Here is an 85,888-nt window from a genome sequence, read left to right on the forward strand (position 1 = left end):
CCTCTCGCAGTGCACGAATAACATTCGATAGCACCAGTGCGGATCGGTCGGGCGGTAACGCCTGCAGCTGGCGGTTAACCATATCCCGATCTTCCGGTTTAAGCAGGGAGGCGAAGTTATCTGGAAGACAAGGCGAACCGGTTACGTATGTTTTATTTGTATTAGTAGTAGAACTACGTACGTAACTGTTCGGATTCCGAACCCGGCTGTTATCTCCAGCATAATCACTGCGTTCGGTATCCGAACCCGGCTTTTGAGCCCGCAATTTTAAGCTGAGTTCGGAATCCGAACCCGGTGAGCGGCCCGACTGCACGACTGCAGCACGACAGGTCAGTTCACCAGGGTTTTGTGCTGAACCCAGACGAACCTCAATCATCTGAAGATAACTGCGGTGATGATGCATTGCGGGATCAAGCCTGATTTCGTTGATTATTGTTTTTGCCGTCGTGCTGATGGTGCGGTTAGTGCTCAGGCAGGCTTCCGCCACCGTTTTAAGCCAGTGCGGATCGAACGTTTCGGCGTCGGCAAAGGATAAGGGTTCGTCGTGCTGCGCGTAGATATTCCCTCTTACCCTTCCCTTTTCATCTCTTACGCGTTTGCAGAGGCTGAGCCAGCCCGTGATGCGCAACATCAGGAGTATCCGACTGATGGTCTCTTTTGATGCCCTGCCTTTTCCCGGCGTCGCCAGCTGCAGCTGCAATTCTTCATAGGAGGGAAAAACGGCACCGTCATTGCCTGAAGCGTGCAGGCGGATAATTATCCAGCCCATTTTGTCGAGCGGAGAGAGGCGCTGATCGAGAAGCAACCGGCGCGGCATAGAATCATGTACGTTACCCGTGAACAACAAACCACCACGGACATAACTGTTTTGTTCTTCCGGTAAACGTGCTGTCAGCCGCTCGGTTAATTTTGTGACTGCCTGATGGATAAGGCTGTCATCCGGTAATATCATTATTCACCTTCTGAATACAAAAAATGCTGAGCAATGTGCCACTTAAGGCTCATCGCTCAGCATTCTGACTACGTTTCAGTTGCGCATAGCTGTGTTATAACGCTCATGATTCATCATCTCCCAGGTGCGCCCTTCATCACGGCTGAGCAATCGCCAGAACGGGCCAAGATCGATTTTGTAATAGCCGGTTCGGTTTTCATTCAGACGTTTATAGTTACGCTCACCCTGCCAGAATCGACGAACCGCGCAGGCCGCTTTTTGCGCAATGAAGACGGAGCAGTATCAGGAGCTTTTAGGCCCGGTATGATTTCTTTAAACCGCATTTTGCCCCCATCTGATTACAGTGAACGCTTCACGCTGGCTAGCAGTCATGCTCTTCTCCGGGTAGCAGCTGTCAGATTTTCACTCTCCCATTTGAGAACAGCGTTCCAGACTGCAGTTAGAGAAATATCCATTTGTTCAGCAGCAAGCAGCATCAAATCCAGCCCCTTGTCCGTTTCACTGCGAAGTGTTTTACTGTCATTTGCCGCCCAGATTTCCCATAGTTCGGTACTCTGTTCATCGCTGAGAACTGTTCCACGACCTGCACGAACTTTTATGCCCGCGATCCTGCGACGAGCCGCCACATCGTTACTTATCAGCCCAAAAAAGTGCTCCATGAGCTTTATTGATCCTCCAAGTGCAAGCGCGCGGTCAATTCGTTGCTTACGCGTCTGTTCTTCCCTTGCTTGCGTCATCAGCCGCGCCAGATTGTCTTGGTTTATCTGAAACGAAAGGACGGAAACCTCGCTATTGATGATGTAATGAATATCTTCAATGGTCATATCCTTCAGTGTGGCAATTTCTTCAGATGTCAGGCCCATCTTGTCACAGCGACGTATAAACCCATTTTTGAGCTCCATAACCAAATCAAGCAGGAAGCCATTCGCAGCCCGGGAAAGATTCGTGTTCATCAGTTACCCTTCATTTACAGGAACAGTAGAAGCAGCATTCATGCGCTGCAGTTCGCGGAGACGACGAAGGATCCTGATTAGCCGAAACACGATCAGGGTTTGCTCGTCATCAAAAATAGGTGTGGCTGATTCAGTTGACCCGATCAGCAATTTAGAAGTGAAGTCCGCAGCATCCTGACAGCTCGTATCGCCTGTCAGCGAAGCTAGAAATAAGGCAACAACATGAGCGTCATCAACAGGCACTGACAACCGGTAACCCGACTGCAAGGCATTTTCATTGGCAGGTTTTAAGGCATCACCACAATTATGAGCACTAGCAATATCCCAGCACAGACGCCAGGCAATACTTTGCAGATGCTCAATATCATCTTGAAGGGCGCTGACGTTCCAGATTGAATGGATGTCTGGTTGAGCAACTGGCTGTAATGAGTCTTCTTGGCTTTGCGAAACATGAGTTTCTTCTTCCTTATCTGCTAAAGAAGATGAATCCTTAGATTTGCGATTTTCAGTGGATTGCTCTGCGTCTAGGGATTTAGCCTGGTCATCATCCTCAAGCTGCGCTAAATCATCTGAAGAAAGCTCATCCGATGGGTGAATGAGCTCAGCTGCATCATCATTTGCCACCATTGATGAGGTGGCCGGTAAACTTGAAGAAACAGCAATAGTAATGTCTTCAGCAGGTTCTGCCTTTGCCTTATCAGCACCGCGTAACTCAAGTAGCCAGCCATCGTAGTCGAGGTCATGGCATGGAAACGCATCTGTCAGATCACCGATAAGTTCATCGGTGAACATTTCAATTGACCATAACTCAGGATCATCAAATTTGCGGCAGCACGCTCCAAACACACTCGTGAAATCGGCTTTGGTACAAACATTTTTTTCAAATTGATATTTATCCCAAACCGTTTCAGCGCCATGGCGGAGTTTTAGCAACTTTCTAAGCTCCCGCCCCCAAAACCTGACCCAAGCAATACAGGCATCCATGGATAGATGTTTGTCACCACATCTTCCATACGACTTACGCTCGAAAAATGCACTGGTAGGCCACTGTTAGTTAGTTCAGCAGCAAGATCACGCAACGAGATTTTTTTCCACGCTCTTCTTCAAGTAATAATCGCGCTTCACTTACAGAAATGGCTTTATCAATGAAAGTTAGCTGACCATGGGTTTCATTTTCGGCGAGGTGCCCCGTAAGGCATTGAAAACGGCCAGGCCATGGCTTTTCAATGCAGGTCATTTGGAAGAAACGCTGATCTCCAGTTTCATCCCAAAGTTCACGCATGATGGTGTAACGCGTGTTGCCACCATCGCTAAAAGTCCACTTACCTTCTGGAAGACGTGGATCACGCGTCACAAGCGGTACGGAATTGAGACCGCGCGCACGAATTGATGCTTTTAAATCATCAAACAGAGGATTACGGCTTTTGCGCGGGTTATCTGGATTTACACAAAGCTCATCGAGAGTAAAATTCCTCGCCAGATTTTCATTACTGCCAGACGGTTTTTCAACAAGCTGAAGTTTAATCATTGGCCAGTCCTCCTGAAATCGTAACCGAAGTCATACCCACCTTGAGGATATTCACTGAAAAGAGTAAACCTGCCGTCAAACTGGGTTTTGATGGTGCCTGTTGGCCCTTGACGCTGTTTGCTGATAATGATTTCAGCCTGGCCGCACTGCGCTGAATCGGCGTTATAAACTTCATCACGATAAATGAATGCAATGAGATCTGCGTCCTGCTCCAGCGCACCAGAATCGCGAAGATCTCCGTTATTAGGCCGCTTGTCGGCTCGTTGCTCCACTTGTCGGTTCAGCTGAGAAAGTGCAAGAATCGGGCAGCCGAGCTCTTTACCTAAGGCTTTAAGAGAACGCGAAATTTCCGCAATTTCCTGCGTTCTGTTTTCCATATCCGGGCATCGCATTAGCTGTAAATAATCAACCATGATTAGAGAGGGCTTGCCGTACTTACGAACGTAGCGACGTGCGCGGGTACGCAGCGTCGCCGGCGTCTGTGAACTGTTGTCATCAATAATTAGGCGATCGCGCCACGCTGCTATTTCCGTTGCTCCTTGGCTGATGCGTCCCCAGTCTTCATCATTCAGGTTGCCATTGCGAAGCTTGGTAAGATCAACACGGCTACGCATTGACAACATGCGCATAGTTAGCTGATCGGTTGGCATTTCAATACTGAAAATAAAGACAGCTTCCTGTGGCTTACTTTCTATTGCACCGATGCACCAACTAACAGCCAGAGCGGTTTTTCCCATAGAGGGACGGGCGGCAAGTAAAATCAGATCTCCTGGTTGCAAGCCACAGGTCATGAAGTCCAATTCAGCCATACCGGTAGACGTACCAGTGATACCGTTTTTAATCGCAGTAGCCACTTCAAGCTTGCTCAGCACTTGATCAAGGGCAGCCATAATTTCTGATTCGCACTCGTTTGCGCTTACCCCCTGTTCACTGAGCCGGAAAAGGGCATTTTCAGCATGCTCAGCGACTTTTTGCGAACTCAGTCGATTGGCTTGAATATCAGCAACAAGGCTGTTTCCGATAACCTGCAGAGCACGTAAACGGCTCTTTTCGATAACGATGCGTGCATAACCAAGAATGTTTGCAGCTGAAGGAGTGTTCTTGCTCAGCTCTGCTAAATAGGCAAACCCGCCACAATGTTCAAGCGCACCATCATGTTCCAGCTTTTCGCTAAGAGTTATCAGGTCAATGGGCAAGGATGCTGAAGACAAGCTGCTCATCGCCTTAAATACATGGCGATGGGCAGCAAGAAAGAAGTCCTGAGTGGTTAGTAGAAGATTTATTTCATCCCAACGGTCATTGTCCAGCATCAACGCACCTAAAACGCATTGTTCAGCTTCTGTCGAATACGGTACAGCTATTGGAGTGTCAGGCTGCTTAAGCATGAGTTTATCCCTCCACAGATGGCGTGGATTTCCTGAGATATGGATAATTGGGCGTATTAACTAATGGCGGATTTTGCCGTTAGTTCGCTTACGTATACGTCTAAGTAAGTGTCGATTAGACCCTGAACGATTTTTGAAGCGCTAATGACGCGGCCGCTGGAATGGGTAAGTTTCACTGCACATCCTTCCAGGTTGTTACGTCTAATTGGACCTATATAAATGATCGGTGCCGGTGAACGTGATTGATCATGTGAGGGCATATCGTCTCCAAGTTAAGTTTTACTTAGGAATTTCCTTAACCCAAATAATGGGTAGGGAGCATCAAATTACTAAAACGGACCGGAACCCTGATTGCTCAAAAAGCCCTGCGGATGGACTACTGGCAGGGTCATGCCCTCACTTCTCACGTCAAAGTGTTAAGGAAAGGTCATTTTATGATAATGTTTAACACTAAATTTATTAACTACTTACATATTACCACTCCTAATGGCTTTTATGCAATTTTTTCCCGATTAGCGGTAATTATTCCCGAAAACTATGCAATTTTTTCCTTTAAAATCATTGCAATAATTTCCGTTAAGGAATGCGAATGTTAGATACGATTGAGAAGAGACTTAAGTGTTGCAGGGCTGCGACGGGTACTACGCCACAGGAAGTTGTGAGTTTCATACAGAAGAAAAGCATGGATCTGTCCTATACCACCTACACACGCTGGGAATCTGACGGTTCAATTCCTGCCCGTAGAATGGATGTAATACATGTTATTGCCGAATTTTTTACTGAGAATGGGCTGCAGGTAAATGGGCAGTGGATCATGACTGGTGAGGGCTTTCCTCCACAGTTCACTGAGTATGCGAAACTCGATGAAGACACGCTCTTTATTCTCGCGAGCCGTCAATTGCCTGATGTGGAACTGGTACAGATCGGGGGCATGTATGGTGAACCATATGTGAGTTTCGGAGAGTTCTGTATTGTATCCACGGTTACAAATATCGACCCTAATAACAACAAACTGTGCTATGTGAAAAGTGCTAATGGATTACATGTTGGCGTCCTTAAAGTAATGGATGAAAAATCAATTATCTTAGAGGGAAGCCAAAACATAACACTCAATAAGAGCGATATTTACGAGTGCCGGAGAGTTAAATGGATTCAAAAGAAGTGAAGTTAAAGTTTCATCACTGCAGTAACGAAGTGATTAACTTCCTCAATAATTTTGAGCATACCACCTACATATCTACATTGCTGGTTGTAAATAACAGCATTTCAGCACACCAAAGCAATGGCTATGCTGAGTGGGATAATAAATTTTATTATGAAGGAAAGTATAAAGACAGCCTTCTAATTAAAATGGGTATAGAGCTTACTAAAATAAGCAAAGGCGATGTAAGCACAGTTATCTGGGATGACGCCCTGCGCAACGAAAAAAATAATGTCATAGATAAACAACGACGAGAACACAATATATATCATGGCATTAGCTTTATTTATGGGATTGAAAACGATATGAGCATGGCGCTTAATATCTGCACCGGGGTCCACACCTCGCAAAAGGAATTTGAAAATCTGATACTGCCAATGCGGTTTGCACTGCTGAACTATTTTAAGGACTTATGATGTTTACCAAAACCTATTCCGTAGACGAAAAGCATGTTGATTTTCAGGGTGTTGTGGATGGACTGTATTATCCCTTCTACATGGAATGGACGCGCCACGCGTTTATGAAAGAAGAACTGGGGCTGGACCTGGAACAGGAGTTCGCTGAAGGACGCCTTCACATGATCCTGGAATACACGCTGCGCTTTAAAAAGAGCCTGCAGAAAGGGGATGAAATGCAGGTAACATGCGCCCTGCAGGCGAACGAGAAGCGCAGCCGCGTCAATTTTGTTCAGCAAATACTGGTTAATGGTACCGTATATGCAGAAGCCGTATTCACAGCAACCTGCATAGCTAACGGCAGACCTGTTGTTCCTGATGCTGTAAAAAATGCTATTCCCGCCTGAATTGTCTGAGGGAACCCCACGGGGTTCCCACCTTAATTCTCAATCAAGATATAACGACTGTCTTTCACCTTATCCTTTCCTGCCTGATAAAATAATGAGAGCCGTATTAAGTACCCGCTCCGCTTCTGATACTTACCTTCCATCCCTTCACTTTCATACACACGAACTCTGAAAAAACGCTTATCATTACGCATATGCAACACGCCATTTTTTTCAAATGATGCCTGCACAGCTTTACGGTCTTTATCAATGCCTGTCGCTTCAATGAATTTAAAAGCCGCTCCCGGAAGAGATATAAACATAAATCCGCTCACTGCATGAAGCGGACTGTCTTTCTCGTTCACGCTGAGCGTTTTATTATTTACAGACACCTTAAGCCACGATAAGAACTGTTCCCCAAGGTTATTTCCCTCAGACTCTTCAGGCGCAGCGATTACATCTTTTTTCTTCCCGGGACTGTCCTCGCTATTAACCTGCTCCAGCTTAGAATTAATGACAGGTAATGCGTCCTGCGGCTTTTCGTCGGAAATGAGTTGAACATATTCTTCCGGAACCGCAATTATCTGCTCATCAACGTCATTATCAGGCGAACAGTCATCTGAAACAGCTGTATCTGCTCTTTGCACCTGATCCTCCATGTCGGTGGCCGCCGGTTCAGCTGCAGCAAACATGCTGAGAAGGACGGCTGTATCATCATCTGCCGCTTTTGTGACCTCTTTCTGCTCAGGCATTGCGCCGGTGTTTTCTGAAAGTGCAGAGGACAAAGATACGGTTTCGTCGGCCGCTGTTAACGGAGGTTCTGCGTTCGCTGGCGCGAGACCGGAGGCCAGCTCTGCTGCACCTTCCGACCCGATACCGGCGAGAGCAGAGCCGGCACTGATGATATCGTCAGAGAGAGCCAGCACCGGCTGCCTGGGAGCCGGTGTCGGCACATCAGCGGCCGCTGCTGGCAAGCCCGCCTGCAGAGAACTGGCGGGCGAACCGCTGATGCCTCGCGCTTTGTCGAGAATCTCTTTAATGAGCGCCATACCCGCTGCGTCCCCGCCAGCCAGTGAAGCCATCACATGCATGGCCTCGCGGTCGCCGCTGAGCCACGTCACGCCGTCATCAGGTAACAGCCTTGCGGCCATCATTCGCGCCGCACCAGAATGGGCTGCATTACTTATCCGGAATCGATATGGCGCAGCCGGCGGCATCATGCCGGGCATCCAGCATCGCCCGTCCAGCAATTCCCCCTCAATACGCGTAAGTTGCAGCAGATGCGCGGTGAGCGCTGACCAGAAAACGATCGCGTTCCAGAGGGTATTCTTTGCGGCCTGCTCTTCGGGTGTCGCGCCCGGAGGAAACATATGACCTTTTGCCAGCCTGACGCTGCAGGCCGTAAATTTCAGGGTAAGATCAATGTACCCGCCTTCTTTACTCCACTCACCATCAGCGCTTGCCGGTACATTTTGTACGCTCTCAGCGAGTATTTTCAGCGGTGCCAGATAAAGCCGGTTATAGACATCCTCCGGTAAAGACGTGTTATCCCAGATCTGTCTCAACAGCAGCTTGCGTTGTGGCGAAGAGAGTAGCTGTGCGGCGGATTGCGGTACGAAATATCCCGGCGGAATCTTTCCGCCAGCCGGCGCGGGCTTTGCGGAAACTGGCCCACCGGATATCATGGTCATGAGCCTGGAGAACATTTTAAATTCCTGATAATTGGGAGCAGTTGCTGTCGTTAAGGGCGGCCCCTGCGCTCAGTGATTCAGTTTCATCCGGTGATTCGATGGGTTCATTCGACTCCCCGAGGCAGCCGGTCACGATATCGACCAGCTCATTCGGCACCAGAACTTTGCGCGCGCGCGTAACCGATACGTACAGAAGATTCAGCTCATCTTCTTTTTCACGCGGGTTCAGAAGCGGGTCGGTAATATCAACAAAATCGTCGCTGAGGCTGACCGCGTCCCACTCAAGGCCTTTACTGCGGTGCGCGGTCACTACCGTCACGTCTGCTTCACTTTCGCGCGTCACGGTCTGTTTTTTCAGTACAGCCAGCAACATTGGAAGTGGAAAGAACATGTCCAGCAGCTTGACGCCCTGCCCCATTTCCGGATCTTTCGTAGCCTTGGCAGTTGACCGGTACGCTTCAAAATCAGGGAAATCGCGTGTCATCTGCGGCGACTGAATACGGTCAGGCATATCAACTGAGAGCCAGTATAAATCTTCCAGTTCTGCAATGCGGTATCCTTCCATGCCGCCTACCCAGTACACTTTTTCCCTACCAGGCTCGCCGTCAGGGCAGCACCAATCACGCCTGCTACCGTCCGGCTGATAATACAGTAGTGCGCAGTTCCGGCGGGCATTTCGGGTGTAACCTGATCCTCTCCACCGAGCCCGCAGATCCGACGGGATTCGCCTGCCTCGACAAGCAGTGCATTCGCAACCTCTGCGACCGCCGGACCAAACCGGAAGCTGTTCGTCAGCCAGAGCCTGTCTGCAGTTTCCAGTTGCGGGGCAACGAGTGCGTTTTCCGCTCCCCTGAAGCGATAAATTTGCTGATAACGGTCGCCTACGAGGATGATGCGGCAGGGCTGGCTGAGAACAAACTGACTGGTCACCGGATTCGCATCCTGCGCTTCATCAAACAGGATAACGTCCCATTTCTTATTCAGCTCCGGAACTGACAGTTGGTAAAGTTTAAGGTAGGTATCATGCGTCACCGGAAAATGTGAATCCATCCGCGTCATTTCATGCCATATGACTTGTGCCGCTCCGAGTATTTTTCCTGCATCCAGCCCGCCCCGATCTTTTTCGGCAGGCAGATGCAGAGGTGAGATTTCTTCATCAGCGCTGTAGAGATAAGTGTTAAGCGTGCTCAGGGCATTCCGTGCCAGCAACCAGTGCCGGTTATTGAGCAGCCGCGCAATATCCGTTACGCGAAGAGACGTGGTGAGGCGCGCCTGAAAGTGCCGCCCGAACGTTGGCCAGGCAAGCTGATGAAACGTCTTACATTCCACGTTAAAAGGAAAACGCCGCTCAGACTCCTCCCTGATAGCCCGATTGTAAGCAAGATACAGCATACGTTCTTGGGGTTTGCCAGCGCGTAGGCTTCAAGCGTGGACGTTTTACCTGTGCCGGCAAATGCCGTAACGACAAGTTTCCTGCCTTTCCAGGCAATGACCTGTGCCTGCTCTTGTGTGGGTTGCATGTATGAAATACCTCCGTCATGTCATGTCATGTCATGTCATGTCATGAACCATGCCCTGCCGGGAATGAGGTATCTATCGCAAACTCTATATCGACCGGCAAAAAAAACGCCTCCGGAGAGGCGTTGTGGTCAGGCGGCGCGTTGCTCTGCGCTGCTGAGTTTTGCTGCCCACCTGGCGGTGTAATGCAGCGGAGTGTAAAGCGTGCGACGCCGCTCAAGCGTCAGTGCGTTTCCGGTCACAACCTCTGCCGCAATACCGCAGAGCGAGAGCTGTATATAGGACATATTGGCGGCAAGTGGATCAACATCCGTCACCGACACCCATAGCTGTTCTGAAACCGTATAACCACGCTGAGCGAACTCTTCAGCAAAGGCGATGACCATGCAGCCCGCGCCGCTTGCCGGCTCCTGCAGGGTAATAAAGTCTTTTCCCTGCATCAGCGCATCGATGCCGGACAGCTGCAACGATGCCATCATTCGCGATACGTCCCACGGCGTGAAAAACTGGCCGCGATACTTATCTCCCAGCTCAAGCTCCATAAAAACGCTGCCAAGGAAATCACAACGTTCCTCATCGAGCGCCATCACGACGTGACCCAGTAACGCTGCCATCTGTGTGGCGTCCTGCTTCTCGTAGCCGGCAATTATGCTCAGATACTGCTTTTCCAGTTCAGCATCGTGCGCAACGCCGTTGTGCAGCGCAATGGCCGCGCAGCTGACGAAGTTTTCAAACACCTTATGCCGGTGATGATAACGGGCGGTGGAGTTGAAAATTTTAAGAAATGCGTTGCGATGGTTGGTAAAAGTCATGCGTGTTCTCCATAAAAAAGGGAACACGCCCCTGAGGAGGTGTTCCCCTCAGGGTGTGAGGCGAGCCTTATTTAGTTACCAGCTGTACGTGGTGAATCCTTCAGCCTCAGGTGCCCCTGATTCGAAAATCAGGATTTCCACGGCATCCGAACGCATCACAGAAGCGATCACGCGGCGGGCCTCTTTCGACAACCCAGCTTCTTTCAGCCGCAGAACCGGTGCGGAGCACGCGGTTAACCGCAGAAGATAGCCCCCACCGATATAGTGGATCCACTCACCGATATCGACTTCACGGGTCGTGATTTCATCCAGCAGCGCATTGTCGTCAGCACTGAGATGAGCCGTTGAAACAGCACGGCAGCGAAGATACTCCCGGTTGCCACTCATGCCTGCACCACCCGATGTGTGGCTGTTGCAGCTTGTGATTCGCCGGTTTCAACAGACGGCACCAGGTGAAGCCCAGGCCTACCGTCGTCCAGCTCGTCAATAGTCGCCTCAGCACTGCAGACGTGCTCGCCCCGATCGTAACAGTCATAGCCATCCAGTTCGTGAACGGGCTCGCTGTACCAGTGACGAATCTCACAGTCGAACGTGGATGAAAGCGCCGCAACCAGCTCTCCTGCCGGCGGGAACCAGGCGGAATCAAACGCCAGTTTTATGCTGCTCAGACCTTCACGCTGCCAGTTGACGTTGTGACCTGCCGGCCACTCCATGCCGTACTGACGACAGTAAAGACTGCTGGCCGTTGACATCCCGGCGAGCAAACCTCCCGTGCCGTTCAGCTCGGCGGCCAGACGACTGGGGATTATCTGCAGCATATCGCAGGGCTGGGCCCGCTCAGGCAGCTGGCTAAGCCGTTCCCAGCACTGACCCGGATCGATTTCCCGGGAAAGTGTGGCAACACCAAACCAGTCCGCATAGCGCTCCTCAATGAGTCGCGCAATGTGTCTGCGCGATATCTCCGGAATACTTTCCCAGGGGATCGCGTCGATACCTGACTGATGGTAAATGCGCTCGATTTTACGCAGATGCTCACCGTCAAGCGGTACATCCCTGCACAGCAGACCGAGCCACTGATCAAACGCCATATTCGCCGGCGTCCCCTGTCCCGTTCCGCTCTGCATCAGGTCGGGAAACGGCGGAAATGATTCCGTTTTGACCGGGCGTAACAGGCCGCCACATCCTGCCAGAAACAGCTTTATGCTGCGCATGACGGCGTGACGATACAGCGGTACGGCTTCGCCGGTGATCCACTCTTCCATAATGCCGATGAGCGCGGATTTGCCGGTGATTTCTAAACGGTTATGGCACCAGTCTGACATGGTTGATTCCTCTTTATACGTAAAAAGAGGGCATTGTCCCGTGAGGAACAATGCCCTCACGGGACGGCAGCGCGATGATTCAACGCTGCCGGGTTGGTGTGTTACGCGGCTTTAGCCGTGCTGTCTGTTAACTGCAGTAAAAACTCTGACGCTTCCCTCGCGTGCCGGCAGGCACGGAAAAGCGCTTTTTTGTCCGACTTCAGTACCTCAAGCCACGATTTTATGTAGCTGTCGTGTTGAACATCGCCAAACACGCCGAGCTGAGCGCACAGAAACGCACTACCCATCTCGGCTATCAGCTCCTCAAAGGCATAGATCGGATCGCCGAACTTCTTCGCCGGTTTGGTTATGCCTTCGCGGTTCAGTCGTGACTCATGGCCGGTGGCATGCACAACTTCATGCAGCAGCGTGCTGAAATAGTCAGCGTGAGTAAAAATTGTTCCGCCTTCGGCATCAGTATTGAATCGGTGTGTCTGGCGTAACAAGCCCGGTTCTGTAATCTGAACTCCACCTTAACGCCCGCCAGGTGCACAATCTCACATATCCGTTTTTCCGTCGGCCAGTCGATCGTGCCCGGGTCTTCAGCTACGGGAGATTCATGCGGTACAGCCGCAACACTGTCCGGTAAACCGTCACACTGCTCAACGTTAAACAGGAAGTTGGGCTTTATCATGGCCCGCGATTCCATCAGGGGCTTGCCCTCAGCATCAAACAGCTTGTTTCCGCTGTCATCCTCAGCCTGTTTTTCAAACGGCCTGAAGATTATGGCCTCCGATGACGTTTCACCTTTACGTACCTGTCCGCCCAGCTCCTGCGCCTGACGATACGTTACCCAGCGATCGGTGCTGTATCCCTTTTCCTCTGCGGCCAGCCATAACAGCAGCACGTTAACGCCGCTGTAAGGCTTACCGGTTAAGGCATTAACCGGTAACGGACCCGCAGCGGCACAGCGTCCGGCAGTACGCCACGGTTTTTTCCATGGCGCCACGCCGTTCTCCAGTGCCTCAACGATACGGTCAGTTACCTTCTGGTACAGATCGACGCTATCAGTTTTCTTCGCGCGGCGAGTTTTGATTGGTTTGGTCATGGGATGCTCCTTAAATGAAAAAGGGCGCATCCCTCCCTGATGGGCGAGAAATACGCCCGTCAGGGAAGTGATTAACGAACCGAAGAAGTGATCTTTCCGTCGGCGGTTATGCTGTTAAGCCGCAACCGAAGTTGCTGCCTCGAGTAATAGAAATCGTGGCGGTCATACCGCTTACTGTCAGTGAATACCGCTTCTTCAAGCATTGATGCTGCCGAGTCGAACCACCGGGCCCGCTCTTCGTCGCAGCTGCAGTCACAAAAATCCGAACTCCTCATTACGTCAATCCGATACCGAACCCTCCTCGTCAAACAGCTCTGAAGCGCGATTCGTCTCGAAACCCAGTTGCTTATAAGGCCGGAGCTAAGCGGGTAGAAGCCAGAAAGCTTCTTTAACCGCGTCGGTAAATCTTAACCAATGTTCATCATTTATGGACGCGCCCTGCTCCAGCTGGTAAACGCCCGGATAGACCAGAGTTTCGGTTGTGGTATATGACATGGTAAATCTCCATTTCAGAAGAGATTTACCACCCACAGGAGGTAAATCCCCGTTGGGTTAAGTTAAGTTGGTCGTCGGATCAGCGTTTGCCGGTTTTCAGCTCTTCGAGTGCGAACTCAAGTTCAGAAACCAGCCCCCAGTCAGCAGTCGTAAACGGACGTTCAGCACCGGAAACGCTTCTGATAAGCAGCTCATCAGCTGCGCCGGTAATGAAACCATCCATGCTGAAAGGCTGAGGTGAATCACTGTCAGCAATCAGTTGATGCCGTATTGCCCAGCGAACCGGTAGTGACCAGCTGACGCCACCTGCAGAAGACGTTATCTCAAAGCAGCCTTCACAATGTTGATAAATGAGTATCAGCGCGATGCGCGTGAAGAAATCTACGGGTTGCCCCTCAGTTTCAATACACAATGCGGAACTCAGATCCTGAGTAAACATCACGCCTTTAGATACGTAATTCCCTTCGTCTTTTCCTCCGAATGAAAATATCCCGCGAGAAGGAAACATCATGGAAGCGCGTTCCATACGCGTACCGTTTGTTGGCGAGCACGGGCGGAGATGTACCGGTAACAGCCAGAATGCTTCAGTGACTGCTAGGGTAAAACTCTGCCACTGGCTCGGGGAGATCCATCCGGTCTGCTTCACGTTATAAGTGACGTGCTGAGGCGGTAAGGAAATGGGTGTCATGATAAATCCTCCAAAAGGGATTTATCCCCCTGATGGGAAATAAATCCCCACAGGGTTGGTTAACGTTAAATCGCTTCGTATCGGGCTAACGCTAAGTCGGCTTTGGCGACAAGCACTCCTTTCTCTGCGGCATATTTGCCAGCATCTTTATTTAGCTCCTTACTGGTAGGCGAAACGTAACGTAGCGAGCTGATTCGCCAGCTTTAGTGCGAAGCGGCGAGCCTGACGATACGAACGAAACTCCTCAGCAGGATCTTTCAGGGTGCTAAAGCGATGATTGCCGTAAAAAGTGCCGGATCGCGTAAGTATGCCGGACGTCCATTTTCCGGATGATAACTGATGAACCTGAACCTTAAAGCTCAGTGAGCCGGCGCGGTTCGTTATCCACTCCTCTTTTCTGTTCCCGGCAGCGACGCGATCCCAAAAAGATAGCGCGGCAGCGGAGCACACAGAAAAGATGGCTTTTATGGAAAAGGAAGTTGGTAATGAAAGGGTTTGCATGGTGTTCCTCCAGTTGAGGGGGAAACACCTGCCCTGTCGGGAAGATGTTTCCCAACGGGCATTCGCAGAGCGAATGTATGGTTCAGGCGACTGTGCTGTTACTTCTGAGCGGTGAACATCCTGAAAATCGCAGCGTCAGACGCCGCTTGCTGAGCGATTTTCGCAGCAGCTTTGTGTGTAAAGTGCTTACCATGGCGGCTGAAAATGAATTCATTACCTGGCTGGCCGTTAATCATCATTCTTGCCATAACTATGGCGTGATAACACTGATCATCGAACCAAACGCGGTAACGAAACTCATAATGACCGGAAGGTGAAGCAAGCCACGATGTTCTCCTGAGTGCAGCCCTGAGATAAGGATGTTCAGACGCAACACGGGTTGCAACTGAAAGAACCATATCGAATGGGGTACGCAGCTCAGTCAGGAACGAGCGGGTTATGGACATAGTTTCTCCTGCAAACAGAGAAACATTTGACCTGTCGGGAATGTTTCCCCGAAGGACGAAGGCCGGAGCCGGATGGTTGAATGTACCTTCATCGTCAGGCAGTAGGAGCCGTGATTGACGATATCTGCTTCCAAAGGCGAGCAGATTTACCACACTGATGTGTTCTCCCTTTCAGGCTACAGGAGTGTTATTTGCAGCTACCCGAAGGCGGTCATCTCAAGCCACTGACCATTGGTGGTTGTCCGAAGACAACATAAGAAACGTTTTAATAATAGCGCTTGCATAAGGGAATTTACAAGAACCAGTTATTCATCTGATTCATCAACTCTGTTATAAACACGCGCAACATAAGCTCCGCGCCCGTCACCGTGTCCAAGATCCATTGAAACTAAAGCCTCAGCTTCTTTACGACTCATGCCATTTTCAAGATGATGATTAACAGCGTCCTGAGAATAAGCGTACCTGAGACTGTGTGGTGCAATGTTCCCTGTCATTCCACTTTCACGTAATACGTTGTGATAGCGATCAAGCGCCTGATGAAGCGTTGGTTTGTCGATTAACTTACCGTTATTTTTCTCTACATAACGAACCGCTTCATTTAATAAACTAATAACTTTCTTTTTCTCAAAAATTGTTGCATCACGTGGACGCCCTCCTTTAGAACCAAACACAACGCGAACATTATTACCCCCGGCCTCCAGACTTTTACGCCAGGTATTAAGTGATTTTGCCGACTGGACGGTTTCTTCAGCGCGAAGGCCAATATATCTTGCAAGCTGAACACCCAAATGAATTCCCCGATCCTTCTCTGATACCGTTAACAAAACCTCTTTTAGACGCTCATCTGAAATTGCAACCTTAGTGCCTTCCCTGCTGGCTCCGGAAATATTCAATGCTTTATTGCTCAGTTTATCATGTGCAGGATTAGCCAGAACATTACGCCCTCCCTGTGAAAGGATTGAACGTAAAGCGGCCATTTCATTTTGCAGCGTGCGGGACGATATTTTCTCATCCTGACGGCTGCGAATATAATTTTCGATATGTTTTGTTTTAATATGGCTTACGTCTCGAATTTGAATATTAAGGGTTGCCAGTCGCTCCGAAAAGCGACTGGCAATCTTTGAACGATCAGAAACCGTTTTAAAACTTCCTCCGCCCTGACGTGCGAGCGTGACGAGCTGCTTACTTAATTTTCCAGACATTGCTTCACTCCTTCAGAACCCACAGCTGTTGGCCCACAAACCCACAGCTATGTGACTCTGAATCTATACATCTCTTCCCCGATGACACGGTTGCTTTTGCGCTTCCTGCGTCTCGACTGGTATCTGTGCATCGGGGCGGCGAAATGTTGAGTTCTTGCGAGGCTCCCCAAGTCTCTGACCTGTTTGCGGCTTGCGCCGTGCTGACGTTAGTCAGTCTGCCTCCGTACATCAGTTTCCTGATGTCGCCATCGATACCGAGTCGATCATTCTCCTTTTAGAAAAAACGCCCTTAACGGGTTGTTCGTTAACGTCGCGTCATGGTTGATAAATAGCCAGTTGAACACCTGAAAACACGTAATACGTGCACGTCAGATTGTACCGGCATGCTGAAAACCGCACTGTACGTGGGTTTGGTCGTTATGCGCTGCGCGCGTCACTTTGTTCTCGTTTCACTCGAACCAAAGTGACGCCGCGCAGCTTCATGCTCCTAATGCATCTTCCGCAAACGCCCAAATGTTCCAAATGGGCGTTTGCGTCATTGCAAAAGTCGTATGCAACGCAGGGCGTATCCCTGACAAATCTTATAACGTAAGTGAAGAAAGCATCGTTGAGGATGCCTTGTCTGATGACGCCAGGCGTATGTGAAAGCCCAGGCTTTGGTATGATTAATGTACCCCCATCGTCGCGTCATAGGTGCGCTTGTTTTGACGATATCTGCTTCCAGGAGCGAGCAGATGTACCACACTGATGTGTTCTCCCTTTCAGGCTGCAGGAGTGTTTTTGTAGCTACCCGAAGGCGATCCTCTCAAGCTACCAGACCATTGGTGGTCGTCATTTGACGACTTGTAACAGTTGAAAAGATATCAATCAGACTGTAGAAATGTCAACGATGAATAATCAAAAATACGCAAACAAGGAGTAATTTAAAATTATGGATTGGCTGAAAATATTAGGTTTTATCCTTCCATCAATAGCTTTAATCCTTAGCTTCAATGCAAGACTAAAAACATTTAATAATGAGAGAATCTCGGTCTATAAAGATATGAAGTCACTTTCCTCTGAACTCAAAATGGAGAGTTACGAGATAAAATTAATTGATGACGAATTAAAGCAATTAATAATCAGGAAGGTAACCGGTATATTTGAAAACACTCCAGCAAGAAGGCTAATGAAAGTTCTCAGCTGCAATCCAAACCTTGAACCATACAGAAAGAAAAGATTAAGAATGATCATTAAATGTGTTAATGAAAAAGCATATCCATCTCATAACGAAGTTAGTGAAATTAAATTTGAGTTAGATAAATCAATGTACAATAAAAGAGCTCGAGAAGGTGCTATGTTTATAACTGCATTTTTCATTGGATACATAACATTTCTTATCTCTGGCTTTTCCTCGTTTGTAGGAAAAGATTTTTTCTGGGCGAGCACTCAAATAATAATGTCTTTCGCTCTGTCAATAACAATGTTATTTACGAAGGCAGCCTATCTAGCGCCATGGAATTACAAAAGCCATAAAAAAATCATTGAAACGCTGAAAACATATAAAAGCATGTAAAATTCATTAAACATAAAAGGTTGTCGAAAACATGGATGTTCGACTAATAATTAACATACAAAGACACATCAAGTAATGATAATGACTTATCAAACACTTCTTCCTCACAACATGAAGGTGAATATATCAAATTAATACAATACTTAGATGTAAATTAATTTTAGATCAATTAAAATTTTCTTGTTTAATTTTAACAATAACAATCTGTATTTAACAAAAATATTAATCTAAAAGAGGGATCAGCACTACTTATGGAGTGATCTGCTCTTTGGCCAGCTAAATGCCGGAGTGGGAATCAGCCCTACTTATGGAGTGACCTGCCCTTTTGTCAGCTAAATGCCGGAGTGGGAATCGCCCCTACTTCTGGAAAGTGACCGGCCCTGCCGTGCGCTGAGTGCCGGAGAGTGGGAATCAGCCCTACTTATGGAGTGACCTGCCCTTTTGTCAGCTAAATGCCGGTGTGGGAATCGCCCCTACTTCTGGAAAGTGGCCAGCCCTGACGTCTACTGAGGGCTGGCAAGTGGGAATCAACCCTACTTATGGAGTGACCTGCCCTTTTGTCAGCTAAATGCCGGTGTGGGAATCGCCCCTACTTCTGGAAAGTGGCCGGCCCTGACGTCTACTGAGAGCTGGAAAGTGGGAATCAGCCCTACTTATGGAGTGACCTGCCCTTTTGTCAGCTAAATGCCGGAGTGGGAATCGCCCCTACTTCTGGAAAGTGACCGGCCCTGCCGTGCGCTGAGTGCCGGAGAGTGGGAATCAGCCCTACTTATGGAGTGACCTGCCCTTTTGTCAGCTAAATGCCGGTGTGGGAATCGCCCCTACTTCTGGAAAGTGACCGGCCCTGCCGTGCGCTGAGTGCCGGAGAGTGGGAATCAGCCCTACTTATGGAGTGACCTGCCCTTTTGTCAGCTAAATGCCGGTGTGGGAATCGCCCCTACTTCTGGAAAGTGGCCGGCCCTGACGTCTACTGAGGGCTGGAAAGTGGGAATCAGCCCTACTTATGGAGTGACCTGCCCTTTTGTCAGCTAAATGCCGGTGTGGGAATCGCCCCTACTTCTTATGTAAGCAGCTCTGCCGAATGCTGATCGCCGGAAAACAGGAATCGCCCCTAATACCATGCTGCGGCACTTTATGGGAATTTCCCCTACTAGAGAAAGCTGTTCAATATGGGAATTAGCCCTACTGAGTACCAGTTTATATGTAGGGAAAAAGCCCCTACTGCCAAGCTGAAAACTCGAATTAAGGTTATAAGGAATCTACTTAAGACAGTGACCGCAAGATTATGCTGTCATAAAAAGAATGGGTAAAAAGTAGCCGGGGATGGGAATCCGCCCTACATTCGAAAATGATTTTGAATAAATTTAGAAATTAGATGCCATTCTTTTGGAGAATGTTAAAAATCATTTTTCCATTACTATCAGCTTGATACGTTACGTGTAATGGGGTCTTGTCATTAATTTGACGCAACGCTGGTTCAAGAAAAGATCTCTTCAACTCCGCACTGTTAGTGCGCTGCGAGTCAGGCAACATGAAGCGTTCAGCCAACCACTCTTGGCTGGTTTTCCAAATCCCTGTACTACGGAACTGACATAGGCTCTCATACAGCCTCACTGTACGTGGATTTTTGAGACTTCCGCAATCCCTTAGGGAATAGGTAGTGAATTGAGTGCCAAGTACATAGAGATAAGGCATCACACGCGGATTAAATTCTATTTCCCATAACCCCTTACTTGAACGACCACCGGCCTCAACCAACCAAGGCAGCGCTCTAATATCATTACGGCCGTTTTTTGGGTAGAAAAGTATTGAGGAGCGTGAAAGTTCAATTACCCCTCCTTCACGTCACGACTAGCCTGATTTCGACTTATATTAAAAATGTCTTCATAATCAGAAACGGCCACGTTAAACACCGGGTTGGCGTCATCATTATCGTCTGAAAAATATGTCTGCATAAGGCATAACCAAAGAACACGTTTTGACTTCAACGAAAGATGATAGGCAGCTTCAGTCAGCTCGTTAGACTGTTTAACATTAATCTTTTTTTCAATTGGTTAGCCATATACTTAACCTTGTATGGGTAAATATTTATCCCCCACAATACTCTAGAATACACACAAGTCAACACATTAAATTTTCTATGCGAATGTAGGGGTGATTCCCATACGAACTAGGGTCTATTCCCATAGTCTGTAGGGGTGATCTCCATATAAAGTAATGCAGATTCCCATACTATGTAGGGCGTAAATCCATAATGTAGGGATTATTTTGCATTAATATCAATAGGTTGCGTAACCTAAAAAGCCTTTAAAATACTTAAAAAGAATAAAAAAGCCTTTAAAATTTAGAGCTGTGGATAAGTGGATAACTTTACCTGACCCCTGTAACCTCCATCGCTACGCTCAGTCGGTCAACCCCTCAGCGGCACAAAAACAAGTTTTGTACCGCTTCACGGTTTTCAGTTTTAAGCACACAATTTTAGGTTGCCTTCTTTCGTTTACTACTGTTGACTTAAGCAGAACGAGGATCTTAACCTTGTCCGCTTAAAAAACGACGGATTAATAAACATGGCGCATAAAAGAAAGATATCGCAGCAAGAATGGGATCGAATCCTGCCTGCTATGGAAACTTTTGCCGACATAACTACTCAGATGGCTTACTTAGTCTTGGTCAAAGATGAGAAGCAATCAGACGTGGCTACTCAGTTAGCTAGATCAAAGCAAAATGTAGGTAATGCAGTCAAAAGGGTTTGGAATTTATATACCGAACTTGAAAATGCAGAGGGTAAAAAATTATGTTTCGTAAGCGTATGGATACCTGAAGAAGCCGCTATTAAAGTGAAAAAAATAGCTGCCAAATTCCCTATCAACAAAATTTCTGTATAGAAAAAACAACCTGAATTTTGTTAGTTACAACAATCTAAGAATTTTGTAATTTTATTACCCTATCCCACTATCATTTTTTAAATCGGCTAAGTTAATTAAGGAAAAAATGCATCGGTAGAGCTCGATTTAAACGAGCCTGTATCCGTAGGCGTGCTTCTACGTTTTTCGCGTGAACAGACGGACTTCGTCGGACGACGCCACGCGTACCGGGATGTCCTCATTCAGACCGCTCCGGCCCGTCTGCCGGTCCAGTGAATAGTTCCGGTATCGATCAGGCCGTTGACTACCTGAACAGTGAAGCCGGAAAGGCACCTTATCCACATCTTCGCTGCACATCCGGCGCATAAAGCTGTTGATAATCTGCTGCAGGCCCTGCCAGCCGGAGCCTGCACTTGGGTGATTAATTTATGAGCTATCGCTTGGCTATAAACCTATATAAATCAATGGTCATCTTTTTTCTGTACGATTCCTGTGCGTGTGTGACCAGCCCTGTCTTGCGCAGCCCTGAAAGCCAGTTAATACTACTGTATATACATGCAGTACTTTGACAGGGATTTTTGCTATGTTTAACGCCTTTGAGTTGATGCAACCGGCGGACAATCCGCCGCCCAGCTTCAGGCCCCTTTTCCTTGAACGTGTGCCCTGCGGTTTTCCTTCTCCCTGCCAGGACTACGCTGAACAGGAGCTCGATCTTAATGAATATTTAATAGCCCACCGGGCAAGCACCTTCTTCCTGCGCGCGCAGGGCAACAGTATGCAGGACATCGGCCTTTACGATGGCGATTTGCTTATTGTTGATCGGTCCCTGAAACCGGAACACGGTGACATTGTTATCGCTGAGCTCTACGGCGAGTTTACGGTAAAGCGTCTTTTTCTTACCCCGAAGGGACCCGTACTGCAGCCAATGAATCCCGCCTACCCCATCATCATTCCGGACCCGGACACGATGGAAATCTTCGGCGTAGTGGCGCACTTCGTGCATACCCCACGCGGGAGAAACTGACATGTTCGGGCTGATTGACGTAAACAGCTTTTATGCCAGCGCCGAAAAGGTTTTCCGTCCTGATCTCAGAAATGCACCGGTGGTCATCCTCTCGAATAACGATCTGAGTGGTGAGAAACGTTAGTTAAATTGATGCTGTTTATGTCAGCAGCTCTGGAGTGTTGTTAGGTCTGCTATGAGCGAAGAGCGGACTTACTGACCCAGTATGAAGATGTTCTATCAACATTAAAATTTTACAAACTGCCATGCATTTTGAATTATGCGAAACAGGTCAGTACTTAAAGTGATTACCCATAATATACATATGCGCACCAGCCTGAAGGCGCACAATACCTGTAAATGTCCTCGTTTGAGCGTTTACGCCGTAGTTTCTCAGCCACGCATCAGGCTTTTTGCTGACGTTCCGATAGCTGCTTAGCTGGTTGTTACATCAGGATTATTTCTTCGACTAATCTTTCCTCCTTTCCGTCCCGCTTCGACAGCACGTTCAGGGTTATTTTTGAAGTTTCCACCGCTTTGCTTACCGCCTTTTCTTCCTGCTTCAGCGGCCCGCTGCGGATTTTCTGCAAAGTTTCCCGCTCCACCACGACGTGTGCTCATGTTCAGCCTCTTTGGAAAAAATAAAACTATTAAATCCCCTTAAATTTAGTGTTTATTTCTGAAAAACCATCATAAAGAAAAAATAAAGGCCTGAAACGAAGCGGCGAAAGCAGAAGGGCTGCAAAAAAGCCCGTAGATAATGAGTCAAAAAACTCTGTCTGTGCTCAATCTCAGGCAGAAGCAGGATTAGTATGTCAATCAACATATGCTGCTGAGGCATTAATATTCGCGTTACTCAAATTAATAGCGTTAACTACTGTCAGTTGTAATACATAAAGCCAAATGGTCAGATCAATGTGCCTGTTATTTTTTCACTGTCCCAGATACGGGTGTAAGAAGTTTATTTTTACTACCGTAAATAAAATACGGCAGATCCCGCACGGTGCTGTCTGTAGCAGGTGCGGAACCCGCCTTACGGCTGATTCCTGCCTGCCAAAGAAAATATCACCTTTCCGCTGGCTGAGTCGGTGACTCAGTCCTACGTACCTTTAGAGAGATTATACGGGCGTGGTATAACAGGTATTACATCAGCATTTATATATAGCTGAAGATGCGGGTTCAATTCCTGCTGCCCGTTTTCACTTGAGACATAACATTTTTAACATGCTCTCTTAAGCGTACTTAGTCTTTCCCGGGTTAACGTAAATCACTCTACGCCCTGGAAACCGCTCAGAATCGTGCAAATTAATCTGCGCTGTGGCATGGTTATGCACTGAAACCGGCTGGGTTTTCGGCATTAAATAAAAGATGGAAATTTTAAAAGGGAAGATTAGAAAGTATCAGTGAATTCCTCATAGATGTCCGCTTATGGCTCATAGCGGACTGTAAGCCAATTGCATAAGACAAGATTGTTTTTGCCCTCCGCTCCCTGATCCGAAATGCTGCTTCCGGCGGTCCGCCGGCGCTTACCGGCGCTGCCAGTCAGAGCATCAGGGTGGATCACTGCGGCAGCCGTGCATCCGCTGCTTTACGCTTGCGCCTGGCCAGTCCCCGGCCTCCTGGAATGAAAATCCGGAACGCCAGGGACCCGTTACTGGCTTATCGTCGTCATGAACATAATTCTTGATCCATACGCGCCCCTCAGAACTCAACTGGATCAATATTTACGGGGTCCGTTTGCCAGATATGCTTACAGTATTCCTGGATTGCACGGTCCGACGAGAACATACCTGACCGGGCGGTATTCATAACAGACATTCGCGTCCAGCGCTTTTCATTATGCCAGGCCTGATCCACCTGCTCCTGGCATGCCATATAGTCGGCAAAATCGGCGAGTACGAAAAACGGGTCGGAATTAAGCAGATTGTCGAGCAGACCGCGAAACACTTCTTTGTCGCCACGGGAGAAGCAGCCTTGAGCAATCTGATCGAGCGCGTCGCGTAAATCCTCACTGGACTCCACATACTGCGCAGGACGATATCCCTCATGTTTAAGCCCTTCCACCTGCTGCGCGGTCATGCCAAACAGAAAGAAATTATCTGCGCCCGCCTGCTCACGGAGCTCAACATTAGCACCATCGAGCGTGCCAATAGTCAGCGCGCCGTTCATCATGAATTTCATGTTGCCCGTGCCAGACGCCTCTTTGCCTGCCGTGGAGATCTGCTCGGACAGATCCGCCGCCGGATAGATGTAGTGGCCGTTTTTGACATTGAAGTCAGGATAGAAAATGACCTTAATGCGGTTATCGATGACCGGGTCGTTATTAACCACTTCCGCGATACCCGAAATCAGACGAATAATCAGCTTCGCCATGTGGTATCCCGGCGCGGCCTTGCCGCCAAAGATAAAGCAGCGCGGCGCAATATCTAGTGACGGATCGGCACGCAAGCGTCGATATAAGCTGATGATGTGCAGGGCGTTGAGATGCTGGCGCTTATATTCGTGGATACGTTTTACCTGGACATCAAACAACATGTCTGGCGGAATACTTATCCCCACCATTTTATGAATGCGCGCCGCCAGAGTCGTCTTGCTATCACGCCGGATCGCACGCCAGGTTTCCTGAAAGGCATCATCGTCGGCATGCGCGGCCAAAGCATTAAGGTGGGTCAAATCGCCTCTCCAGGCTGTCCCAAGCGTGTCATCAAGCAGGCGTGCAAGGCCCGGATTGCTCAGCATCATAAAGCGGCGCGGCGTAACCCCATTTGTCACGTTCAGAAAACGCTCAGGATACATATCAGCGAAATCATGCAGTACGGTCTCTCTGAGCAACGCAGAATGGAGCGCCGCTACGCCGTTCACGTGATGGCTGCCAGCGATTGCAAGATGGGCCATACGGACCTTTTTATCGCCGTACTCGTCGATTATTGACATGCGCGCCACGCGAGCCTCGTCACCGGGAAACGCGCGGCGAACATCGTCCAGAAAGCGTTTATTGATTTCGTAAATAATCTCCAGCAGCCGTGGCAGCATGTTCTGCATCAGGGGCAGGCTCCACGTCTCCAGCGCTTCAGGCAACAGCGTATGATTGGTATAAGCGAACGTGCGCTGTGTGATGGACCAGGCTTCCTCCCACGACAGCAAACGCTCGTCAATAAGAAGCCGCATAAGTTCAGCCACCGCGATTGAGGGATGCGTGTCGTTAAGCTGGGCAGCGAAACGATCCGCAAAACGCCCAACCGGTAAATTGCTGGCATCCATCAGGCGTAGCATGTCCTGCAAGGAGCATGAGACGAAGAAGTATTGCTGAGCGAGGCGCAGGCGTTTACCACTGTCCGGTTCGTCATTTGGATAGAGCACTTTTGAAAGGGTCTCAGAAACGACTTTTTCTTCTACCGCCTGATAATAGTCGCCCGCGTTGAAGTCCTCAAAATCGAAGGATTCCACCGCTTCACTCTTCCAGAGCCGCAACACGTTGCAGGTATTTACGCGATAACCCTGAACAGGCATATCGTACGCAACGCCTTTTACCTGTCTTGCCGGTATCCAGCGCACGCGCAGCCTACCCTGCTCATCGGTCAGCATCTGCGTGGAACCGCCGAAGCAGACATAGAAGCTGATTTCAGGCCGGCAAATTTCCCATGGGGTGCCCATTTTCAACCATTTATCAGTGCGTTCTACCTGCCAGCCGTCAACGATCTCCTGATCGAAAATGCCGAACTCGTAGCGGATTCCATAGCCTATCGCCGGGATTCGCACTGTCGCTAATGAGTCGAGATAGCATGCTGCTAACCTTCCCAGTCCGCCATTACCGAGGCCCGGTTCTTCCTCAATTTCAAGCAGCACATCAAGATCCTGGCCGAGCGTCTGCATGGCCTCACGCGCCTCATTTTCAAGATCCAGGCTTATTAAATTACAACCGAGTTGTGGGCCGATAAGAAACTCCGCTGAGAAGTAACAGGCCACTTTGACATGATGGAGCGCATAGTTTTGGACCGAGGCCATCCAGCGTGCAAGCATGCGGTCCCGGACTGTCCAGGCGAGAGCCATATACCAGTCTTGGGTTGTGGCAATATCAGGATAGCGGGCCTGTCGGCAGATAAGGTTTCTGACAACATCATGCTGAAACGCATTGATGCTTGCCTCATCTGATGCCGGTTTTTCGGAACGGGTGACGGCAGGTACAGGGATTTTATTATTCATATTTTGCCTCACACTGGCGCTGATGACAGAGCCATATGTGACCGATCCCATGTTTACAACTCAGTGATGCTACCAGAACTCGTAAAGGGCATGCCGGGAAAGAGGCGAAACAGCAAAATAGCGGGATTCACAAGGCTCAGGACCCTCAGCACGCTCTATTTCACAGGGTGTTGGTAGTGAACATGCAAATAATGGACATGTTATTTAACAGTATAGCCAGTCCCTATGATGCGCACAAATTCAGCGCGGGTTCGAGCCATCGCGGTTGATCTTCCCTGCTCTCTTCGCTGTACCCTGGGTTATTCAGATGACCTTTTCAGGCTACCGGCCAACCTCAGCTGGCCGGGACAGAACAACAGCCACTTTTAGTGATTCAGGCTGATATTCCGGTACGCGTTAACCGAGGCAAAAGCGTTGCGATTAACAGATGGCTGATGACAGAAGGTAAATGACTTATCACGCTTTATCAGTTTTATTATTTTCAGTAACGGTTTGATGTTCTCTGCGTGTTGCCGGGTTTTCAGCAACCGTTGCGTATGGTCGGAGAGACATTTTACACAGCGTACCCGTAAAATATTTTTCTCTTCCCGGCGCAGCCAGTCGGCCACCGGTATTAGCAAATACGTGACAACATCTTCAGGACGGTAGCTGGTGTAAAGCTGCCAGAGATAGCGGGCGCGCGTCTCATCGGTTCCTGAGACCAGCTGAAAAATAAACTCCTGTCTGCGACATTCCCAGCCGCTGTGTCTGTACTGCCAGGAATCGTTTAACAGAGTACGGATTTCGCTGAGCGTATCGCCTGATGAAGACAGGGCGCAGATGACCCTGATCTGGGCAACCTGTGATTCGCTGTACCCTTGCTGGGAAGGCGGAGTAATCAGTGATGCGAACTGCCAGCATTTGAGAGTAGCAGGCAGGATTTTGGTCATACGGCAAACGACAGTGGCTGAAGTAAACAAAGTCATAATCTCCGGCGTCTAATAATTGAACAGAGAATGACCTGCGGCGATCACCAGAGAATTGATGTAAATCAATAATTGTTACATACCTTAATTTACCTCGAAGTGATTAAGAATATTCCTGGTGGCCGTGAGGTTAAACGACAGGAAACTGTTGTTGCTGTACTGATGAACATAGTGGTTTGCTGCACAGGCCAGCGGTTAGGCAGGCAATAAAAGCGGTTTACTGGCATTAACAAAAGGAATTGATCGTGGTTATGGATGGATGGCGTATTTGCCTGTGCTCTTGCTCCGGGAAGCGATCAGATCTCACTATCCTGGCAACAAAAAACAGTCGACCAGAGGTCGTCTGAGCCGCAGAACCATGCGCCCACTGAACAACCTGTTGATCTACCGTATTGCATCGATATCTGCCGGGCGAACTTTAGATGCTGCTGTTTTGTGGACACCGAACACGCCGTTCTGGAGTGTAGTAAATGCGCGTTCTTCGTTTCATGGCAACGTCCTCCTCATATAAGGATAGCGCTTCATCGACCCGTTGAACTCACAGCACAAAGCAGGCATGTGCACCGGGCAAAGCCGTCATGAGCGAAAATCAATGACCATCCTGCCGGTTATTTTGCCGCTAAGCATTTCTTCAAATATTAAATTTATATCCTCGACAGGCCGTTTTGTTACTCTGGGCACGACCTTACCCTCCGACGCAAACTGGAAGGCTTCAGCTAAATCCTGACGTGTTCCGACCAGTGAGCCCACTACCTCAATACCATCCAGTACCAGACGCGGGATATTGAGGTCCATAGATTCCGAAGGCAGACCGACCGCCACCACGCGTCCTCCGGCACGCACTGCGTCTACGGCAGAATTGAACGCTGATTTCGATACGGCTGTCACGACTGCTGCATGGGCGCCCCCGGTTTTTCCTGAATAACTTTGGCAGCATTCTCAGTGAGGGCATTAACGGTCAGATCGGCACCTGTTTCAGCTGCAAATGCCAGTTGAGCATCATTGATATCTATGGCAATGACTCTGGCATTGAATACGTTTTTTGCATACTGCAGCGCAAGATTACCGAGCCCTCCCATGCCATAAATCGCAATCCATTTACCGGGGCGGATACCGGAGGTTTTTACCGCTTTATAGGTGGTGACGCCGGCACAGGTTATGCTGCTTGCGGCGGCTGGATCAAGCCCCTCAGGTACTTTTACCGCATAGTCGGCAGCCACGATACATTGCTCGGCCATGCCGCCATCCACGCTGTAACCGGAGTTTTTTACCTGTCGGCAGAGTGTTTCATTGCCACTGTTACAGTATTCGCAGTGGCCGCACCCCTGATAAAACCAGGCCACGCTGGCCCGATCGCCAGGTTTTAAAGAAGTAACGTTGGGTGCCACTTCCTGCACTATGCCAATACCTTCATGGCCCAGCGTGACGCCTGTTTTATCACCAAAGTCTCCATTTTTTACATGCAAATCAGTATGACAGACACCGCAACATTCCATCTGCAGCAAAGCTTCGCCGGGCCGTAAAGGTCTGAGGGGTTTATCAATAATATCTATCTGGTGATCATGAGTTACAACTGCGGCTTTCATAAGAACTCCTTCATCAAAGTGGGTGACCTTCTAAAAAGGAAGTTATAAGCACATTCAGTTCCCCGCTTCAGAAGGTAGATACAAAAAGCGTTTACTGCTGTCTTACTGTACTGCGTTCTTATCGTCATACTTATGACATGTGTGAGATTATGTGATGGCTGATATTGCTGTTAAAAACCGCCCGGGATCGTGCTGCTTTATTTCTGTAACAACACCGGCTCCGGCCTGCAAGGCCTCCCGGAGCTCAGGACTCTGTACGTAAGACTTACCCGTACGCTGGAAAGATAAAGTGGACCGTCACTGAGTGCTGGCCCGAGACGCCCGGCTTCTGTCAGCACCGCACGGAGCATCTTTTCAAAAGCCTCAGGTCTGTAATGAGTGCGTAAGTGGCTAATATGCTTTTCAGTAAACCCGGAGTGTATATAGGCGCGTAAGGCTGAGATGCGCATGAGCGATGCTCACCGTCTCATTTCTGATTCTGTAAGCATAAAACCTTCGGTGACCTGTCTGCTCAGCAGTCAATTTATATGTCCAGAAAAGTGCCAGATATTATCATGGCAGATATTTGTTGCTCAGTTGCAGCTGTTGCAGATTCCGGCTTATCCCGTTGAACAGCAATAACAAACATGCTTGTTGTATCCGGCTCCCCGCAGGACCGAAGCTCCGCCGGACCGAAAAAAGATGCGTTCCGGGCCTTGCGGATGAAGTCTGAGGATGAACAACTGGCCTCCTTATGCAGCCGCGTTTCGTTCAGTAGTGCTGGCACTGATATCAAACCTACTTTTTTTATATACATCCTTACTTTTTTTATATACATCTGCAGTAGCATGCATTTTGTTTTTTGTGTTGCCGGATGTCAGGACATAAATATTTCCGCCTTTCGCATCGGCCAGTTCAGAGAGCTCAGCCTTTGCATCGGCTGCACTGGTCTCTCCTGATGTAGAGATGCTGCCAACTTTTTCATATTGATTCCGCACCTTATCAAAATCATTTTGCGGCATCATTTCTGCTGCAAATGAACTAAAGGTAAGAGTGCATGCAACTATGGCGTAAAGTATTTTCATTCGGGACTTCTCCTGCATGGTTATGGCCGGTTATACATCACTGTAAACATCTAACCCACAGAGGGGATTTTTATTGTGATTTATATTTATATTATTTTTTGTGATGAAGCTCTTCTTTACTACGCAGAGAAAGGTGTGCTTACATTCGTACAGATATAACCCAGTCGCTATGCACAATAAAGAGAAATCAGTGAAAATAAATAATATTTTTATGGTGTTATATTATCTTTAACGATAAAGAATGGTTGGTTTTATGCCTTTTTATATTCATTTCAGGCAATCTGTCTCACGTAACCTGAAAATTAAAAAACTGAAGCGGTAATTCTTACGGTTATGCTTCGATGAAAAAGACATTTTTAAAGTGATTGGTTGAAAATTCGTTTTATAATTTATAATGAGTTTGTGTGGCATCACGTCACCAATCATGCCCTGGGGGTAAAATGATTATCTCAGAAAAATTTTATTTAAAGCTGGGCGTAATTTTGCTTTTTTTACGCTTGCTGGCTGTTCTTCCAAAGTCGCAGAAACTGAGCAGTATTCAGGTTTTATGAGTGATTACTCTGACTTACAAACTGTAGAAACTTCATCTGGACATCAAGTACTTCGGTGGGTATCTCCCGACTTTCGCCTGAGCAATTATAAAGATATTTATTTATCACCCGTCGTGTATTTTCCTTCTCCTGTACCTGACAGCCGGGTTAGTGCGGCTACGCTTGAGCAAATCCGGTTGTATACGGAGCAGCGTCTCAAAAGCGCAGTAAGCTCACATAAGCAGCTGAGTAGCAGGCCACATGAGGGCGGCCTTATGCTCAGAACCGCTATAACAGCTGTCTCAGCTGAAAACAAAGATATTCAGTTCTATGAAGTTCTGCCCGTTACGGCTGTCATAGCAGGGACAATGACAGTGACCGGAAAACGCTCTCAAAATACATTTTTGTTTATCGAAGCCGTATTGACAGATGTATCGACTAACAAGCCTGTTATCAAAGTTGTCAGAAAAGCCTATGGCAGCAAAGTATCAAACAGTGAGTCACAGATAACGCAGAATGATATAAAAAGTGCCATTGATATTATGGTTGCTGATATCGTGGATTTTCCGGGAAAATAAAGCCGCAGAGGACAATCAGCCTTGCGACGGCTCCTGGGCAGAAATTATCGCAGCCTTTCCTGAAGTAAGATGTCTTATAGCTGAAGTTTATTCTGGTTATAAGATTAATATTACGGACGTAACAGAGCCAGATCGTGGTTTGAAATGATTCTGGCTGTGGCCTGTTACGCCCTGATAAAAACGCTAAAAACAGACGGCCTGCTTTTCATTCACCCCGTGTTGACAGACGTTTTTATTAATAAGCGCACCGGGTCAGTTTCTGTTATCTGAATACAGGACAATAAAAATGTTCGACCTGATAAAAGCGATTGGGCTGGGACTGATAGTCATTCTGCCGCTCGCTAATCCTCTGACTACGGTGGCATTGTTTCTAGGACTGAGTGGTCAGATGAATCGCACTGAACGTAACCGCGTAGCTATGATGACGTCTGTTTACGTCTTTATCATATTGATGGTTGCCTGGTATGCCGGGCAAATAGTGATGAATACTTTTGGTATTTCAATTCCTGGCCTGCGTGTCGCGGGGGGACTGATTGTTGCTTTTATCGGATTTCGTATGCTGTTTCCTGTCTCCAAAGAAGAACAGTTAACACAAGTGCTCATTAACACTAATGAACAGAAACCCGGGCATGGCACCAGTATTGCTTTTGTACCGCTTGCCATGCCCAGCACCGCCGGACCCGGTACTATTGCCATGTTGGTCAGCTCTGCGTCTACGCTACGGCATGGAAATGAATTTCCGGCCTGGGTGATCATAGTGGCCCCCCGCTTATCTTTCTGGTAGTGGCTGTCATTGCCTGGGTCAGTCTTCGTAGTACGGATAGCATCATGCGGCTAATAGGAAAAGGCGGTATTGATGCCATTTCCCGCCTGATGGGTTTTCTCCTGGTCTGCATGGGCGTGCAGTTTGTTATTAATGGTGTACTTGAAATTGTTTTTCTTTACCCGTAAACAGGCGTAACGCAGGAGCGCAGAACCCAAACGCCTGCGTTTATATACAGGAAGTTCGTAAAGAAAACTTTTAGATAGGTTTGCAGCAAGTGATTTCCATTGTTGAATTCTGTCGATAATCCCGGTGCGGACGTTTCACAGATCCCTAATGCAGACAGGTTGAGGGCGGGAAATAGTTTACGAATGCGCTACCGGTACATGTCTCCGTTTTCTTTTCTCAGCCACCGGAGAGCTCGGAAGTCTGTTACAAAGAGCCCTCTGTTCACGACCTCACGTTGAACACAAAGCCGGAAAGACAATACAGGCAGACATGGTTTCCGGCATCCCGTCATGCAAGGGCGTACAGCCTCTCCTGTTAATGGTCCAGGTACAGGTAATGTAACCAGCTGGTCATTCGCAGAAGAACCTTGCGCATGACAGAAACGTGTGCAAAGTGGTCTGAGTAAACTGCTACCTGTGCAAATATACCGTCTGGTAAAGCATCAACTTCACTGTCCGGATCCAGTTCGATAATTGCCAGCACGCCATCAGAACCGGAAACGACGCTCAGTGACTGCAGGGTTCCCTGTGCCTGATAGGCTCCGCCCGGGACCACAGGCAGAATTCTGGTTAACCTGCCGGAAAATATCCGACCCGGCAAAGCATTAAAAACGACTTCTGCCTCATCACCCGCCTTGAGACGCAGCAGAGAGTTCTGACGGAACTGGGCAATTATCTGCCGTTTTTGCTCAGGAATAAATATCATGACTGGCCGCAGGGGCAGCGCTGCCGCGTAGGAGCCCGGGCGGATAAGGACCTGGGTAACGTAGCCGTTGCTTGGAGCGCGGACAACTGTTTGTTCAAGATTGTACAAGGCTTCAGAGAGCTGCGCCCTGAGACTGACAACCTGGGACTGCTCCCCGTTTACTACGCTGTCTAACTGGCTTTTTATCTGTGCCTGTTCAGCCACAGAACTCTTGACCAGAGCATCCTGAGCCAAAAAGTCTTGTCGTGCATTATCAATGTCTCTTTCGGAGAAGGGATTTACCTTGGCTTGACTTCCCATAAGATAACGCTGGTACTCCTTGAAGAGACGATCCCGCTCTGCTGAAACGTGAGACGTATTGGCAATGGCTTCATCCATCTGCCCTTTCAGAACATGCACATTATGTATGGCCGTCATTAAATCAGCCTGGATTCTTTCCACCCGAGCCTGATAGCGCGTTCTTTCCAGCCGGAAAAGTATTTCTCCTTTTTTTATGCGGATATCTTGTTTTTGGGTGACATCGCTGACAACGCCTGTTACCTGAGGTGTAACAGGAATGGCTATTACAGCCTTTTGCGCCAGGGAAGTGTAGGGATGGTTATAGTTCATCAGCAAAATCAGGGCACCAATAAGGAAAACTCCGCCCAGCGCTGCGGTTGGCACCGTCCATTTATTTACCGGAATCCTGAATATTTTAAATACGGCCCAGGCAAACGCGACATAAGTAAGAATAATCAGTAAATCCATAGCGTTGTTACTCCCGGGGCGCGGACTAATGTTGTTAAGTTTTTTTCCAGCTCCACTATGCGCAGCTCCAGTGACGCATTCTGTTTTTGCATTCCCCATCCTCGTTCCGGCCGGTAAAGAGTGGCCCATATCCACAAGAATGGCCATATCACATGGAGAGTAAACAAACTTACCCAGCCAGCCACATGAATAGCATCAGCATGCGGATGATTACGGGATTTTGCGATAAGGTAAGGAATGTCATGAAGGATAATAATCCCATAGAAAATAATGAGAAAAACGAATATAAGCACGCCCAGCGCAAAGTAGTTAAGAAACATACACGCCTCGTATTAATGACGACCTGATGCTAAGTGTAGGCGTTAAGCCTGTTGCAGGTGTAATAACTACCATTGAATCTTTTGAATCAGTGTTTATTTCCAAAATAATTTCAGCAAAATAAATAATCCTTTTTGGTGAATTATTCTTTGAAACGCACCTGCTTAATTACCAACAAGCATTAAAGAAGTCTTATGGGTAAAAAGACCCGATGAGCATGTTAATGCAACCTTAAATAACCCAGCAATGGTTACTTATTTTTACGTTCTCTTTTTCATTGTTCACACTGCAATCTGCTGACTGAAAGCATTAAGCAATCAGGCTAACAAGTTAAAAAGCTTTCTTTGTCACATCCTGTCAATGTTATTTTTCGCCAATTTATTCAAAAAGTTACAGGATAAATATCACCATCAGATTAAAATAAAGCCCGGGCGGACGCCAGCATAAATAAGTTGCTACAGGACAAGATTTTTTCAGTTAATAAATCTTAATTTTTGATAGCGTATTTATTAATACAATATTTTTCTACTTCTATTCCATTTTTTATATTCTGACTTTCTGCTCCTTTATGAGCACACCGTAATGTGAGTAACGTCTTCCTCGTTACAGGATAGCGTTGCATCGACCGGTTGAACTCACAGCACAAAGCGGACATTCAGTCCGATTGAGCCTGCCTGCTTGAGGCGATCGAGTCTGGCGAGCAGTGCGCAGCCAGCCCTGAATGCCGCTGAGAGTGACACAGATTTAAACTGCACAGCGCGCTCGGCGTAGCCGGTTACAGGCATATACATCGCTGCCGAACCATACCTTCCTCTGAACGGCTTAAACTAACTCCCAGTAAAGATTCAGCTACGGTAAACCCTTTTAACTACGGTGAACGGGCTTTACGGCGCTTGCGACGTAAAGCCCCGGCGTCTGCAGCTTACTGCTAACGGCAGGGGCAATATAACTCCCGGCGACAGCCATAGCATTTAACACGCTAGCCGCTAACTTAAGTAAGCCACCGATACAAAACACATAGTAAAAGTTAGTAGTTAAATACTTCTTAAAATCATTAGCTTATTAATAACTAATTGTTAGTTTCATTCAGATACAATGACGGCTGCGTCATCGCACGGAGCAAAGAAGCCAAAAAGTACGTAAAGATGGGCGACCCTTGGTTCAAGATAAAGAATCAGCACTTCCCGGAAAAAATACACGTATTTTCAAGCAACTACGCGCTGTACCATTCTATGAGCACGCGCGTGATGTCCTGCATTGAGGAGATGGTGCCGCGTCTGGAGGTGTATTCGGTTGACGAAGGGTTCTGTGACTGCACGGGTATGGAACTGACCATGCCGTATGAGGATTTTGGCCGCATGCTCCGGGCGCACGTCAGGACCTGCACAGGCCTGACGGTCGGCGTCGGGCTTGGGCCAACAAAGACCCTGGCGAAGTCAGCACAGTGGGCCGGTAAGGAATGGCCCCAGTTTGGCGGAGTGCTGGCGCTCACGCCGGGGAATCTGAAGCGGACAGAAACCCTTCTGTCGCGCCAGCCTGTGGGTGAACTCTGGGGTGTGGGTTCCCGGCTCGAAAAGCGCCTGCAGCTGCTCGGCGTGACAACGGCGCTCGATCTGGCACGCACCTCCCCTTCTTTCATCCGTAAGAATTTCGGAGTGGTACTTGAGCGCACGGTGCGCGAGCTTAACGGTGAGTCCTGCATCCCGATGGAGGATGCGCCACCGCCCAAACAGCAGATAGTCGTAAGCCGCAGCTTCGGCGAGCGCATCACGGAATACGACGCGATGCGACAGTCCGTCTGCGCGTATGCCGAACGCGTTGCGGAAAAGCTTCGCGAGGACAGGCAGTTCTGCCACCACATCTCCGTTTTTATCCGCACCTCCCTTTCGACACCGGGCAGCTTGGCTACGGTAATACGGCGTTCGTGAAATTGCGCGTTGGCACGCAGGACACGCGCAACATCATTGAGGCAGCGGTGAAATCACTGGACGCGATCTGGCGCCCGGGTTTTCGCTATGCGAAAGCCGGCATCATGCTGAGCGAGCTTCGGCCGAACGGCGTAGCGCAGCTCAACCTGTTTGATGATGAGGCGCCGCGCGCCGGCAGTGAAGCTCTGATGAGCCTGATGGATTCGATGAACCGCTCCGGGCGCTACAGCATAGGCTTTGCGGGTAAAGGTATCGACCCTGACTGGAAGATGAAGCGGGAGATGCTGAGTAAAGCATGGACGACGAACTGGAAGGAGCTACCGGTTGCTAAAGTATGCTAAAGGGATTTATTAAGTATTTAATATGTACATTTTAAATACTTATCATGCATTTAAATTGTATTGGTAATACAAGCTAATCGTGCTTTGATACGCTATTAACTTATTGTGTACCCAGGCTTTGTCGGGTTCAAAAGCAGGGCAGCGGAAAATTTTGCTGCCCTTTTCTCTTACGAAAATGAGTTTGCCAGGTGAAATTCATCAAGAATACGAATTACAGGGCCTGGTTTTTTACCAGTGAAATAGAGACCGCGCGGCAACCTGTCGCCGGTGTTAAGGCGCTGCTGCCACTCATCGAACGCAGGCCGCTTTCTGTGTACATTTCCTTTAAGCATTTTTACGCTCTGTGTAACTGTGATTACCGAGTCAACGTTCCTGAACGTCCAGTTCATCACTTCTAACTGACACATGAACGTCCTCTTTGTTCAGTGTCAGCAAAGCGCCTTGATGTTTAAATCACTCAGGCTGAACATGTTCACCATCTCTGACAGCGATACTCTCCAGATACTTATAAAGTAAACATAAAGTATTTAAAATGTACATTATATATATTTATAGCGTATCGTCTGAGTGTTAATGACCGTTCAGATAATGGCCTGCTACATTCAGTCTTTCTTGCTATCAAAAGCGCCATCGCGCGCCAGCTTTTCGCGAAATGCCTCAAGAATGTAAGGCGTCATCAGCAGAGATGTGACGTTACGCTCTTTAAGGGAGTCGTAAGCGTCCCATAGGTCCTCCGGAATCTGAACATTTTTAGCCCTACGCACAGCTTTCGCTTTCCGGCGTGGACCGGGCGGTTCGTTTTCAACCTGCTTCTCAGGTTCTGCAGGCCTGACGGCTTCGGCCGCGACAGGCGGTTGTTCAGCCGATGCAGAACTACCTGCTTCATGCAAAGGTGCGTTTTTTGAGAGCTGTGAAATGCGTTCGAACATTGCTGATTTAGGATTCGCCATCAGATACACCATTCATATTTAAAAAGTACATTTTCAATACTCATTGAATATCTTAATCATACCTTTTCTATTGCATTACGCATATCTAAAAAGAGCGAGCGCATAGCGTTACCTACATTGCTGTAGCGTGTTGTCATATGCTCAACAACCCCCATACCCTGACCAAACTGCTGCGGTGCAGCTTTATCCATCGGAATAGCCGTCTCCATCCGGACCAGATTATCGAACTGGGCAATGTAGTTATCGATGTCTCTGTAATTGCGTCGGTTTGGCGGGACCTTATTCATCACTACATGAGCAATTTTCTTCTCACCCAACTCTGCTGAAATTTCATCCAGCACCTTACTGAATTCGTGAAGGCCGAGAATATCGGACGGATCATCCTTCAGCGGGGAAATGATGAGGTCAGCAAGCGCAACTGCAGCACGGGTGATAGAGGAGTCAAAGCCACCGCAGTCTACCAGTACGGTCTGTCCCTTCTCTTTAGCCTCCAGTACATCGGCGATGAAACGGTCAACGACATTTTCCATATCATCAGTCAGGCGCACGACATTCCACCGAATATTTTCATCACGGAAGCCATTAAAAGTTGTCACGGCCGGGGTAGGGTCAGTGTCGTAGAAAGTATCAGGCTTAAGTTCAGGCGCGATGTTCAGGCTGATTAGCGACTTTCCGGTCCCGCCTTTTTTAATTGCAACTGCTACAACTTTTCCCGCGTATGGATTTGATGCGTTATTCATACCTTCTCCATCCTTAAAAAGTACATTTTCAGTATTTGTTGAGCACCTTATCAGTACACATAACAAAGTGCAACAAGGAGTACTTTAAAAATACTAAAAGTGTACATTTTTAGTATTTAAAGAGTGTGTTTGTGATACATAACATGAACTGACATATTCATCAGCATTGCCCTTCGGGCTAGGGCAGGGAAGGGGTACAATCGGGTTTTACTGGCGGGGTTATCTCAGCAAGATACCTGCGTTTCTTTCAGTTTTTTAGAGAAGATATATGGATATGTTTTTCTGGTTTTTGATCGCTATCGCTGTGATCGCTTACCTGATTTCAGGTGGAAAACGTAAACGGAAGGGGAACGTATACAGACGCAAAACTGATTATCAGCCTCCGAAGCGTGAAAGTTATGACTGTGCCACGGAGGTTGTAAGGGAGCAGTCTGTAGCAGAACGACAGCTGGTTACGGTCAGGAGCAACGAATTTTATAAACGCCCGCTGATGAATAAAAGTGAGTACGGCGTATTCTGCAGGCTTGAAAAAATGCTTTCAGCGTCACACCGTGGCTACCGCGTATTTTCCTAGGTATCACTCGGTGAGATTCTTGGCTCGGATGACAAGCAGGCTTACCTGGCGATTAACAGCAAGCGGGCAGACTTCGTGATCATTGACTGGTCAGGGCAGCCGATAGCCGTTGTTGAGTATCATGGCAGTGGCCACTTTAAGGACGATGCCATCGTACGTGACGCGGTCAAGCGTGAGGCATGTAGCAATGCAGGAATAGCCTTTATAGAACTATCTGCCAGTTATACAGACGCTGATATTAAAACCATCAGTGACCATTTGCATGTAAAAGCCGCCTGACGTCAGAGACATCACCAGTGAAGCCGTCTCTTCTTTTCCTCAAGTACGCGCCGCAGCTCCCTGCGGTGCCGCCTCAATTCTTGATGCAACATGCGCTGCTTGATCCTTTGAAAAACTTCGTTCTCGACCTCATGTGAACAGGTATCTGCTTCTATTTCGCAGCGGCTAATTTCCTGAAGTAGCCAGGTCAAGATGTTCGCCCGCTACGCCCTGTAACTGTATCTGAGAAAACATATTTATAATCTTAATGCCGTGTAGTTTTCGTGGACAAATTTCAATCTTAGGGGATTAAATCGGCAGCTTAGACGATTTTTTAGGGGGAATTTACTGCTAATGCCAAATCATAGTTTGAAGAGAGTTTTAGTTTAATGCCATAACACAGAACATTTAATACAACAAATAAAACACCAATGATAAAACGGGCCGCATAGCGGCCGCTTAATACATTATTTTCTTAGTAAGATCTCCCTTTTTAACTTTATTAGCAATAAGCGTTCCATAAAATATCCATCCACACAGAACCAGTTCAATAAATTTTATTACATCAAAAGATTCATTCTTAACATGCATCTTCACATAAACGAGTTCAAATGTAATAGCAATCGAAACAATAACAGTTGTAATGTCGATACAATCTTTTAGACCTTTCTTTTCAAAACCTTTTTTGTCTTTAACATACAAAGATAAAACAACTATACCAAGGGCGTAAGAATTCAATATATCATCTCCGAGCCTATCCGAAGCTATAAAAAAGTGTAGCCAGCCAACGCCAAAGAAAACCAATACAGTAAAAACAAATTTCAAAGCTAAATCCTTACGTTTCACATTTAATTTCCTAAGTATTTCCTAAAAATCATCCTATCGCATTTTTTCACTTATAGCGCGCATGGAGGCAATGTATTTCTCTAGCCCTCCCATTCTGTTAAGCGCTCTAAAGGCGTTTTTCCTTGCTGCATTGTCTACATCACGTTCAGAGATGCTGCACCAGCCACAAGTTTTCTTCTGTTCATCTATAGGTTCATTGCATTTTTTACACTGAAAGTTAACAGGTTCAATTCTTCCATTTTTAAATCTGTGTGACTTATTGTTGATTGACAGAAGGAAAGGATTGGTTGTTGTTTTTCCTATAACCATTTCAAAATAACGACACTTTGCTTTTTTGAAAGTGCTTTGATCTTCTCTTTTAAATCTGCTTTTGCTTTATGCCCAACAATTATTGCCGTTATGCAACTTATTGGCACTGGAAGCAGCATAAGCCAGTCTTCAGGCTTGATTAGGGCTTGCTCGTCAATAATTACTCGCCTCTCTTGTTCATATTCCCAATAACACTGTTTTGTAAGATAAGCTGCATGCCTTATATAAGCCTGAAGGAAATAAATGTAGCGTGGTTTGCAAATATGAAAAGCCCTCGCGAGGGTAGGCTCAATGCCTTCATCAGGAGAGTCCTTGTAATCCACATCTTCTATCCCTGTATTTTCTCCAAAACCAGTTTCTTCAATATGTTTTTTTAACTTCTCTTCATTTATTTCTATAACAAACCCAGATGAATTTCCAGCATAATGAGCCCACATAGGAGGAATTACAGGACTTTTAGTGAAACACGTTGCTGGCTGCTTTATTACCATGCTAATCATTTCATTATAAAAGGCTAACTCATCTGATCCGCGATTAAAGTCAATTGTTAAAAAGAACTCATATGGATCATTATAGTCTTCTAAATAAGAAAATTTGATACCTATATGCTTTTCATCAAGCATTATTCTGTCAGCGATATCAGCGCCCATAAATTTATATAAATTTGCCATGCCTTCATCCTTAAGCCATAACACAAACTGAAAAGGTCGTTAGGAATCTTCCTAAGATTTTCCGAGCGTATCTCCGGGTGGCACAGCGAGTCAACCTCTATTGTTACATTTATGTAAATTTACTGAGGTGTCCAAAAGCGGTCGGTTTCGGACACGTTGCGCAACTGGTGTCCGAAAGTAGGTGAATTTTATTTCGTACATGCTTTATGATAAGTACACCCATTTCGTACAGAAAGTAACGCTATGTCACGAGTTTTTGCCTATTGCCGGGTGTCCACACTTGAGCAGAACACTGAAAACCAGCGCAGAGAAATCGAGGCAGCAGGTTTTGCCATCAGACCGCAGCGTTTAATCGAGGAATATATCAGCGGATCAGTCGCCGCCGGAGAGCGTCCTGGATTTATGCGGCTGCTTGATAGAATGGAAAATGGTGACGTCCTCATCGTTACAAAGCTGGACCGCCTGGGACGTAACGCTATGGATATCAGGAAAACGGTTGAACTGCTCGCCACATCAGAAATTCGCGTTCACTGTCTGGCGTTAGGCGGTGTGGATCTCACCAGTCCGGCCGGAAAAATGACCATGCAGGTTATTTCTGCCGTCGCTGAGTTCGAACGAGACTTACTGCTTGAGCGCACCCATGCAGGTATTGCCCGGGCTAAAGCTTCAGGTAAACGTTTTGGTCGTCCGCCTGTCCTGAGCGAGGAACAAAAACGTGTAGTTACAGAACGTCTAAAAGCCGGGATAAGTACCAGCGCCATTGCGCGTGAATTTAATACCACCCGGCAAACCATACTCAGGGTAAAAGCAGGAAAGCAACAATCCTGAATACAGAAACGGCTTCAGACGTGATCGTCCGCTTTGTGCCAGAAGCGGACGTTAATGCATTACCTGCTCAGAAGCAGATTAGTCATTTAAAGTCATCAACAGAGTGCCAGGATGATTAAATTAATGTTTGACGCTGACTATATTTCTATTATTCTGGAAATATAGTTATTGGAGCCAGCATGGACTTACATACCGCAGCAAACGCACTTCGGGAGCTGGGCCACCCGACCCGTCTCAGCATATACCGGGAGCTGGTCAGGGCGGGTCATGACGGCCTGCCGGTTGGCGAACTACAGAAGCACCTTGAGATTCCTGCCTCCACGCTCAGCCATCATCTTTCTGCGCTGATGTCTGCTGGCCTCATAAGTCAGGAACGGCAGAGCCGAACCCTGTTCTGCAGGCCCTGTTATGCTCAGCTTGAGCAGCTGATGGCTTTTCTGACCGAAGAGTGCTGCGCCGGCGGCAGCGACTGCAGCCTGTCTGCCGCGATCCCCCTTAAAGAGACGCCATTGTGAATAACGTGAATGATGCCCTGAACAATATCGATCTGACGCTCCTGGATGCGCCCCTTACGGAAGAGAAGCTGAAGGCCGCAGAAGTGCCGCACCCGCCCCGCATCCTGATGCTCTACGGCTCGCTGCGGGAACGCTCTTACAGCCGGCTCACCACGGAAGAGGCTGCCCGGTTGCTGACGGCTATGGGCGCGGAGGTGAAAATATTTAATCCGTCCGGCCTGCCGCTGCCGGATGATGCACCTGAGACGCACCCGAAGGTTGCAGAGCTGCGCGAACTGGTGCTCTGGTCAGAAGGCATGGTCTGGTGCTCACCGGAGCGTCACGGTGCCATGACCGGCATCATGAAGGCGCAGATTGACTGGATACCGCTGACGTCCGGTGCGGTCCGCCCGTCACAGGGAAAAACCCTCGCGGTCATGCAGGTCAGCGGCGGATCGCAGTCGTTCAACGCCGTAAACCAGATGCGCATTCTCGGGCGCTGGATGCGAATGATCACCATCCCGAACCAGTCATCCGTGGCAAAAGCCTGGGCCGAGTTTGATGAGGACGGTCGCATGAAACCATCACCGTATTACGACCGCATCGTGGACGTCATGGAGGAACTGATGAAGTTCACCCTGCTGACGCGCGGGCGAAGCAACTACCTGACCGACCGCTACAGTGAAAGAAAAGAGAGTGCCGCTCAGCTCTCAGAGCGGGTCAATCAGCGCAGCATATAAAAAAGCCGGCAGATGCCGGCTTTCTTTCACACTCGTTATGTCTGCAGCCTGGTGAAAAATCAGTCTCTGACGCGGTGACCGTGTTCATCAATGAGCACTTCACCATCCTCTTTGGTGAACGCGCCCTGCTGCGGGTCTGGCAGTATATCCAGAACTACTTCAGAGGGGCGGCAGAGCTTCGTTCCGAGCGGCGTCACCACCACCGGGCGATTAATAAGGATCGGATGAGCCAGCATGGCGTCCAGTAGCTCGTCATCGCTGAACCGGTCTTCTGCCAGCCCGAGCTGCTCATACGGCTCCGTATTTTTCTCAGCAGAGCGCGCACGCTGATGCCCATGTCCGCAATCAGCTTCTTCAGCTCGTCGCGTGACGGCGGTGTTTCCAGATACAGAATAACCTTGGGTTCGGTGCCGCTGTTGCGGATAAGCGCCAGGGTGTTGCGGGACGTCCCGCACGCCGGGTTGTGATAAATGGTGATGTCAGTCATAAGCGGTACTCCGTAAAGGCGCTGCACAGTCGCAACACCGGGGTTAAGGTTAAACAGACAGGCGCAGGGCCAGCGCGGCCAGCGTCACAAAAAGTACCGGCAGGGTCATCACGATGCCCACGCGGAAGTAGTAGCTCCAGCTGACAGTAATATTTTTTGCGCCAGTACGTGCAGCCACAGCAGGGTAGCGAGGCTGCCGATGGGGGTGATTTTCGGGCCGAGGTCGCAGCCGATGATGTTGGCGTAAATCATCGCTTCCTTCACCACGCCCTGTGCGGTGCTGCCGTCAATCGAAAGCGCACCAACGAGCACGGTAGGCATGTTGTTCATGACAGAAGAGAGCGCCGCCGTCAGGAAACCGGTGCCGAGCGTTGCGCCCCAGACGCCGTGCTCTGCAAACCGGTTCAGGGCGGCAGAAAGGTAATCAGTCAGGCCGGCGTTACGAAGACCGTACACCACCAGATACATGCCCAGCGAGAAGATAACAATCTGCCAGGGCGCGCCTTTCAGCACCTTGCCGGTATCAATCACGTGTCCTTTGCGGGCAACCAGCCAGAGAATACACGCCGCCACCGCTGCCACCAGGCTTACCGGCACGCCGAGTGGTTCGAGAGCAAAGAAGCCGGCCAGTAGCAGGATGAGAACAATCCAGCCGGTTCTAAAAGTGCGCGCATCGCGAATGGCCTCACGCGGCGCCTTCAGTTTCGTCAGGTCGTAGGTGGCCGGGATGTCCCTGCGGAAAAACAGGTGCAGCATCACCAGCGTGGCGGCCACGGAGGCGATATTTACCGGCACCATCACCGAGGCATACTCGCTGAAACCCAGCTTAAAGAAGTCCGCCGTGACAATGTTCACCAGGTTCGACACGATGAGCGGCAGGCTGGAGGTGTCGGCGATGAAACCTGCTGCCATCACAAACGCCAGCGTGGCGCCGGGGCTGAAGCCCAGCGCCAGCAGCATGGCGATGACGATCGGCGTCAGAATAAGCGCTGCCCCGTCATTAGCGAACAGGGCGGCTACCGCCGCACCCAGCAGAACGATACAGGTGAACAGCAGCCGGCCTTTTCCGCCTCCCCAGCGGGAAACGTGCAGCGCCGCCCACTCAAAAAGCCGGACTCGTCGAGCAGCAGGCTGATGATGATGACGGCAATAAAGGTAGCCGTAGCGTTCCAGACAATCTGCCAGACCACCGGAATATCTCCAATCTGTACTACGCCGGTCAGCAGCGCCAGAGCGGCACCTATAGTGGCACTCCAGCCAATACTGAGCCCTTTTGGCTGCCAGATAACCAGCACCAGGGTCAGGATAAAAATCGCACCCGCCAGAAACATACTCTCTCCTTCTTAAATATAACCGCCCGTTAAAGCGGGCTTCTAAGTGTATGCTGTAAAACACATGCGTTTAATCGAATGTGTTTTGATAAAATTCTTACATGCAGACAACCTTGCCGTTGGTGGTTGCGTTATCGCGTTCAGCCTGCTGGCTGAGCTTAAGGATGTCATCCCGCTGGCACAGGTAAGCCTGTTCAATCACTGCTGCTGCCCAGGCTGGCATGTGTGGCGATAACCGGTAATGGATCCACTTGCCGTCTCGCCTGTCGATCAGCAGCCCACTCTCCCTGAGAAGTGCAAGGTGACGGGAGATTTTTGGTTGTGATTCATTCAGCGTGGATGAAAGCTCGCAGACGCAGAGCTCCCCTTTTTCGCGCAACAGCAGCACCAGGCTGAGCCGGGTTTCGTCAGAAAGATTTTTAAAAAGTTGCAGGGGCAGAAGTGACGGCATAATTTCTCCTTCGTGGCGGACAGCAATAAGTCTCGTCTTCTGCAGACGAAAGGTCAATTTTATATTTATAAATTCATATATGTTGTGGCGGGCTGACTGCCTTTTCTGCACAGCTGTATGCGAACATAACTATTAACAGATGAGTTCAGACCTGCCTTAGCTGTGATCTGGACCGCCATGAAGATAGCAGCTTACCGGACGTGAACCTTTTATATAATAATGCCGCCACAGCGGGCGGCATATCACTTACGCTCACACGTTATTGCGCCCCAGTCTGGGGATGAGACGCACGTAAACCAGCTCGCTGATTAGCTCAACCATGGTCTGAGCCACGATAACAGCCGGCAGGACGGGCACCGCGCCCGGAACTGCCAGCGCCAGCGGTAATATGACCAGAGAGTTTCGGGTAGCGCCACTGAAGGCAATAGCTCTTCCTGCCGCGGGCTCCAGATGAAAAACCTTAGCCATGCTCCATCCGCACAAAGGTGCTAACGCAGCAAAAGCCAGATAGACAGGCACTGCCTGAACAGCAACAGACCAGGCTTCACCCAGCTGCGGCAGCATGGCGGCCACAACAATGAAAAGAACTGTCGCAGTTGCCGGAACGGGCAGCAGACCAATACATTCGGAAGCCTTTTGCGCTAAATGAATTTTGCGGGCCATAAACTGGGTTAGTGCAGCAAGGATCAGGGGGACAGCGATAAGCCAGATGAATGCATGAATAAAGGGTGCGGGCTGCACCAGTTCAGAGGCATTTTCGCCAAGAAATAAATGCAGGTATACCGGAAGCAACAGAATCTGCACCATAAGTAATACCGGCGTGGAGGCCAGTAAAAGACGGGCATCAGCACGACCAAGTTGCGAAAATGTCACCACGTAATCTATGCAGGGAGTCAGCAGGACCAGAAGCACTCCGAGGATAAGCACCGGGTTTTGCGGAAGAAAACTGACCAGTACTGCGACCAGAATCGGCACTAAAAGGAAATTAGTCAGCAGGAGAGGCAGAATAAAACGTACTCTCGTGAACGCACCGCCAAGTTCGGCCACGGGCACTTGCAGAAAGGTGACATAAAGCATCAGAGCCAGTGCGGGATTGATGGCACTTTCCAGGCGGTCAGTCCCCGGCAAAAGCATTGCTGAAAAACATCCGGCTGCCACTGCAACGAAATAAATGGCAATTTGACTATGCTCAAGCCGGTCCCTGATCCGTGCTGCTTTATTTGCTGTTTGCACAGGCTAAATCCCTCTGTCTCTGTGTTGGTTATTGTGACTGCAAAAGCGATGTTCAGGCATTATTTTCAGGCCCTGTTGGCATACCGGTACATTTAGAAAATAATTCGATGGCCTGATCGCAATAATGACAATGCCCCTGACAGCAGTCGTGCATCAGAAAGGCCACTAAATCGGCCAGGTCTGTCCAGCAGGCGCTGTAGATAACCGATTTGCCTTCGCGGCGACCGGAGATAAGGCCGGCGTGCTCGAGTTCTTTCAGGTGAAAAGACACTCTGGAGGGGATGAAGCGTCGAGAGCGGCAGCAATGTCACCTGCGGACATGCCACCTGCGCCCGCTACAACAAGCATTCTGACTATTCTGAGTCGTGATTCATGTGCCAGTGCTGAGAACGCAATAAGTGCTCTGGTTTGCTCCATTATAATTCTTCATTTCATGAATATATGAAATGAAGGGTATTTTATTCTGGAAACTTTTACCAGAGGCTATGCGATGCGGTTGAACCTTTGATGTTACTTTCCGGCGATCAGGGGCAGTCCTGCCAGGATACGCTACGAAACAAATGGAAAGTGAATGCTGAACGATGTCACACAGCTTTTAACGGCAGCATATTTTCAGCTGACTGAATGGCCGGGCATGCCGGAGTAATATGGCAAAAAAAGCCTGTTTATTTAGTGAACCGTCCTGCTGATAGTAGAAAAGCAGCATCAGTATGAATGACTTCCGGCCAGATGACCTGCAGTTATAACCGGCACGATATCCTCAGGCTCTTCTGCCTGCTCCAGTTCGCGCAGAATACCGCAGTCCCGTGTTGCCCGATTGGCATTGCAGTGGCTCCGGAGCTCACAAAGTTGGTTTTCCAGCATATTCAGTTCACGGATGCGAGCCTGAACGTGGTTCAGATGTTCATTTATCAGGACATTGACCGAACCGCAGTCTGCATCAGGCTGGCTACGCGCCTGCAGCAGCACCCGGATTTCTTGATGGGTCATATCCAGCGCCCGACAGCGCCGGATAAACATCATCCTTTCCAGGTGCGCACTGTCATAATGGCGATAGTTATTACCCTGGTCCCGCAACGCGGCCTGCAGCAGGCCCTCACGCTCGTAATAACGCACCGTTTCTACCGGACATCCAGCCAGCCGGGCCAGCTCGCCAATTTTCATAACTCACCTCATCTGATCTTGACCCTGTAGTTACATCAGGGTCTTTAATGCCAGTATACGTTATGAACGGGATAAAGATATGAGTGACTGCTGCAGTAATAAAAAATGTGGTTCTGCCGCAACCGGAGAGGAGGCGTCTGTTAAAAAAACGTTGCTGCCCCGGCAGAGGTATCCGGTAAAACGCCACAAAAAATGGCTGAAGCCACACCGGCCTGTTGCAGCACCGGCAGCTGCTGCTCACCGGACAGCCTGAGTCAGCCATCCGAACCGGTTACAGAGCATACCCGCAACGATGAAGTTCAGACGCGTCTGCGCATCATGCAGATGGACTGCCCGACGGAGGAGACGCTCCTCCGAAAAAACTGGCAAAATTACCTGCCATCAGCAATCTTGACTTCAATCTGATGCAGAGGGTGCTCACCGTGACCCATACGCCGCAGGCGCTGGAGCCGGTTCTGCAGGCGGTGCGCTCGCTGGGTTTTGACCCGGAACCGATTGATAAAGCAATGCAGCCTGAAGGCAGCTGCTGTTCAGGCCGTGAGGCGGAAAGCACCGGCGGTTCCTGCTGCGCGCCTGCCCCTGTCACATTTGGTGAGCTGCAGACGCAGCAGGTGACCGCTGACGGGGTGCGTACCAGTATCAGGATCATGCAGATGGACTGCCCGGTAGAGGAGGGCATGATCCGTAAAAAGCTGGACGGCATGTCAGCCGTGAAGGAACTGGATTTCAATCTTATGCAGCGCGTACTGACGGTGGTTCACGCACCGGATGCGCTGGAGCCGGTTCTGGCCGCCATTCGTTCGCTGGGCTTTGAACCTGAACTTCCTGACAGCAATGGCCGGCACGCGGTCACTGAGGGAAAGAAAAACCCTGGTGGCCGCTGGCGCTTGCCGGTGTGGCGGCAATCGCCGCCGAAGCCATGCACTGGACGGGCATGCCGGAATGGCTGGAAGCGGCTCTTGCTCTGGCTGCCGTTGCGGCCTGTGGCGTGTCCACATACAAAAAAGGCTGGATTGCACTGCGCAACGGCAACCTGAATATCAACGCGCTGATGAGTATTGCCGTCACCGGGGCGCTGGCGCTCGGACAGTGGCCGGAAGCCGCCATGGTAATGGTGCTGTTCACGATTGCGGAACTGATTGAAGCGAAGTCTCTTGATCGCGCCCGCAATGCCATCGGCTCTCTGATGAAGCTGACGCCTGAAACGGCCACGGTTCAGCAGCCGGACGGCTCCTGGAAAGAAACTGAGGCCAGGTCTGTATCCATTAACAGCTTGGTCAGGGTAAAACCTGGCGAGCGTATCGCCCTCGACGGCACGGTGATCCGGGGCAGGACCGCCATTAATCAGGCACCCATTACCGGCGAAAGCCTGCCGGTGGATAAAGGGGAAGGCGACCCTGTCTTCGCCGGGACGGTCAACGGCTCCGGTGGCTTTGAGTACCGGGTAACGGCCGCTGCCGGAAATACCACGCTGGCGCGTATCATTCATGCTGTGGCGGAAGCGCAGGGGGCAAAAGCCCCTACGCAGCGCTTTGTTGATCGCTTTGCGCAAATATATACCCCTGTGGTGTTTGCTATTGCTCTCGCAGTTGCCCTTCTCCCGCCGCTGATTGCAGGTGGAAGCTGGCAGGAATGGATTTACAAAGCGCTGGTGATGCTGGTTATCGCCTGCCCCTGTGCGCTGGTCATTTCCACGCCAGTGACCATTGTCAGCGGCCTGACGGCAGCAGCCCGCCGGGGGATATTGATCAAGGGCGGCGTTTATCTTGAAGAAGGCCGAAAGCTGAAGTGGCTGGCGCTCGACAAGACCGGCACACTGACGCACGGTAAGCCGGTACAGACGGATGCGATTATCTATACCGGTGTGTCAGAAGACGAGGGGCGCAGGCTGGCTGTGAGCCTGGCAGGTTACTCCGATCATCCGGTTTCGCAGGCTGTATCGGCGGCATCAGATGGCATTCAGCGTTATGAAGTAGAAAACTTTGAGGCTCTGCCGGGCCGTGGCGTGCGCGGCGTCATCAACGGTCAAACCTACAATCTGGGGAATCTGAGGCTGGCTGAAGAAACGTTGCGTTGCCCGGAAGCGGTCAGGGCTGCACTAACGGAACTGGAGGCCGGGGGTAAAACGGTCATCATGCTCTCTGACACTCATCAGGTGCTTGGGCTGTTTGCGGTGGCTGATACGGTGAAGGAAAGCAGCCGCGAGGCTATAAGGCAGTTGCATAGTCTGGGTGTCAAAACGCTCATGCTGACCGGAGACAATGCGCACACGGCGCTGGCCATTGCCGGTCAGGTTGGTATCGATGAGGCGCGTGGGGATCAACTGCCGGAAGATAAACTGCGTGCCGTGGAAACATTTACGGCGCAGGGCACGACCGGCATGGTGGGCGACGGCATCAATGATGCACCGGCGCTGGCCCGCGCCGATATCGGCTTTGCCATGGGCGCAATGGGCACGGATACCGCCATCGAGACTGCCGATGTGGCCCTCATGGACGATGATTTGCGTAAAATTCCGGCTTTTGTCCGGCTCTCCAGGCAGACGTATAATGTTCTGGTTCAGAATATCGTTATGGCTATTGGGATCAAGGCAGTTTTTCTGGCCCTGACCATTGCCGGTATGGGGACCATGTGGATGGCCGTATTCGCGGATGTGGGTGCAAGCCTGCTTGTTGTGGCAAACGGGCTACGCCTGTTGCGTAAGTAGTCGGTATGGTTCCGTCCTGCCCGTAATCATGCCGCAGTCCAGAGCCCTCGCCACCTGAACAGTTTACAGGGCTCGTTCAGGTGGCCCTGTCTTTTGTTGCGCATCATCTGCTCCTACTGCGTTTTTCCCGCAAAGGGTCAGGCAGGGCTGGCGACGTCAATTTTCTGCTTTCTGGCGCATGAAGTAGCTGTCCCTTGCTTCGTACCGCGGATGACAGCAAAGTCATGCAGCCATATTTCTGCACTCCTGAGCACAATGGTGGCATGCTTCTGCGCATTTTTTACAGTGTTCGTGCTCATGCCGGGCGCACTCATCCCCGCATTTCTGGCAGGCTTCAGCGCAGATCCTGCAGATTTCTGTAGCAAACTCACTGTCAAGCGTCATTAATTTTGCCGCCATCCTGCAGATACTTGCGCACTGCATGTCCTGCCTTATGCATTCACGCATCATCCCGAGCTGAGGCTCCTTCAGGCACGACGCGGCACAGTAATCACAGGTTGCGGCACAGATGTAGCAGGCTTCAATGCAGTTGCGATAATGCTCTGACATATTGTCCTCTCTCACTCGGCTTGTTTGCGAATAAGTGTTAAGCCTGGAACAAAATCATTATTGTCGCAAAGATACCGCTGTATTCAGCACGGCTGGCAGTTTAACAAGGCGGAAAGCAGGAAAGGTGGTAAAAAAGAGCCCGTCGCAGCAAGACGGGCCGGCTTACGTAAGCCTTGAAAGAAGATTTACCGGAAAAAGCATTAATGATGAGGGTAAAACACAACCACATCCCGGATCAGTAACAGAAACGGACAGAAAATACCGGGCGAACCTTCTGTCCGGTGCGACCCGTTATTTTTCCTGCTGCATCATCCTGCGGTGCATATCAATGATGCTCTGATGTGCTGCAGAATTTGCATTATCCATACTCTGGTGCGCCAGGATGGCACGCTCATGATCATTCATCATGGCAGCAGCGTTGTTAGTTACCTGACCGTCCGGCTCTGAAACAGGATGCGGCTGTGCCCATACTGATGAGGCGGAAAACAGGGCCAGAAGAGAAACAAACATTAATTTTTTCATGTCGGCTGTCCTTACGAGTAAAAGTTAAATAATGGCGGGCCGGACGCTCTCCGGCTTCAGTCATTTTTATCGTACAGGAGAAAAATGCTTCCGATCGAAAATGACAGAAATGTAATGTAAAAACAGTAAGTTCCAACATTACACAATTGTAATCATGCCCGTCTTTCAGCTGTGATAGCTTTCCGGTAACAAAAAATAAACTTCCTGAACGGTAAGCACGGCTTGTGCTTGCGGAGCGGAGAGATTTTTCTCCCGGGATACTGTGAATTTTGCCGGAGCTCAGTCATGGAACTTAAAAGTTCACGACGTAATTTTATTAAAGGGATAACCGCCGCCGGTCTCGTGGGCGGCCTGGGGCTGAGAACGTTTGATGCGCTCTCGGCGGTAAGCCTGATGCAGTCCCGCACGCTGACCGGGACCGACTTTGATCTGTTTATCGGCGAAACGCCACTGAATATCACCGGTACGACCCGTTATGCAAAAACCATAAATGCGGGACTTCCGGGGCCGCTGCTGCGCTGGAAAGAAGGCGACACTGTCACGTTAAGGGTAAAAAACCGCCTGTCAGAGCCGACCTCTGTTCACTGGCATGGCATTATCCTGCCGGCAAATATGGATGGCGTACCGGGTCTCAGTTTTCACGGTATCGAACCGGACGACACGTATGTTTACTCCTTTAAAATAAAGCAGAACGGAACTTACTGGTATCACAGCCATTCCGGTCTGCAGGAGCAGGAAGGAGTATACGGTCCGATTATTATCGATGCCGCTGAACCTGAGCCGTTTCAGTGGGACAGCGAGCAGGTTGTGCTGCTGACCGACTGGTCTGATGAAAAAGCCGCAGACATTCTCGCAAAACTGAAAAAGCAGTCAGATTATTACAACTTCGCTAAACCCACCGCTACCGACTTTTTCCGTGATGCGCGGGAGAAAGGCCTCGCGAATACGCTGGCTGACCGGAAAATGTGGGCTGAAATGAAGATGAACCCGACAGATCTGGCCGACGTCAGTGGTTTCACATACACCTACCTGATGAACGGACAGGGACCCGGTAAAAACTGGACCGGTCTGTTCCGTAAAGGCGAGAAAGTACGCCTGCGCTTCATTAACGGCTCGGCCATGTCTTATTTTGACGTTCGTATTCCCGGCCTGAAAATGACGGTCGTGGCTGCAGACGGACAGTATGTCACCCCCGTGTCCGTTGATGAGTTCCGTATCGCCGTTGCCGAAACTTTCGATGTGATCGTAGAGCCGACTGATGATGCTTACACTATTTTTGCTCAGTCTATGGACCGCAGCGGCTATGCACGTGGCACGCTTGCCGTCCGGGAGGGGCTGTCAGCAACGGTTCCGAAACCCGATCCGCGTCCCTGGCTGACCATGGATGATATGGGTATGGGCGGGATGGATCATGGCAGCATGGGCGGGATGGATCACAGTCAGATGCAGGGCATGAACGGCGGCGATATGCTGAGTATGGATGGTTCAGATATACCAGCCCCTCCAGCAGACAGCATGGCGGGAATGGATCACAGCGCCATGAGCGGTATGGATCACGCAAGCATGGCTGGCATGAGTGACATGCAAAAACATCCGGCTTCCGAAACGAATAACCCTCTGGTCGATATGCAGGCAATGATGCCGGCAGCAAAATTAAATGACCCGGGCATCGGCCTGCGTAATAACGGCAGAAAAGTTCTGACTTATGCCGACCTGAAAAGTACGTTTGAGGATCCGGACGGCCGTGAACCCTCCCGTACCATCGAACTGCACCTTACGGGCCATATGGAAAAGTTTGCCTGGTCTTTCAACGGCATCAAATTCTCAGATTCAGAACCGGTTACGCTCCGCTACGGTGAACGCGTTCGTATCGTACTGGTCAACGACACCATGATGACGCACCCCATTCATCTTCACGGTATGTGGAGTGATCTTGAAGACGAGGATGGCAACTTCCAGGTACGTAAACATACCATTGATATGCCTCCGGGAACCCGCCGCAGCTATCGCGTCACGGCTGACGCACTCGGGCGGTGGGCCTATCACTGCCATCTTCTTTTCCATATGGAAACGGGCATGTTTCGTGAAGTCCGGGTCATTGAATGAGGTACTGCTGATGTCAGTTTCAGGGTGGAGTGATATGAAAAAGAATGTGTCGCGTTCTGCGGCAGGATTACTGGTTTGGTCTGCACTTGCCGGAACGACGTTTACACCCGTCTATGCCGCGCCAGCGCATAACATGCAGCAGCATGATATGTCAGGGATGGAGCATTCTGCTATGGGCGGGATGGAGCCGATGGATGGTATGGAGTCCATGCAACCCGCTGCGTCAGCAGAAAGCAGAACGCCCATCCCGCCGGTTACCGAGGCTGACCGTAAGGCGGCATTTCCGGATGTCCACGGTCATAAAGTTCATGACAGCAGCGTGAATTACTTTCTGCTTGCCGATCAGCTGGAATGGCAGAAAAACAACGATCCTGGCGGATTCAGCTGGGATGTGAGCGGCTGGATTGGGGGTGACATTGACCGGCTCTGGATGCGCAGCGAAGGCGAAACCAGCGACGGTAAAGCTGAATCCGCAGAAGTGCAGGCACTGTGGGGACATGCCATTACGCCCTGGTGGGACGTGGTTGCCGGGGCCCGACAGGATTTCCGGCCCGGAAAGCCCCAGACCTGGCTTGCCGCCGGCCTGCAGGGAATGGCCCTTTACAATTTTGAAACCGAGCTGACAGCGTTTGCCGGCGAGAAGGGGCGAACTGCGCTGAGGCTGGAGGCGGATTACGATGTGCTGCTGACCAACCGTCTGATCCTGCAGCCTTCCTTTGAAGCCAATCTTTACGGGAAAGATGATGAAGCGCGTGAAACCGGTAAGGGACTGTCCAGTACGGAACTTTCACTGCGCCTTCGCTACGAGGTGAAACGTGAGTTTGCTCCATACGTCGGGGTTTCCTGGAGCCAGCTTTACGGTAATACCGCCGATATGGCTGCCCGTGAAGGAGAAAAAGATAACGAAGTGCGTTTCCTTCTCGGGGCACGCATGTGGTTCTGATGCAGTTAATTCAAACAAGACAGGTATTATAATGAAACATTCATCTGCTAAGTATTTCATCGCTGTTGTGGCTTCTGTCACTGCTTTCGCTGTCCAGGCACATCCTGAACTGGCTTCATCAGTGCCTTCAGACAAGGCACAGGTTGCGGCTCCGTCAAAAGTAGAGCTTCACTTCACCGAAAATCTGGTGACCAAATTCTCTGGCGCACGTCTGATAATGACTGCCATGCCGGGCATGTCATCGCACGCGCCAATGCCTGTTGCAGCTAAAGTTGCAGCCGGCAGCGATCCCAAAACCATGATTATCACGCCGGCAAAACCGCTGCCCGCCGGGACTTATAAGGTGGAATGGCGTGCGGTGTCATCTGACACACATCCCCGTACCGGCAACTACAGTTTTAGCGTGAAGTAATGCTATGAACGATCAGACTTTTATTGTCATCCGGTTTCTTCTTTACCTTGATCTTATGGTTCTTTTTGGCCTGCCTTTATTTGAGCTTTATGCCCTGAAAGGCGTCTTAAAAAAACCGGTATCTTTGTTCAGCGTCTGGTCGTTCTTTTTCACGCTCATTTCTGCCGGGATTGTGTTGTCACTGGCAAACATGCTGCTGGTTGCCCAGTCTATGAGCGGCGTCAGCGACCCCGGTGAGCTGACTCTGCACATTATTGAAATGGTGGTCGGCGAGACCGCTGTTGGCATGAGCTGGGTTGTCCGGCTCGTTGCCCTGACTATCGCCTTTGTCGGGCTCGGTCTGCGGCTCAGGAATGCCGTACTTTCACGTTATGTTTTGATGCTGGCAGGCGGTACGGCGCTGGCGACCCTGGCGTGGGGGGCATGCAGCCATGAATGACGGTGTGAGCTATTACGTCCATCTGTTGAGCGATATTGTTCATCTTTCCGCAGCCGGTGCCTGGGTAGGTGCCCTGACGGCTTTTACCGTTCTGCTGAGTATAAAAAAGCCAGTAAAGCGGCTTATGCACTGCAGCTGTCCGGGGCATTAACGGGATTTGCCCGTGCCGGCACGGTTATTGTGATAAGCATCGTGATCACGGCAGTGGTTAATTTCGTGCTTATCACAGAAAAGCCACTGAGCACTTTGCCGGGAAGCGTTTACGGCCTGCTGCTGGTAATAAAGACCGCTCTGTTTTTTCTGATGTTATTGCTGGCTGCCGCCAACCGCTTCCGGCTTGCACCAAAGCTGGAAAATGCCCTGCTTCAGGGCCACTATAAGGCGGGTATTGCACTGATGCGTAAAAGCATTATTACAGAATTTACCGTAGCGGTACTGATACTGGCAATTGTTGCCTGGCTGGGCACCCTGTCGCCAGGAACCGGTATGGAGTAACAATTAACTGCAGGAAAAAACGCACCATGACAACCATGCTGATTGTTGAGGATGAACTGAAGACCGGTACTTACCTGAAGCAGGGACTCCAGGAAGCAGGCTATGACGTGACCCTGGTGAACGACGGGCGTCAGGGCCTGGAGCATATTCTGCGTCAGCATTATGACCTGATAATCCTGGACGTCATGCTGCCCTCAATGGACGGCTGGGATATCCTGCAGCAGATGCGCATGGCACGCCACGAAGAGCCCGTCCTGTTCCTGACGGCCAGAGATAACGTCAGCGAAAAAATTAAAGGGCTCGATCTGGGCGCGGATGATTACCTGCTAAAACCTTTCGATTTTGCCGAGCTTCTGGCCCGCATCCGCACGCTGCTCAGGCGTAACCGTACACAGGCTTCAGGAAACCACAGCATTGCAGATCTGATCATGGACGCCTCCCGCCGGACCGTGAGCCGGTCGGGAAAAAATTCACCTGTCTACCAAAGAGTTTGTGCTGCTTGAGCTGTTGTTACAGCGAACCGGAGAGGTTTTGCCAAGAAACCTGCTTTCCTCCCTGGTCTGGAATATTAATTTTGAAAGCGATACCAATGTCATTGACGTTGCCGTCAGGCGGCTTCGCAGCAAGGTAGATGATGACTTTACGCCAAAGCTCATTCATACCGTGCGGGGCATCGGTTATGTTCTGGAGATACGTGAAGAGTGAAGCGTAACTGGTCCCTGACTACACGGCTGAGCGTGATATTTGCCGGTGTAATGATGTCTGCCTGGCTTCTTTCCAGCGTCCTGCTTGTTGCTGCCCTGAGCAGCTATTTTCGCCATCAGGATGCCGCACTGCTGACAGGAAAGCTTGAGCTGGCAACCGAACTACTGGAAAGTGAAGCTGATTCCGGGCAGCCAGACAGTGCTTCGCTTGCACGCAAGGTTGCCGATGCCATGGTAGGTCACAGCGGGTTGTATCTGTCGATTAAAACGTCGGATAACCGGTTACTTGCCGACTATTCCTCGCCCGGTTTTCCGCTTCCTTACGGACGTTTTGCCAGCGAAGCCGCATATCCGGATACGATGCAGACAGTAGAGGATGAAGGCTGGCGTTATAATGTTATTGTCAGAAAAATCAGTGCGCAGAAAACAGGCGGACAACATGATGTCCTGATAACAGCCGCTTATGATACCGGCTTTCATGATGAATTTATCAGCCAGCTTAAAAAATGGCTGATCTGGTTCAACGGCGGGCTGATGTTCATTTCGGTATTACTGGGCTGGTTTGTCACAAGGATGGGTCTCAAGCCGCTGAATGAATTAAACCGTCTGGCCTCCGCTGTCACCATCAACAACCTCAGTAAACGTCTTCCTGCGCGCAATCTGCCGGCCGAGCTGATGGCTACCGTGGCTGAATTCAACAGCATGCTTGAAAGGCTGGAGAAATCCTTCAGGCGCCTTTCTGAGTTTTCATCGGACATTGCCCATGAGCTGCGTACCCCTGTCAGTAACCTGATGATGCAGACGCAGGTTGCCCTGTCCCGGGATCGGGATGCAGCCAGTTACCGGGAGGTACTTTTCTCTAATCTGGAAGAGCTGAGCCGGCTTGCAAGAATGAGCAGCGACATGCTTTTTCTGGCGAAGTCAGAAAATGGCCTGATGATACTGGAGAAGCAGAACGTCTCCTTGCACGAAGAACTCGAGGAACTGATTGATTTCTTTGAGCCTCTTGCTGGTGAAAATCATAAAACGCTGAAGCTTAAAGGTGATGCTCTCGTCAGAGGCGATCGCCTGATGCTGCGTCGTGCGCTGAGTAATCTGATCACCAACGCCATAAAATATTCTCTGCCGGGCTCTGCCATATCCGTATCAGCAGAGCATAACTCGGACAGGGCCTTTGTACATATTTCCAATCACACAGAAGATATTGCACCGGAAAGTCTGGGCCGACTGTTTGACCGTTTTTACCGGGGTGATGCATCCAGGCAGCATAATACGGATGGCGCGGGACTCGGTCTTTCTATTACGCGGTCCATTTTGCTGGCCCATGAAGGCGATCTGCAGGTAGCCGTGAATGATAATGTCATTACGTTCACGGCCATCATGCCGGCAACAGAGGGACCGTAATAACAAAACTTTCCGGGCTAAAATTTCATGATTTGAACTGCTCTGTATCAAGGTTATGTTCCCGGACATATGAAAGGATGCCCGGGAAAACCTGAAGTAAATATCTTACCTATAAAGGAGTTACCTTATGAAAAAACCGCATATGATTCTTGCCTCCCTGCTGCTTGTCCTGCCGGCTGCGGTTATGGCTCAGCAACCGGCCTCAAAAATGACGCATGAGATGAGCATGTCTCCGGCCTCAAAAGAGTACATGTCAGGTATGCAAAAGATGCACAGTAGCATGATGAATGCCCTGAAGGAGCAGGACGCTGACAGGGCGTTTGCCAAAGGCATGATCGAGCATCACAGGGGGCGATTGCCATGGCTGAAACGGAGCTGAAATACGGGAAAGATCCGGAAATGAAGAAGATGGCAGAAGATGTCATCAAGGCGCAGAAAAGTGAAATAGAGCACATGGAAGCGTGGCTGAAAAAATAACGGTCATCCGGCTTTATAAATGCTCTGAAGGGTTCTGCCCAAAGAACCCTTCAGTAAGCTTACATCCATTATACGCTCAGCTAAACCGGTTTAATTTTCCAGCGTCATCATGCAGATATATCTGACACCACTACGTTAAAGCCTGATTATCACCAACTGATATTAAGGGATAACCGTGTTTAAATAATCGTACCTCAATCAACTAATTTCATATTTTATTTTAACCTAATTAAATGGAATCTTGTTTTTAATATTATCAAAGACATAAAACACAAATAAAAAAACGAGATGTTTTTGAGTGAATTCAACCGGTTAATATTGCAGTTGTTATCATTTTATTATGACATTTGAGTATACCCTAATGTCATAGGCTAAAAAGGTATAGAATTTCCCATATGTCATAACCTAAATGTCATGTATGGTAATGTCATCACCTATGTGTCACTACCGGTTATAAAATGTACATTTTTGCATATTTACGCGCTTCGACTCATGAACAAGATGCACAGCGAGCAAAAAATCGACTGGAATCTTTCGTTAGAGAAAAAGGACATCGAATTGCCAGCTGGTACGTTGAGAATGTTTCAGGGGCTTCACTGCATCGCCCAGAACTAATTCGTCTGCTGGAAAATGCCGCTCCAGGAGACGCTATCCTAATCGAGCAGGTAGATAGGTTGTCACGCCTCGACGATCAGGGATGGCTTCGACTGAAATCTCTTATTAGCGAGAAGCACCTCTGTGTCATCAGCCTTGATTTACCTACCAGTCATGCTGCACTGGAAAAACATGTCAGTGACGACTTCACCGCCGCAATGCTGCGTGCGATTAATGGCATGATGCTAGATATGTTGGCTGCGATCGCGCGTAAAGACTATCAAGACCGCCGACGTCGGCAGGAAGAAGGGATCGTAAAAGCAAAGGACAAAGGAAAATTTAAAGGAAGGCAGCCAGACCTGGCGCTTCATCTTAACATAATCAGGCTTCGGGTAGAGAACGGGCTTAGCATTCGCGATACAGCCTCTTTATGCGGAGTTTCAGAACGAACTGTTATTCGCATAGCGAAAGCTCATGCGGAACAGCAAACATGTTCGTAAAGTAGCGGGAATACAAATATGAACTGTTCAGGTCTGTCTTTGAAGATAGGCAGTAAAAAGGCTTACTGAACTAGTGAATTTTGAAATTATGAGGTGTGAATTATGGAAAACTCAGCTTTCAAAAGAGGTGCCAGTGCGGCTGGATTCTGGCTGAGGTTCTCAAAAAGTGCCCGGGCAGCTAATAGTACTTGTGTGGCATGGACTTTAAAGCACAGATTACCCACTTTCATTGGCCGCTTGCCGGTTCCTATCGCTTGTTTTGCGGTTTTGAGTCTCGCTGTAGTTGGCGGCATGTTTGTTGGCACCATTCTGGTACTCGGAGCAATATTTCTCTACATGCTTAGTAACTTGGCTATTAGCGGTGCTCAGGATGATGACATTACAGAAAGACAAAGCGGCCATCAGTATCGCGATGGTAATGATGGTTTTGGTATGTATAGTGGTCCACAAAACGTTACTGTCACTTCTTCAAGAGTTGATCACAATGATGACGATGATTGGTAGGGGATTTACCCTACCAATCATTAAGGATTAGAGTTTCGCAGTTTTCTTCGCTAGCTCTACACCACTACCGCCTGCCTGTTGAACCTGCGAGGTTCCACTTTTAAATGCTCCATCTAAAGCACCTCCAATACGAACTCCCGCCCATGATAGAGCGCCCATCCACACCGCAGGGAGAACCAAGAACATGGTAGCCATAACGAAATTCATAATTAGGTCATCGGAACTGTTCTGAAATCCAGCCATGTTAAAGCTGCTATGCGTGTCAGAGCTGTATAGCGCTGTCAGTAGCCAGCTGTCGAGCCAGCGAGCCAGCTCCCACCAGAAAGTAAGGAAGTTCAATGCAAAGAGCACAAACGAGAGCGTTATGACAGTTTTAATCTCATAGGCGGAGAACGCCAGAATAAGCGGCAAAATCACCACAATTGCCATGAGCAGCACTGCCTGTACCATCGGCAGCGCCTGACGCATGGCATCAAATGCCGGAAACGCAGCTAGACTGCCTAATGCAGTACCGCCGATCGCAGCTACGCGGGTGACGGAATTGTCGAGTGTAAAATCGGCGTTACCACCGTAGCCGGCATAAACATGTCCGCCCTGTGAGACCGTCAGGCTCTCCGGGCTGACCAAACGCCGGATAATAGCTTCTTTATAATCAGCGGCATTGCCGCCGATCATGGTCATGGCAGCTGACAGGCGGGTCCATAATCCTGGGTCAGCCTGATCGATTACGCGGGCCTGTAGTCCGGTTTCAGCTTTATTCCACCACTCACTACAGGTCGGATAGCCCCCGGCCAGTGTCCGGCCTTCCGCTGTCACGGTTTTCGCTCCAGGGGAACTCTGCGCGGGGAGTTTTTGATTGCAGGCTGCCGTAATAATTACTCAGGAAGGTTTTGCTGCCGATCCACTCAATATCACGCAGAGTAGCTTTGTCTTTTGTCTGACCCTGATCCTGACGTTTCCACATATACAGCGCGAGTGAATAGCAGTCATTAGTAAAGTCCTGCAGTTCTTCCGCGAGAGCTTTATTGTTAATGCGCGTATGCTGAACTTCAAACCGGAGCTGACGCATGTCAGGACGGCAGGGGATAGTGGCCACAGACGCCTGCGTGATCCCCTTTGCCAGCTTATGAATCAGATACCACCATACTGGCGCGGCTGCTGTCTGATCGTTAATGCTGGATATGACTGGCGAATATCCAGTGTTATCGGGCGCTTTTGGCGTCCATGTGCCGCAGGATTGCGCCCGCGATGTATCATATTTAATGGTACTCATGTCCACATTCATTAGCGGCATACAGCAGGCAATCATGACCAGAAAAGAAGTGTAAATAGCATGTTCCATGCGGGGTATGGACAGGGCACCTTTATTTCCCTCATCTTCACCTTCTTCACGCACTTTCAGCCAGATGCCGATAAGCCGGAAAGCTACCGGTACGGCAAAAAGTCCGGTCGTGATGAGAATGTTCCAGAGCCCGTTGTTAACAACCCAGCCGAGCAGGGTAAGGAAATACTCCAGATAGCTGTTTGTCAGCATCATGACGCTCCTGTGCCGCCGAGCAGCACCAGTTCACAGACAACGGCAAAAATGACGCTGACCGCCGCGATGCGGATCAGCGGCTGACGGTATTGCGGAGCGAAGCCTGGCGCCCGGAAAACTTTCATAAACCCCCACGCCAGCGCACCATAAACAGCCAGGCGCCATACCAGCCAGCCATAGCGGGCATGATCCATCCAGTCACGGAATGCAGCGGCCTGAGCGGGATTTTTAACGGCTTTGTCCGCAACAATGAGCCCGGCCAGCATGAATGCCAGCAGAGCGCCGGCAGTACACAGCACGCGAAGCAGAGCAGGGTGGCGGCGGAAAAATGAGGCGCGGTTCGCGCCGTTTTTGGTTCTCATCGGCTGCGCCCTCATCAGTTGCTTTCCGTTTCTGGAACGGCCAGACGGTTAATGCGACTGTCGGTGCTGTCGTCGCTCTGCGTCTGAGGATTGCTGTTAACTCGCCCGTTTTCCCGATCGATAATGGTGAGTACAGAATTACGTGACAGCTCGCGCTTGAGCTCCATTTCATTTCTTAATGCCGTGATTTCACGATCGATGGCCGCCACGCGCCGGTCCCCTTCCTCGATAGCCGCATTCTGTGCCGCTGCGTTAGGTTCGGACATGCCGGTCACAATCATGCGGCGCATAATCAGCGCGGTTTCAACCGTGTCAGCCATTGCAAGCTCGCCGGCGAGGCGGGCGGTCAGGGCTGCGTTATCAGGATCTCTCTGCAGTGCTCTGATAACACCTGCAGTGATGGGTAAACTGCCGGTTTTAAGCTTTGCCAGATTCGCCGCGTTCGGCTGCTCGGTGCCATTGACGAGTTTTACTAGCTGCTCAGTATTCTCTTTAGTGGTCTCTTCCAGGATGGGCGCAAAGCCGGTGCCGGCCTGCGTAGCGCCAGGCTGTTGTTCGTCATCGCCACTGGTACACTGAGAGGCATCACTGCAGGTGCGCAGGGAACTGTCCCCCACCACCTGAACCACGGATTTGGCCGCTTCTTCAGCGCTCGCATATTTTTCACAGACTCCCCGTTACAGCTGTTGCTGCTGACCGTGTCAGAGCTCAGCACCGGCAGGCTGTTCATCATGTTGAACCCCGCAGCCGTTAAGTCATGCGTTGGCCGGATAGCCTGCTGACCCTGCCCCCTCGTTTCTGTCCGCCAATCCAATTCTGACCGGAGTTACCCTGCAGCTTGTCCGCTGAATTGTTCACGCGCACGGCATCCGCATCTCCGCTGTTAACAAGCGAGCGGTACTCATCCATTACCGCGCCCTGCGTCCATTTGTTGTTACCGGCAAAATCCATCATGCGTTTTGACATGTTCTGACAGTTGAGCTGGGCCTTATCAAAGGAGACGTTAGCCTGCAACACGCCGTTTGTGAGCATGTCGTACAGGCCGGGATTGGCACGCTGAATAATCATTGCCGGCAGGCTGGCTACGGCACCGGTGGCGTTCTGAACCACGTCGCCCATGAGGTTTTTGAAGCCGTTTGTTACCCCGTTGAGCTGATTGCCAACGGTTGTTTTCAGGTCGAAATTGCCGCACATCAGATCGCTGCTCCATCCAACGTTCATGCCAAGTTTGCGCATGCTGCTGCGCGTTGCCGGCTGTGAGATGACAGATCCGCCACCGAGCGTATAGTAGAGCTTGTCAGAGACCGCGCCGCTGACGTCCTTGCCGTAGCCTATGGCGCTGTTGTTCACTGAAGGAAGTGAAATACCGAATGCGCTGGACTGATTATCGTCGGCCGCCTGCGCGGATAGCGCTGCGGCAGCGATGAAGAGTACAAGCGCGGCCGGTTTGAATTTAACTGGTGACATGGTGCCTCTCAGAAGTCAGTTGAATAGAGGAAGGTCTGGCCGCGCCGCTTGCAGCAGCTGTAGGGCTGCCACAGTGCATACGCTTCGTTGCCGTCCTGAGCGATGGGGTATGCGCCGTCAGGAAAAACCGCACAGGAGGCTGAAAGCGTGGGCGACAGGCGCTGCCATTTATGATTTGCCGTGCCCGTTTTTTCCTTCACCTCACCGGGCGGCCAGTAGCCGGCTTTGCGGGAACCTTTAAGTACCTGATAAACGTGGGGCTGTCCGGAGCGGGTAATAATGTCGGCGACGCGCTGCGCGACCACGGCGGACGCTTTGTCATCGTCTGCCTGGCTGACGAAGCCGGAGCGGGGGTAAATATTCCCCCACATGTTCGCGCTGGCCTGGCTGCCCAGTTCACGCTGTCCCGGGATCAGCGCCTCAGGATAAAGCGACTCAGGCAACCCCGATCGCCACACAAGTGAATCCAGCGTGCTCAGAAAGTAAGGATTGAATGGGGTGGCGGCCGTATCACATGAGTAACCGGCAATGCTGCCCCCAATAACTGAGGTGGCCGGATGGCCGATTGCATCGGCGTATTTGAATTTGATATTCGACTTGCGCTGCCCGGGATTCTTAATGTCGCCAGCGTTGCCGCCGCCGGCCGGCGCACCACTGGTTAGCGCGTTGTCGATCGTGCCGGATGCACCGCTCATAAATGCCATCTCTGACCAGGGATTTCCTCCGGGTCCGGTGTAGGTTGACACAACCACCTCAGGGATAAAATGCGTCACCTTAACGGAGGTTTTCACCGAACAACCAAACGGCGTACACATCAGCCAGTAACAGATGCCGCTGACGCGCCAGCTGATACAGTCCTGGGTAATGGCGCTGGCAATAATGCCGGCGGTATTAATGGCTGAAACCGTTGCGGGAGCCGCTGCTGCTGCAAGCACCGTGGCAACGCCGGCCGTCTGAAAGTGTTTTCTGAGGGCGAAACGCATCAGTTATCCCCCTGTGCGCGAAGCATGTCGGCGCGGGCAACGTCGGCCGTGCCATAAACCACATCCCGATCATCGAAAACGACGGCGGGGAATTTATGTAGCCCAATCTCCCATGCATGTACGACCTGGCGGTACGCTTCAGCAATCTGCTCCTGCTGTCCGGGCCATTGAGGTGACTGAATGATTTTGCGGGCCTGTTGAGCGGCCAGCTGCGGATCTGCAGCCAGTTCGCCAAAAATGGAATCCTGCAGGCGGTCAGACCCATCCAGCCACACAACTGTGGCCTCTTCAGTCAGATTCATAGGGGGATGATCAGCATCGGTATAAACAACGGTGCCGGCCAACAGCTGAAACGGTATAAACAGGAAAAATGATTGCAAAAGCCTGAGTCGCATAGCGGATCTCCGTCACGGTAACAGGCCGTCAGAGTGTCAGCACGTGGTCAGGGATTCAGCAGTAAACTCTTTTTCGGAATTTAAAAATTTCTGATGGGAGGTTGTAGGTATCGGACTGTAACTGAGGGAATCCGGCAAGATGGATTAGCGGGGATACCCCGCTCTGTCATATCAGGCGCGACCTGCGCTACTGTGCTTAAGATACTGCTTAAAAAACACGCCTTTAAGCTCATCTTCTGTCGGTATTTCACCTTCTACAGAAAGCCTGGCGTGTATAAGCGACATATTAGACTTTTCGCTGATGGGCTTAAGAACAGGGCTGGTACGGATGAGGCCCATGACGGCGTCCTGAAACTCCCTGTCATGGTGAGTCAGACTCGTCAACACAGCGATGCCGGCTTTAACATCACGAAGCTCACCCCTCTTTTTGCCAGGCATACCATATATAGGTTTGAGTCAGGCAAACTCCAGAAAGTGTCAGCCATTCCTGGCTGATGGGTCGTTTCAAAGCTGGTAATGCTTTCTCCGCCGGCATTAACTTTGAATGCAGCAAGGGATATTGAAAGTGCCATTCGATCTCCTTCTTAAAAACCGGCTCAAAGAGCCGGGAATAGATAATATGTTGCTTAATCTCTGAATAATTCATTAATCCACAGAGTTAAAAAAACCATATCTGCGGCATCGGGTACATTTACATGCCAGCGCGGCGAATCAAATTCATTGTTCAGGGGAGTCCGGCGCGGCCTTCCTGCGTCAGCAGAATGTCCGCACGTTTACCCCTGCTGTCCTCAAGATGAACCGACACGCAGCTGCTTTTACCGATACGATGCGGGTTACAGATAATCGTGACCGGCGGTTGCAGCCTCAACCTCAGCGCGTTTTTCATTGCTGCCAAACGCTCGGCCGTTGTTGCCGTCATCGCGGGTTCCCCCTGAGGATGCATGCTGAACATGACAGGGGTTGGCGTTTCGTCCGGCGCAGGGCGCTGGGTCAGAGGTTGCGCATATTTAAGCTTAATCATGCGGTCAGCATCTCTCTCTTATCATTGTGTTCGGCCATCCCGGCCGCATCTTCCGTCATCAATCCCCGCAGACGATCCAGTTTCTTCGCTACGAGAATAGCAGCATCGAGCTCGGAACAGTTATGTTTACGCATCAGTGCCTTACGTTCGGCTTTCTCTTCTTTCTCTGTCATCCCGAGCGCGAGGTATAGGCTGGGTGGTACAGCGCGGAACAGTGCTTCAATTTTTTCGAGAGCACCACGCCTTCGGTGTAGCACCGTGACAGCTTACTGGCGGAAAGCAGTACGGCTTTTTGCTCTTCTGAAAGCGTCCGGAAGCGGGCAATATCCTCGACCTCTTTTTTCGGCATCGTCAGGCAGATCCACCATTCCGCCATATTCAGCATCTTGCCGGCTGCGTTCGGGTAGTCCTCAAGGTTCTGTGTGGCAAGCCACAACCATGCGCCAAGCTTACGCCACATCTTGACCACTTTGGTCATGTAGGGGGCGAGAAGTGGGTTCACTGTCACAACGTGCGCCTCATCAACGGTAAAAACAATGTCGCGCTCAAGGTACTGGTCCCGCTCGGCAATATTGTTAATGGTGTTGGTCAGCGACACCATCGTCAGAGCCATCTGCGCTTCATATCCCTCGCGGGCAAGGTGTGCGAGGTCAATCAGGGTAACGTCAGCCTCTGGCCAGAGAGAGCCTTCCTGGTTGAAGAGCTCTGCCTCAAAGCTTCCCTGCTGCGTAAACATGCCCAGAGATTCGGCCATTTCAGCCGCTTTCGCCCGGCGGGTTTCGTTACGCACCTGTCCACTGACGTTTTCAGTCTCCAGTGAAATGGCGTTGAGCGCATTCTGCAGATCGCCCGGTAGCATCTGGCGTCCTTCATCCAGGGTTTTCCGTGCGGCCATGATCAGCGCTTCACGGATCATGGCGCGGTCGGCACGTTTCAGTGCGGCATCTTCCTTCGGATCGCCGCCTGTTATCATCATTCGGGCAGAAATTTCCATTTCGCCCAGAATGTCGCGCTTGCCGTTTTCTTCATCATTGTCCGGATCATCTTCAATGTCCGGCAGGTCACTCTCATCAATTGCCGGAGCGGGCGCATCACTGTCAAACAGCTTATGCGCATCAGCAAAGGGCGGCAGGGATACACCGCTGCCGGGTTTGACGCTGACCTTGTTAACCGTGAGGTCCAGACTTTCAAAGTAGTCTGCGGTCAGCCCGAAGCTGTTACCGGCTTCCGCAATGAACAGGCGCGGACGGTGAACGGCCATCAGCTGACAGAGCATTGAGCAGAGCGTGGCGGATTTACCCGCACCGGTCGGTCCGAACAGCAGCATATGAGCATTCTGAGACCGGTCGTCCTTGTTCAGTGGATCAAAGTCCAGTACATCGCCGCCACGGTTAAAAAAGCTGAACCCGGCATTACCGGTCCCGGTTTCGCGGCCGGTAACGGGCAGCAGCCCGGCAATGTGCTGGACCCACGTTAGGCGGGTATACCAGTTTTTCCTGTCATGCTGCGGGTTAAAACACATCGGCAAGGCGCGCAGCCAGGTATTCAGCGGACCGGTTTCATGTTCAGCGCGTACCGGCTGCAGTCCTTCATTCAAAAGTACCGTGCTGAGCTCGATGCGCTTGCGATTCATTTCGAGCATGTCTTTTGCGCGGAGAAAAAGGTGATGGCCGCGCGATAAAGTTTGTGACGGTTACCCAGCAGCTCCTTGACCGCGGCTACGTCCTGGCGGACGCGTCCCGATTCGGTATTCTCGCCGATGGCGTTTTTAGCCAGGCGGTTAAACTTCTCTTCCAGCGTGTCCTGTGGCTCAGCAACAACCGTCATGCACAGCATGGTGCCTTCAGGAAACGTGTCCATCAGCGCGTTAATTTTTTCTCTCCCCGACTCTTTTCGCCGGTGAGCGTGCCAGGTTCGGGCGGCTTACGCAGGCGCTCCACGGAAATGGCAGAATGTGCAATGTTATCCAGCCACCACACGCCGTTCTCAACGTCAGAACGTGGTGGCGTAAACAGCAGGGTTTCGGCAAAATCATTTTCTACTGGGATCATTCCTTCTGGCGTGTCGCGGCTGTCCTCATAGGCAGCCGCGCGGTAAAACGCTTCTTTATCCATGCCTTCGGGCGCAGGATTGAACGTTCTCAACAGCCAGGCGTGTACCTGCTGGCCGTTCTGACGCGTGCAGTTAATGCTGACGCTCGAAAAGGCGCTGCAAAGCCGCTCGCACGCCTGATTCAGCATGCCAATGGGTGACATCAGATCACCGCTGTTTTTGGTTGCCCAGCGGTAGATAACCATGCGCGTGCTGCGCTGCTGCCCGCGCCACGGCTGCCCGGTAATCAGTTTGTCTTCAAACAAACCTTCAGGACGCGCAATCCCGCGCATGTGCTGCTCTGTTTCCCTGAGCCACGCTTCAGTAAACTCACTGCCCTGCGCGTGCGGCTTGACGTATCCGCGCAGACGGTCAAGGTAAGCGTCAACGTTATTCTCATCCTGACAGTAGAACTGAACGATCCACGGGTTGTTCGCCAGATCGTCAAAGCTGTCCTGCAGCGCATCTTCCACCACGTCCCGGATTTGCTCTAGGCGCTCGTCAGGACGGCCTTCTGTCGCCGCCGGCGTTACTTCATAGACGGCACCAACGGAAATGCCATCATCGAGAAGCAGGCACTGCTCCTCATCCAGAAACTCTGCCCACGGCAGGTAATCAACGATGGACGGATTGTGTGCATAAACGCGCTTTTCGTCTGCCTGTGACATTTTACCGGGGCGGACTACGGGTTCCGGCCCTGCCTGGTCAGAAACATCATGTAACTGAGGCGCGTTTTTAGCGGGTTTTTTAAACAGTCCAAACATTACAGCGCCTCCGTGCGTTCACCAGGCATGGCGTACTGCGTCTGGTCATAGAAGGGGAAAACGGTGCTGTAACCCGGCACAGGGGTATTTCCCTGTGCGAGATGCGGGAACACGTACATCACCATGTCAGGATTAGGCAGGCGCGGGAACTGCTGGCTGATTTCAGATTCCTGCGTGCGGCTGTAGCTGCGATCGTCGCTGAGTGCGGCCTGCTGTTCGCTATCCGAAAGTCCACGGCGCAGGGTGCTGCGTGCTTCACTGCCGCGTGTCGCGCCTGATTCTCCGTCGGTGCCTTTCCACAGCTCCAGCATATTGCTGTTGCCCGGTGGCAGCATTTCATCTTTGTTTGTGGAGCAGCCGGCAAGCGCGCTGGCCGCAATAATCATGAAAATCCCGAATTTTGCAGTAACACTCATTGTCATTCTCCTCAGTCCAGTCCGCCGGTGCTGCCGTCTTCGCCTGGCAGGGTGAAGTCATACCGGACGCGCCGGCCCTTATCTTCGTAATCGATCGCCAGCTCGCGAGTAATGTGTACGGCGAGTTTTGCTCCCGGCTGTACGTAAATAGCATCAAAAGTTTGCCCGTAGCGCTGTTTAACCCACTCAGTGATTTCATCAGAGCTGCCTGAAATGGCCTTCCCCAGAACGGCCTGTCCGGCATCGCCGGTCAGCGTAGAGGTCACGCCGCCGTAAGCGTTGGTTTGGCTTGTCGTCTGGTTCTGGCCGATTGCGTCGCCCGCTGCGCCAGCCGCGCCCAGCAGTCCGATTGTTGGCAGATAGCTTGAGGCATTAGACTTGCGCGTGCCGGAGATGCAGGGGATCCCGTTTTCATCTGAGATCCAGCCGATGCCGCCACTGGTGCCGGTATCCTTTCCGCCGTTCTGGTTAGTGTTATTGCCACCTTTGCCGCTGCGGTCCGGTTTCGGCAGAGTACGTACGGTGCCGTCGGTGAACACGAATGTGACGCTGTTGACTTGACCACGCACGCATGACAGAGTCCAGTCGCCTGAAGCGGTGCCGGAGACAATTGCGCCCTCAACGTCCGGCAGCTCGAGGCCGTTGGCCGTCAGGTTGTCTTTGCCAATAAGCACCTTGAAAGGATATGGGTCGGTTACGGTGCCATTGATCGGCACGCGACCAAGCAGCGCCGTCATTGCGCGGCTGCCAATCAGGGTCGAGTTCTCCGGAAGCGTATAAACCGGTTCGGCTTCCTCTTCCGCGCCTTTTTCAGAGGTTGAGCCCTTAACCTGCTGCTCATAGCTGCCTTTTTGCTTCGTCAGCGCGTTTTCACTGAGAAACGACGTGGGAAATTTAGATTCGCCGGCGCTGCTGCCCGATGCTCCATTATTCTGCGCTGAAGAAGTGGATGGACTGTCCTGCGGCGTGACCCACATCAGGCCATCACTGCCGGAAGCCGGGGCATTGCCACCGCCTGCACCCATGCCGTCGAGACCTAGACCCAGCGGAATATCGCTGTCTGCACCTTTTGCCTTGTCAGCAATACCCTTACCGGCATTCTGCAATTTATTCGTCAGTTCGTTGATTTTTGAGGTCAGAACGTTCTGCTGCTGTCGTATCTGATTCTCACGCTCGTGATAGCTTTTTTCCACGCCCTGAACTGCTTCATTGACCTGGCCGGAAACATTGCTGTTGCGCTCGCGTAATTTTTTATTCTCGTCAAGTAGCTGAGCATTCTGCTTATTCAGAGAGTCCTGCTGCTGGCGAACAGCGTTAAGTGAGCCCACGATGGTTTTGAGCGTATCCTGCGGCGTATCGCCCTCGATGCCGAGTGCCTTAAGCTCCTGCGGTGACAGATTCTTCAGCGCATCATCTGTCTGCGCATGTGCGGCCTGCGCGACGGGCTCCTGCGGCTTGCTTTTAAAGCTTTTCACCGCAATAAATCCGCCGCCGATCAGAATGGCCGGAACCAGCACTTTAACCAGACCGTTCGACTTAATTTTCATAGCGGATCACCTTCTGGTCTGGGCGTGAAGCGCCCTTACGGGCAATGGACGGCTCGCGCACGAAAGCGTCATCAGGGCGGCCGGCCGTGACCAGGTAAAGCGTGGTGGTATCTTCCGGCGTGCCGGCGGCACCCAGCCAGCGATGCTGGAAGGTGGCAGTTACAAACTGTCCCTGCAGTTCGCGCGGATCGAGTACAACTTTCTGTGACGAGCTATTGCGGATCCTGAGCGCTACGACGGTGCGACCGGCCACGCCCCAGCCGGCTACCGGCGTCACGGTCACGGGTGCGGAAGGGTACAGTGTTGTAATGCGTGACGGCAGGTGCGGATTAACGGGGTGAATGCCCGGCACAGCTTCAACGGTGCGCACCGGCGCATAAAGATTATGGGCTGCGTAGCGCGTCAACAGCACGGGAATGGGAGCCTTATAGCTGACCTTTTTACGCTTCGCCTGAGTGCTGTTGCTGTCACTACCGGATTTCTGTTCTGTACCAGCGGCCGCACTGCTGACCGTGCTGACGTCACCGCTGTAAATGATTTTAACCGGCTCGGCTGACGCAGTGGCGATCGTCCGAACGTCCAGCAGGATTACTTCACCGCTTTCCATATCCTGCAGCTGCAGACGGGTCTGGGGAAAATCACTGTCAGCTTTGAGATACACCGCGCCGCCGGTGCTCTGCACGCGCAGCTTGCCATTCAATGCAGGCGGAAAACCCACGCGTACGTTTTTATCAACAAAGATCACGCGTTCCTGACCCGTTTTAAGGGGTATCTGCAGCGGTACGCGCTCCCATTTCATCAGTTCGTCCGCCTGTACCGGCGCGGAATGCATTACGACGACCGGCAGCAATGAAAGCGATATAGCGACAAGGCAGGCGCAGGAACGGAAGGTTAATGATGGATTCATCAGAACATCCCCTTATTATTTTGTTTTGGCTGTTCGGGCGCGGCAGACAGGCGCTGTGGAATGCCGTCATAACAGTCCAGCGCCATGCCAAACGGGTTTGTCTCAGAGTCTCCGTCCCAGCGCACGACTTTCAGGGGATAACGCACCATGGCACGTTTCACCGGCTCGGTGAGGTAATACTCATCGGCAACAAGATCGAGTTTTACGGTCCAGTTATCGCGATCGATAACCTTCACGCTATCACCTGAATAACCCCTACCAGGAATTTCGTACACAACACGCACACGATCTGTAAGCTCGTTCTTCTCACCGCGTACCTTCGCGTCCTCCTCAAGAAACGCCTTGCACTGGGGTGTCAGGTAAGGCGAAAGCGACTGTATACGCGCGGGATAATCCGCTTTACCGTTTTTAGGCCAGGCGTTGAGCTGCTGAAAGATGTAATACGCAAATCCGTAGACGGTCGGAGGCGGGATTTCCCACCACGGGCGCGTACTGCCCTTGCGCAGGTCTGGCGGGTTGTGGATGGTCAGCTTTTCTGGCGCTCTCATCCAGCCACCCATCGCAGTCACCAGTAACAGCAGCAATACGATGCAGGCCGCCCGCAGTGTGAAAATATGCTGATCACGGCCCTTAACCGCGTGGCGAAAACGACTCATTTGCTACTCCTGAGGTTTTTGCTGCGTCGCAGGGACCAGCCCCGCGAATGAATGATTAACCTGATATCTCCCAGCCCTATGCGGCACTTTTTCAGTTCAAACTGCTGCCAGAGATAACTCTCCGGTTTTCCCCGCTTTTTGCTGGCGAGCCATTTACCGCCAAAGGCAATGAAAAAAGTGGGAAAAGCAGCGTGCTGGTAGGAATGGCAAGCCAGCCGAAAAAGAATGCGAATGGCAGCGAGAGTACAAATCCGAATAAAACGCCAGTCAGCGCCGCCAGACCTAACTCGGGGGTATTAAACCCCGGAATACGACAGGCTCTGAGTTCAGGCGATCCGGTAAAAATTTAATGGTCGCCATCGTGAAAGATTCCTTAGCCGATGACTTCTGCTGATTTGCCCAGCAGCCAGATAACCGCGACCAGCATCACAACCCCGACCACGACAATGGAGCCGAATTTAGTCCAGGATGCACGGTCATTGCGCACTTCACCGAAGGTAACAAGGCCAGCTTCTGCAACCTTAAAGAATGCGAATCCACATAGCACAAGCCCCCGAGAACGAGCCCGTCCTGAACATGGCCGCTAAGCGTTCCCATCAAACCTGTGCCCGTACCGCTGGAGCTTGGACCCTCAACAGTTGGCAGGTCGGCAAGAGCGGGTTTGGCGGCAAAAGCACTCAGCAGGCCAGCCGTCAGGATACGTGCCCAAGCTGATTTAGCTTTAGCCTGTGTTTTAGCGGTCACGCGGGTTGTTGCAGATACGAATTTAAACATGATTTCACCTGTAAAAAGAGTTGATTGAGAGTTAACTGCAAAACATCCAGATACTTACGACTAACAATAAAACTGAGCGGACAACCGCTCTGCCCATTGCGCCTTCCTTCAAACGCTGATTTGTCCAGCCTGAGTAAACATCAACGATTGCCCATGCTGCCCAGAAGAAAAGGAAACCGATCAACAGTCCGAGACAGAGCAGGTGCAGCAGATTCGGTTCAACATTTCCGGAAGCCGCTTTAAAAGCAGTCTCCTGCGCAGCGGTCATCGCCATCAGGGACGCTCCCGGCGGTAATTTCCCGCTACGCCTGACAAATCGCGTGGCTGAGCACGCGTTGGTTCTAGATAACGGTCAATGCCGGCGCTGATGGTCTTTAGATCGCTACTAGCCCGCTGATAATCGAAGTAATAGCGGCCACGCTCTGACGGATCAGCCTGAGCTGCGGCAACCCGCGCCCGTTCCAGCGAAGCCTGAACCTGGACGATCATTCGCTGTGCGGATGCCAGCTCGTCTTTCTCAGATGCAGACGCCGGAGAGGACGTGAGAAAAGTCAGGCCCAGCACACCGCCGCATAAAAGAAGTCGTGTTGCCGGACGAAGAGATTTCATATGCACCTCCAGTGGTTGTTGAGTGCGGTAAGCATGCGAAATCTGGCCTCCGGGTTCAGCCGTTAACTCTTTTTGGGAAAATAAAAATTTAGAGAGCTGCGCAAATGCCGCTTGAATCAGAGGTGATATGGAGTGTTTGTTGTAACTAATTCAAATGAACTGACGCACCGCTATGCAGCTTGTCTGCTGACGGCAGGCACCTGAAAACAAGTTTCAGATGCCTCCGCCCAGCTCTGGGAGAACGAGACTGGCATGATAAATTTATTTCCGGTGCGAATAATTAATAGAGTGTTTTGGTAGTACGCCGATGAAAAAATCGCAGACTGAAAAGTCAGGCTGCGATTCCTCATAGTTAGAGATATTTTTTGAACGAAGCGGTTGTTACCGTAATGGTAAGCCCAAGCATTAACGCTGCGGGAAGCAGCAGAAGGTTTGGATAGACCGCCGAAGGACAAGAGAGGTAGGCCATCACCGGCAGATACACAGCTGGTTTGATCAATCTTTTCGCGCGGTGGTACAGAAAAGACGACTCATAACCGGCCCCAAATCGACGCAGGTCGCGGCGGCCAAGCCCTTCAACCACGGCAACACCAATAACCAGTATGAATAGCGGCACAGACAGAGCAATGATAGTTACGCGGACCAGCGTTACGATGGAAACATATACTGTAGCCAGCATATACTGCTGAAGGTAATTTCCCAGCCAGCTGCTGGCCCCTTGAGATTGCGCGACACCTTGTTGCCGCTGTTCATCTCAGCCTGATATGTATCCTGTATCCACCTGATGATCCCGCTGTCCACAAACGCCCATTGATAGGCATCAGTAACCCAGCGAGTGACCGTTTCTGCAGGCTCTGAAAGCAACAGACTGCGAGTAAAGTCAGAAGACAGATAGCCAAACTCGGTATTCATCACCGCCTGGCTGTGCGCGGCACCCATTTCAGGCCAGAAGAAAGCGATCCCGACGTATTCAATGATCAGGCTAACCACAAGTGAAGCCAGAATGACGCCAATGAGCTTCCACGGCCAGCCCCAGACGAGGTTATAGAGCAGGCCGTGCTCGCGCGGTTGCACGGGTTGTTGCTGCGGATATTGCGGCGGTGCGGTACGACGTGCCTCAGCCATTATTATCTCCTTTCACCGGTGCTGCAGTTGAACTGCGGCTGTCCCACCATCCTTCGCTGCTGTGATAGTTTCGGCGCATCTCTTCTGCAAGACGCGCTATGTTCTCAGGCATGTGCACGTCGCCAGCATCGCCCGCTGGCAGCGGCATGCGAATTTTCCAGAGTTGACCGCCCTCAAGCAGCGCAAACGCCTGTCCTTTAGGCAGTGTCACGATGTCGGAAGGCTCAAGAAGCGGCACTTTAATGGTGCCAACGCGGTCCTGTGTGCTGGAGGTAAAGTCGTGGTTTACGGTGACGTCAGCTGAATCCTGATGACCTGATACCAGGGTTTTACTGTAGATTTCAACCTGCGGCAGCTGTGAGGTCAGTAGCTCGGCTGTCCGGTTTTCCCTGACGCGCAACATGATCAGGTTGTTGAAGTTGCCCTGAACCTGAGAGGTTTTGGCCGCGCTCCCGATCCGGGCTTCAATATCAGATGACGTCTGCGTATAAGCGGTAACCTGCATGCCGGCACCGCCACCTTTGTTGATCAGTGGGATAAACTCATTGCCCATCAGCTCGTTAAACTCATCGCAGTGCAGATTTATGGCGTCCTTACTCTCCTTTGAACCCGGCAGGCCGCCGTTAATGCCGTGCTTGTAAATGTGACCGGCCACGCTAACCAGGTCGGCAAACATGCTGTTACCCACAGCGCTCGCAACCTCGCTGTCGCTGAGTGCATCAAGCCCGACGTAAACGATGCCCTTTTTACGGATCACCTGCTCCCAGTCAAAAATGGGGCGCGGATCTTCCATATTCAGGTAATCGGGTGACAGTAACTCAGCTGTTTTGCCCGTTGTCAGCTTTTCGAGCAGCGGCAGCAATGACGCGACAATTTTATCAAAATAGGTACGGTCATAGCGTACTGCAGAGCGCAGTCCGTCAAGTATCGGATCATAAAGCTGATTGCCAGCGTCCGAGCTCAGCGCCACCTCTACCGCCCAGATGCGCACGGCTTCAGGCTGGCCCTGCATGTTGCGTGGCACGTCGTCTTCACTGAATGCGTTGGCGTTATTTTCAATCTGGCTGGTCAGTTCAGGCAGTTTCTCAGTGATGATTTTTTCGGCGTAGCGCAGATACAGATCGGCAATGTTGTTCACGTAGCGGGTAATGAGGGTGTAATCCGGACGTTCGCCGAGGGCGACCAGCGCACGCGCAACGATATTCACGAAGCGCCAGGCAAATTCACGAAACGCCGCGCTGTTGCCTTCTCCGCTGAGCTGGCCGGCAACGCGCGTTGCCACTTCCGATACGCGCCCAAAGCGGCCAACTGCGTTATAACGCGCGGAAATATCAGGCCAGCCGAGGTGGAAAAGGGTCAGCTCATCGCCGCGACCCGCCCGGTGCGCCTCCGCCCAGACCCTTTTCAGCAGGTCCGCATCCCCTTTAGGATCAAACACGATGGTGACGTCACCGCGCCGTATATCCTGAGTGATTAAAAGCTCTGCAAGGCGCGTTTTACCTACGCGGGTTGTGCCGTAAACAACCGTATGGCCGACACGCTCACGCAAATCGAGCGTGACGTCAGTTTCATCTGGTTCAATGCCATGAATGGCAGGATTTCCGCCTACCGGAGGAAGCGGACGAACCGGATTTATAGCAATATCGGCACTGAGCAGTCTGCCGATCGCCGGCAAACTGCTTTCTGTTGCTTCCTCTAACTGGCGGGCCAGCTGATACAGCTTCGACGGCTTAAGGTAGTGGGCCACTTCCGGGCGCAGCGTATCGCGCAGGCGCTGGGTGTGTTTCTGGGTCCAGCGAAACCCACGGCCCAGAAAAAGCCGGCGCTTACTGACGGGGATCTGTTTTGACGTCATCACATAGCGCGGCAGCCGGCGAAGATTGCGGCGGTAGCGAATAACCTGCATTCCCTGCCGTACACGCACCGCAGAAAGCACGGCGAATCCGCCGGCGGTGACGTAGCTGACAGAGGGTGCCAGGGCCACCGCCCAGGGAGCTGTCACGCAGACGATGGCAGCAGTGCCGGCAGCAACAGCTGTATTTAGCTCAACCGCAGGGCGCAGCAATGCCTCAATAACGTATTTATCACTCACGAAGAGAACTCCTCAAAGGATTTACCTGCCAGCAGGGCTAAAAGACGTTGTCCGCTGATAATCCTCAGCTGAGGCGATGCCTGACTGACTTCTTTGCTTTTTTGGCCGGTGCGTCCGGTATGAATAAACAGGCCACGCTGCCCCATACGTGTCAGCAGCGCGTCAAAATCACGGACGTGCGCGGGCGCGATCGCCCGGCTGTAGCGCTTGGCCTGAATCAGCCAGCACTCACCGTTAATGTGTACGCGTCCATCCAGCCCACCGTCGCCGCTGTACGACGCATTGCGCTGTATTGAATATCCCTGATGTTCAAACGCCAGCAGCAGTAACTCTTCAAATACATACGGATTGATTTTGCGCAGATAAGTCATGCGCTGTCCGTCTCCGCTGAGCTGGCTGAGGCGGGTATAGATGCGCTTCGCCGTCGCGCGATAGCGGCGGTGCCGGCGCTCGCTGGCCGTCTGGCGGCGAAAACGCCAGAGCAGAAAGATGCTCAATGCGATGAGAACAGCCAGAACAACCGGGTTCGCCATCAGGAGCGCCGCAGCATAAGGGGCAGATATCACTGCGCCACCTCCTGTGACAGGCCGCTGTCCGTGATAAGTACAGGGTAATGGGTCAGATGCAGGCGGCGGGCGAGTTCTGATCCCGATGAAGGGGCCAGTTGCAGGCCGGGTGCCAGACCGCGCAGCGCTTCCAGCGATGACGTGCTTTCAACGTTCACAATGAGGCCTGCAGCATTTCTGACTTTAAGCTGCCGGGCGTTCTGCTTCAGCCACTGGCGCGAATAGCTGTCATCACCAATGATAAACAGCGCTCCGATGCCCGGCAGCTGAAGCGCCCGGGGAGTCACGTTACCGGGGAAAGTTCGGGTGTAATAACAGGCAGCATGGCTGCTTCACCTTGTGCAGGAGTCGCAGAAGGCGCAGGAGGCGTGTCCTGACGATTTACAGCCTCAAAAAGGCCTGCGTGCTCTGTCCGCCCAGATCTGCAATGACGTTGAGCTCAGCCAGTGCGGCGGGTGAAAAAGCGATGAATGCGGTAACGATGAGGTTTTTGATATTCATGATCACTGACTCCGTGGATTTATCCAGACGAGGCCGCTATCCGGCACCGATGCGGACGCTGTCTGTTCAACTACAGTCGCCGCCGGCAGATGCGGCGGCGACTGGAGCATGGCGAGTTTGCTTTTGACAAAAGCGCGATAGCGGGCAGCGGGGGCACCGCCGGCGGGATGGTGATAACAGCCGGCCGCATCGAGCCAGCTTCCGGGTTTCCTGTCCCAGCACTCGCGCAGGATGGCGGCAGCGGCGTTAAGATTCACGTAAGGATCCAGCGCCTCCCAGGTGGACATAAAACGCTGGCCGTTCCACCCGAGATTGACCTGGGCAATACCGACATCAATGCGCTTCAGCGAGTTCGTTTTCATGAACACCTGCAGCGCCTGCCAGGCTTCAAGACGGGTTTTATAGCGATAGCCCTTACCGGCGACATTAAGGGTCCACGGCCACGGTCGTTCGCCCTGCGGCAGCCGGCGAGACGATTCCTGCAGGCTGACAGAATAGAGCGATTCCGGCGGCACGCTGTGGGCCTGCGCCACGCGCACGTACCCTTCAGGGACAATTTGTTTGCTACCGGCGAACGTGGAAAATGAAAGCAGCAGCAGCGCCGCTCCGGTCAGAATGCGGCGAGTTGCCATCCGTCTTCCCCCTGCTGCAAAACGACCGGCATGATGCCGTTACCGAACCGCATCCAGCGGCCGCCGTCGTGATTCAGTGTGATCTGACGGCTGCGTACCCTGTCCAGTGGGATATGATGGTCTTTTGCCCAGCCGCGCAGTTTCCCGTCATCGCCCTGGCTGTCAACAAGATAAATATCAACCGGCCTGTTATCGGCTAACACAGCTGCAAGGCGGGCGTCACACTGCACGCAGTTTGCGGATTTTACGAACAGAGCCAGTCGCCCACCGGTATCGTGTGCGATGCCCGCTGCATTGCCCATGTTGACGGCAAGTGTTTCCGGGTAGAGGCGTTTCCATGCGGCGGTGACTTCGCGCTGAAAATCCAGCTCTCTTTGCGTACGTGCGAACTCTTCCCTGACCCATTTCTCAGCGTATTTACGACGCTCAGCCTCGCTTCGCGCCTCAATACCCAGCGTTGAAAGCGGATCCAGACCCGGCGACTGAATGCCGCGCGGGCCGCTCATCAGCGACTGATAGCGCTGATAATCATCCTGGCTCAGTCCCCACTGCCCGGCTTGCTGCTGCAGTTCCTGCACGCTGCTTTGCTGCACGCTCTGACCCGATGCATCTACAGATTCGCCACTGGATTTCTGAACCTGAATACTGGCCTGAGCCGAGCAGCAAAACATAATCACTGCAAGATTGACTATTTTTAGCTTCATATCACCTCCGTTAGCGGACGTTGATAGTGGTTAAGCGCCCGTTTACGCGAAACTGCGCCTGCCCGTAGCCGGCATGAATAAGTGTCCAGCCATTAACGGTCTGCCCTTCGCCTACCAGGCGGATTTCAGCAAGTGAGCTGAACCCCGTGGGCGCGATCGCCGCAAAGGACTCCGCCCCCGCTTTTCAACGCCGGTCAGTACAAATGGCGCTTTTCGGGCCATGGTTTTGACTGCCTTATGTGGCTTAGCGGGTGCCGGCTTTTTTACGTCTGGTGCCGATTTGGGTTCAGCTGCGGCCTGTTGTGCTTTCTGAGGCGGATGCTGCAGTGCGGTGACGGACTGTTCCAGTGCAGCCTGGCGGCTCTGCAGCGCAGTCTGTAAATCATTCAGCTCGCTGACCGACTGACGAACCTGACTGACTGCCTCAGGTAAGCCTTTTGCAGACCAGGCTTCGAGAGATTTACGGACCGCATCAAGCTGTGCCTGCTGTCGTTTAATCGACTCGGCCTGCGTGTTGATAGTTGCCTGAAGAGGTTCAAGATCGGTCTTAGCCAGCGCCTGGGTATAAACCACGTTTTGCTGCTTCTCGACGTAGCTGAGACGGTTTTCCTGCGACACACCGGCGCGAAGCGAAATAAAAGCGAGGCCAAGTGCAGCAACCGAAAGTGTGATCAGCCCTATAGCCGGCAGGCGGCGTTTTATGGCTCTGAATCTGCTGTCTGATGACTGAGCAACATCATCAGTATTCTTCTCAGGGAAGGTTGTTTCTGTCGTCATTTTGTCAGCCACCCTCCGTGAGCAGGCTGGGCCTGAATGGGACGGGGAGCGATTGCCTGAGATGTACTGGAGGAAGAAGGAGTGCCTACAGCCGGCGCGTATGCGCCGGCAGGTCGCGCCGGCAGTTGTGTCGCGGGCAACTGATAGCCGGCACGCAGGCTGTGACAAACCACGCGCTGTACATCATCAACCTCCAGCTCCCATGCCGGGCCAGCCAGCACCTGCAGGGCAGTGCGCAGACGCATCGGGCCAAGCTGGAACTGGACGGCCGGCAGCGGTTGACGGTACAAAACACCGTTGGCCGGGCCGGTCTGACACAGTGAGTAACCCGACTGTTTCAGCGCATAACGCATGGCATCGGCCACGGTAGGCTGCACCGAGGAAGGGATGCGGACGTCAATAATTTGCGAGAGTGGGTCGCGCTGCACGGCCTGCGGATCCGTGCTGACCAGCAAATACCGATCGTAGCGGACGACTTCAGGCGTCCGCGCGTAGACATAATCGGCTGATGGCTGAATGTTGCGGGATACGCTGACCGGAGCAACCGGTTCGGCAGGGGCCCGTACCTGCAGCTTCTGGGGTTGCTGAATGCACCCCGTCAGTAGCGCAAGCGGTAATGCGGCAAAGACGGCATTAAATTTCATCTGAAAAGTTCCTGTACAGTGAGAACAGGCCTCACTGTGCGCAACTCTTCAGTGCGCTTCTATCAACAACTCTTTTTGCGTTTTCAAAAAAAACGCCGACCGGAGTCAGCGTTTTTTAGTCAGCACCTTCAGGCAACCTGATGGGGCGGATGCGTTATGTCACCGCGCCCGTGTAACAGGCCGTCGATGGAAACATCTTCGTCCAGTGCGTCCCAGTGGATCCCACGCGGTGAGAGTTCATAGTCTTTCAGCTGTTCGGCAGACGCGTTGCAAAGTCGGGGAAACCACGACAGCGGCACACCGATTATTCGCTCGTCTGACAGTTCGACCCACATGATGCGGTCATCGAACCGAACTTCCTTAGCTGAAATAATCATTCCAGGCCTCCAGAAGCAGGGGTTGGTTTAGCTTTATCAGTATTGTCAGCTCTTTTAACGTCCTCGAATCAAATCCATCGTTACGCGCCAGTTTCACAACCGGATCCAGCCAGAACTTTGCTTCTGTGCCGGCCTTCATCACATGAATGTGAGCAGGTTCGCGCGGATTACCTTCGTTGGAGTAGAAAAAACCGAAAACCGTTCAGCCGTAATATGACAGGCATCGTCAGTAACCTTTAAAGGATTATGGTGAAATTTATTGCAGCGGTCAAAACGCAGCGAAAGGTCAGAGAGAGGATAAAGCGTGTTTCGCCATGCCGTAACCGTGTCCAAGGAACGGTATGTCATCATCCCAGTCTCCTGCAGGCTGCGACTGTGGCACGGGCTGCTGGGGCGCTGGATGAGCGGCATTGTTACGTTGCGAACCACGGTTGCCTTTCCCTTTATTTCCACTGTTTTTCTGTTGCGGAGCGGAATCAGACTGTGACGGTGGCTGCTGACGCTGCCCCCGATCACCACTGTACTGCTGCTGATCGCTGTTTTGTGCACGGCTCCCTAACATCTGCAGAGTGCCGCCAACGTTCACGACGACTTCCGTCGAGTATTTGTCCTGACCGCTCTGATCCTGCCATTTGCGAGTGCGCAGCTGACCCTCAATATAGACCTGAGAACCTTTGCGCAGGTATTCGCCGGCGACTTCTGCAAGCTTGCCAAAAAGCACAACGCGATGCCACTCGGTCACTTCCCGGTTTTCACCGGTCTGCTTATCACGCCATGACTCCGACGTTGCCAGTGAAATGTTAGCGACAGCGCCGCCGTTAGGCATGTAGCGGATTTCCGGATCCTGACCGAGATTGCCAACGAGAATGACTTTGTTTACGCCACGTGAGGACATAAGAATGCTCCTTATGAGGGTAAGCCTGCTCAGAAGAGAGCAGGCTTGGTGAACAATCAGAATGAGTTTTCTGCGTAGGATTGCTGCTGGGAAGCGGCATTCTGCGCATGCTGCGGTTCTGCGCGTTCAGTCTTAAAGACCATGTCCTGGCCTATTTTGATCCAGTCCACCTTGATCAGGCGGGCTTTCAGGCTGACGCGGCTTTCACCTGCGTGCTCACCATTTTTCAGCTGAAAAATGTCCGTTGACGGGTTGCTGAGTACGAAGCCAATCAGCACCTTCTTATCTTCATCAACCGCTTTCTGACAGCGGTTGATGAGGCTGCTGGTTTCTTTGCCGGCAACGGTGACGTCGAATCGCACATAAGAGGGGCTGTCGCTCGGACCTGACAGTGCGTTGATAACGCAGCTGATGAAGGTGCCGGACTGAGCATTGACCTGCCGAACGTTGCTGAGATACCCCAGGCCGTTAATGGTCAGGTTGAAGTAGTCTTTAGATTTGCCGTTGTTGTTAGCATTGGAAGTGTTATTTACAGACATGGTGTTTTCTCCGTGAGGGTCAAATTTAGTTCGACGGAGAAAACTTCTGCCCTGACGGGAGAAGTCTTCCCGTCGGGGAGTCAGAATCAGCTAAGTTCTGACTGTCTTGATAGTTAAATGTACCTTCATCGCCAGGCAGTAGGAGCCGTAGTTGACGATATCTGCTTCCAAAGGCGGGCAGATTTACCACACTGATGTGTTCTCCCTTGCAGGCTACAGGAGTGTTATGTTCAGCCACCCGAAGGCGATTCTCTCAGGCCGGTGAATCATTGGTGGTCGTCAGAGACGACAGACAAGCACGTTCATTTTTAAGCCAAATTCTGCAGCTGTCAACCTTTCTGACTTTTCAGACGAATGGTCACCTGACCAGAGGCTGTGCCTCTCAGCCCCTTGCCGCCACCACGGGTTTTCCCCGTGGCCTGACGCCGGGTTTTACGGTTTGTCTCACCAACGATCCCCTTACAGTCCGGATACTTCATGCAGCTCCAGAATTTACCTTCTTTACCCTTACGCTGCCGCGTCGTTCCGCCGCAAACAGGACAGGCCGGACCGACCGGTGCCGTGACCTTAAAAGCAGTGGTCCGCCCTTTTTCAATAAGATGCCGGGTCCACTGGCTCTGCTTTTGCATAAACTCGCTGAGTCCGCTTTTTCCCTGGGCGATATCATCCAGCGCCTGCTCCCAGAGTGCCGTCATGCCGGGGCTTGTCAGCGTTTCAGGCAATGCAGCGATCAGTTCCCGCGCCATTTGCGTGGCAATGATGAATTTTCCTTTTTTCTCCAGGAAGCCCCGTTTAAACAACGTTTCGAGTACGCCGCTGCGCGTCGCTTCCGTACCCAGCCCCGCGTTATCGCGAAGCACCTTTTTGAGCTGAGGATCCGTGACCAAGCTGGCCGCGTTTTTCATGGCGGCAATAAGCGTTCCTTCTGTATGGTGCGGCGGCGCTTTGGTCATATTATCTTTGACGTCTGCGCCGGTGACGCTACAGACGCTGCCCTGATCCAGCGCTGGCAGCTGTGCGGCGGACTCCTTATCACCGTCTTCCTCTTCAGCCAGCTCCCCGCTGAACAGTGATTTCCACCCGGCATGAACCAGTACGCGCCCGCGCGTGCGAAAAAGCTGATTTCCGATATTGAAGGTGGCATCCGTCACATCGGTTTCCTGCAGCGGCATAAACTGCGCCAGATAGTGCAGCCGGATAAGTGAGTAGACTTTGAGCTCTTTCGCATTCAGCTTTGCGATTTCAAATGGCTGCCGCGTCGGGATAATGGCGTGGTGCGCGGTAATTTTCTTGTCGTTCCAGACGCGTGAGTTAAAAGCAGTATCAAGACGGGAAAGCTCAGGAGCGATGGCAGGATCGGAGTGCTGTATGGCCTGAAGCACGTCTCTGACCTCTTCGCGCATTGAAACCGGCAGATAACCGCAGTCTGTTCGCGGATAGGTCGTTGCCTTATGCGTTTCATACAGCGACTGGGCTATAGACAGCACCTCATTGGCTCCAAATCCCCATTTCTTATTGCAGACTTCCATCAGCGTGCCGAGTGTAAAACACAGCGGTGCCGGCGTTTTATCGCGCTTTTTCTCGACGGTGATAACGCTGCCGTTGCCGGCTTTCTGGCAGAGCTGCTGAACAGCCTGTGCAATCTGCTGGTTAACGCAGCGCTTCTCCTCGTCGCAGTATTGCTCCGCCGCAACCCATTCGGCCTCAAAAGAAACACCGTCTTTTTCAAGCTGTGCCCGGACCTTCCACCACGGCTTGGGTGTAAAACCCGCTATTTCAAGATCCCGGTTAACCACTATAGCGAGCGTGGGCGTCTGCACCCGCCCAACTGAAAACACCTCTGATACCCCGGCTTCACCGGCTTTGAGGGTATAAAGCCGCGTCAGGTTCATCCCGATAAGCCAGTCTGCCCGCGAACGGCCAACGCCGGCCTGATAGAGTTTTTCGGTCTTGTCACCTGATAACATGCCACTGAGAGCTTTTTTGATGCTGGCTTCATCCAGCGCGGATAGCCAGAGCCGGCGAACGGCCCCACTGTAATTGCAGTATTCCATCAGCGCGCGCGCGATCACTTCACCTTCACGATCGGCATCGGTCGCAATGACCACTTCACTGGCCTGTTTCAGCAGTTTTTTGATGACGCCAAACTGATCGGCAGTGTCTTTTTTGACGGTCATCTGCCAGCGGTCGGGGATGATTGGCAGCACCTCCGTGCGCCACGGGCGGCCATACTGCTCACCGTAAGTTTCGGGTGTAGCCGTTTCCAGCAAATGCCCCACCGCCCACGTGACCGTAATGTTACCGCCGGAAATATACCCCTGCCCGCGCTGGCTGACGCCCAGCACGCGGGCAATATCTTTGGCCTGAGAGGGTTTTTCACACAGATAAAGTTGCATGCCGGCCTCCGGGATTAGCGTGCCTGGCCAGAAGCGACCTGGCGGACCTGAGTCATGACATTATTGAACGCACTGCCGGTAAGATGCGATGCGGCGGGCGATTTGTACGTCACATACACCCGCGTATCGGTGCCGTTCTTTTCAAGCTCTATATCCATATGGTCGTTGTCTCCCACATCACCGCCCATGCGATAGGAACTTCCCGGAACGGCCTCCCAGACAGGATGGGCGTCCTCAATCGCTGCTGCACTCCATCGGCTGTTACGGTCTCTGGAACGGATACGTTCAATTTCCTCAGCGCTGACATAGCCATAGTGGCGCTTAAGTCGGGCGGCGGCCGTGTCTATATCAACCGGCACGCTGAACTGCTTACTGGCACTTTGCCCGGCTGAGCTTGTTGCTTTTGTCAGCACCGGCATACCGTTGCCGGAGTCCATTGAATTTGAGTCACTGCCGCGCAGGGTTTTGCTGATACTGAAAGCGGTATCGCTGATGTTTTTGTTGATGCTGACAAAGTCAGTGCCTGCGCAGCCGCTGAGAAGGGCGAAGATAACGCCCGAAGTGATAATTCGGTTCAAATTAATCTTCCTCTGAAATAACGGCAGTAAGGGGTGAGAATGAAGAGCGTTTTTTGCCCGACATAACAGCTGGGTCGGGTTCACCAAGGCGCTTGATAGCAGCAAGACCCCGCGCCGTTTTGTGACGGATATCGTCGTAAGTCACCGGTACGGTTCGGTAATTCTGGAGCAGCCCGTATACAACCCGTATGGCTTTACTGCCTTTGTCCAGAAACTGATCGCGCTGTGAGCGGGAAACCAGACCGTAATGAAATGCCTGGAAGGCTTTCAGCGCCAGCTGATCGTAATGAACCAGTAGCCAGACGCAGCGATAGCCCAGAGGTGACCGGCTGAAAACATCAAGGTTAAGCGGTTCGGAGGAGGTAACTTCTGACATAGTGATGCTGGCAGGGATCCCGGCTATAATTTTTTCGATAATCCTTACCTGCTCTTGAACCTTCCCGGTCGCAAGCTGAATGGCCTCTTCAAGTTTGACCAGTAACTCGTCCCCGTAGGGGTTACCTGCAGCGGCATCGCGGCCGGCATATCCTGCCCGCGAGATAGCTTCCGGCATACCCAGGATTTTTGGACGATGATCCGGAGTGCGCTTTTCTTCAGAGCGATTGCGACCTTCCCAGAGTCTGATTGCATAATGCGAGTGCAGCTCGACAGTCAGCGTGGATACTAATCCGCCTGACCGTCGGGGCGTTGATTGAGGAGTTGTCTGTTCGGCCATAGCTGTCTCCTGATTGGCAAAGGCTTTAATAAATCAAGTGGGGATCCTTATTCCTGAGAGGACCGTAAACAACCCGAAATCAGATGTTCAAAACGCAAAATTTTTTCACATCACAGGCTGCTCACTTACTGACCAGTGTTGCACGGTGCAACACTGTTTTCTTTTAACCACCTCAATTCGAACCGGCAGCATTGACTCTTTGATACTGGCTGTCTGGTCATTTATTCAGCGCTCCAACAGACTGGCGAAGACTCTGCACGATTTCCCTGACGCGCTCTTTGCTGCACGTTTGAAGGTTTTCAGGGCGGGAAGGCTTAAAGGGGCGCAATTCAGGGCGTGATGTGTGGCTGTTGTTACCTGATACTTTTTGCATGTTTTCAGAGGAGTAAAGCTCCCCTGACGGGCCTTTTTGAGCACCGTTAACAACCAGCCAAGCGGGTTTTGCA

The 85,888-nt window shown here is 51.1% G+C and carries 74 protein-coding genes, 1 tRNA gene and 22 pseudogenes; 26 read left to right on the forward strand and 71 right to left on the reverse strand.

The window, feature by feature from the left end; translation table 11 throughout:
• The 6 genes and pseudogenes from KQP84_RS03200 to dnaB-PI form a co-directional block, all read right to left on the reverse strand.
• A partial coding sequence (locus tag KQP84_RS03200; protein ID WP_215845212.1) for an STY4528 family pathogenicity island replication protein occupies positions 1-952 on the reverse strand: 952 nt, incomplete at its 3' end.
• Positions 953-1,027: 75 nt separating this feature from the next.
• Positions 1,028-1,275, reverse strand: a pseudogene (locus KQP84_RS25170) (ParE family toxin-like protein).
• Between the two features lie 45 nt (positions 1,276-1,320).
• Positions 1,321-1,905 carry a DUF2857 domain-containing protein gene (locus tag KQP84_RS03205; RefSeq protein WP_215845213.1) on the reverse strand — a complete coding sequence of 195 codons (585 nt, stop codon included), beginning with the start codon at positions 1,903-1,905 and terminating at the stop codon, positions 1,321-1,323.
• 3 nt (positions 1,906-1,908) lie between these two features.
• Entirely contained in the window at positions 1,909-2,838 is a 930-nt protein-coding gene (locus KQP84_RS25175) for a hypothetical protein (protein WP_252515202.1), read from the reverse strand.
• A gap of 121 nt (positions 2,839-2,959) precedes the next feature.
• On the reverse strand, positions 2,960-3,433 hold the full coding sequence (locus KQP84_RS25180) for a ParB family protein (RefSeq protein WP_252515203.1): 474 nt from the start codon (positions 3,431-3,433) through the stop codon (positions 2,960-2,962).
• Complete coding sequence (gene dnaB-PI, locus KQP84_RS03215; protein WP_215845214.1) at positions 3,430-4,818, reverse strand: SPI-7-type island replicative DNA helicase; 1,389 nt, start codon at positions 4,816-4,818, stop codon at positions 3,430-3,432. Before dnaB-PI ends, KQP84_RS25180 begins: the two co-directional genes overlap by 4 nt.
• A 589-nt stretch (positions 4,819-5,407) precedes the next feature.
• Here dnaB-PI and KQP84_RS03220 point away from each other — a divergent pair.
• Genes KQP84_RS03220 through KQP84_RS03230 form a run of 3 tightly spaced genes read left to right on the forward strand, consistent with a single transcriptional unit; the run spans position 5,408 to position 6,821 of the window.
• The gene (locus KQP84_RS03220; protein ID WP_215845215.1) at positions 5,408-5,983 is read left to right on the forward strand and encodes a hypothetical protein; all 576 of its coding nucleotides are present in this window, start codon (positions 5,408-5,410) and stop codon (positions 5,981-5,983) included.
• Positions 5,965-6,435, forward strand: a complete 471-nt coding sequence (locus KQP84_RS03225; protein ID WP_215845216.1) for a hypothetical protein — start codon at positions 5,965-5,967, stop codon at positions 6,433-6,435. The genes KQP84_RS03220 and KQP84_RS03225 overlap by 19 nt, the downstream gene beginning before the upstream one ends.
• Positions 6,435-6,821, forward strand: coding sequence for an acyl-CoA thioesterase (locus KQP84_RS03230; protein WP_215845267.1), 387 nt, complete (start codon positions 6,435-6,437; stop codon positions 6,819-6,821). The genes KQP84_RS03225 and KQP84_RS03230 overlap by 1 nt, the downstream gene beginning before the upstream one ends.
• A gap of 32 nt (positions 6,822-6,853) precedes the next feature.
• On the opposite strand, the gene KQP84_RS03235 is transcribed toward KQP84_RS03230, so the two are convergent.
• The 11 genes and pseudogenes from KQP84_RS03235 to KQP84_RS03280 form a co-directional block, all read right to left on the reverse strand.
• Complete coding sequence (locus KQP84_RS03235; RefSeq protein ID WP_215845217.1) at positions 6,854-8,506, reverse strand: TraI domain-containing protein; 1,653 nt, start codon at positions 8,504-8,506, stop codon at positions 6,854-6,856.
• Between the two features lies 1 nt (position 8,507).
• A pseudogene (locus KQP84_RS03240) lies at positions 8,508-10,011 on the reverse strand (UvrD-helicase domain-containing protein).
• A 129-nt stretch (positions 10,012-10,140) separates the two neighbouring features.
• Positions 10,141-10,821, reverse strand: a complete 681-nt coding sequence (locus KQP84_RS03245) for an N-6 DNA methylase (RefSeq protein ID WP_215845218.1) — start codon at positions 10,819-10,821, stop codon at positions 10,141-10,143.
• A gap of 75 nt (positions 10,822-10,896) precedes the next feature.
• Complete coding sequence (locus tag KQP84_RS03250) at positions 10,897-11,208, reverse strand: DUF5983 family protein (protein WP_215845219.1); 312 nt, start codon at positions 11,206-11,208, stop codon at positions 10,897-10,899.
• Complete coding sequence (locus KQP84_RS03255; protein ID WP_215845220.1) at positions 11,205-12,143, reverse strand: DUF1281 domain-containing protein; 939 nt, start codon at positions 12,141-12,143, stop codon at positions 11,205-11,207. The genes KQP84_RS03250 and KQP84_RS03255 overlap by 4 nt, the downstream gene beginning before the upstream one ends.
• Positions 12,144-12,244: 101 nt before the next feature.
• Positions 12,245-13,230: pseudogene (locus KQP84_RS03260) on the reverse strand (ArdC family protein).
• Positions 13,231-13,590: 360 nt separating this feature from the next.
• On the reverse strand, positions 13,591-13,725 hold the full coding sequence (locus KQP84_RS25760) for a hypothetical protein (protein ID WP_256449264.1): 135 nt from the start codon (positions 13,723-13,725) through the stop codon (positions 13,591-13,593).
• Between the two features lie 79 nt (positions 13,726-13,804).
• Positions 13,805-14,413, reverse strand: coding sequence for a hypothetical protein (locus tag KQP84_RS03265; RefSeq protein WP_215845221.1), 609 nt, complete (start codon positions 14,411-14,413; stop codon positions 13,805-13,807).
• A gap of 159 nt (positions 14,414-14,572) precedes the next feature.
• The gene (locus KQP84_RS03270; protein WP_215845222.1) at positions 14,573-14,914 is read right to left on the reverse strand and encodes a hypothetical protein; all 342 of its coding nucleotides are present in this window, start codon (positions 14,912-14,914) and stop codon (positions 14,573-14,575) included.
• Between the two features lie 98 nt (positions 14,915-15,012).
• Positions 15,013-15,513: a hypothetical protein gene (locus KQP84_RS03275; protein WP_252515204.1), complete on the reverse strand. Its 501-nt coding sequence runs from the start codon at positions 15,511-15,513 to the stop codon at positions 15,013-15,015.
• Positions 15,514-15,665: 152 nt separating this feature from the next.
• Positions 15,666-16,562, reverse strand: coding sequence for an integrase domain-containing protein (locus KQP84_RS03280; RefSeq protein ID WP_215845223.1), 897 nt, complete (start codon positions 16,560-16,562; stop codon positions 15,666-15,668).
• Between the two features lie 931 nt (positions 16,563-17,493).
• On the opposite strand from KQP84_RS03280, the gene KQP84_RS03285 reads away from it, so the two are divergent.
• Entirely contained in the window at positions 17,494-18,117 is a 624-nt protein-coding gene (locus KQP84_RS03285; protein ID WP_215845224.1) for a hypothetical protein, read from the forward strand.
• A 1,371-nt stretch (positions 18,118-19,488) separates the two neighbouring features.
• Here KQP84_RS03285 and KQP84_RS25930 read toward each other — a convergent pair.
• Together KQP84_RS25930 and KQP84_RS26130 are read right to left on the reverse strand one after the other, a co-directional pair.
• Positions 19,489-19,947 (reverse strand): replication initiation protein, encoded by a 459-nt coding sequence (locus KQP84_RS25930; RefSeq protein ID WP_370661477.1) that lies wholly within the window; start codon positions 19,945-19,947, stop codon positions 19,489-19,491.
• On the reverse strand, positions 19,947-20,105 hold the full coding sequence (locus tag KQP84_RS26130; protein ID WP_252515206.1) for a RepB family plasmid replication initiator protein: 159 nt from the start codon (positions 20,103-20,105) through the stop codon (positions 19,947-19,949). The genes KQP84_RS25930 and KQP84_RS26130 overlap by 1 nt, the downstream gene beginning before the upstream one ends.
• A gap of 579 nt (positions 20,106-20,684) precedes the next feature.
• On the opposite strand from KQP84_RS26130, the gene KQP84_RS03295 reads away from it, so the two are divergent.
• The 3 genes and pseudogenes from KQP84_RS03295 to KQP84_RS03305 form a co-directional block, all read left to right on the forward strand.
• The gene (locus KQP84_RS03295) at positions 20,685-21,002 is read left to right on the forward strand and encodes a TrfB-related DNA-binding protein (protein ID WP_215845225.1); all 318 of its coding nucleotides are present in this window, start codon (positions 20,685-20,687) and stop codon (positions 21,000-21,002) included.
• 562 nt (positions 21,003-21,564) lie between these two features.
• Entirely contained in the window at positions 21,565-22,005 is a 441-nt protein-coding gene (gene umuD / locus KQP84_RS03300; protein ID WP_215845226.1) for a translesion error-prone DNA polymerase V autoproteolytic subunit, read from the forward strand.
• 1 nt (position 22,006) lies between these two features.
• Positions 22,007-22,108, forward strand: a pseudogene (locus KQP84_RS03305) (Y-family DNA polymerase); the annotation flags it as partial.
• Positions 22,109-22,419: 311 nt separating this feature from the next.
• Here KQP84_RS03305 and KQP84_RS03310 read toward each other — a convergent pair.
• Entirely contained in the window at positions 22,420-22,605 is a 186-nt protein-coding gene (locus tag KQP84_RS03310; protein ID WP_215845227.1) for a con-10 family general stress protein, read from the reverse strand.
• Between the two features lie 501 nt (positions 22,606-23,106).
• Here KQP84_RS03310 and KQP84_RS03315 point away from each other — a divergent pair.
• Positions 23,107-23,182: transfer RNA gene (locus tag KQP84_RS03315), tRNA-OTHER, on the forward strand.
• 503 nt (positions 23,183-23,685) lie between these two features.
• Here the strand turns inward: KQP84_RS03315 and KQP84_RS03320 are convergent.
• The 4 genes and pseudogenes from KQP84_RS03320 to yahO all read right to left on the reverse strand — a co-directional run.
• Positions 23,686-26,187: a glycogen/starch/alpha-glucan phosphorylase gene (locus KQP84_RS03320; RefSeq protein ID WP_215845228.1), complete on the reverse strand. Its 2,502-nt coding sequence runs from the start codon at positions 26,185-26,187 to the stop codon at positions 23,686-23,688.
• A 365-nt stretch (positions 26,188-26,552) separates the two neighbouring features.
• Positions 26,553-27,152, reverse strand: a complete 600-nt coding sequence (locus KQP84_RS03325) for a MerR family transcriptional regulator (RefSeq protein WP_215845229.1) — start codon at positions 27,150-27,152, stop codon at positions 26,553-26,555.
• A gap of 576 nt (positions 27,153-27,728) precedes the next feature.
• Positions 27,729-28,738 (reverse strand): annotated as a pseudogene (gene adhP, locus KQP84_RS03330) (alcohol dehydrogenase AdhP).
• A gap of 803 nt (positions 28,739-29,541) precedes the next feature.
• Positions 29,542-29,802, reverse strand: a pseudogene (gene yahO, locus KQP84_RS03335) (DUF1471 family periplasmic protein YahO); the annotation flags it as partial.
• A 457-nt stretch (positions 29,803-30,259) separates the two neighbouring features.
• Here yahO and KQP84_RS03340 point away from each other — a divergent pair.
• Positions 30,260-30,910 (forward strand): DUF3313 domain-containing protein, encoded by a 651-nt coding sequence (locus KQP84_RS03340; protein WP_309140136.1) that lies wholly within the window; start codon positions 30,260-30,262, stop codon positions 30,908-30,910.
• Positions 30,911-31,196: 286 nt separating this feature from the next.
• Positions 31,197-31,861, forward strand: a pseudogene (locus KQP84_RS03345) (MarC family NAAT transporter).
• Between the two features lie 355 nt (positions 31,862-32,216).
• On the opposite strand, the gene KQP84_RS03350 reads toward KQP84_RS03345, so the two are convergent.
• Complete coding sequence (locus KQP84_RS03350; protein ID WP_215845232.1) at positions 32,217-33,353, reverse strand: HlyD family secretion protein; 1,137 nt, start codon at positions 33,351-33,353, stop codon at positions 32,217-32,219.
• The gene (locus KQP84_RS03355) at positions 33,341-33,673 is read right to left on the reverse strand and encodes a DUF3302 domain-containing protein (RefSeq protein WP_215845233.1); all 333 of its coding nucleotides are present in this window, start codon (positions 33,671-33,673) and stop codon (positions 33,341-33,343) included. Before KQP84_RS03355 ends, KQP84_RS03350 begins: the two co-directional genes overlap by 13 nt.
• 1,092 nt (positions 33,674-34,765) lie before the next feature.
• On the opposite strand from KQP84_RS03355, the pseudogene umuC reads away from it, so the two are divergent.
• Positions 34,766-35,940, forward strand: a pseudogene (umuC, locus tag KQP84_RS03360) (translesion error-prone DNA polymerase V subunit UmuC); the annotation flags it as partial.
• Between the two features lie 602 nt (positions 35,941-36,542).
• Here the strand turns inward: umuC and KQP84_RS03365 are convergent.
• Together KQP84_RS03365 and KQP84_RS03370 are read right to left on the reverse strand one after the other, a co-directional pair.
• Positions 36,543-36,890, reverse strand: a complete 348-nt coding sequence (locus tag KQP84_RS03365; RefSeq protein ID WP_215845234.1) for a molecular chaperone — start codon at positions 36,888-36,890, stop codon at positions 36,543-36,545.
• A 56-nt stretch (positions 36,891-36,946) separates the two neighbouring features.
• Positions 36,947-37,630 carry a ParA family protein gene (locus KQP84_RS03370; protein WP_215845235.1) on the reverse strand — a complete coding sequence of 228 codons (684 nt, stop codon included), beginning with the start codon at positions 37,628-37,630 and terminating at the stop codon, positions 36,947-36,949.
• A gap of 268 nt (positions 37,631-37,898) precedes the next feature.
• Here KQP84_RS03370 and KQP84_RS03375 point away from each other — a divergent pair, with 268 nt between their 5' ends.
• The gene (locus tag KQP84_RS03375; RefSeq protein WP_215845236.1) at positions 37,899-38,204 is read left to right on the forward strand and encodes a hypothetical protein; all 306 of its coding nucleotides are present in this window, start codon (positions 37,899-37,901) and stop codon (positions 38,202-38,204) included.
• A gap of 15 nt (positions 38,205-38,219) precedes the next feature.
• The gene (locus KQP84_RS03380; RefSeq protein ID WP_215845269.1) at positions 38,220-38,483 is read left to right on the forward strand and encodes a DUF2726 domain-containing protein; all 264 of its coding nucleotides are present in this window, start codon (positions 38,220-38,222) and stop codon (positions 38,481-38,483) included.
• A gap of 438 nt (positions 38,484-38,921) precedes the next feature.
• Here the strand turns inward: KQP84_RS03380 and KQP84_RS03385 are convergent, their stop codons facing one another.
• Positions 38,922-39,308, reverse strand: a complete 387-nt coding sequence (locus tag KQP84_RS03385) for a hypothetical protein (protein ID WP_215845237.1) — start codon at positions 39,306-39,308, stop codon at positions 38,922-38,924.
• Positions 39,309-39,607: 299 nt separating this feature from the next.
• Positions 39,608-40,288 (reverse strand): DUF2971 domain-containing protein, encoded by a 681-nt coding sequence (locus KQP84_RS03390; protein WP_252515207.1) that lies wholly within the window; start codon positions 40,286-40,288, stop codon positions 39,608-39,610.
• 243 nt (positions 40,289-40,531) lie between these two features.
• Between KQP84_RS03390 and KQP84_RS03395 the strand changes: the two genes are divergently transcribed.
• From KQP84_RS03395 to arsH, 3 genes are all read left to right on the forward strand, one after another.
• Positions 40,532-41,116, forward strand: coding sequence for a recombinase family protein (locus tag KQP84_RS03395; protein ID WP_215845238.1), 585 nt, complete (start codon positions 40,532-40,534; stop codon positions 41,114-41,116).
• Between the two features lie 179 nt (positions 41,117-41,295).
• Positions 41,296-41,631 carry an ArsR/SmtB family transcription factor gene (locus tag KQP84_RS03400; protein WP_069730054.1) on the forward strand — a complete coding sequence of 112 codons (336 nt, stop codon included), beginning with the start codon at positions 41,296-41,298 and terminating at the stop codon, positions 41,629-41,631.
• Positions 41,628-42,350 (forward strand): arsenical resistance protein ArsH, encoded by a 723-nt coding sequence (arsH, locus tag KQP84_RS03405; RefSeq protein ID WP_215845239.1) that lies wholly within the window; start codon positions 41,628-41,630, stop codon positions 42,348-42,350. Before KQP84_RS03400 ends, arsH begins: the two co-directional genes overlap by 4 nt.
• A gap of 59 nt (positions 42,351-42,409) precedes the next feature.
• Here arsH and KQP84_RS26445 read toward each other — a convergent pair whose 3' ends face one another.
• The 7 genes and pseudogenes from KQP84_RS26445 to cadR form a co-directional block, all read right to left on the reverse strand.
• A complete protein-coding gene (locus tag KQP84_RS26445; protein ID WP_505543749.1) occupies positions 42,410-42,628 on the reverse strand; it encodes an ArsC/Spx/MgsR family protein in 219 nt (72 codons plus the stop codon).
• Positions 42,544-42,837, reverse strand: coding sequence for a thioredoxin domain-containing protein (locus tag KQP84_RS03410; RefSeq protein WP_505543748.1), 294 nt, complete (start codon positions 42,835-42,837; stop codon positions 42,544-42,546). Before KQP84_RS03410 ends, KQP84_RS26445 begins: the two co-directional genes overlap by 85 nt.
• A 49-nt stretch (positions 42,838-42,886) precedes the next feature.
• Positions 42,887-44,168, reverse strand: a pseudogene (locus KQP84_RS03415) (arsenic transporter).
• Between the two features lie 97 nt (positions 44,169-44,265).
• Complete coding sequence (locus tag KQP84_RS03420; protein WP_215845240.1) at positions 44,266-44,619, reverse strand: metalloregulator ArsR/SmtB family transcription factor; 354 nt, start codon at positions 44,617-44,619, stop codon at positions 44,266-44,268.
• A 252-nt stretch (positions 44,620-44,871) separates the two neighbouring features.
• Entirely contained in the window at positions 44,872-45,825 is a 954-nt protein-coding gene (locus KQP84_RS03425; RefSeq protein WP_309140137.1) for an arsenic resistance protein, read from the reverse strand.
• Between the two features lie 282 nt (positions 45,826-46,107).
• Positions 46,108-46,269, reverse strand: a complete 162-nt coding sequence (locus KQP84_RS25935; protein ID WP_309140135.1) for an ArsR/SmtB family transcription factor — start codon at positions 46,267-46,269, stop codon at positions 46,108-46,110.
• A gap of 288 nt (positions 46,270-46,557) precedes the next feature.
• Positions 46,558-47,016 (reverse strand): Cd(II)/Pb(II)-responsive transcriptional regulator, encoded by a 459-nt coding sequence (gene cadR / locus KQP84_RS03435; protein ID WP_215845241.1) that lies wholly within the window; start codon positions 47,014-47,016, stop codon positions 46,558-46,560.
• A 192-nt stretch (positions 47,017-47,208) separates the two neighbouring features.
• On the opposite strand from cadR, the pseudogene KQP84_RS03440 reads away from it, so the two are divergent.
• Positions 47,209-49,723 (forward strand): annotated as a pseudogene (locus KQP84_RS03440) (heavy metal translocating P-type ATPase).
• A gap of 222 nt (positions 49,724-49,945) precedes the next feature.
• On the opposite strand, the gene KQP84_RS25205 reads toward KQP84_RS03440, so the two are convergent.
• Both KQP84_RS25205 and KQP84_RS03445 read right to left on the reverse strand, forming a co-directional pair.
• Positions 49,946-50,272, reverse strand: coding sequence for a four-helix bundle copper-binding protein (locus KQP84_RS25205; RefSeq protein ID WP_252515209.1), 327 nt, complete (start codon positions 50,270-50,272; stop codon positions 49,946-49,948).
• A 291-nt stretch (positions 50,273-50,563) separates the two neighbouring features.
• Entirely contained in the window at positions 50,564-50,794 is a 231-nt protein-coding gene (locus KQP84_RS03445; protein WP_215845242.1) for a PcoE/SilE family metal-binding protein, read from the reverse strand.
• A gap of 285 nt (positions 50,795-51,079) precedes the next feature.
• Between KQP84_RS03445 and KQP84_RS03450 the strand changes: the two genes are divergently transcribed.
• The 9 genes and pseudogenes from KQP84_RS03450 (at position 51,080) to KQP84_RS03490 (ending at position 59,372) form a co-directional block, all read left to right on the forward strand.
• Entirely contained in the window at positions 51,080-52,900 is a 1,821-nt protein-coding gene (locus KQP84_RS03450; protein ID WP_215845243.1) for a copper resistance system multicopper oxidase, read from the forward strand.
• A gap of 133 nt (positions 52,901-53,033) precedes the next feature.
• The gene (locus KQP84_RS03455) at positions 53,034-53,843 is read left to right on the forward strand and encodes a copper resistance protein B (protein WP_143790218.1); all 810 of its coding nucleotides are present in this window, start codon (positions 53,034-53,036) and stop codon (positions 53,841-53,843) included.
• Between the two features lie 31 nt (positions 53,844-53,874).
• Positions 53,875-54,255: a copper homeostasis periplasmic binding protein CopC gene (copC, locus tag KQP84_RS03460; RefSeq protein WP_110015871.1), complete on the forward strand. Its 381-nt coding sequence runs from the start codon at positions 53,875-53,877 to the stop codon at positions 54,253-54,255.
• A gap of 4 nt (positions 54,256-54,259) precedes the next feature.
• A pseudogene (gene copD / locus KQP84_RS03465) lies at positions 54,260-55,189 on the forward strand (copper homeostasis membrane protein CopD).
• A 26-nt stretch (positions 55,190-55,215) separates the two neighbouring features.
• Positions 55,216-55,894, forward strand: a pseudogene (locus KQP84_RS03470) (heavy metal response regulator transcription factor).
• The gene (locus tag KQP84_RS03475) at positions 55,891-57,297 is read left to right on the forward strand and encodes a heavy metal sensor histidine kinase (protein ID WP_215845244.1); all 1,407 of its coding nucleotides are present in this window, start codon (positions 55,891-55,893) and stop codon (positions 57,295-57,297) included. Before KQP84_RS03470 ends, KQP84_RS03475 begins: the two are co-directional and overlap by 4 nt.
• 127 nt (positions 57,298-57,424) lie before the next feature.
• Positions 57,425-57,774 (forward strand): annotated as a pseudogene (gene copM / locus KQP84_RS03480) (CopM family metallochaperone).
• Positions 57,775-58,232: 458 nt separating this feature from the next.
• The gene (locus KQP84_RS03485; RefSeq protein ID WP_215845245.1) at positions 58,233-58,868 is read left to right on the forward strand and encodes a recombinase family protein; all 636 of its coding nucleotides are present in this window, start codon (positions 58,233-58,235) and stop codon (positions 58,866-58,868) included.
• Positions 58,869-58,970: 102 nt separating this feature from the next.
• On the forward strand, positions 58,971-59,372 hold the full coding sequence (locus tag KQP84_RS03490; protein ID WP_215845246.1) for a hypothetical protein: 402 nt from the start codon (positions 58,971-58,973) through the stop codon (positions 59,370-59,372).
• A gap of 27 nt (positions 59,373-59,399) precedes the next feature.
• Here KQP84_RS03490 and KQP84_RS03495 read toward each other — a convergent pair.
• The 32 genes and pseudogenes from KQP84_RS03495 to KQP84_RS03650 all read right to left on the reverse strand — a co-directional run.
• Positions 59,400-60,906 (reverse strand): annotated as a pseudogene (locus tag KQP84_RS03495) (conjugal transfer protein TraG N-terminal domain-containing protein).
• Positions 60,906-61,271, reverse strand: coding sequence for a hypothetical protein (locus KQP84_RS03500; protein ID WP_252515210.1), 366 nt, complete (start codon positions 61,269-61,271; stop codon positions 60,906-60,908). The pseudogene KQP84_RS03495 and the gene KQP84_RS03500 overlap by 1 nt, the downstream one beginning before the upstream one ends.
• Before the next feature lie 14 nt (positions 61,272-61,285).
• Positions 61,286-62,738 (reverse strand): annotated as a pseudogene (locus KQP84_RS03505) (integrating conjugative element protein).
• An 8-nt stretch (positions 62,739-62,746) separates the two neighbouring features.
• Positions 62,747-63,721, reverse strand: a complete 975-nt coding sequence (locus KQP84_RS03510; protein ID WP_215845248.1) for a TIGR03756 family integrating conjugative element protein — start codon at positions 63,719-63,721, stop codon at positions 62,747-62,749.
• Positions 63,721-64,116 (reverse strand): TIGR03757 family integrating conjugative element protein, encoded by a 396-nt coding sequence (locus tag KQP84_RS03515; RefSeq protein ID WP_215845249.1) that lies wholly within the window; start codon positions 64,114-64,116, stop codon positions 63,721-63,723. Before KQP84_RS03515 ends, KQP84_RS03510 begins: the two co-directional genes overlap by 1 nt.
• Before the next feature lie 380 nt (positions 64,117-64,496).
• Entirely contained in the window at positions 64,497-64,688 is a 192-nt protein-coding gene (locus KQP84_RS03520; RefSeq protein WP_215845250.1) for a hypothetical protein, read from the reverse strand.
• A 152-nt stretch (positions 64,689-64,840) separates the two neighbouring features.
• The gene (locus tag KQP84_RS03525) at positions 64,841-65,137 is read right to left on the reverse strand and encodes a hypothetical protein (RefSeq protein WP_252515211.1); all 297 of its coding nucleotides are present in this window, start codon (positions 65,135-65,137) and stop codon (positions 64,841-64,843) included.
• Positions 65,134-67,896 (reverse strand): annotated as a pseudogene (locus KQP84_RS03530) (conjugative transfer ATPase). Before KQP84_RS03530 ends, KQP84_RS03525 begins: the two are co-directional and overlap by 4 nt.
• A 95-nt stretch (positions 67,897-67,991) precedes the next feature.
• A complete protein-coding gene (locus KQP84_RS03535; RefSeq protein WP_215845251.1) occupies positions 67,992-68,408 on the reverse strand; it encodes a TIGR03751 family conjugal transfer lipoprotein in 417 nt (138 codons plus the stop codon).
• Positions 68,409-68,419: 11 nt separating this feature from the next.
• On the reverse strand, positions 68,420-69,955 hold the full coding sequence (locus KQP84_RS03540; RefSeq protein WP_215845252.1) for a TIGR03752 family integrating conjugative element protein: 1,536 nt from the start codon (positions 69,953-69,955) through the stop codon (positions 68,420-68,422).
• Complete coding sequence (locus KQP84_RS03545; RefSeq protein ID WP_215845253.1) at positions 69,945-70,862, reverse strand: TIGR03749 family integrating conjugative element protein; 918 nt, start codon at positions 70,860-70,862, stop codon at positions 69,945-69,947. The genes KQP84_RS03540 and KQP84_RS03545 overlap by 11 nt, the downstream gene beginning before the upstream one ends.
• A complete protein-coding gene (locus tag KQP84_RS03550; protein ID WP_215845254.1) occupies positions 70,862-71,518 on the reverse strand; it encodes a PFL_4703 family integrating conjugative element protein in 657 nt (218 codons plus the stop codon). Before KQP84_RS03550 ends, KQP84_RS03545 begins: the two co-directional genes overlap by 1 nt.
• Positions 71,515-71,878: pseudogene (locus KQP84_RS03555) on the reverse strand (TIGR03750 family conjugal transfer protein). The gene KQP84_RS03550 and the pseudogene KQP84_RS03555 overlap by 4 nt, the downstream one beginning before the upstream one ends.
• A gap of 13 nt (positions 71,879-71,891) precedes the next feature.
• Positions 71,892-72,292 (reverse strand): annotated as a pseudogene (locus KQP84_RS03560) (TIGR03745 family integrating conjugative element membrane protein).
• A 31-nt stretch (positions 72,293-72,323) separates the two neighbouring features.
• Positions 72,324-72,566, reverse strand: coding sequence for a TIGR03758 family integrating conjugative element protein (locus KQP84_RS03565; RefSeq protein WP_145055653.1), 243 nt, complete (start codon positions 72,564-72,566; stop codon positions 72,324-72,326).
• Positions 72,566-72,901: an integrative conjugative element protein, RAQPRD family gene (locus KQP84_RS03570; RefSeq protein WP_215845255.1), complete on the reverse strand. Its 336-nt coding sequence runs from the start codon at positions 72,899-72,901 to the stop codon at positions 72,566-72,568. The genes KQP84_RS03565 and KQP84_RS03570 overlap by 1 nt, the downstream gene beginning before the upstream one ends.
• A gap of 352 nt (positions 72,902-73,253) precedes the next feature.
• Positions 73,254-74,026 (reverse strand): annotated as a pseudogene (locus KQP84_RS03575) (TIGR03747 family integrating conjugative element membrane protein).
• The gene (traD, locus tag KQP84_RS03580) at positions 74,019-76,118 is read right to left on the reverse strand and encodes a type IV conjugative transfer system coupling protein TraD (RefSeq protein WP_215845256.1); all 2,100 of its coding nucleotides are present in this window, start codon (positions 76,116-76,118) and stop codon (positions 74,019-74,021) included. Before traD ends, KQP84_RS03575 begins: the two are co-directional and overlap by 8 nt.
• Entirely contained in the window at positions 76,115-76,651 is a 537-nt protein-coding gene (locus tag KQP84_RS03585) for a restriction endonuclease (protein WP_215845257.1), read from the reverse strand. The genes traD and KQP84_RS03585 overlap by 4 nt, the downstream gene beginning before the upstream one ends.
• A gap of 29 nt (positions 76,652-76,680) precedes the next feature.
• Positions 76,681-77,185: pseudogene (locus KQP84_RS03590) on the reverse strand (integrating conjugative element protein).
• Between the two features lie 2 nt (positions 77,186-77,187).
• Positions 77,188-77,817 carry a lysozyme family protein gene (locus tag KQP84_RS03595; RefSeq protein ID WP_215845258.1) on the reverse strand — a complete coding sequence of 210 codons (630 nt, stop codon included), beginning with the start codon at positions 77,815-77,817 and terminating at the stop codon, positions 77,188-77,190.
• On the reverse strand, positions 77,796-78,521 hold the full coding sequence (locus KQP84_RS03600) for a TIGR03759 family integrating conjugative element protein (RefSeq protein WP_215845259.1): 726 nt from the start codon (positions 78,519-78,521) through the stop codon (positions 77,796-77,798). The genes KQP84_RS03595 and KQP84_RS03600 overlap by 22 nt, the downstream gene beginning before the upstream one ends.
• A 111-nt stretch (positions 78,522-78,632) precedes the next feature.
• A complete protein-coding gene (locus tag KQP84_RS03605; RefSeq protein ID WP_252515212.1) occupies positions 78,633-79,298 on the reverse strand; it encodes a DUF2275 domain-containing protein in 666 nt (221 codons plus the stop codon).
• Positions 79,295-79,942 (reverse strand): PFGI-1 class ICE element type IV pilus protein PilL2, encoded by a 648-nt coding sequence (gene pilL2, locus KQP84_RS03610; protein ID WP_215845260.1) that lies wholly within the window; start codon positions 79,940-79,942, stop codon positions 79,295-79,297. Before pilL2 ends, KQP84_RS03605 begins: the two co-directional genes overlap by 4 nt.
• Before the next feature lie 128 nt (positions 79,943-80,070).
• Positions 80,071-80,319 carry a DUF2442 domain-containing protein gene (locus KQP84_RS03615; RefSeq protein WP_215845261.1) on the reverse strand — a complete coding sequence of 83 codons (249 nt, stop codon included), beginning with the start codon at positions 80,317-80,319 and terminating at the stop codon, positions 80,071-80,073.
• A pseudogene (locus tag KQP84_RS03620) lies at positions 80,303-80,543 on the reverse strand (DUF4160 domain-containing protein). The gene KQP84_RS03615 and the pseudogene KQP84_RS03620 overlap by 17 nt, the downstream one beginning before the upstream one ends.
• 62 nt (positions 80,544-80,605) lie before the next feature.
• Positions 80,606-81,214, reverse strand: a complete 609-nt coding sequence (locus KQP84_RS03625) for a single-stranded DNA-binding protein (RefSeq protein WP_215845262.1) — start codon at positions 81,212-81,214, stop codon at positions 80,606-80,608.
• 56 nt (positions 81,215-81,270) lie between these two features.
• Positions 81,271-81,753: an STY4534 family ICE replication protein gene (locus tag KQP84_RS03630; RefSeq protein ID WP_215845263.1), complete on the reverse strand. Its 483-nt coding sequence runs from the start codon at positions 81,751-81,753 to the stop codon at positions 81,271-81,273.
• Between the two features lie 329 nt (positions 81,754-82,082).
• Positions 82,083-84,149 carry a DNA topoisomerase III gene (locus tag KQP84_RS03635; protein ID WP_215845264.1) on the reverse strand — a complete coding sequence of 689 codons (2,067 nt, stop codon included), beginning with the start codon at positions 84,147-84,149 and terminating at the stop codon, positions 82,083-82,085.
• A 14-nt stretch (positions 84,150-84,163) separates the two neighbouring features.
• Positions 84,164-84,727: a hypothetical protein gene (locus tag KQP84_RS03640; protein WP_215845265.1), complete on the reverse strand. Its 564-nt coding sequence runs from the start codon at positions 84,725-84,727 to the stop codon at positions 84,164-84,166.
• Between the two features lies 1 nt (position 84,728).
• Entirely contained in the window at positions 84,729-85,442 is a 714-nt protein-coding gene (locus KQP84_RS03645) for a PFL_4669 family integrating conjugative element protein (protein ID WP_215845266.1), read from the reverse strand.
• Positions 85,443-85,659: 217 nt separating this feature from the next.
• Positions 85,660-85,888 (reverse strand): annotated as a pseudogene (locus KQP84_RS03650) (hypothetical protein); the annotation flags it as partial.

This window comes from Candidatus Pantoea bituminis (assembly GCF_018842675.1).
In the GTDB taxonomy this organism is placed as follows: Bacteria; Pseudomonadota; Gammaproteobacteria; order Enterobacterales; family Enterobacteriaceae; genus Pantoea; species Pantoea phytostimulans.

Bases quoted from the DNA above. Each gene is read 5' to 3' on its own strand.
- KQP84_RS03205 (WP_215845213.1), bottom strand. From the start codon at position 1,905: ATGAACACGAATCTTTCCCGGGCTGCGAATGGCTTCCTGCTTGATTTG.
- KQP84_RS25180 (WP_252515203.1), bottom strand. From the start codon at position 3,433: ATGATTAAACTTCAGCTTGTTGAAAAACCGTCTGGCAGTAATGAAAAT.
- dnaB-PI (WP_215845214.1), bottom strand. From the start codon at position 4,818: ATGCTTAAGCAGCCTGACACTCCAATAGCTGTACCGTATTCGACAGAA.
- KQP84_RS03220 (WP_215845215.1), top strand. From the start codon at position 5,408: ATGTTAGATACGATTGAGAAGAGACTTAAGTGTTGCAGGGCTGCGACG.
- KQP84_RS03225 (WP_215845216.1), top strand. From the start codon at position 5,965: ATGGATTCAAAAGAAGTGAAGTTAAAGTTTCATCACTGCAGTAACGAA.
- KQP84_RS03230 (WP_215845267.1), top strand. From the start codon at position 6,435: ATGTTTACCAAAACCTATTCCGTAGACGAAAAGCATGTTGATTTTCAG.
- KQP84_RS03235 (WP_215845217.1), bottom strand. From the start codon at position 8,506: ATGTTCTCCAGGCTCATGACCATGATATCCGGTGGGCCAGTTTCCGCA.
- KQP84_RS03245 (WP_215845218.1), bottom strand. From the start codon at position 10,821: ATGACTTTTACCAACCATCGCAACGCATTTCTTAAAATTTTCAACTCC.
- KQP84_RS03250 (WP_215845219.1), bottom strand. From the start codon at position 11,208: ATGAGTGGCAACCGGGAGTATCTTCGCTGCCGTGCTGTTTCAACGGCT.
- KQP84_RS03255 (WP_215845220.1), bottom strand. From the start codon at position 12,143: ATGTCAGACTGGTGCCATAACCGTTTAGAAATCACCGGCAAATCCGCG.
- KQP84_RS25760 (WP_256449264.1), bottom strand. From the start codon at position 13,725: ATGTCATATACCACAACCGAAACTCTGGTCTATCCGGGCGTTTACCAG.
- KQP84_RS03265 (WP_215845221.1), bottom strand. From the start codon at position 14,413: ATGACACCCATTTCCTTACCGCCTCAGCACGTCACTTATAACGTGAAG.
- KQP84_RS03270 (WP_215845222.1), bottom strand. From the start codon at position 14,914: ATGCAAACCCTTTCATTACCAACTTCCTTTTCCATAAAAGCCATCTTT.
- KQP84_RS03280 (WP_215845223.1), bottom strand. From the start codon at position 16,562: ATGTCTGGAAAATTAAGTAAGCAGCTCGTCACGCTCGCACGTCAGGGC.
- KQP84_RS03285 (WP_215845224.1), top strand. From the start codon at position 17,494: ATGGATTGGCTGAAAATATTAGGTTTTATCCTTCCATCAATAGCTTTA.
- KQP84_RS03295 (WP_215845225.1), top strand. From the start codon at position 20,685: ATGGCGCATAAAAGAAAGATATCGCAGCAAGAATGGGATCGAATCCTG.
- umuD (WP_215845226.1), top strand. From the start codon at position 21,565: ATGTTTAACGCCTTTGAGTTGATGCAACCGGCGGACAATCCGCCGCCC.
- KQP84_RS03310 (WP_215845227.1), bottom strand. From the start codon at position 22,605: ATGAGCACACGTCGTGGTGGAGCGGGAAACTTTGCAGAAAATCCGCAG.
- KQP84_RS03320 (WP_215845228.1), bottom strand. From the start codon at position 26,187: ATGAATAATAAAATCCCTGTACCTGCCGTCACCCGTTCCGAAAAACCG.
- KQP84_RS03325 (WP_215845229.1), bottom strand. From the start codon at position 27,152: ATGACTTTGTTTACTTCAGCCACTGTCGTTTGCCGTATGACCAAAATC.
- KQP84_RS03350 (WP_215845232.1), bottom strand. From the start codon at position 33,353: ATGGATTTACTGATTATTCTTACTTATGTCGCGTTTGCCTGGGCCGTA.
- KQP84_RS03355 (WP_215845233.1), bottom strand. From the start codon at position 33,673: ATGTTTCTTAACTACTTTGCGCTGGGCGTGCTTATATTCGTTTTTCTC.
- KQP84_RS03365 (WP_215845234.1), bottom strand. From the start codon at position 36,890: ATGGCGAATCCTAAATCAGCAATGTTCGAACGCATTTCACAGCTCTCA.
- KQP84_RS03370 (WP_215845235.1), bottom strand. From the start codon at position 37,630: ATGAATAACGCATCAAATCCATACGCGGGAAAAGTTGTAGCAGTTGCA.
- KQP84_RS03375 (WP_215845236.1), top strand. From the start codon at position 37,899: ATGGATATGTTTTTCTGGTTTTTGATCGCTATCGCTGTGATCGCTTAC.
- KQP84_RS03390 (WP_252515207.1), bottom strand. From the start codon at position 40,288: ATGGCAAATTTATATAAATTTATGGGCGCTGATATCGCTGACAGAATA.
- KQP84_RS03395 (WP_215845238.1), top strand. From the start codon at position 40,532: ATGTCACGAGTTTTTGCCTATTGCCGGGTGTCCACACTTGAGCAGAAC.
- KQP84_RS03400 (WP_069730054.1), top strand. From the start codon at position 41,296: ATGGACTTACATACCGCAGCAAACGCACTTCGGGAGCTGGGCCACCCG.
- KQP84_RS03410 (WP_505543748.1), bottom strand. From the start codon at position 42,837: ATGACTGACATCACCATTTATCACAACCCGGCGTGCGGGACGTCCCGC.
- KQP84_RS03420 (WP_215845240.1), bottom strand. From the start codon at position 44,619: ATGCCGTCACTTCTGCCCCTGCAACTTTTTAAAAATCTTTCTGACGAA.
- KQP84_RS25935 (WP_309140135.1), bottom strand. From the start codon at position 46,269: ATGGAGCAAACCAGAGCACTTATTGCGTTCTCAGCACTGGCACATGAA.
- cadR (WP_215845241.1), bottom strand. From the start codon at position 47,016: ATGAAAATTGGCGAGCTGGCCCGGCTGGCTGGATGTCCGGTAGAAACG.
- KQP84_RS25205 (WP_252515209.1), bottom strand. From the start codon at position 50,272: ATGTCAGAGCATTATCGCAACTGCATTGAAGCCTGCTACATCTGTGCC.
- KQP84_RS03445 (WP_215845242.1), bottom strand. From the start codon at position 50,794: ATGAAAAAATTAATGTTTGTTTCTCTTCTGGCCCTGTTTTCCGCCTCA.
- KQP84_RS03450 (WP_215845243.1), top strand. From the start codon at position 51,080: ATGGAACTTAAAAGTTCACGACGTAATTTTATTAAAGGGATAACCGCC.
- KQP84_RS03455 (WP_143790218.1), top strand. From the start codon at position 53,034: ATGCAGCAGCATGATATGTCAGGGATGGAGCATTCTGCTATGGGCGGG.
- copC (WP_110015871.1), top strand. From the start codon at position 53,875: ATGAAACATTCATCTGCTAAGTATTTCATCGCTGTTGTGGCTTCTGTC.
- KQP84_RS03485 (WP_215845245.1), top strand. From the start codon at position 58,233: ATGTACATTTTTGCATATTTACGCGCTTCGACTCATGAACAAGATGCA.
- KQP84_RS03490 (WP_215845246.1), top strand. From the start codon at position 58,971: ATGGAAAACTCAGCTTTCAAAAGAGGTGCCAGTGCGGCTGGATTCTGG.
- KQP84_RS03500 (WP_252515210.1), bottom strand. From the start codon at position 61,271: ATGAGAACCAAAAACGGCGCGAACCGCGCCTCATTTTTCCGCCGCCAC.
- KQP84_RS03510 (WP_215845248.1), bottom strand. From the start codon at position 63,721: ATGCGTTTCGCCCTCAGAAAACACTTTCAGACGGCCGGCGTTGCCACG.
- KQP84_RS03515 (WP_215845249.1), bottom strand. From the start codon at position 64,116: ATGCGACTCAGGCTTTTGCAATCATTTTTCCTGTTTATACCGTTTCAG.
- KQP84_RS03520 (WP_215845250.1), bottom strand. From the start codon at position 64,688: ATGGCACTTTCAATATCCCTTGCTGCATTCAAAGTTAATGCCGGCGGA.
- KQP84_RS03525 (WP_252515211.1), bottom strand. From the start codon at position 65,137: ATGATTAAGCTTAAATATGCGCAACCTCTGACCCAGCGCCCTGCGCCG.
- KQP84_RS03535 (WP_215845251.1), bottom strand. From the start codon at position 68,408: ATGAGTGTTACTGCAAAATTCGGGATTTTCATGATTATTGCGGCCAGC.
- KQP84_RS03540 (WP_215845252.1), bottom strand. From the start codon at position 69,955: ATGAAAATTAAGTCGAACGGTCTGGTTAAAGTGCTGGTTCCGGCCATT.
- KQP84_RS03545 (WP_215845253.1), bottom strand. From the start codon at position 70,862: ATGAATCCATCATTAACCTTCCGTTCCTGCGCCTGCCTTGTCGCTATA.
- KQP84_RS03550 (WP_215845254.1), bottom strand. From the start codon at position 71,518: ATGAGTCGTTTTCGCCACGCGGTTAAGGGCCGTGATCAGCATATTTTC.
- KQP84_RS03565 (WP_145055653.1), bottom strand. From the start codon at position 72,566: ATGGCGATGACCGCTGCGCAGGAGACTGCTTTTAAAGCGGCTTCCGGA.
- KQP84_RS03570 (WP_215845255.1), bottom strand. From the start codon at position 72,901: ATGAAATCTCTTCGTCCGGCAACACGACTTCTTTTATGCGGCGGTGTG.
- KQP84_RS03585 (WP_215845257.1), bottom strand. From the start codon at position 76,651: ATGGCGAACCCGGTTGTTCTGGCTGTTCTCATCGCATTGAGCATCTTT.
- KQP84_RS03595 (WP_215845258.1), bottom strand. From the start codon at position 77,817: ATGGCAACTCGCCGCATTCTGACCGGAGCGGCGCTGCTGCTGCTTTCA.
- KQP84_RS03600 (WP_215845259.1), bottom strand. From the start codon at position 78,521: ATGAAGCTAAAAATAGTCAATCTTGCAGTGATTATGTTTTGCTGCTCG.
- KQP84_RS03605 (WP_252515212.1), bottom strand. From the start codon at position 79,298: ATGACGACAGAAACAACCTTCCCTGAGAAGAATACTGATGATGTTGCT.
- pilL2 (WP_215845260.1), bottom strand. From the start codon at position 79,942: ATGAAATTTAATGCCGTCTTTGCCGCATTACCGCTTGCGCTACTGACG.
- KQP84_RS03615 (WP_215845261.1), bottom strand. From the start codon at position 80,319: ATGATTATTTCAGCTAAGGAAGTTCGGTTCGATGACCGCATCATGTGG.
- KQP84_RS03625 (WP_215845262.1), bottom strand. From the start codon at position 81,214: ATGTCCTCACGTGGCGTAAACAAAGTCATTCTCGTTGGCAATCTCGGT.
- KQP84_RS03630 (WP_215845263.1), bottom strand. From the start codon at position 81,753: ATGTCTGTAAATAACACTTCCAATGCTAACAACAACGGCAAATCTAAA.
- KQP84_RS03635 (WP_215845264.1), bottom strand. From the start codon at position 84,149: ATGCAACTTTATCTGTGTGAAAAACCCTCTCAGGCCAAAGATATTGCC.
- KQP84_RS03645 (WP_215845266.1), bottom strand. From the start codon at position 85,442: ATGGCCGAACAGACAACTCCTCAATCAACGCCCCGACGGTCAGGCGGA.